Origin of the sequence: Actinoplanes sp. NPDC051346, assembly GCF_040682215.1 — a bacterium.
Lineage (GTDB): Bacteria > Actinomycetota > Actinomycetes > Mycobacteriales > Micromonosporaceae > Actinoplanes.
Genome location: NZ_JBFBAJ010000002.1, coordinates 672,469 through 787,811 on the forward strand (window position 1 = coordinate 672,469; position 115,343 = coordinate 787,811).

General features: G+C 69.3%; 92 protein-coding genes, 1 tRNA gene and 4 pseudogenes (2 of these 97 only partly in view). 45 read left to right on the forward strand and 52 right to left on the reverse strand.

Translation table 11 applies throughout. The features are described from left to right. On the forward strand, positions 1–705 hold the 3' portion of the coding sequence (locus AB0M36_RS07305) for an alkaline phosphatase PhoX (RefSeq protein WP_364153755.1). 735 nt of this gene lie to the left of the window's left edge; 705 of the gene's 1,440 nt are visible here — the last part of the coding sequence; the start codon falls outside the window, past its left edge; the stop codon is at positions 703–705. Positions 706–941: 236 nt separating this feature from the next. Here the strand turns inward: AB0M36_RS07305 and AB0M36_RS07310 are convergent, their stop codons facing one another. Next, the gene (locus tag AB0M36_RS07310; RefSeq protein ID WP_364153758.1) at positions 942–1,322 is read right to left on the reverse strand and encodes a hypothetical protein; all 381 of its coding nucleotides are present in this window, start codon (positions 1,320–1,322) and stop codon (positions 942–944) included. Positions 1,323–1,585: 263 nt separating this feature from the next. Here AB0M36_RS07310 and AB0M36_RS07315 point away from each other — a divergent pair, with 263 nt between their 5' ends. The 4 genes and pseudogenes from AB0M36_RS07315 (at position 1,586) to AB0M36_RS07330 (ending at position 3,235) form a co-directional block, all read left to right on the forward strand. Further along, the gene (locus AB0M36_RS07315) at positions 1,586–2,179 is read left to right on the forward strand and encodes a hypothetical protein (RefSeq protein WP_364153760.1); all 594 of its coding nucleotides are present in this window, start codon (positions 1,586–1,588) and stop codon (positions 2,177–2,179) included. Positions 2,180–2,225: 46 nt separating this feature from the next. Next, positions 2,226–2,407, forward strand: a pseudogene (locus tag AB0M36_RS07320) (IS5/IS1182 family transposase); the annotation flags it as partial. A gap of 70 nt (positions 2,408–2,477) precedes the next feature. Beyond that, the gene (locus AB0M36_RS07325) at positions 2,478–2,930 is read left to right on the forward strand and encodes a hypothetical protein (RefSeq protein ID WP_364153763.1); all 453 of its coding nucleotides are present in this window, start codon (positions 2,478–2,480) and stop codon (positions 2,928–2,930) included. Positions 2,931–2,941: 11 nt separating this feature from the next. Continuing rightward, a complete protein-coding gene (locus AB0M36_RS07330) occupies positions 2,942–3,235 on the forward strand; it encodes a transcriptional regulator (RefSeq protein WP_364153766.1) in 294 nt (97 codons plus the stop codon). 140 nt (positions 3,236–3,375) lie between these two features. On the opposite strand, the gene AB0M36_RS07335 is transcribed toward AB0M36_RS07330, so the two are convergent. Then, positions 3,376–3,708: a multidrug efflux SMR transporter gene (locus AB0M36_RS07335; protein ID WP_364153769.1), complete on the reverse strand. Its 333-nt coding sequence runs from the start codon at positions 3,706–3,708 to the stop codon at positions 3,376–3,378. Between the two features lie 163 nt (positions 3,709–3,871). Between AB0M36_RS07335 and AB0M36_RS07340 the strand changes: the two genes are divergently transcribed. From AB0M36_RS07340 to AB0M36_RS07350, 3 genes are all read left to right on the forward strand, one after another. Continuing rightward, positions 3,872–4,159, forward strand: a complete 288-nt coding sequence (locus AB0M36_RS07340) for a hypothetical protein (protein ID WP_364153772.1) — start codon at positions 3,872–3,874, stop codon at positions 4,157–4,159. 371 nt (positions 4,160–4,530) lie between these two features. After that, positions 4,531–6,516 carry a WD40 repeat domain-containing protein gene (locus AB0M36_RS07345; RefSeq protein WP_364153775.1) on the forward strand — a complete coding sequence of 662 codons (1,986 nt, stop codon included), beginning with the start codon at positions 4,531–4,533 and terminating at the stop codon, positions 6,514–6,516. A 241-nt stretch (positions 6,517–6,757) separates the two neighbouring features. Next, positions 6,758–7,384 carry an SDR family oxidoreductase gene (locus AB0M36_RS07350; protein ID WP_364153778.1) on the forward strand — a complete coding sequence of 209 codons (627 nt, stop codon included), beginning with the start codon at positions 6,758–6,760 and terminating at the stop codon, positions 7,382–7,384. A 41-nt stretch (positions 7,385–7,425) separates the two neighbouring features. Here AB0M36_RS07350 and AB0M36_RS07355 read toward each other — a convergent pair whose 3' ends face one another. Genes AB0M36_RS07355 through AB0M36_RS07365 form a run of 3 tightly spaced genes read right to left on the reverse strand, consistent with a single transcriptional unit; the run spans position 7,426 to position 8,877 of the window. Beyond that, positions 7,426–8,286 carry a hypothetical protein gene (locus AB0M36_RS07355; protein ID WP_364153781.1) on the reverse strand — a complete coding sequence of 287 codons (861 nt, stop codon included), beginning with the start codon at positions 8,284–8,286 and terminating at the stop codon, positions 7,426–7,428. A gap of 1 nt (position 8,287) precedes the next feature. Then, entirely contained in the window at positions 8,288–8,581 is a 294-nt protein-coding gene (locus AB0M36_RS07360) for a hypothetical protein (protein ID WP_364153783.1), read from the reverse strand. Then, the gene (locus AB0M36_RS07365; RefSeq protein WP_364153786.1) at positions 8,578–8,877 is read right to left on the reverse strand and encodes a winged helix-turn-helix domain-containing protein; all 300 of its coding nucleotides are present in this window, start codon (positions 8,875–8,877) and stop codon (positions 8,578–8,580) included. The genes AB0M36_RS07360 and AB0M36_RS07365 overlap by 4 nt, the downstream gene beginning before the upstream one ends. A 134-nt stretch (positions 8,878–9,011) precedes the next feature. Between AB0M36_RS07365 and AB0M36_RS07370 the strand changes: the two are divergent. Continuing rightward, a pseudogene (locus tag AB0M36_RS07370) lies at positions 9,012–9,128 on the forward strand (SAM-dependent methyltransferase); the annotation flags it as partial. A gap of 134 nt (positions 9,129–9,262) precedes the next feature. On the opposite strand, the gene AB0M36_RS07375 reads toward AB0M36_RS07370, so the two are convergent. Beyond that, positions 9,263–9,943, reverse strand: coding sequence for an ElyC/SanA/YdcF family protein (locus AB0M36_RS07375; protein ID WP_364153789.1), 681 nt, complete (start codon positions 9,941–9,943; stop codon positions 9,263–9,265). Positions 9,944–10,475: 532 nt separating this feature from the next. Here AB0M36_RS07375 and AB0M36_RS07380 point away from each other — a divergent pair. Then, positions 10,476–11,273, forward strand: coding sequence for an aminotransferase class IV (locus AB0M36_RS07380; RefSeq protein ID WP_364153792.1), 798 nt, complete (start codon positions 10,476–10,478; stop codon positions 11,271–11,273). Between the two features lie 347 nt (positions 11,274–11,620). Here the strand turns inward: AB0M36_RS07380 and AB0M36_RS07385 are convergent, their stop codons facing one another. Beyond that, entirely contained in the window at positions 11,621–12,124 is a 504-nt protein-coding gene (locus AB0M36_RS07385) for an NUDIX domain-containing protein (RefSeq protein WP_364153795.1), read from the reverse strand. A gap of 174 nt (positions 12,125–12,298) precedes the next feature. Between AB0M36_RS07385 and AB0M36_RS07390 the strand changes: the two genes are divergently transcribed. Next, complete coding sequence (locus AB0M36_RS07390) at positions 12,299–12,973, forward strand: uridylate kinase (RefSeq protein ID WP_364153798.1); 675 nt, start codon at positions 12,299–12,301, stop codon at positions 12,971–12,973. Between the two features lie 225 nt (positions 12,974–13,198). Here AB0M36_RS07390 and AB0M36_RS07395 read toward each other — a convergent pair whose 3' ends face one another. From AB0M36_RS07395 to AB0M36_RS07405, 3 genes are all read right to left on the reverse strand, one after another. Then, the gene (locus AB0M36_RS07395) at positions 13,199–14,827 is read right to left on the reverse strand and encodes a lysyl oxidase family protein (protein ID WP_364153800.1); all 1,629 of its coding nucleotides are present in this window, start codon (positions 14,825–14,827) and stop codon (positions 13,199–13,201) included. A gap of 639 nt (positions 14,828–15,466) precedes the next feature. Continuing rightward, complete coding sequence (locus AB0M36_RS07400; protein WP_364154287.1) at positions 15,467–15,844, reverse strand: STAS domain-containing protein; 378 nt, start codon at positions 15,842–15,844, stop codon at positions 15,467–15,469. A 45-nt stretch (positions 15,845–15,889) separates the two neighbouring features. Next, entirely contained in the window at positions 15,890–16,426 is a 537-nt protein-coding gene (locus tag AB0M36_RS07405; protein WP_364153803.1) for an ATP-binding protein, read from the reverse strand. A gap of 65 nt (positions 16,427–16,491) precedes the next feature. On the opposite strand from AB0M36_RS07405, the gene AB0M36_RS07410 reads away from it, so the two are divergent. Further along, a complete protein-coding gene (locus AB0M36_RS07410) occupies positions 16,492–16,701 on the forward strand; it encodes a hypothetical protein (protein WP_364153806.1) in 210 nt (69 codons plus the stop codon). A 143-nt stretch (positions 16,702–16,844) separates the two neighbouring features. On the opposite strand, the gene AB0M36_RS07415 is transcribed toward AB0M36_RS07410, so the two are convergent. From AB0M36_RS07415 to AB0M36_RS07430, 4 genes are all read right to left on the reverse strand, one after another. Next, complete coding sequence (locus tag AB0M36_RS07415; RefSeq protein ID WP_364153808.1) at positions 16,845–19,514, reverse strand: response regulator; 2,670 nt, start codon at positions 19,512–19,514, stop codon at positions 16,845–16,847. A gap of 150 nt (positions 19,515–19,664) precedes the next feature. Next, on the reverse strand, positions 19,665–20,933 hold the full coding sequence (locus AB0M36_RS07420) for an HDOD domain-containing protein (RefSeq protein WP_364153811.1): 1,269 nt from the start codon (positions 20,931–20,933) through the stop codon (positions 19,665–19,667). A gap of 467 nt (positions 20,934–21,400) precedes the next feature. After that, a complete protein-coding gene (locus AB0M36_RS07425) occupies positions 21,401–22,381 on the reverse strand; it encodes a hypothetical protein (protein WP_364153813.1) in 981 nt (326 codons plus the stop codon). After that, positions 22,378–22,731: a PadR family transcriptional regulator gene (locus AB0M36_RS07430; protein ID WP_364153816.1), complete on the reverse strand. Its 354-nt coding sequence runs from the start codon at positions 22,729–22,731 to the stop codon at positions 22,378–22,380. Before AB0M36_RS07430 ends, AB0M36_RS07425 begins: the two co-directional genes overlap by 4 nt. Before the next feature lie 352 nt (positions 22,732–23,083). Here AB0M36_RS07430 and AB0M36_RS07435 point away from each other — a divergent pair, with 352 nt between their 5' ends. The 4 genes from AB0M36_RS07435 (at position 23,084) to AB0M36_RS07450 (ending at position 42,395) form a co-directional block, all read left to right on the forward strand. Next, entirely contained in the window at positions 23,084–23,653 is a 570-nt protein-coding gene (locus tag AB0M36_RS07435) for a hemerythrin domain-containing protein (RefSeq protein ID WP_364153819.1), read from the forward strand. A gap of 208 nt (positions 23,654–23,861) precedes the next feature. Beyond that, positions 23,862–31,790 carry a SpvB/TcaC N-terminal domain-containing protein gene (locus AB0M36_RS07440; RefSeq protein WP_364153822.1) on the forward strand — a complete coding sequence of 2,643 codons (7,929 nt, stop codon included), beginning with the start codon at positions 23,862–23,864 and terminating at the stop codon, positions 31,788–31,790. Between the two features lie 19 nt (positions 31,791–31,809). Continuing rightward, positions 31,810–39,153, forward strand: coding sequence for a neuraminidase-like domain-containing protein (locus AB0M36_RS07445; protein WP_364153825.1), 7,344 nt, complete (start codon positions 31,810–31,812; stop codon positions 39,151–39,153). Next, on the forward strand, positions 39,153–42,395 hold the full coding sequence (locus AB0M36_RS07450; protein WP_364153827.1) for a hypothetical protein: 3,243 nt from the start codon (positions 39,153–39,155) through the stop codon (positions 42,393–42,395). Before AB0M36_RS07445 ends, AB0M36_RS07450 begins: the two co-directional genes overlap by 1 nt. A gap of 72 nt (positions 42,396–42,467) precedes the next feature. Here the strand turns inward: AB0M36_RS07450 and AB0M36_RS07455 are convergent, their stop codons facing one another. Beyond that, positions 42,468–42,794 carry a hypothetical protein gene (locus AB0M36_RS07455; protein ID WP_364153830.1) on the reverse strand — a complete coding sequence of 109 codons (327 nt, stop codon included), beginning with the start codon at positions 42,792–42,794 and terminating at the stop codon, positions 42,468–42,470. Positions 42,795–42,854: 60 nt separating this feature from the next. On the opposite strand from AB0M36_RS07455, the gene AB0M36_RS07460 reads away from it, so the two are divergent. The 6 genes and pseudogenes from AB0M36_RS07460 to AB0M36_RS07485 all read left to right on the forward strand — a co-directional run bounded on the left by AB0M36_RS07460 (position 42,855) and on the right by AB0M36_RS07485 (position 47,488). After that, positions 42,855–43,322 carry a MarR family transcriptional regulator gene (locus AB0M36_RS07460; protein WP_364153832.1) on the forward strand — a complete coding sequence of 156 codons (468 nt, stop codon included), beginning with the start codon at positions 42,855–42,857 and terminating at the stop codon, positions 43,320–43,322. A gap of 88 nt (positions 43,323–43,410) precedes the next feature. Continuing rightward, positions 43,411–44,052: a maleylpyruvate isomerase family mycothiol-dependent enzyme gene (locus AB0M36_RS07465; protein WP_364153835.1), complete on the forward strand. Its 642-nt coding sequence runs from the start codon at positions 43,411–43,413 to the stop codon at positions 44,050–44,052. Continuing rightward, a pseudogene (locus tag AB0M36_RS07470) lies at positions 44,049–44,258 on the forward strand (hypothetical protein); the annotation flags it as partial. The gene AB0M36_RS07465 and the pseudogene AB0M36_RS07470, both read left to right, overlap by 4 nt. A gap of 164 nt (positions 44,259–44,422) precedes the next feature. Next, entirely contained in the window at positions 44,423–44,815 is a 393-nt protein-coding gene (locus AB0M36_RS07475) for a response regulator transcription factor (protein WP_364153838.1), read from the forward strand. A gap of 124 nt (positions 44,816–44,939) precedes the next feature. Next, positions 44,940–46,412: a M48 family metalloprotease gene (locus AB0M36_RS07480; protein WP_364153841.1), complete on the forward strand. Its 1,473-nt coding sequence runs from the start codon at positions 44,940–44,942 to the stop codon at positions 46,410–46,412. Between the two features lie 8 nt (positions 46,413–46,420). Next, on the forward strand, positions 46,421–47,488 hold the full coding sequence (locus AB0M36_RS07485; protein WP_364153843.1) for a hypothetical protein: 1,068 nt from the start codon (positions 46,421–46,423) through the stop codon (positions 47,486–47,488). Between the two features lie 35 nt (positions 47,489–47,523). On the opposite strand, the gene AB0M36_RS07490 is transcribed toward AB0M36_RS07485, so the two are convergent. Continuing rightward, positions 47,524–47,721, reverse strand: coding sequence for a hypothetical protein (locus AB0M36_RS07490; RefSeq protein WP_364153846.1), 198 nt, complete (start codon positions 47,719–47,721; stop codon positions 47,524–47,526). Between the two features lie 150 nt (positions 47,722–47,871). Between AB0M36_RS07490 and AB0M36_RS07495 the strand changes: the two genes are divergently transcribed. Then, on the forward strand, positions 47,872–49,149 hold the full coding sequence (locus AB0M36_RS07495) for a hypothetical protein (protein ID WP_364153848.1): 1,278 nt from the start codon (positions 47,872–47,874) through the stop codon (positions 49,147–49,149). A gap of 244 nt (positions 49,150–49,393) precedes the next feature. Here the strand turns inward: AB0M36_RS07495 and AB0M36_RS07500 are convergent, their stop codons facing one another. Next, a complete protein-coding gene (locus AB0M36_RS07500) occupies positions 49,394–49,960 on the reverse strand; it encodes a TetR/AcrR family transcriptional regulator (RefSeq protein WP_364153850.1) in 567 nt (188 codons plus the stop codon). 52 nt (positions 49,961–50,012) lie between these two features. Between AB0M36_RS07500 and AB0M36_RS07505 the strand changes: the two genes are divergently transcribed. Then, positions 50,013–51,767 (forward strand): ABC transporter ATP-binding protein, encoded by a 1,755-nt coding sequence (locus AB0M36_RS07505; RefSeq protein WP_364153853.1) that lies wholly within the window; start codon positions 50,013–50,015, stop codon positions 51,765–51,767. A gap of 141 nt (positions 51,768–51,908) precedes the next feature. Next, the gene (locus AB0M36_RS07510) at positions 51,909–52,712 is read left to right on the forward strand and encodes a DinB family protein (protein WP_364153856.1); all 804 of its coding nucleotides are present in this window, start codon (positions 51,909–51,911) and stop codon (positions 52,710–52,712) included. A gap of 176 nt (positions 52,713–52,888) precedes the next feature. On the opposite strand, the gene AB0M36_RS07515 is transcribed toward AB0M36_RS07510, so the two are convergent. Together AB0M36_RS07515 and AB0M36_RS07520 are read right to left on the reverse strand one after the other, a co-directional pair. After that, positions 52,889–53,608: a hypothetical protein gene (locus AB0M36_RS07515; protein ID WP_364153859.1), complete on the reverse strand. Its 720-nt coding sequence runs from the start codon at positions 53,606–53,608 to the stop codon at positions 52,889–52,891. Positions 53,609–53,963: 355 nt separating this feature from the next. Further along, entirely contained in the window at positions 53,964–54,278 is a 315-nt protein-coding gene (locus tag AB0M36_RS07520; RefSeq protein ID WP_364153862.1) for a hypothetical protein, read from the reverse strand. 583 nt (positions 54,279–54,861) lie between these two features. Between AB0M36_RS07520 and AB0M36_RS07525 the strand changes: the two genes are divergently transcribed. From AB0M36_RS07525 to AB0M36_RS07535, 3 genes are all read left to right on the forward strand, one after another. Continuing rightward, positions 54,862–55,887, forward strand: a complete 1,026-nt coding sequence (locus AB0M36_RS07525) for a hypothetical protein (RefSeq protein ID WP_364153864.1) — start codon at positions 54,862–54,864, stop codon at positions 55,885–55,887. A gap of 228 nt (positions 55,888–56,115) precedes the next feature. Next, positions 56,116–56,475 carry an STAS domain-containing protein gene (locus tag AB0M36_RS07530; RefSeq protein WP_364153866.1) on the forward strand — a complete coding sequence of 120 codons (360 nt, stop codon included), beginning with the start codon at positions 56,116–56,118 and terminating at the stop codon, positions 56,473–56,475. A gap of 453 nt (positions 56,476–56,928) precedes the next feature. Continuing rightward, entirely contained in the window at positions 56,929–57,273 is a 345-nt protein-coding gene (locus AB0M36_RS07535) for an STAS domain-containing protein (protein WP_364153869.1), read from the forward strand. A gap of 320 nt (positions 57,274–57,593) precedes the next feature. On the opposite strand, the gene AB0M36_RS07540 is transcribed toward AB0M36_RS07535, so the two are convergent. From AB0M36_RS07540 to AB0M36_RS07550, 3 genes are all read right to left on the reverse strand, one after another. Further along, positions 57,594–59,849: an ATP-binding protein gene (locus tag AB0M36_RS07540; RefSeq protein ID WP_364153872.1), complete on the reverse strand. Its 2,256-nt coding sequence runs from the start codon at positions 59,847–59,849 to the stop codon at positions 57,594–57,596. Between the two features lie 209 nt (positions 59,850–60,058). Continuing rightward, positions 60,059–60,436 (reverse strand): response regulator, encoded by a 378-nt coding sequence (locus AB0M36_RS07545; RefSeq protein ID WP_364153875.1) that lies wholly within the window; start codon positions 60,434–60,436, stop codon positions 60,059–60,061. Between the two features lie 123 nt (positions 60,437–60,559). Further along, a complete protein-coding gene (locus AB0M36_RS07550; protein ID WP_364153877.1) occupies positions 60,560–60,964 on the reverse strand; it encodes a response regulator in 405 nt (134 codons plus the stop codon). A 536-nt stretch (positions 60,965–61,500) separates the two neighbouring features. Here AB0M36_RS07550 and AB0M36_RS07555 point away from each other — a divergent pair. Then, on the forward strand, positions 61,501–63,144 hold the full coding sequence (locus AB0M36_RS07555) for an ATP-binding protein (protein ID WP_364153880.1): 1,644 nt from the start codon (positions 61,501–61,503) through the stop codon (positions 63,142–63,144). Between the two features lie 97 nt (positions 63,145–63,241). Here AB0M36_RS07555 and AB0M36_RS07560 read toward each other — a convergent pair whose 3' ends face one another. Then, entirely contained in the window at positions 63,242–65,008 is a 1,767-nt protein-coding gene (locus AB0M36_RS07560; protein WP_364153882.1) for a calcium-binding protein, read from the reverse strand. A gap of 282 nt (positions 65,009–65,290) precedes the next feature. Between AB0M36_RS07560 and AB0M36_RS07565 the strand changes: the two genes are divergently transcribed. The 10 genes and pseudogenes from AB0M36_RS07565 to AB0M36_RS07610 all read left to right on the forward strand — a co-directional run bounded on the left by AB0M36_RS07565 (position 65,291) and on the right by AB0M36_RS07610 (position 75,372). After that, a complete protein-coding gene (locus AB0M36_RS07565; protein WP_364153885.1) occupies positions 65,291–65,842 on the forward strand; it encodes a PHB depolymerase family esterase in 552 nt (183 codons plus the stop codon). Between the two features lie 98 nt (positions 65,843–65,940). Then, positions 65,941–66,699, forward strand: coding sequence for an ABC transporter ATP-binding protein (locus AB0M36_RS07570; protein WP_364153888.1), 759 nt, complete (start codon positions 65,941–65,943; stop codon positions 66,697–66,699). Next, positions 66,686–67,381, forward strand: a complete 696-nt coding sequence (locus AB0M36_RS07575; protein ID WP_364153890.1) for an ABC transporter ATP-binding protein — start codon at positions 66,686–66,688, stop codon at positions 67,379–67,381. The genes AB0M36_RS07570 and AB0M36_RS07575 overlap by 14 nt, the downstream gene beginning before the upstream one ends. A gap of 10 nt (positions 67,382–67,391) precedes the next feature. Continuing rightward, the gene (locus AB0M36_RS07580; protein WP_364153892.1) at positions 67,392–68,645 is read left to right on the forward strand and encodes an ABC transporter substrate-binding protein; all 1,254 of its coding nucleotides are present in this window, start codon (positions 67,392–67,394) and stop codon (positions 68,643–68,645) included. Beyond that, positions 68,645–69,517: a branched-chain amino acid ABC transporter permease gene (locus AB0M36_RS07585; protein WP_364153894.1), complete on the forward strand. Its 873-nt coding sequence runs from the start codon at positions 68,645–68,647 to the stop codon at positions 69,515–69,517. The genes AB0M36_RS07580 and AB0M36_RS07585 overlap by 1 nt, the downstream gene beginning before the upstream one ends. Then, positions 69,514–70,431 (forward strand): annotated as a pseudogene (locus AB0M36_RS07590) (branched-chain amino acid ABC transporter permease); the annotation flags it as partial. The gene AB0M36_RS07585 and the pseudogene AB0M36_RS07590, both read left to right, overlap by 4 nt. A gap of 68 nt (positions 70,432–70,499) precedes the next feature. Continuing rightward, a complete protein-coding gene (locus AB0M36_RS07595) occupies positions 70,500–71,255 on the forward strand; it encodes a 3-hydroxybutyrate dehydrogenase (RefSeq protein WP_364153897.1) in 756 nt (251 codons plus the stop codon). Continuing rightward, positions 71,240–73,120 carry a helix-turn-helix domain-containing protein gene (locus tag AB0M36_RS07600; protein WP_364153900.1) on the forward strand — a complete coding sequence of 627 codons (1,881 nt, stop codon included), beginning with the start codon at positions 71,240–71,242 and terminating at the stop codon, positions 73,118–73,120. The genes AB0M36_RS07595 and AB0M36_RS07600 overlap by 16 nt, the downstream gene beginning before the upstream one ends. A gap of 17 nt (positions 73,121–73,137) precedes the next feature. Next, positions 73,138–74,451: a tannase/feruloyl esterase family alpha/beta hydrolase gene (locus tag AB0M36_RS07605; RefSeq protein ID WP_364153903.1), complete on the forward strand. Its 1,314-nt coding sequence runs from the start codon at positions 73,138–73,140 to the stop codon at positions 74,449–74,451. A 339-nt stretch (positions 74,452–74,790) separates the two neighbouring features. Beyond that, positions 74,791–75,372 (forward strand): DUF6461 domain-containing protein, encoded by a 582-nt coding sequence (locus AB0M36_RS07610; protein WP_364153906.1) that lies wholly within the window; start codon positions 74,791–74,793, stop codon positions 75,370–75,372. Between the two features lie 313 nt (positions 75,373–75,685). Here AB0M36_RS07610 and AB0M36_RS07615 read toward each other — a convergent pair whose 3' ends face one another. From AB0M36_RS07615 to AB0M36_RS07660, 10 genes are all read right to left on the reverse strand, one after another. Beyond that, on the reverse strand, positions 75,686–75,928 hold the full coding sequence (locus tag AB0M36_RS07615) for a hypothetical protein (protein WP_364153908.1): 243 nt from the start codon (positions 75,926–75,928) through the stop codon (positions 75,686–75,688). A gap of 383 nt (positions 75,929–76,311) precedes the next feature. After that, positions 76,312–77,748 carry an IS1380 family transposase gene (locus AB0M36_RS07620; protein WP_364154290.1) on the reverse strand — a complete coding sequence of 479 codons (1,437 nt, stop codon included), beginning with the start codon at positions 77,746–77,748 and terminating at the stop codon, positions 76,312–76,314. A 76-nt stretch (positions 77,749–77,824) separates the two neighbouring features. Continuing rightward, positions 77,825–79,291 (reverse strand): hypothetical protein, encoded by a 1,467-nt coding sequence (locus AB0M36_RS07625; protein ID WP_364153911.1) that lies wholly within the window; start codon positions 79,289–79,291, stop codon positions 77,825–77,827. A gap of 83 nt (positions 79,292–79,374) precedes the next feature. Further along, a complete protein-coding gene (locus AB0M36_RS07630; protein ID WP_364153914.1) occupies positions 79,375–80,205 on the reverse strand; it encodes a DUF3626 domain-containing protein in 831 nt (276 codons plus the stop codon). A gap of 276 nt (positions 80,206–80,481) precedes the next feature. Then, a complete protein-coding gene (locus tag AB0M36_RS07635) occupies positions 80,482–81,348 on the reverse strand; it encodes an oxygenase MpaB family protein (RefSeq protein ID WP_364153916.1) in 867 nt (288 codons plus the stop codon). A 5-nt stretch (positions 81,349–81,353) separates the two neighbouring features. Beyond that, positions 81,354–82,559, reverse strand: a complete 1,206-nt coding sequence (locus AB0M36_RS07640) for an MAB_1171c family putative transporter (RefSeq protein ID WP_364153919.1) — start codon at positions 82,557–82,559, stop codon at positions 81,354–81,356. Positions 82,560–82,571: 12 nt separating this feature from the next. After that, complete coding sequence (locus AB0M36_RS07645) at positions 82,572–83,075, reverse strand: hypothetical protein (protein WP_364153921.1); 504 nt, start codon at positions 83,073–83,075, stop codon at positions 82,572–82,574. A gap of 48 nt (positions 83,076–83,123) precedes the next feature. Continuing rightward, complete coding sequence (locus tag AB0M36_RS07650) at positions 83,124–83,570, reverse strand: helix-turn-helix transcriptional regulator (RefSeq protein ID WP_364153923.1); 447 nt, start codon at positions 83,568–83,570, stop codon at positions 83,124–83,126. A gap of 720 nt (positions 83,571–84,290) precedes the next feature. Beyond that, the gene (locus tag AB0M36_RS07655) at positions 84,291–86,435 is read right to left on the reverse strand and encodes a hypothetical protein (RefSeq protein ID WP_364153926.1); all 2,145 of its coding nucleotides are present in this window, start codon (positions 86,433–86,435) and stop codon (positions 84,291–84,293) included. Between the two features lie 36 nt (positions 86,436–86,471). Next, positions 86,472–86,600, reverse strand: a tRNA-OTHER gene (locus AB0M36_RS07660). A gap of 167 nt (positions 86,601–86,767) precedes the next feature. Between AB0M36_RS07660 and AB0M36_RS07665 the strand changes: the two genes are divergently transcribed. From AB0M36_RS07665 to AB0M36_RS07680, 4 genes are all read left to right on the forward strand, one after another. Next, positions 86,768–88,183 (forward strand): MATE family efflux transporter, encoded by a 1,416-nt coding sequence (locus AB0M36_RS07665; protein ID WP_364153928.1) that lies wholly within the window; start codon positions 86,768–86,770, stop codon positions 88,181–88,183. Positions 88,184–88,362: 179 nt separating this feature from the next. After that, entirely contained in the window at positions 88,363–88,518 is a 156-nt protein-coding gene (locus AB0M36_RS07670; RefSeq protein WP_364153931.1) for a hypothetical protein, read from the forward strand. A 20-nt stretch (positions 88,519–88,538) separates the two neighbouring features. After that, complete coding sequence (locus tag AB0M36_RS07675; protein ID WP_364153933.1) at positions 88,539–90,452, forward strand: ABC transporter ATP-binding protein; 1,914 nt, start codon at positions 88,539–88,541, stop codon at positions 90,450–90,452. Next, positions 90,449–92,233 carry an ABC transporter ATP-binding protein gene (locus AB0M36_RS07680; RefSeq protein ID WP_364153934.1) on the forward strand — a complete coding sequence of 595 codons (1,785 nt, stop codon included), beginning with the start codon at positions 90,449–90,451 and terminating at the stop codon, positions 92,231–92,233. Before AB0M36_RS07675 ends, AB0M36_RS07680 begins: the two co-directional genes overlap by 4 nt. A 40-nt stretch (positions 92,234–92,273) precedes the next feature. Here the strand turns inward: AB0M36_RS07680 and AB0M36_RS07685 are convergent, their stop codons facing one another. From AB0M36_RS07685 to AB0M36_RS07710, 6 genes are read right to left on the reverse strand one after another with little or no spacing between them, the layout of a single operon-like run. Next, a complete protein-coding gene (locus tag AB0M36_RS07685; RefSeq protein ID WP_364153936.1) occupies positions 92,274–93,362 on the reverse strand; it encodes a hypothetical protein in 1,089 nt (362 codons plus the stop codon). After that, positions 93,359–94,336 (reverse strand): phosphotransferase, encoded by a 978-nt coding sequence (locus AB0M36_RS07690; RefSeq protein WP_364153939.1) that lies wholly within the window; start codon positions 94,334–94,336, stop codon positions 93,359–93,361. Before AB0M36_RS07690 ends, AB0M36_RS07685 begins: the two co-directional genes overlap by 4 nt. Next, a complete protein-coding gene (locus AB0M36_RS07695) occupies positions 94,333–95,331 on the reverse strand; it encodes a Gfo/Idh/MocA family oxidoreductase (protein ID WP_364153941.1) in 999 nt (332 codons plus the stop codon). Before AB0M36_RS07695 ends, AB0M36_RS07690 begins: the two co-directional genes overlap by 4 nt. Further along, positions 95,321–96,610, reverse strand: a complete 1,290-nt coding sequence (locus AB0M36_RS07700) for a hypothetical protein (RefSeq protein WP_364153944.1) — start codon at positions 96,608–96,610, stop codon at positions 95,321–95,323. Before AB0M36_RS07700 ends, AB0M36_RS07695 begins: the two co-directional genes overlap by 11 nt. Positions 96,611–96,613: 3 nt before the next feature. After that, on the reverse strand, positions 96,614–96,874 hold the full coding sequence (locus tag AB0M36_RS07705; RefSeq protein WP_364153946.1) for an acyl carrier protein: 261 nt from the start codon (positions 96,872–96,874) through the stop codon (positions 96,614–96,616). A gap of 1 nt (position 96,875) precedes the next feature. Then, positions 96,876–98,027 (reverse strand): radical SAM protein, encoded by a 1,152-nt coding sequence (locus AB0M36_RS07710; protein ID WP_364153948.1) that lies wholly within the window; start codon positions 98,025–98,027, stop codon positions 96,876–96,878. A gap of 184 nt (positions 98,028–98,211) precedes the next feature. Here AB0M36_RS07710 and phoA point away from each other — a divergent pair, with 184 nt between their 5' ends. Together phoA and AB0M36_RS07720 are read left to right on the forward strand one after the other, a co-directional pair. Further along, entirely contained in the window at positions 98,212–99,582 is a 1,371-nt protein-coding gene (gene phoA, locus AB0M36_RS07715) for an alkaline phosphatase (protein WP_364153951.1), read from the forward strand. Positions 99,583–99,625: 43 nt separating this feature from the next. Next, complete coding sequence (locus AB0M36_RS07720) at positions 99,626–101,374, forward strand: condensation domain-containing protein (RefSeq protein ID WP_364153954.1); 1,749 nt, start codon at positions 99,626–99,628, stop codon at positions 101,372–101,374. Positions 101,375–101,415: 41 nt separating this feature from the next. On the opposite strand, the gene AB0M36_RS07725 is transcribed toward AB0M36_RS07720, so the two are convergent. The 13 genes in view from AB0M36_RS07725 to AB0M36_RS07785 are tightly spaced (at most 42 nt apart) and all read right to left on the reverse strand, a layout consistent with a single transcriptional unit that may run on beyond the window. Continuing rightward, complete coding sequence (locus tag AB0M36_RS07725; RefSeq protein WP_364153956.1) at positions 101,416–102,657, reverse strand: MFS transporter; 1,242 nt, start codon at positions 102,655–102,657, stop codon at positions 101,416–101,418. Beyond that, positions 102,654–103,250, reverse strand: coding sequence for a winged helix-turn-helix domain-containing protein (locus tag AB0M36_RS07730; RefSeq protein WP_364153959.1), 597 nt, complete (start codon positions 103,248–103,250; stop codon positions 102,654–102,656). The genes AB0M36_RS07725 and AB0M36_RS07730 overlap by 4 nt, the downstream gene beginning before the upstream one ends. Before the next feature lie 32 nt (positions 103,251–103,282). Further along, the gene (locus tag AB0M36_RS07735) at positions 103,283–104,887 is read right to left on the reverse strand and encodes a condensation domain-containing protein (RefSeq protein WP_364153961.1); all 1,605 of its coding nucleotides are present in this window, start codon (positions 104,885–104,887) and stop codon (positions 103,283–103,285) included. Further along, positions 104,884–106,224, reverse strand: coding sequence for a condensation domain-containing protein (locus AB0M36_RS07740; protein WP_364153963.1), 1,341 nt, complete (start codon positions 106,222–106,224; stop codon positions 104,884–104,886). Before AB0M36_RS07740 ends, AB0M36_RS07735 begins: the two co-directional genes overlap by 4 nt. Further along, on the reverse strand, positions 106,224–106,967 hold the full coding sequence (fabG, locus tag AB0M36_RS07745; RefSeq protein WP_364153966.1) for a 3-oxoacyl-ACP reductase FabG: 744 nt from the start codon (positions 106,965–106,967) through the stop codon (positions 106,224–106,226). Before fabG ends, AB0M36_RS07740 begins: the two co-directional genes overlap by 1 nt. Further along, positions 106,964–107,374: a hypothetical protein gene (locus tag AB0M36_RS07750; protein ID WP_364153968.1), complete on the reverse strand. Its 411-nt coding sequence runs from the start codon at positions 107,372–107,374 to the stop codon at positions 106,964–106,966. The genes fabG and AB0M36_RS07750 overlap by 4 nt, the downstream gene beginning before the upstream one ends. Then, positions 107,365–107,727: a hypothetical protein gene (locus AB0M36_RS07755; RefSeq protein ID WP_364153971.1), complete on the reverse strand. Its 363-nt coding sequence runs from the start codon at positions 107,725–107,727 to the stop codon at positions 107,365–107,367. The genes AB0M36_RS07750 and AB0M36_RS07755 overlap by 10 nt, the downstream gene beginning before the upstream one ends. After that, a complete protein-coding gene (locus tag AB0M36_RS07760; RefSeq protein WP_364153973.1) occupies positions 107,703–108,731 on the reverse strand; it encodes a beta-ketoacyl synthase N-terminal-like domain-containing protein in 1,029 nt (342 codons plus the stop codon). Before AB0M36_RS07760 ends, AB0M36_RS07755 begins: the two co-directional genes overlap by 25 nt. Beyond that, positions 108,728–109,921 carry a beta-ketoacyl-[acyl-carrier-protein] synthase family protein gene (locus AB0M36_RS07765; protein WP_364153976.1) on the reverse strand — a complete coding sequence of 398 codons (1,194 nt, stop codon included), beginning with the start codon at positions 109,919–109,921 and terminating at the stop codon, positions 108,728–108,730. The genes AB0M36_RS07760 and AB0M36_RS07765 overlap by 4 nt, the downstream gene beginning before the upstream one ends. 42 nt (positions 109,922–109,963) lie before the next feature. Further along, positions 109,964–110,233 (reverse strand): acyl carrier protein, encoded by a 270-nt coding sequence (locus AB0M36_RS07770; protein WP_364153978.1) that lies wholly within the window; start codon positions 110,231–110,233, stop codon positions 109,964–109,966. Between the two features lie 16 nt (positions 110,234–110,249). Beyond that, positions 110,250–111,521: a type III PLP-dependent enzyme gene (locus AB0M36_RS07775; RefSeq protein ID WP_364153981.1), complete on the reverse strand. Its 1,272-nt coding sequence runs from the start codon at positions 111,519–111,521 to the stop codon at positions 110,250–110,252. After that, on the reverse strand, positions 111,518–113,005 hold the full coding sequence (locus tag AB0M36_RS07780) for a class I adenylate-forming enzyme family protein (RefSeq protein ID WP_364153984.1): 1,488 nt from the start codon (positions 113,003–113,005) through the stop codon (positions 111,518–111,520). The genes AB0M36_RS07775 and AB0M36_RS07780 overlap by 4 nt, the downstream gene beginning before the upstream one ends. Next, positions 113,002–115,343, reverse strand: the 3' portion of a protein-coding gene (locus AB0M36_RS07785; RefSeq protein ID WP_364153987.1) for a condensation domain-containing protein. It continues 2,275 nt past the right edge of the window; 2,342 of the gene's 4,617 nt are visible here — the last part of the coding sequence; the start codon falls outside the window, past its right edge; the stop codon is at positions 113,002–113,004. The genes AB0M36_RS07780 and AB0M36_RS07785 overlap by 4 nt, the downstream gene beginning before the upstream one ends.

Sequence of the window (115,343 nt, forward strand, 5' to 3'; positions counted from 1 at the left end):
CTCTTCTACCGGTGGACCGCGCCCCGCGGCGGCCGGATCGGCCCCGGCGTACTCACGCGCCTCGCACCGGACGCCGGCGTCCTCGCCGCGATGCAGATCATCATGGACGACGGCTCGGTGCTGCCCGACGTCGCCTACCTGACCTCCGCGCAGCTGGGCCGTCCCTTCCCCGTGCGGTGGATCGAAGTGCCCGAGCGGGACGCGAAGACCACGCCCGTGCGCGGGCAGTTCACCGACGGCCAGGTCACCCGCGGACGCAAGTTCGAGGGCGTGTGGGGCACCGACGAGGGCGTGTACGTCGTCAACTCCTTCGCCTGGAAGCAGGGCGAGCTCCCGGCGGACGCCGTCCCGCATGACGGCATGGTCTGGTTCTACAACTACCGCGCCAAGACCATCCAGCTGGTCACCTACTTCCCGCACCAGAGCACACCGGCGAAGTACACCGACCTGGCCTTTGATGGCCCCGACAACGTGACCGTCACCCCGTGGGGAAGCCTCGTGCTCGCCGAGGACGGTGCCGGCGCCTCCCACGTACTCAGCGCGTTCCCGGGAGGCCCGGCGTACGCGATCGCCCGCAACCAGCTCAACGACTCGGAGTTCTGCGGACCGACCTTTACCGACGACGGCAGGGTGCTCTTCGTCAACATGCAGGATCCCGGCCTCACCCTGGCCATCACCGGCCCGTGGCAGAAGTACCTGGGCTGATCCCGCCGAGCAGGCGACGGTGAGGGGCCGGTTCCCGAGACGAACCGGCCACTGAAGCGCGCGCGGCTCCGTTCCTGGGATTTCAACCCCCTCCAACAGACCTCGTTGTCCGCGCGAATACCCGATGTTCAGCGCCCGATGACCTCAGGGACGTCGACCGGCTTCTCGCCGCCACGATGCCCGATTCCGGCAGCGGCTCGGGGTTCGGCCGCGTCGGCAGAGCCGCCGGTCCACCGTCACAGGAGGGACCGCACGAGCATCGTCACCGGTACCGTCACCGCGACTGCCGCGGCCAGCACCAGCGCGGACCGGCGCCGCAGCGCCGACCGCAGTGCCTCCCGGCGCTTGGCCTTCTCCGCGCGCACCAACCGCGACGACAGATAGAGGTACGTCCCCACGAGCGTGAACAGCATCGGGACCGCGAGCAGGGTACTGACCCACGACGACGTGTCGTGCCAGCCGTGGTCGCCGCCGCAGCTCACCACCCGCCGCCCACTGGCGCAGCGCGGCAGGGCGATGTCGTATCGCACGTCGGCCACGGCCCAGGTGATGACGGCGGTGGCGGCGACGGCGACACCGGCGAAGACGAGCAGGGACGGCAGGGTGCGGCGCGACATGGCCCCATCCTGCGGCATCCAGTCGCGCTATGAGATCACCATGTCGGATGCGATGGTCAGCCCGGTCAGTTCCCCGATCGGCTGGGCGAGCTCGCCGTGCCAGTCCGCGTTTGTCGGTCCTGCCGGAGACGGTGGCGGGGGCGTCGTGCAATACAGCGCTCACGTCGAAGGGCCGACGGCAACGCATTCGATCATGGTGAGTCAACATTGATAGCCCTTGATATGGTGGGGGTCGCCCTGCAAACGTGACGCGGAGGTCCGCATTGAATCTGAACCTTGCCGTGAACGTTGCCGCAATTGTCATCTCCCTTACCGCCGTCGCGTTGTCCGCTTTCTTCGGCCTGCGTCAGTTGCGCTCGATGCAACGGGCGAACAGCACCGTCGTGGCGATCGAGTTACTAACCCGAGAATGTCGCAGTAACGACTTCCTGGAAAGCGAAGAGTTCGTTCTCTACCAACTGTCAGCCGATTCACCCGACGAGGGGGTCAACGGCTTGCCGCCCGAGCACCGCCGTCATGTCACACGCGTTGGTCTGTACTTCAGCAGCCTCGGAGCGCTCTCGGTTTTCGGCGGGATCGAGACCAGGATGATCGTCGCACTCGTGCCGACCCGCGCTCGCCGCGCATGGTCGGTGCTGGAGCCGTACATCGCCGCAGAGAGACGGCTGAGATCGCCCACTTATCTTTCGTTCTTCGAGCACCTTGTGTGTTTGATTGCCGACGCCGACCCGGCAAAGCATCATGCGAGCCTCGGTCTGCGCAGCATGGACTCGCGGCCGGCCCGATTTGGACGTGACACCGTGGACAGGACGGTCGCCGTCGGCGATTCGAAAGGCGTTGCCGGGAAGTCGCAGTAATCTGTCAGGCACGAGGTTGGCTGGGATCGGTGCCTGAACCGGCAATGCGGACCTGATGACCTTCGCCGGCAAGGGCTACCTGGGAGCTCGCGGCAGTGTGCGCACGCCGTTCAAGCGTCGCTACTGCGCCCGAAGCTGTTGCGCCGACAGGCGGCGGTCAACCGAGCGCTCACCACGATCCGCGCTCGTGGTGAGCGAGCCATCGCCACGCTCAAGACCTGGAAGTTGGGCGCGATCTTGACGGACGCCTACCCAGGAACTACTTTCTAAATGGAAAGTACTTCCTGGGGAGGACGCCATGACCGACTACATCTCCTCGCACGACGCGCAGCGCGCCCTGGACGACGTCCGCAACCGCCGCGCTCAGGCCACCGCCCTGGGCCAGCGGGTGCCGCTTGCCGCCGTCGCGGTGAGCGCCGCCGTCACGCTGGCTGGCGGGCTGGCGTTGGACCTGCCGAACACCCGCGCCACCATGCCGCTGTACGCGGTCGTCGCGGTCGGGGGCTTCGTCGCGAGCCTGCTCATCCACCGGTCCCGGCCGGTCGGGTTGCGGTTGTCGGCATACCCGCTCCGATGGTGGCTGCGGCAGCTCGCCGTGCTCGCCGGCGGGCTGGCCGTGGCGATCGGCGTGTACCTGCTGGACGCGCCGCTGCGCCTGACCGCCGCGATCGCCGCGGTGCAGCTCTACTCGCTCGTAGTGACCGTGCTGGGCAACCGCTCGGCGCGCCTCGGCGCCGCGCGGGCCGCGTGATGAGCGCGCCGGTGCCTGACCCGGTGCTCGGCACGACCGTCCGGCTGTCCATCGTCGCCCTGCTGGCTCCCGCTGACGAGGTGGAGTTCGCCACGGTGCGCGACGCCGTGCAGCTCACCGATTCGAACCTGTCCAAGCAGGCCAGCGCCCTGGAAGCCGCCGGCTACGTGCGGATCCGCAAGGGGTACGTGGGCAAGCGGCCACGAACCTGGCTGTCACTGACCCCGACGGGGCGCTCCGCGCTGACCGCGCACGTGGCGGCCCTCGACGCGATCGTCGCCGCGGCCGGCGTGCGCAGCCAGTAGTGAGGCCCGGCGTGAAGGAGCCGGCTGATCCGCTCGTCCAGGGGCTCGGCAATGACGTGTTCGGATTGTCGAACCGGTCGTCGGGACCTGATCCACCCGCCGGCCCTACCCACCTGGATGAGCCCGGATCGGGCCTGACGCTAGTGCGCCCCGCCGCCACCAAGGTTCACGAGGACCACCCCGAGGATGATCACCGCGATGCCCGCGTACGCGATGGGAGTGATCTTGTCGCTGAAGGCGTAGAGGCCGACGATCGTGATCAGCGCGGTGCCCACGCCCGACCAGATCGCATACGCGGGGCCCATGCTCAGCCCTGTCTTGAGCGCCAACGACAGACACAGGAACGACACCCCGTAGCTGACGGCGACGACCACGCTCGGCCACAGCCGGGAGAAACCTTCCGACGCCCGTAGCGCACTGGTGCCGATGACCTCGAAGACGATCGCCGTTGCCAGCAGGAGTAACCCGTACACAGGTGGACCGCCCATCGTCTCAGCGGGAAACGCGCTCGGCTGCACCACCCGCAATGCTCGTCGCCTGACAGCGACCCGTCCGAGCATGGATGATCCACGCAAGCGGCCTGCGAGACAGCTGTCGTGGCGCGAACAAGCGCTGTCCGCGATAGCCTTGCCGTATATGGCTACCTATCGCAGCGCCTCAGTGCTCCTCTCTTCGGACGGCACCAGGACCCCCGGCACCGCCGCGCTCTTCGCCGAGCCCGCCCGCAAGGGTGGAACCCCGCCGTGGGCAGGCGACTTCCGACCCGCCAACAGCGCCGGCAATGGCCCCAAGAACGCCGTCGGCAAGACCTTCACGTTGGAGCTGCCCGACGGCAGCACCGGCAAGGTCGTGGTCCAGAACATCAAAAGCGGGAAGGGAGGCGTCGTCCTGGCGTTGATGGGCGAGGACGCACCTCCCTTCTGATCGGGAATCTGATCGCCGCCGACGCCGGAGACGGCGCTGGTCTGCGAGCCTGCCGAAGTCAGTGCGTTCGGATAGCTACCGGGCGCATTGCCTCGCCAGCGAATACTCATCGGTCAGCGGTAGCAGCCGTCTCCAGTGCCGTCGCCTGGGTGGACGCTGCCTACTCTCGCCAAGAGGCGATCGTCAGAGCCCGCGCATGTTCACCACTCGGCGTCGGATCGTCACTGTGAGGCTTGCGATAGTGGCGGTCCCCGCCCTTGTCGGCCTGGCTCAGGTCGGCGTCGTCGCCGCGCCGACCGACGATGGGTTCCCGAAACCCGCACGGCCCTCAGGCGCGCCGGACCAGGAGGCAGCGTGAGGTGCTCGGTGGCGTGATGGGCGACGCCCGCACCGCCATGGATGTCGATCACAGTGTCGCTCGTCCGGGAATGGAGTGGAGAGTGCGTATTGAGGTTGCTCATCGGTCACCGGTCCGCTGCGTCGTTGGTGCTACGACAGGCGACGGTCGAGGACTGATCGTTACCGCAGGCGGCGACGAGATGTTTCGCTTGTGGGATGCGTCCTCTGGCACGGCGGCCGACGCGATCGCATGCTCGAGTTCCTCGGTCCTGCCTTCCTTGGTCTCGTTTCTCGGGGTGCTTGATGTCGCCGGTTCCCGGCTTCTGGTCTCCGCTGATGGCACGGCGATCCGTCGGATTGACCTGGCGACCGGGCGGGAAGTGGGGCCGCGGCTGCGGCCGCGCCAGGCGGCATGGTTGCCGAAGGGTGGGCTTGGTCCGGTGGCGATACTCGCCGACGATGACAGCGCGATGCTGGTGGCGGGTGGGCCGAGCGGTTCCGTGCACCGCTGGGATGCGATGACCGGGGAGCTGTTGGGGCAGGACTGGCGGGCGCACGACGGCAAGGTGTTGGCGCTGGCGGTCCTGCGAGGTAGCGGGCGTTCGATGATCGTGTCGAGCGGTACCGATGGATTTGTGCGCCGTTGGGATGCGCCGACCGGTGAGCCGATCGGCGAAGCTTGGGTCGGCGTCAATGAGCCGATCTCGGTACTCGCCTGCGTTTCCGTGGACGGTCGGGACGTGGTGATCGGCCAGGAGTATCTGGGACCGATCCATCGCTGGGACGCGGTGACCGGCGAGCCGATCGGGGCGCCTTTGCCACTGGAGGGCTGGGGCCTCGAGATGGGTGGCCTGGCCGTGACCCCGGATGGTCGCATGCTGCTTGCGGTGGATCGCGGTGGGACGCCGTGGCGGTGGGACCTGACCACGCGGGACCCGGTGGCGGAACCGCTGTCGGAACCGACGACGTTGGTGACCGCGGCTGCGGTGGTGCCGTCCGAGCAAGGCTGGCTGTTCGTCACCGGCGGCCAGCGAGGCGAGCTGCGACGCTGGGACACGGCCGGCCGCAGGATCGGCGCTGATCTACCCGGGCATTCGGCCCGAGTGCAACAGGTACTCGCGTTGCCAGCTGGCCCAGATTCGGGCGGTCGGACGGTGCTGCTTTCCACCGGCCAGGACGGGCTGCGTGCGTGGGACGCGGCGACCGGCGCGACGGCAGGTCCGCAAGGGGCTGGTCCGCTGCCGTCCGCGGGGGGTCTTGCCGCGGTATGGCAGCACGACGGCCGACTGCTGGCGGCATCGGCCACCGACGATGGCTTCCTGCGCTGCGACGTGACCGCGGGAGTCGTCAAGGAGCCGCCCGCCGACGAGCCGGAACCGCCGCTGACGAACGTGGCTCCCGGGGTGTTCCCGGACGGTCGACGCTTCTTCGCCGGCGCGGGGTTGGACGGCGGAATCTACCTCGTGGACGCGGCCACAGGGGAAGCCTTGGGCGAGCCGCTGCGCGGGCTGAAGTCTCAGATGCTCGCCGGAGTGGCGGTCGTGACGCTGCCGGACTCCACCGTCATGGTTGCCGCGGGCGGCGAAGATTGCCGGGTCGTACGGTGGAACGCCGTAACCGGCGAACGGATCGGCAAGCCGCTTCCCGCCGGTGAGTACATCCCTGTCCGGTTGATCTTTCATCCGTTGTCGGACGGCCGGGTGATCTTGAGTGCCCACGACGGAGCAGGCGTCTACCGTTGGGACGCGGTGACCGGCGAGCAGTTGGGTCCGCCGCTTCGGACCGGTGGAGAACCAGGCGCTGGTCTCCGGCTGGACACTGTGTCCCCGGACCGGATACTCGCCGTCGGCCAAGACGATCTGGTCCGATGCTGGGACGTCGTCACGGGTGAACATCTCGGTGATGTGCCGGACACAATCTGCGCCACCACGGCGATCCTGCCGGACGGTCGGACCCTCTTCGTGACCGGAGGGGTGGACGGCAGCATCACCTTTACCCCTATACCGGCACGCCACTGACAGCCGACTGCGCCTGGCACGCGCCGGTGGATTGACCAGTCATCGGGAACGGAGACATGTGCGTATCGAGTTAGCTCATCGATCGCTTGTCCGGGCCATCGCTGGTGCCACGACGGCCGACGGCCGAGGGCTGATCGTGACTGCGGGCGGCGACGACCTGTTCCGAGTGTGGGACGCCTCCTCGGGGACGCCGGCCGGCCACGCGATCCCATACTCGAGGTGCGTCGTCTCGTTCCTCGGGGTGCTTGACGCTCCAGGCATCCGCCTGCTGGTCGCCGCTGATGGCACGGCGATTCGTCGGATCACCTTGGAGACCGGCGATGAGGTCGGAGCACGGCTGCGACCGCATCAGGCGGCGTGGATTCCGTCCGGCGGTCTCGGCCCGGTGGCGATACTCGCCGACGACAACAGCGCGGTGCTGGTGGCGGGCGGGCCGTTCGGTTCCGTGCACCGTTGGGATGCGGTGAGCGGGGAGCAACTGGGGCAGGACTGGCAGGGCTGGCTGTTCCTCACCGGCGATGACCGAGGTCGACTGCGGCGTTGGGATCCGGCTGGTCGGATGGTCGGTGAGGACATGTCCGGCCACACTTCCGGGGTGAGCCAGGTGTTCGCGGTGCCGCCCGGCCCGGAATCGGGCGGCCGGACGGTGCTGCTGTCCGAAGGTAGCGACGGGCTGCGCGTCTGGGACGCGGCAACCGGCGCTGAAGTAGGCCCCCCAGGAGCTCATCCGGGCGCCGTTCCTGGCGTCAAAGGCGGCGCTCACGGGACGCCGGCGGAGATCGCGGACGCGGTGGCCTACCTGGCCGGCGACGGCGGCCGCTACGTCACCGGCGCCACGATCAACGTCGACGGCGGTTTCACCGTCTAGGTAACGCAGGGACACCTCCGCCGTGGGGTCGGTGCGGTTCGTCAGGTGAGGGCGGGCTCGATGAGGACGGCGTGGCTGGAGCCGCAGATGACGAAGACCCGTTCGCCGTCGGCGCGGAGCTTGTCCACGAGCCGGACGAGGTAGCGGTTGCGGAGGTCGTTGGAGTGGTTGCCGATCTGGTGGAGGTAGCCGGGCAGGTCTTCCCAGTCGTTGAGGTCGCGCCAGTTGGGTTTGTCGGGGAAGTCGCGCTGCCAGATGCGGTCGATGTCGGCGACGCTGCTGACCGCGCCGCGTACCGCCGGGTCGGCTGCCCGGGGCAGGTACTCGGCGAGGAACTCCTCCGGGGACTCGGGTCGGCCGGTGCGCATTTGACTGAAGTACGGGCGCAGCACCAGGAACAGCGCGACGCGGTCCTTGGCGTGGGTCGCCGCCAGTTCCCGGGTCAGGTCGCCGACCGGGAACTCCCAGGTGTAGCGGGTCACGTCGTCGCGCCGCGCGAGGGCGTAGACGTGCCCGGTCTCGCCGTAATGTTCGACCGGGTCCATGAAGCCGGGGGCGAGGAAGCCGAGCCTGCCCTCCAGCAGGACGACGGTTGGCCGCAGCTCGCGCCACCTGCGGTCAATCTCGTCGAGCTGCGGGTCGTCGGGTTCCTTGGTGTGCTCGGCGCCGAAGACGACCACGTCGCCGCGGCGGTAGACGTACGGTCGGGGATGCTCTTCGCGGTAGTCGTCACGCGGGATGACCCGCGCCTCAGCCGCCGAGACAGGCAAGGAGCCCGGTACGTATCCGGGGGAGCGCCAGAAGTAGGTGAAGGTCAGCAGGGCCAGCACGGCGGCGACGGTCAACGCCGAAGCCGTGCCCCACAGCAGGATGCGTCGCGTCCGCCGCCACGTCGGCCGCATCTCAACCGACCTGGCGCAACATGTGGTGGATGGCGGCGGTCTCCGCCTTGACCTCGGCGAGCTCCTGGCGCAGCGCGGCCAACTCGACCGTCTGGGCCTGCCGCCCGGCGACAGCCTCGGCGGCCAGGTCGCGGAAGGCGTCGTCGCGGGTGGACCGGGCGCGCGCCTCCCACGCCTGGCGGAACTGGCGGGTGGCGTACACCACGAGCAGGCTGACCACGACGAGCGTGATCGCGAACCCGATCATTCCCTGCCAGACCACCAGGTCGGCGCTCCTGGTCGTGTCGTCCATCATTCGTCCTCCGTCATCGTTGCCACCGCGTCGCGGATCAGGTCGGGGGTCACGGTCAGCGCGAACGGCGCGACGTCGAAGAAGCGCATCGCCTTGCCGTCCGGCGAGAGTTCGAGTCGGCCGACGATCAGGCCGGCCTCCTCCAGTCGTCGCAGGTGCAGGTGGACCATCGGTCGGCTCAGTTGCAGGTCGCGGGCGAGCTGGCTGACATAGGTGCTCCCGCCGGCCAGAGCCGCGATCAGCCGCAGCCGGTGCGGATTCGCCAGGGCGGTGAGCACGGGCAGCAGACCGGGTTCCACAAGCACCCCTTCGTAGATCACCCTGACACGTGTCACAGAATCCTGACACGTACCGCAACGCGATGCAAGATTCTCGATGGATTGGTTTGAACCTCGAGCGGTGTTGAGATTCGCCTCCTCATCACCGGACGCGCGAGTTCTCCGAGCGACTGGCGAGAGCCGGCTTCACGGAGGTTGAGCGCCTCCCTCGGCCCCGTGAAGGCACTCATCGGCCGCACGCTGCCGTGGCGGCTATCGCCACCGAAGGGTGAGCTGAGTCGGCGAGCCTCCGTGCACTCACATCGGTGAATCCGATCGCTCGGTGACGAGCCTCCGCCACGGTGAAGTGCCGCGAGAGAACACCAGCCATACAGGTGTGGGACCGGACCTGCTTCCCGGATGCCGCTCAGCCGCCCGTCAGCGCCTGGGTCAACGCGGGGCTGGGCGGCGAGCTGACTGCCGCCGGTCGATCCCGTACCGCGTCCCAAGCCGCCTTGGTGCAGGCGAAATAGTCGCGGACGGCCTTCCCGGCGATCAAGGTGGCGGTGCAGCCGGTGCAGCGGGCGGCCACCCCGTCGGCGTCGAGGCCGAGGTGCCGGCAAATCGCCACCGCCCGAGACAGGTGGTCGGACTGAGTGACGACCAATGTCCTGGTGAGCCCGTAGACGTCCCGCGCCCGCGCGCAGGTGTCGTACGTGTCCAGGCCGAACGGGTCGGCCACCACACGCCGCGCGTCGATGCCGAGCCGCCCGGTCAGGTGCGAGGTCATCGCCGATGTCTCGTCGCCGGAATCGCCCTCGCCGTCGCCGGACACGAGGATCATCTGGGCCCGGCCGCCGCGCACGAGTTCGGCCGCGGTTTCCAGGCGACCGGTGAGCCGATCTCCCGGATTCTGTCGATCCGCCGCCACCGCCGTGCCCAGCACGATCACCACATCCGCAGTCGGTGCGTTCGCCTCGTCGTACTCATGACCGCTCGCGGCATTCTCGGTCCACATCCACGGCAGGCCGGCCGCCAGCAGCCCGACGACGCCCGCGACGCCCAAGCGGATCAGCAGACGCCGCCAGGACCACCCGAATCGTCCCACGAGAGCCACCCTCGCTCCGTTCCTTCACCCCGCCGACCGGGAGATCCGCGCCATCGTAGCGGTGCCGATCCAGCGGCAGAGCTGCGGAAAAGGGCGGCTCTGTTAGCCCCGCTGACAATTCGACGCATGGGCGGGAGGTCGAAATGAGCCACGCCATTCGCATCATGGGACCCGGTCGGGACATCTGCGCCGCACCGGGGTGGCGCACCTGGCCGAACGGTGCCTCGGGGGCGTCGCGGTCGAGCGCGCCGCCTGACCCGGCGCGTGCCGGAGTCGGAACAGCACGACGGCCCTCCAATAGGAGGGCCGCTGTGTGCTCAGCCAGGCCAGGGGATCTCAGCCACACCAACCCGGACGGCTACTGAAGCCAGATTCGCAGTCCCACCTCAACTCCAGCGCAAGGCCGCCTCACATTTCCGCTTTTTCGCACTCGCCGCGTCGGTTCGGGCGCGCTGCGGGGATCGCCGTGAAACGGGCGGCGCTCCGCACACCTGGGCCGCGCTGGTCCCGCGTCGACTGACACCATGACGCGGTGACACACGCAGAAATCAACGGCGGGCCGGCGACCCTCGAAGACGTGCATCGGGCAGCCATGTGGAACTACGGCCACTTCACCTCCATGCAGGTGCGCAGCGGAGCCGTGCCCGGCCTGTCCCTCCACCTCCATCGCCTGAACGAGGCCTCGGCCGTTCTGTTTCCCGACGCCATCCCGCCGTCCGGCGACCAGGTCAGGACGTTCATCGACCAAGCACTGGGCGACAAGAACGACGCTTCCGTCCAGGTCACCGTCCTTCCGAACCCCACCCGACGGCCCAATGCCGACATCCTGGTGTCCGTCGCCGAACCGGTCGATGACGCTCCACGTCCACCACTGCGAGTCCGGACTGTGCAGTACGAGCGAGAGCTTCCGCATCTCAAACACTTGGCCACGCTGGGCCTCACGTTCCAGCGCCTCCAAGCACGCCACGCAGGATTCGACGACGTCCTGTTCGCCGGCCGAGACGGCTCCCTTCTCGAGGGCTCGGGATGGAACATTGCCTTCTGGGACGGTGCGCAGGTCGTCTGGCCCGAGGGCCCGCTCCTGGCGGGCATCACCATGCAGCTGCTTCGACTCGGCCTTCGGCGACTCGGTGTTCCCGACGCGGTCCAGACGATGACTCGCGAATCGCTGAACGAGATGACCGCAGCCGCCGCGACCAATTCGCACTGCCCGGCACAGCCGATCGCTGCGATAGACGAGACGGCCTTTCCCCGCGACCAAGCATTCACCGCCCTGCTGCGTCGGGCCTGGCAAGAAGCCGACTGGGAACCGATCCGCACAACTCGGTAGCGAAAACCATCCAAGCCTCGCAGCCTGTTGTGGTCCATGCCCTTGGCCCCTGGTGCTCGAAATGCCGCCGGACATCGCGGCACAAGCACTTGGCTACACCCCGAATGCGCCGAAGACCACGCCACCCTGGAGACCCGTCATGCACACTGGTCACCAGAACAGCCCTTGGCTATCGACGTTCTTCCCTAGACAAGAAGATCATCGACCAGGGGATGTTTCCATGATGGACCGGGGTACCACCCGACCCGTCAGAGGTTAAAGATCAAGTTATAGGGATGAGATTCGCTGATCGGGTGCAGTGCCGATATCCGCCGATGATCACGCGGATTTGAGCGGGTCACTGATCTTCATAAGCCAAGTGTGACCGGGTCGGCGGGTATACCGGACGCGAGCAGGTCGGTCAGCGGTGTGGCAAGGTCACGGGGCGAGAACAGGTCAGGTCCGGTGTAATTCGTGATTTCAGAGAGCTGCCACCATCGAAAGGCGGCGATGTTCTCGGCGGCGAGCTGGTCGTCGGTGAACTCGCCTTGAGGCTCGAAGTGGGTGGCGCGGATGAGGAAGTAGTCGTTGACGATGCCGTCGAAGCCGGGCGCGTGATTTGCGGCAACGACTACTTGATGCCAGACGTGCGGCGGATCGATGGCGGTGACCAGGCCGGTTTCCTCTCGCAGCTCACGGCGCAGCGCGGACAGCCGGTCCTCACCTGGTTCTATGCCGCCACCTGGAGCAGCCCAGACGACCTGTGCCCCGTTCGGAACCGCCGGGTGAGGGAAGACGAATCGGCATAGCAGGACGCGATCATCCTCGTCGAGGATGATCGCGCGGGCGGAGGTGCGAACCGTCTGCGGCATGACCGGTCACGCTATACCAGGCGAGCAGCGCCATGGCAGGCTGTTTGCGCTGCGACCGCAGCCATTTCCGCATGCGGCAATCTCGCTTGGTCGGGGAGTGGCGGGCGGGAAGGGCTGTGCGCATGAAGTCGGGCTCTACACGGCGGACTTCGGAAGACGAGGACGGGGCAGGACATGAACCGAGGCACCCGCGACGAGTTGCTCGGCCGCCTGGCTGAGGCCGTCGGGTCCGTCACGGTCGCGCACCCGACGCGGGTGGCCATCGACGGGCCGCCCGCCGCAGGCAAGACCACCCTCGCCGACGAGTTGGCCGTCGTCTTGCGTGCGCAGGGCCGCGACGTCATCCGCGCGACGATCGACGATTTCCTCTTTCCCCGGGCACAGCGCTATCCGCGCGGCGAGTACTCGGCCGAAGGTTGCTACTTCGACACCCACGACTACGACGCGCTGAGCCGGGTTCTGCTCGACCCGCTCGGCCCGGGCGGAGATCGGCGCTTCCAACACGCGGTTTATGACCGTACAGCGGATACTGCGCTGTCCCCGCCGGTCACGACTGCTCCCGCCGACGCCGTGCTGGTCTTCGACGGCGTCTTCCTCATGCGCCCGGAACTGGTGGAGCGTTGGGACCTGCGCATTTTCGTGTCGACCGCGCTCGAGACGATTGTGGATCGTGCCGTGATCCGAGAGCGCCGGGTGTCATCTCGGGTTGAAGTCGAACGGCGCTGGCGCGAGCGTTACATCCCCTCTCAACAGCTCTACTTCGCGTCGGTCCGCCCGACTGATCACGTCGATATCATCGTGCACAACGACGAGCTTCAGCAGCCGGTCTGGGAGACCCGAACACACTGACCGCAATGCACACTCCGACGACAACAGGTCGGTGCTCATTCTGAGTCATGCCCCGCAAGGGTTCCAGCCCATGTGGTGGGGCGATCTGCCGAAACCTTGGCAGCGAGCAGGGCACCGGGCCGGCCGGCCGGCGCCAGCCCGATCGAGGTCAGCATCGTCCGTAACGGCTCGCTGCGGCGTGCCCGGCGACGCGTCAACCCCGCGACCACTCGCGAGCAGAGCCAGTCAGCCTTTGATGCTCCACATCGGTACCACAGTGAGTTTCCGGTTCTTGGCGGTGCCGCGGAGGAAAACCTTGCGCAGCGACGAGTTGTTCGTGGTGTCGAGTTCGGTGAGGGTGTGCTGCGGGTTGGCCAGGACCTCGATGTAGTAGGTGCCGTTCGGCAGTTTGGTCACATCGAACGATTGACCCGGCCGGTCCTGGCTGTAGGTGTCTCCGCCGCCGATGTCGAGCACCTGACGGACCGCGACCGACGATTTCTGCCCGCATGCGGTGCCGAGGCTGGTGTTCTCCGGTCGCCACAGGGCGCTCGGCAAGGTGAGGTCTACAGCGTCCGTGTTGACGAGGCAGAACGCTTCCTTGCCGCTGCGTACGGCGACCTTCTTGTCGGCCGTGAGCAGGCGGTACTGGGCGAAGTCGGTGAAGTGCCAGTGATGGTGGCCCTGGCGGGGGTCCCACTGCATGGTCCCGGCCGGCGCCGAGCCCACCTCGTTGCCCTTGGCGTCAAAGAAGTACTGGTAGGCGTCCATCAGTTCGCTTCCGGTGCGGCGGAAGCCGTCTACCCGCAGCGGGGAGGTTCCACCGTTCCAGACGGTAGCCGCGAAGTTGATGTACCAGCGACCGTTGGATTTGGTGTTCTCTCCGGCCTTCTGCTGGGCGAGGGAGATTCCCCAGGCGGGCAGGGCGCGCAGGTCTGGGCGGGGACCGTCGGGCGCGGCGGCCACGGTGGCAGGGCGGTGTGCCGCTGCGCGCAGTCCCGGCGAGGTGGCCGCGAGGCTCGTGGTGGCCTGCGCGGTGTGGTGTGCGTGGGTGGCGGCGGTGGCCTGCAGGTTCGTCTGTGTCTGAGTGGCCAGGCGGGAGGGCTGTGCAGCGTCGGGGTTGACGTTCACGACGGTGACGTTGAGATTGGTGGTGCTCTGCTCGGCCGGGATGTGCAGGAATTCGCGCAGGGCCGGGTTGATGGTGACGGCGGCCGTGTACCGGCCGGGGGCCAGGTCGAACTTCTCCCGGTCGGACCGCTTCCGGGGCAGGCTGTCGGTCAGTGCGTCCCATCCCGCCTGGATGCCCCACACCGTACCGAGCAGGAACGGGTTTCCGCCTTCGCTGGACTGGTACTGACACGTCACCGGGTACGGCGTGGTGGCCGGGGCATCGCGTCGGGTGCGGGCGCTGTCCCATTGGTTGGGGCAGAAGTCGGTGGTGTAGTCGCGGACGGTTTTGCCGGCCGCGTTCTTGATGGTGACCGTGGTGAAGTGTCGGATGCCCATGAAGTCGCGGACCATCCCGGCGGGCAACTCGACCATGCTGCGGACCCCGTCGCGGACGACGACCTGGCGAGCGACGATCGGGTCCCGGTACGACGTCCGGTTGGCGTGGATCTCCAGCGGGTCGGCGCCGGCCACGACCCGAACCCCGAGGTCGAAGTCCAGGTACCGGTAGTCCCCGTAGACTACGCGTTGGACGGTGACATCCTTCGAGGCGGCGACGACGCTGAGCGGTGCCAGGGAAGGCTCGGCGGTGACGGTGTCAGCTGCCGCAGCAGGAAACCCGGCGCAGGCGAGGGCGACAACGGTCACTGCGCTGCCCAGACGCAGCACGCGGGCGCGACGCCGAGCGGTGGTCCTGCTGATCATGCGGGTCCTTTCGACAGACGAGGGTGATCCACTCGTCAGCGCGCCTCAGCCCTTGGCTGTGCTCGACCGGCGTACCGGTCGGGAACGATCAATTCAGTGGTCACGATGCCGCCACAATCGGCGGCCGACGCGGCAACCTGAACCCGGCATGCAGAAATTCACGAACCCGTCGCCCAGGGCGCCACTGCCGCGGACGAGCGCCAACTGCCCTGCTTCGTCAAGATGATCAAGCGACATCCGTACGCGCCGCGGCCGTTTCGGTCGGCACTAGGCGGGTGTACGACGGCTACTGGAACCGGATTCGCGAGCAGTGGGGGACCCCGGTGCGCATCAGGTTGGGGGAGATGCCGTCGACCGCCCGCCGATACGGGCAGCGCGTCGCCGCGATGGAGTTCGCCTCCGCGCCGGCCTCGGCGACCAGATCAGCCGGCGACAGACCTGGCCCGGCCAGCAGCAGGAGGGCTCGTCTGCCCGGTGGCGTCCTTTCGCCAGCGCGAGGGCCAGCTCAGCCAGAAGCTGGAAGCTATGGGTACGGGTGGTCTCGTCGGGCGACGCGGCCAGCAGCGCCTGACGGAACCTCCTCCTGCGCAGGGTCCACGCGCCAGGTGACGTGCGGTTCGTGACGGCGTAGCGGCACGTTCACCTTGCTGGCACGGGTGGATTGGAGAGTGCGGAAAGCACCCCCGAGACGGCAAGCACGGTGTTGACGTGCCCGCGGGCTCGGGTGACCACAAAGGCGTGCCCGTGGCTTTTCGCTACCCGAAATGCGTCGATGAATGCGTTGATCACGGTGGAGTCGATAAAGTCAACGTCGGCGATGTCCGCTTGCACGGTGATGGCGCCCGGCCGGTTCACCTCGTCGATGAGAACCTGGCTCAGGCGGTCACTGACGCTCATGTCGAGTTCCCCCGACAGGGCGATGGTGCTGGTATCGCCGTTACGGCTGATCTTGTGCTGCCAGGTTGCGTCGATGGCCGTTACCCCTTCCCGCGTGATGTCGCGCCGAGGCCCGTCGATTCATGCTCGCAGCTTGACCTGCGGCTGTACACCGGGTGGACGGTGTCAGCCTGGTGCCGGACCCCGATCGGGTTCCGTCTTGGTGGTCTGCGCCGGGATCACCGGCGCCGTGAAGTGGCCTGCCGCCGGCAGGCAGACGGTCACGGTGGCGGTGACCCCGTCCGGGCCGTCGCTGATCAACAGGGTGTCGGTGAGGTGGCGGGCCAGCAGGATCCCGCGGCCGCCCGGAGCGTCCGCCGGCGGCACGCCGCCGACCGCGGGCACCCCGTCCGCGAACCCGGAGCCGTAGTCGGTGACGTCGCAGACGAGGTTCTCCCCGTCGCGGCGCAGCCGCAGACAACCGCGGCCGCCGCCGTGGCGCACCGCATTGGTGACCAGCTCATGGACGGCGATCACCAGGCCGTCGCGGGCGTTGTTGGTGAGTCCTGCCGTTGTGGCGTGCCGCTGAACGGCGTGACGCAGGTCGGTCACGGTCTCGGCGGTGAAATCTTGCGCCAGGAGCTCGGCCGGCGCGGACACCGCTAGTGGTAGCGGCGGAGTCATGCTGAACGCCGGAGTCTGAGGTGACTCAGGGGCGGTCATGGGCGTAAGGATAGACCCGCGCCCTGCGGGCCTTGCTCCCGGTGAAATGCTGTTGTCCAGAGGCAATGATCGGGTACGGGCTCGCGGTCACCGGAGATCTCGTGCCGCTGCGGGAGGCCTCGTTCGGGGGAACCCTGACAGGAGAACAGGTCGCCCAGGCCCTGCGTAACGACCCGGAGACCGCGCGCGTCGCGCTGATCATGGTCAGTGGCAACAGTCCTGCCCATGTCGCCGGCCTCGTCGATCGGGTCGTCACGAAACCAACGCGGCGCTGACGCCGCAGACTCGTCGTTGTCGACGAGTCGGTAGCCGAATGTGCAAACCGCCGGTGTGCTACTCCAGTTCGGGAACGAAGCCCGTATCTACCGCTGATAGGACGGGGCCCGATGCCAGCTGAGTGCTCGGTCAGGACGTACGCTCACGTGCTCCCTATGTCGGCGGCGAGGGTCAGGCCGGTCAGTTCGCCGATGGTGCGGGCGAGTTCGGCGAGGCCGTCGGCGTTGGCGGATTTTCCGGCGATCGCGATGACTTTGCCGCTGAGGCGGGCTTTGTCGGCGTCGGTCAGGGTGTGGGCGCTGAGCACGACCACGGGTACACCTCGGGTGGTGGGGTCGTCGTGCAGGGCGGCGATGACGTCGAAGCCGTCGAGGTCGGGCATGATCAGGTCGCAGATGATCAGGTCGAACGGGCGCGTACGGGCCATGTTCAGACCGTCGATGCCGCCGGCGGCGGTGATCACCTGAATGCCCTCGGCCCGCAGGGTGGCGGTGATGAGTTGCCGGCTTTGGGGGTCGTCGTCGATGGCCAGGACGTGCAGTTGCCGGCCGGTGGTTGCCGGGATGAGCCCGTGACGGGCCAGCCAGGTCAGCAGGCTCGTGCGGTCGACAGGTTTGACGAAATAGTCGACCGCGCCGAGGGCCAGACCGATGCCGTCGTCGTCGTGAGCGCTGACGATGAGTACGGGGATGTGGCGGAGCCGTTCGTCGTGTTTGAGCTCGGCCAGGACCTGCCAGCCGTCGATGCCGGGCAGGTGGATGTCGAGCAGGATCGCCTCGGGGTCGCAGGCGCAGGCGGTGGCCAGGCCCTGCTCGCCGGTGGCCGCGACGGCGACGTGGTAACCGGCGCGCTGCAGCTGCGCGGCCAACAGCTGCGCCGCCACGGGGTCGTCTTCGATGATCAGCACGCCGCCGCGGGAATCACCGGGCGGTTCACCCGCCTCGGTCGGGGTGTCGGCGGCCGGCAGGTAGACGGTGAACTTCGCGCCGTGGCCGGGCTGCGACTGCAGCTCGATGCGCCCCCCATGGGCGTGGACCAGGCGGCGAGTCAGCGCCAGCCCGAGACCGGTACCGCCGGCGCGGCTGTGGGCCTCGCCGACCTGCTGAAACTCTTCGAACACGCGCTGCTGGTCGGCCTCGGAGATGCCGGGGCCGGTGTCGGCGACGCTGATCGCGATGTCGTGCCCGATCCGCCGTACGGTGAGAAACACCTGGCCGTGCTCGGGGGTGAACTTGATCGCGTTCGAAAGCAGGTTCGTGACGATTTGCCGTAGCCGCGTCTGGTCGGCGTCGACTCGGAGCGGCGGCACCGCCACGGTGACGTCCAGCTGTTTGCGCTGCGACAGCGCGGCGAGGGTGGTGACGACTTCATCGATCGCCGCGCGCAGATCCACTGGTTGGCGGTGCAGCTCGATGTTGCCGGATTCGACCTTGGCGAGGTCGAGAACCTCGTTGATCAGGTTGAGGAGGTGCTGGCCACTGGAGTGGATGTGGCCGATCCACTCTGTCGGCACGCTCGTCTGAGCGCCGGTGGTCGGTTCTGTGCGCATCAGGTCGCTGAAGCCGATGATGGCGTTCAGTGGGGTCCGCAGTTCGTGGCTCATGTTGGCCATGAAGTCGCTCTTCGCCTTGCTCGCCACCGTCAGCGCGGCCACGGTGGCGGTTAGCTCGCCGGTGAGCCGGTCGCGGTCCGCGAGCAGGTCCGCGCGTTGCCCGAGCGCTGCCGCTTGGGCGGCGAGGTCGCCGAGCAGTTGCACGTCGTCGTCGGTGAACAGGCTGCGGTAGGCGCTCAGTAGCAGTAGCACCGCGCGGCCGGTCGGCAGTCGCAGCTGCGCCACCGTGACGAAGTCCAATTCAGCGGCGTGTGCGTAGGCCCGAGCCACCGCCGGCAGGTCGCTCCGGTGCTCGTTGACGTTCGCACTGCCGGTGAACTCCAGCAGGCCGGCATCGCCGGCTGCCGCGTCGCCCTCGGCGGGCAGTCCAGGTACGCCGGCGCGGGCCACCTCGTTGACGGTGCCTTCGGCGGTGCTCGTGAGCACGACCACGCCCCTCGAAGACGTCGCCCGGCGCACCGCCTGGGCATAGCACTGCCACGTCTGCGATGCCGGGACGTCCGCGGGTGCCTGCAACAGTTGGCGCACCACGTCGTAGGCGGCCCGATTCGACCAGGCCCGGCGCGCCCACGCCGGCGGTGCGAACGCCATCAGGTAGCCGAGCGCCGACACCAGTGCGAGCAGCCGGGTCACCTGCCGGACTCGTTGCGCCGTTTCCGGGTCACCGGTTCTCGCTCCGGCGAGCAGGATCGCTACGGCGAACAGTGCCGTGGCCGCCGCCGCGAAACACAGCCGGGTCCGCGCCGCTCCGGCGCGCGCGAGCGCGAGCCGGGTCAGGAACCACGCCGCGGCGATCTCGGTGACCACGAACACCGCCACCACCGCCAGCAGGGACCACCGGCCCAGGACCTCACCGCCGAGGGCCAGCAGCGCACCACTGATCAGCCATCCGGTCAGCGCCGGCCAATACACAGCTCCGGGCACCGGACCGACCCGGCGCACCACCTGCAAGGTCAGAAAGGGCTGGCCCAGCAGCAACACCGAGGCCGCCACCGTGACCAGCCGTGGTGGCTCGCCGGCCACCTGGCGCAGCACCGCCAACAGGAACAGCACCGCCAGCGCGGAGAACATCAGCACCACGTCGCGTTGCAGCGGGTCACGCCGGCGCAGATAGCCGGCCAGCACCCGTACGAACACGGCGGTGAACAAAGCCTCCACCACCAGTGTCAACCAAAGCCCGTCCGCGCTCTCTCCGGCCATCCACAAAACGTATAGCTCGGGACGGGCCGGTCACCGCGGAACGCGGCACCCGGTGCCCGCCTCGACCACTTTCCGTTTCCCAGAATGTTTAGTTGCCTTTTGTCAAAGGCGGTCGAGCGGTGGCGCCGGGATCCCAGGCCGTGCCATGCGCTACGGCGTTGCTGCACCATCTGGTGTTGTCGCTGTGCTCAGAGCGCCATCCAGAGTCCGCCGGGACCACCCGACGGCGGACAGATATGTGCCGACCATGGTGTCGATGCCGACCATCTTGAGGGCGGCGGTCGGCTCACCCTGCTCGTAGGCACGCACCACGGAAAGAACCTGTCCCAGGTCGCCGATCCCGTCGGTCAGTGCTTCAGCGACCGCACCGGACAAGGGCAACTGTGAGATGAGATCGTGCGTCGGCTCGGCCAGCAGGTCGGCAATTCCGGACAGCAGGCCGACGGTGAATGCGGCGCCGGCGTCGATTCCTACGTCGTCCGCGAGGAGTTGACACAGGCGTGCCCTGATCAAGGTATCCATCAGTTGTTCCTCGGTGGCTTCGGTGAGATCGCTGAACAGCATCAGCGTCACCCATTGCCGCACGGTTGCCATCCCGAGCAGGACGGCCGCGTCACGCACGGAGGACACCCGGGCGCTCAGCCCGGACGCGGCCGCGTTCGTCGCCTGCAACAGCCGGTAGGTGATCGCAGGATCACGGCTGATCAGGTTCACGATCTCGTCGATATCCGGCTCGGTGGCGCTCAGAGCGGCGATCAACTGGAGGCGGCCGAGTCGTGACGGCGACAGCGAGGCCTTCGACAGGATGTGCGGGCGTCCGAGTACGTGGCCCTGAAAGAATTCGAAACCCAGCTGCATCGCGCGTTGCAACTGGTCCTCTGTCTCGAGGCGCTCGGCGATCAACTGCAGGTGGGGGAACTTGCGGCAGTGCTGGACCGTCTCGGCGATCTCGTCCGCCTCGGCGTGCAACATGTCGATCTTGACGTACGTGACCAGATCGAGCAGTTGCTCACTGTCAGTGCCCCGCACGAAGTCGTCCAACGCGAGGGTGAAACCCTTGTCGACCAGAGATCGGACCCCGGCGACGACCGTGTCGTCCACGCTGACGGTTTCGATGATCTCGAGTACGGCCTGGTTGGCGTCGAACGGCACGGGCAGGTCGCCGACGAGAAACTCCCGGGTGACATTGACGAAGCACGCCTTCGAACCGGCCAGCTCGGCCAGACCGAACTCGGTGAAGGCGGCGACGATCACCCGACTCGTCGCCTGCGCGGACCTTTGTGAGGCGTGTGCGGCGTCCGAGGTGTCGCGGAACAGCAACTCGTAAGCGATCACGTCGCCGGAGCGGTCATAGATCGGTTGGCGGCCCACATGAACGAACCGGATCTCGTCTCCGTTGGCGGTGGCCGCGCTTGTCATACCGATGACGGTATGCCCAAGACCTCCACTCCGGGTCGAGCTACCGCAATCTCCACCGTTCTGTAGGACGCTGATGCGGGACACCCCACCACGGGCCGTCACTTGCTCGCCCGCGCGTCCGGCACCAGGCGGAGCAGAGGCCCCGAGACCGCGCCGCGGCCTGGCTTGCATAGCCCGGTCAACGTCGCGTCCCCGGGCTCCGCACGGGCCCGTCGCGGTCGTGCGCGCCGCCTGACCCGGCGCGTGCCGGAGTCGGAACAGCACGACGGCCCTCCAATAGGAGGGCCGCTGTGTGCTCAGCCAGGCCAGGGGATCTCAGCCACACCAACCCGGACGGCTACTGAAGCCAGATTCGCAGTCCCACCTCAACCCCAGCGCAAGGCCGCCTCACATTTCCGCTTTTTCGCACTCGCCGCGTCCGTTCGGACTCGCTGCGGGGATCGCCATGAAGTCGGTGACGTTGGGGGTCAGCTCCGCGGCATCACGTCCGCCCGCACCGGCGGTGCGATGCGGGTCGGACGACACACCGTGAGGATGACGGCCGCCACGCAGGCGGCCAGCGCAAGCGGGAACCAGAAGATCGCCATTTCCTGGTGGGGATTCAGCCATATCCAAACCGGCTTGTCCGAGTCGCTGAACCCCCGAGTGACAATCGCCAGATATTCGCTGGTCACCGAGAACGCGAGTGGCGTGATCGTGATCAGGCTCAGGAAGAGCAGATGACCCAGACCGTGGCTCGCGGCCGGGTGATGCGCGGTGCGGCGGCTGGCCCAGCCGGTGAACAGCCAGCCGACGACTAGCCCGGCCAGGAATGTGACTGTGACGGCGGCCAGACGCGAGGGTTCGGCGCGGCGGATTCTTACCTCGACGGCCTCACCCTCGAGGTACAGCCCGGCACTGAGGTTCATGAGCAGGCCGTCCTTCATGGCGGTCAGTCCCTGGCTGTCCGCATCGGCGACCCGCCAGCCAGCCGCCCGAAGCCGTGCCGCGCTTTCGGTGACTATGCCCGCGCTTCCGGTGGTGGTCCCGGTCCTGTACTGGACATAGCCGGGCGCGCCCTCGCCGTTGCCGTCGATGTGCGGCCCCTCGTGCCGGTCCACCATGGTGACCGGCAGTCCCGGCGTGACGACCCCGGCGATCGCCGTCAACTCCGCGTTGTTCGGCAGTGGCCGGTCCGTCTCGCCGGCGATCAGCAGGACGAGCGACGCGCTGACGAAGGCCGTAAGCAACGCGATGGCGATCGCCGCCACGACGACCCCGATGCTGCCGGGCCGTCCCAGCCGGGCCCGTGGCGCCCGCCGGAGCACGTCCAGGATTTCCTGGCCCGCCGGGCGTTCCCGCCCGGCACCCTCGGCGGACATGATCATCGTGTCGAGCAGCTCGTCGCGGCGCGGCCCCGGCGGGTACGCGCGAACAAGCCACCGGTATCCGCCGTACGCCGCACTCATGCGAACATCGCCGTCGCCGGGCCGGGCTGGGCACCCCGGGCGTTGAGCAGCCGACTGGCGGCCTGAACATTGCGGCGCAGGCGTTGCGTCTCCGCGGTCAGGGCGGCACCGCCCCGGTCGGTGAGCCGGTAGTACCGCCGGGGCCGCCCGTCGACGATCTCCTCACGGTCGACCTCGACCATCCCCTCGGCGGCGAGCCGGTCCAGCGCGGCGTACAGCGTGGCGGGCAACAGCCGCGTCTCGCCACCGGACAGCGCCGACACCCGCTGCATCACCGCATAGCCGTGCCTCGCCTCCTCCACCAGGGCGGTCAGGATCCAGAACGTGGGCTCTCGCATCGGCCGCGTCATGCGAGGCAATATACAAATCATTAGACTATGTTTCAAGATCTCAGGGCACGTCGGCTCGGCCAGGGAGCATCCTGCCGAACGGCCCGGTTCACCGTGGTTGCCGAGCCCGCGGGTTTCGTCATTCACGTCCCATCGCGGCGCCGCCATCGATGTACAGCCCGACGTTTGTTACGCGGCCTCGGTGATGTTGAGATCGTTGTCATCGACCGGTTCTTTGTGGACGAACCTGTGGTCATGTCCGCGAGGTAGATCATCGTGCAGGGCGCGCAGGCGTTCCGGGCGAGGGTGTGTAGGCAGTGTCGGACGGGGTAGACCGCATCTGTTCCGTACGGCAGCGATCCTTGGAGGATTCATGACCAGCACCCCCAGCGGCGAGCGGGACGTCATCGATGTCCTCACCGCCGACCACCGCGATGTCACCGCCCTGATCGGCGAGATCTGGACGGTCAAGGACCCGATGATCCGTCGAGACCTGACCGACACCGTCATCAGCGAGTTGGTACGCCACGCCGTCGCCGAGGAGATGTACGTCTACCCGGCCATGCGCAGACACCTGCCCGAGGGCGACAAGGCTGTCGAGCACGACGTCGAGGAGCACAAGGAGCTCGAGGAGGCGATGAAGAAGCTGGAAGACCTCGACGTCTCCAGTACGGAGTTCGACGAGGCACTGCGCCGCCTCGAGACGATCCTGGCTGACCACGTGCAGGACGAGGAGTCAGATCAGTTCCCCGAGCTGCGGCGTCTTATCCCGCCGGAGGAGCTCACCGACCTGGCCGAGAAGGTGGAGACCGCGAAGAAGCTGGCCCCCACCCGGCCGCACCCCGGCGCTCCGAACAGCGAGCTTTTCCACAAGCTGGTGGGACCCGGCGTTGGCCTGGTCGACCGGCTCCGCGACAAGCTCACAGGACGTGCCACTCGCTGAGACCGGTCGCGGCCGGCCATGCGCGACGCGGGTGGCCGGCCCGCCCCAAGACACCTTGTGGCCGGGAGGCTCGACGGGTAGCCCTTCCAGCGTGTTTCCGCACGTGGGTGCCCGCGGTCGTCACTATACTGCGGGCAGTCACCCGGCCCCGGTCGCATGACGACCGGATGCCGTCGCTCTTTTCTGTGCGCGAAAGAGGGGGCAACTGATGGATCCCTCGGCTGGTGAACAGCGCGCACTATTCACGCCTCCGGCGGTCACGTTACCCACGGGTGGCGGCGCCGTCCGGGGCATCGGGGAGAAATTCAGCGCCAATGCCGCCACCGGAACAGGCTCGTTCAGTGTGCCGCTGGCGTTGAGCCCCGGCCGATCCGCATTCCAGCCGGAGCTCTCGCTGAGCTACGACTCCGGCACGGGCAACGGGCCCTTCGGGCTGGGCTGGAGCCTCGACTGTCCGTCGATCAGCCGCAAGACCGACAAAGGCCTGCCGCGGTACGACGATGCGGGCGAGTCGGACGTCTTCCTCCTTTCCGGATCGGAAGATCTGGTGCCCGCCTACAAGCGCGACTCGGCAGGTGAATTGCTCCGTGACGATCAACGCCGTCCGGTCCTCGATGAGTCACCTCGGGACGGATATCTCGTCCGGCGCTACCGTCCCCGTACGGAAGGTCAGTTCGCCCGCGTCGAACGGTGGACGAAGCTCGATGATCACACGGAGGTCTTCTGGCGGACGATCACCGCCACCAATGTCACCACGATATTCGGCAAGGACGACAGCGCGCGCGTCGACAGTGGCCCGGCAGAGGGATCGCGCATCTTCACCTGGTTGATCAGTGAGAGCTATGACGATCTGGGAAACGCGGTCCAGTACGAGTACAAACAGGAGGATCTCCGCGTCGAAGCGCGGCGATCCGTCCCCTGCACGACGCAGCGGTACCTCAAATACGTCCGATACGGCAATCAGGTCTCACGGTTGGATCCCGCACGGCCGGACGACTGGCGTGAGCACTGGCTGTTCGAGGTGGTCTTCGACTACGGCGAGGGCCACTGGGTGGACGTGCCACCCGACGACGAGCTACCCGCGAACGAGCAGCACCACCTCGTGCGGGCGACGTCCCGGGCGGGAGGCGTCTGGGCGATGCGCCCGGATCCGCACTCCACGTTCCGGCCGGGTTTCGAGGTGCGTACCCACCGGCGCTGCCATCGGGTGCTCGTGTTCCATCGGCTGCCCGAGCTCGGCCCGGAGCCCTGTCTGGTACACGCCACCGAGTTCGACTACCGCGATCTGGCGCCGGAGGGCGTGACGGTCGAGCAGGAACTCCATCACGAAGGCAGTACCCGGTTCGCCTCGTTCCTCATGTCGGTGACCCAGCACGGACTCGAGCGGACCGGCGACGTGGTGACCGTGGAGGCGGGCGCCCGTTATCTGACCTACGTCGACGCCTACCGGCCCTCGCTGACCTTCCGCTACAGCAAGCCGACCATCGACCCGGCCATCCGTACGATCGCCGCCGACGACGCGCAGAACCTGCCGAGCGGAATCGGTGGGGGATACCGATGGACCGATCTGGACGGTGACGGAATCTCGGGCCTGCTCAGCGAGACGGGCGGCGCCTGGTGGTACAAGCGCAACGTCGGCGGGGGAGAGTTCGCCGCCCTCGAACTGGTCGGCCGGCGGCCCGCGGCGGCCCTCGCCGACGGTGCGAGACTGCTCGACCTCGCGGGCGACGGGCTGCTGGACCTGGTCGACCTGGCCGGTCCCGCGCCCGGCTTCTACGAGCGGACCGACGATGCGGGGTGGGCTCCCCACCGCCGCTTCCGCGAGCTGCCGAACGTGTCCTGGACCGACCGCAACCTCCACTTCACCGATGTCGACGGGGACGGTCGTGCCGACCTCCTCATCACCCGTCCGGACGCCTTCGTCTGGCACCCGTCCCTCGGGAAGGACGGCTTCGGCGCGGCGCGGCGGACCCTGCCTCCGCGCGACCTCGGCAGCCAGGAGCTGCCGCTGGTGGGCGACAACGCGGACCTCGTCACGCTCGCCGACATGTCCGGCGACGGGCAGGCCGACCTCGTCCAGATCGCCAACGGAGAGGTCTGCTACTGGCCTCATCTCGGGTACGGCCGATTCGGTGGCAAGGTGGTGATGGAGCATCCGCCGCTCTTCGACGTCGCCGGGCAGTTCGACTCCCAGCGTGTGCTCCTCGCCGACCTTGACGGCACCGGGTTGAGCGACATCATCTACCTCGCCGCCGATGGCGTTCGGGTCTATTTCAACCAGGCCGGCAACCGGTGGTCCGACCCGCTGCCGATCAGCCGGTTCCCGCTCACCGACAACCTGACCTTCGTGTCGGTCCTGGACCTTCTCGGCACGGGCACCGCCTGTCTGGTCTGGTCGTCCGGACTCCCGGGGGACGCCCGGGCTCCGCTGCGGTTCATCGACGTGATGAGCGGCGCCAAGCCTCATCTGCTGGTCGAGGTCCACAACAATCTCGGGGCCGAGACCAGGATCCGGTACGCGCCGTCGACTCGTTTCTTCCTCGCCGACCGCGCTCGGGGCGACCCGTGGGTGACCCGCCTCCCCTTCCCGGTGCATGTCGTGGAGCGCATCGAGACCGTCGACCGGATCAGTCGGAACCGCTTCGTGACCTCGTACAGCTACCACCACGGCTACTTCGACGGCGAGGAGCGGGAGTTCCGCGGGTTCGGACGGGTCGACCAGCGCGACACCGAGGAGTACGGGCTCGTCGGCGAGCCTTCGGCCACCAACCTGCACGAGGCGTCGTACGTGCCGCCGGTGCTGACGCGGACCTGGTTCCACACCGGTGCGTACCTCGGTCGCGAGAAGGTGTCGATGTACTTCGCCGGGCCGCCGGACGGGACGGCGCCGGGCGAGTACTACCGCGAACCCGGCTGGTCCCCGGCGGACGCGGCCGCTCACCTCCTCGACGACACCACGCTGCCCGGCGGACTCAGCCACGAGGAGGAGCGCGAGGCCTGCCGGGCACTGCGCGGGTCCATGCTGCGCCAGGAGATCTACGCGCTGGACGGCTCCGGGGACGACCGGTACCCCTACGGCCACCCATACCTGATCACTGAGCAGAACTTCACGGTCCGCGGGGAGCAGCCCCGGCAGACCAACCGGCACGGCGTCTTCCTCGCCCATCCGCGGGAGGCGATCACCTCTCACTACGAGCGCGACAGCGATGATCCGAGGATCGCGCACTCGCTGACCCTGGCCGTCAACGACCACGGACAGGTCACGCGCTCCGCGAGCATCGTGTACCCGCGACGGAAAGCGGACCCGGAGCTGTCCGACGAGCTTCGGGGAGAGCAGCGCACGCTCAGAATGACCTGCACCGAACACGAGGTCACCAACGCCATCGACGATCCGGTCAAGCATCTCGATGATCACCGGGCGCCGGCGCCGTTTCAGACCCGGACGTACGAGGTCACCGGGCTGACGGTCCCGGCCGGCCAGGTCCGCCTGACGATCGGCCAGGTGAGGCTGGCCACCGAGGCGGCGACGCTCGACTATCACGAGACGCCCACGGCGGGACTCGTCCAGAGACGGCTGCTCTCCCAGGAGCGGACCCTCTATCGCAAGAACGATCTGAGCGCCGCCTGCGGCCCGGGCGTGCAGGAGACCCAGGCGCTGCCGTTCGAGGGCTACCGGCGCGCTCTGACATCCGGACTGCTGGCCCGCGTCTTTCGGCGGCCGACCGCCACCGGCGTGCGGAGTCTGTTGCCGGATCCGGCATCGGTGCTGGCGGTGGGCGCGGCCTCGAGCAGCGCGAAAGACCTCGGCGGGTACGTCGATCTCGACGGCGACGGTGCCTGGTGGGTGCCGTCCGGCCGGCTGTCCTACGCCCCGGCCTCCGCCGCCACGCCGGCGCTCGAACGGAACTACGCCCGCCGGCACTTCTTCCTGCCACGCCGCTACCGGACGGCGTTCCACACAGCCGCGGCTCCGGTCGAGACACAGGTCGCCTACGACGAGCACGATCTTCGTCCGGTGGAGATGGTCGACGCCGCCGGCAACCGGGTGCGGGGCGACCTGGATTACCGCGTGTTGTCGCCGATGCGGCTCACGGATCCGAACGACAACGTGACGGCAGTCGCCTTCGACGCCCTCGGCCTCGTCGTCGCGACGGCGTTGATGGGGAAGCAGGACCCGCGTCACGTCGAAGGCGACAAGCTGAACGGCTTCTCCGCCACTCTGACGAGCAGCCAGATCCGGGACCATTTCCACGATCCGCGCGCGACGCCGCGGGCGTTGATCGGACAGGCCACGACCAGACTGATCTACGACCTTTTCGCGTACGAGCGGACGAAGGGATCCGCCCAGCCCAGCCCGGCCGGCGTCTGCACCATCGCCCGGGAGACCCATCGGGCCGATCTGGCGGACGGGCAGGTCAGCAGGCTGCGACAGACGTTCACCTATTCGGACGGCTTCGGGCGCGTGATCCAGCGGAAGGTCGAGGCCGAGCCGGGCCGGCGGCCCCTGCGCGATGAGGCCGGTGTCCTCGTCGTCGAGGGTGGCCGCCCGAAGGTGACCCCCGACGTGGGTCCCCGGTGGGTCGGCAGCGGCTGGACCGAGTTCAACAACAAGGGCAGTGCGGTCAGACACTACGAGCCGTTCTTCTCCGACACCCACCGACCCGATTTCGATGCCCGGATCGGCGTCACGGATGTCGTCTTCTACGACCCGCTCCAGCGGGCGGTGGCGGTACTGCACCCCGATCACACCTACGAGAAGACGGTTCTCCACCCCTGGTGGCAGCGCGACTACGACGTCAATGACACGGTCGCCGCCCACGGCGACCAGACCGGTGACCCGAGGACGGACCCGCACATCGGACCGCTGGTCAAGGCGTACTTCGACGACCAGGGGCCGGGCTGGCTGCCGTGGCGGGAGCAGCGCCGGGGCGGTGCCCTGGGTGCCGACGAGGAGGCGGCCGCCGTGCGGGCGGCGGCGCACGCGGACACCCCGACCACCACGTACCTGGATGCGCTCGGCCGCGTGTTCCTGACGCGGGCGCACAACGGGTTCACCCCGGCGGAAGCGCCCGTCCACCTGGATACGCGAGCGCTGCACGACATCCAGGGCAACAAGGTGCGCGTGGTCGACGCGCTCGGACGGATCACGCGCACCGCCGAGTACGACATGCTCGGCAACCCGATCCAGGTGACGAGCATGGAGGCCGGCCGGCGCTGGATCCTGAACGACTGCGCCGGCAACGTCCTGCGCTCGTGGGACAGCCGCGGGCACGACTTCGGTACCGAGTTCGACGCCCTGCGACGTCCGGAGAGATTCTTCGTGCGCGGCACCGATCCCGCCGCGTCCGACCCGGACACTCTGGCCGGCCCGGTGCTCTACCAGAGGCTGGAGTACGGAGAACACGAGCCGAACGCCGCCGCCGGCAACCTCCGGGGACGGCTGGTGCGGCAGTTCGACGGGTCCGGCTGGGTCGCGAGCGGCTACGACTTCAAGGGCAACGTCACCCGGCAGACGCGCGAGGTCGCAGCCGGCTACCACAGCCTCGTCGACTGGCAGGAACCTCAACCCGCCGGCGAGCGCTTCCTCACCAGCACCACGTACGACGCGCTGAACCGCCCCTGTCAGCTGGTGGAGCCGCACGGGCCCGGGGAGGGGGCCGCGCGTACGGTCGTCCAGCCCGTCTACAGCGAAGCGGGGCTGCTCAAGCGGCTGGACGCATGGACCGGCCAGGTCGCCGACCCTCCCGGACCGCTGGACCCGGCCATCGTCCCGCCCTCGCCCGCCGGGGTCGTCGACATCTCCTACGACGCTCACGGCCGCAGGACGCGTATCGCCTACCGCAATGGTGCGGTCACCCGCTATCGCTACGATCCCGACACGTTCCGGCTGGTCGCGCTCTACACGACACGCGGTCCGGGCTTCACCGAGGACTGTGGAGGTGACCCTCCGCCGCCGCGCACGGCCGCACCTGAGGAGCCACCCGTCGGCCTCTCCTGCGGAGTGCAGAACCTGCACTACACATACGACCCGGCCGGCAACCTCACGCGCGTCCGGGACGCCGCGCAGCAGCGGACCTTCTTCCGCAATCAGCTCGTCGACGCGTCCTGCGACTACACCGTGGACCCGCTCTACCGTTTGATCCAGGCGACCGGCCGCGAGCATCTCGGGCAGGCCGGTCAGGCCATCCCGCACTCCCACGACGACGGGAGGCGTATCGGCCTCCCCCAGCCGGGTGAAGGTGACGCGGTCGGGCGCTACTGCGAAACGTACGCGTACGACCCCGCCGGCAATCTCGCGGCCATGACGCATCGGGCTACGTGTCCGGGAGCCGTCTCGTGGTCTCGCACGTTCGAGTATGCCGAGGCGAGCCAGATCGAGGACGGCGATGGCCACGCGGTGCGCCCGAGCAACCGGCTCACCAGCTCGGCTGTCGCGGGCGCGACCGAGGTCTTCAGCTCACAGGGCGACGGCTACGACGCACACGGCAACCCGAGGCGAATGCCTCAGCTTCAGGCGATGGCCTGGGACTTCCGCGATCGGCTGCGGACGACGCAGCGCCAGGCAGTCAACCCGGACGACGCCGAGGGCGTTGCCCGGCAGGGGGAGCGCACCTACTACGTGTACGACTCGGCGGGTGAACGGGTCCGGAAGGTGACGGAGACCGCCGCCGGCCGGCTCAAGGAGGAACGGATCTACCTCGGCGGGTTCGAGCTCTACCGTAAGCACTCCGGTCAGCACGCCGGACTCGAACGCGAGACCTTCCACCTCGTCACCGGCGCGGGGCGGGTCGCTCTGGTCGAGACCCGCAACGACGTCGACGACGGCACGCCGGTCAGCCTGGTCCGCTATCAGCTGGGGAACCACCTCGGCTCGTCCAGCCTGGAACTGGACGAGCAGGCGAAGATCATTTCGTACGAGGAGTACACGCCGTACGGGAGCACGTCCTACCAGGCGGTGCGGCGCGACGTGCAAGTCTCTCTCAAGCGGTACCGGCACACCGCGAAGGAACGCGACGAGGAGAGCGGTCTGTCATACCACGGCGCGCGCTACTACGCGCCCTGGCTGGCCCGGTGGGTGAACTGTGACCCGTCGGGACCGGCCGACGGTCCCAACCTCTACCTGTACGTCAGCGGGCGGCCACTGATGTTCCACGACCCGACCGGTCGGGAGGAGGAGCAGTTGTGGTTGATCGATCAGAAGCAGTTCACGATCGCGCCGGTGGCACGAGCCGGGAATCGGGGCATCACCCCGCTGCAGAACAAGGCGCTCAGAGGGCTGGACTACGCCTTCGGCCGCGGACAAGGGGGGCTCCACTGGTTGCACCCGGACGACATGCCCTTCGTCATCCAGCCGGCCGGAACCCGGGTCCGCCTCACTCCGGGACCCGGCAAACAGAACATGGACGAGTCGTTCAAGGCCGGCGAGGTCAGATCCGAGGCGGTGAAGCGGGGGGAGTTCGCGCGCGTCCGCATCGACGGGCAGTCGCGGGATCTCACCGTCGCGCCGGGTACATCGTTCAAAGCCCCGCCGCCGGAGGCGTTCGAGGCCGACATGGCCGCGTACGCGAAGCAGTTCGAGGCCCGCGCCGCGGGCCAGGCTGCACCGGCGGGTGAGCTGGAAGGGCCGCCGGCACCCGCGGCGGCGCCCTCCGGAGGGACCTCGGCCGAGCAGTTGAAACTGCCGTTCGACGAGCACCCCCCGGCGGCTGCCGCACCGAAACCGGCCCCGGCGCCCGCCAAGCCCGCCCCGGCTCCCGCCGCCGCACCCGCGGCGCCGGCCAAGCCGGCGGCCGGCATCGGCACCCAGGCCAAGAACGTCGCGCTCTCCGGAGCGGAGAAGGCGCTGTTCGTCGTGGCCGTCGGCAGCGAGGGCAAGGATCACGAATCGACGGCGACCGCGGTCCTGACGACGGTCATCGCGGGAAAGGTGATCCGGGCGCTCCCTCCCCAGGTCAAGGCCGCTGTGATCACCGTTGGAGTGGTGGCGGCCTACGGCATGGTCCGCCAGAAGATCATTACCGGGACCGACCGCGCGTTGAACGCCGGGGCTGCCGCCGCCGATCCCCAGCTGGACAGGACCGGGACCCCGTACACCCCACCCAGAGTGCGGACCCTCGGTCAGTTCCTGGGGTTCTAGAGGAGAACTGGGATCACTCATGAACCGAGTAAGCGCGCCCCTGCGGCCCGACGACACGGGCACGGCCGTCGCCGACCTGCAGCGTTGCCTGATCGTCCTGCTCGCGCACGGCGTCGTTCAGGTCGAGCGGGCCCGGCAGACTGAGCTCCTGGAGGGTCTCCGCGCAGAACTGCGGGAGCAGAGCTATCGCGGTGCCACCGCGGACACCATCAGGCTCTTCCAGGAACAACGGGGGGTGAACGCCGACGGCCTGGTCGATGACGTCACGGCGGCCCTGCTCAATGCCGCACTGGGGGAGATCGACCCGCCGGCCGACGACCTCGGCTCCCGCACACCGCAGACGGTGGTCGGTCAGGTGCTCGACCACGCGCAGACCCCGTTCGCCGCTCTGGTGGTCGTCTTCCAGGAGAGCGATGCGGGGAGCGTTCAGCTCGGCAAGGACGACACCGATCCCGAGGGCCGGTACGCCGTCCGCTACGTGACGCCCACCCCATCCGCGGGCCAGACGCTGCGCGTGACCGCGTTCGACGGCGAGGGCCAGCGGCGAGCGGAGTCGGCGCTCCAGGTCAGCAGGCCGGTGGAGGTCGTCAATCTCGTCGTGCAGCCGCATGGTTCCGCGTACGAGGTGTCGGGCACGGTCGGCAGCACGACCCGCGCGGGGGTGGGCGGGCTCCGCGTGGCCATCGTGGACAAGAACATCGGCGGTGACGTCCCGCTCGCCGAGACGTCGACCGATCCCAACGGCGCGTACCGGATCCGCTTTTCCTACCAGGGCGAGAAGCCGAGGCCGGATCTCCAGGCCCGGGTCTACAGCAATGCCAGCGTGCTCGGCTCCTCCGCCGTGCGATACCGGGCGGCGAACCCGGTGGTGCTGGACCTGCTGCTGCCGGCCACCGCGACGACGGCACTGGCCAGCGAGTACGAGACGTTGACCCGGCATCTCGCGCCGCACTACGGCGGCAGCCTGGCCGACCTCGACGAGAACGACGAGCGCAGCGACATCACGTACCTGGCCAACCGGAGCGGCTGGGACGCGCGGGCGGTGGCGCTGGCGGTGATGGCCGATCGGCTCAGCGGGCAGACGGTCGAGGCGGAGGGCGAGCCGGCCATCGATCCCGCCCTGTTCTACGCGCTTCTCCGCGCGGGGGCACCCGCCGGCGACCAGCTGTTCCGCGCCGAACCCGACCGGGTCGCGAGGCTGTGGACCAGAGCGATCGCGCAGGGCCTCGTGCCGGCCGACCTCGAAGCCGGTCTCCCCGGGGCGATCGCGGCGTTTCGCAGGCTGCAGGCCAGGTACGCGCTCGACACTCCCACGACCGCGGGCCGCTCGACCCTGGGTGAGCTGCTGGCGGTCTCCCTCCCCGACGCGGATGCCACCCAGCGGGAGCTGTTCGCCGGGCTCAAGACCGAACACGGCGCCGATCTCGAAGGTTTCTGGACGGCCGTCGAGCGGGCGTTCGGCGACCAGCCCGCCGAACGGCTGCGCGCCGATGGGCGGTTGGCCTACCTGACCTTGAACAACGCCGGGCTGATCCGCAGGCTCCACGCCGCCGAGGACGGGCCACCCGATGCCGAGCAGTTGGTCTCCCGCGGCTTCTATCGGGCTGCCGCGTGGCAGGACGTGCTTGACGACGAACTGGTGCCGCCCGATGTGCCCGGCGGCGGCATCGACGCCCGGCGGGTCACCTATGCCGAGATGCTGGCGGGCCAGCTGCGCCTGAGCTATCCGACCGCCACCCTGGCGATGATGGTGAAGGCCGGCGAGACGCCGACGGTGCACGCCGAGGCGGAGAAGGTGCACGACTTCCTGTTCGCGCACCGTGCGGACTTCCAGATCGGCGCTTCGACCATCGAGCAGTTCGTCACCCGCGGTCAGGTGCCGATCGAGCCCGAGGTGCAGCGCGACATCACCCGCATTCAGCGGGTCCGCCAGATCACCCCCTCCGACGCGGCGATGAACGCCTTGCTCAACAAGGGCGTCGACTCCGCATACGCCGTCGTGCGGTATGACCGCGACGAGTTCGTCGCGGCGTTCGCGGCCGACGTGGGGGGCACGGCGTCCGCCGCGCTGATCCACGCCAGAGCCCAACAGGTGCACAACGCCGTGCTGAACATCGCGATGTCCTACCTCCTGGCGAGCAACAGCCCGGGAATCGGTGTGCACAGCCCGGCCCAGATCGTCGATCCCGCGCCGGCTCCGCCGGACAACGTCGGCGATGTCATCGCGTACGCCTCGCTGGAGAAGCTGCTCGGCGAGATGGACTACTGCGAATGCGACCACTGCCGCTCGATTCTGAGCCCGGCCGCCTACCTGGTCGACCTTCTGATGTTCCTCGACCGCGACGAGGTCCGCTGGGAGCAGTTCCGTGTCCGATGGAAGGTGGACCACGCGTCGGTGCCGTACCCGTTCGGGTACGCGACGATGCAGGACTACATCGATGCGGGCAGCCCCGCCGAGGTGGTCGAGACGCCTCTCGAGGTCCTGCTCTCCCGCCGGCCCGATCTCGCCCACCTGCCGTTGACCTGCGAGAACACCAACACGCCTCTGCCATACATCGACGTGGTCAACGAGACGCTCGAATATTTCGTGGCCAACAAGCTGCGACTCACGGGCTACGCGGGCCACAGTACGGAGGAGCAGGCGGACCCGGCGGAGCTCCTCGCCGATCCGCAGTTCGTGCAGGATGCCGCCTACGACATTCTGGCGGACACCACCGTTCCGGGGCCGCCCGCACCGCCACTGCCGTTCCATCAACCGCTGGAGCGCCTGCGCCGCGTGTGCGGCGGCTTCAGTGCCGACCGATCTTCGTTGCCCCTCGTGATGGAGGCGCTGCGCAAGGACGAGTCGCTGGAACGCGCCAGTGACGCCGACTACGGCTGGCGCGACATCTGGATGGAGGAACTGCGCATCTCGCGCCCCGAACACGGTTTGCTGGTGGACGGCACACGTACCCTCCAGAGCCTCTACGGATTCGCGTCGGCGACCCCGGACGCGGAGGTGCTGGACCGGTTGTCGAACGCCCGGGACTACACCCGCCGTGTCGAGATCGGCTACGACGACCTGGTCGAGATCCTGCGCACGCGCTTCGTCAACCCTCATGGCGGACTCATTCCGAAGCTGGAGCGCCTGGGCATCCCGCTGCGGACGATCAAGGACCTCAAGGACGGCCTGCTCACCGACGCGCAGTTCGCCGAGCTCCTCGCGCCGCACCTCGACCCCGCCGCGTACGGAGGGGATATCAAGGCCTGGCTGACGAACCAGGGAAACTACGACAAGGTGATGAGCCTGCTGGTGCTGGCCGATCCGAGCGGTGCGAACGACGTGGGCAGCTTCGCCCGCCTGGAGTTCCGCTACGCCGACCCGGCCAGGGCGGCCGAACACGTCCGGCCCTTCGAGTTCGTCCGCCTCCTGCGGTTCATCCGGCTGTGGAAGAAGCTGGGATGGAGCATCGCCGAGACCGACAAGGCCATCGGCGCGCTGTATCCCGTCGACCAGGCACCGCTCGACGGCGACGACGCGGTCGACCTCCCACGGCTCGACGCGGGCTTCCGCGTGCTTCTGCCCCGCCTCGGCGTGCTGCGACGGGTCATCACCCGCCTGAACCTCACGGTCATCGACGATCTCCTGCCGCTGCTCGCCTGTTTCGCACCCATGGACACCTACGGCGCGACGTCGCTCTACCGGCGGATGTTCCTGAACCCCTCGCTCCTCAAGCAGGACGCGACCTTCGCCGACGACGGGTACGGCAACCTGCTGAGCGACAACAGCCCGGTCTCGGCCCACGAGCCGGCGCTCCGGGCCGCCTTCGCCCTCACCGGTGCGGAGTTCAGGCTCATTTACGACGCTGTGGGCTTCCAGGCCGACACCGCTCTCACGGTGGAGTCCGCGAGCGAGATGTTCCGCCACGGATGGCTGGCGCGCACGCTCAAGCTCGGCGTCGCCGAGCTGCTGGCGCTGGTGCGGTGCGGTCAGATCGATCCGTTCGCCGCCATCGACCCCGTCGCACCCTCGATGCCGGCGTTCCTCGACCTGCTGGACGCGCTGCGCGCCGCCCAGGTCAAGCCCTCCCAGGCGCTGTATCTGATCTGGAACAGCGACATCTCCGGCACGCTCGCGTCGTCCGCGGCCCAGGTCGACGAGTTCGCGCGTGGTCTGCGCACCGGATTCCTGGCGGTCGACGGCGAGTTCTCGATCGTGGACGACCCGGAGGGACAGATCGCGCGTGCCCGGATGGGCCTCGTATACGACGGCGCGGCGACCGACCTCTTCTTCGGCATGCTGAACGACTCCCTCGTCAGCGACGTCTCCTACAGCCATCCGGTGCCCGAACTGGAGAACGCGATCGTCGGCGTCGCGGCGGGAAAGCTGAGCTACGACGCGTTCCGCAAGCGGCTCGCCTACGCCGGCGTGCTGACCCCCACGGCCCGCGACGCGCTCAAGTCCGTACCGGCCGCCCCGGCGCCGTTCCAGGACGCGATCGATCGGCTCTACCGGGTGAACCAGCAGGCCGTCCAGCCGTTCTTCCAGCGTTACCCCGAACTGAGCCCGCTGTACGACGCTTACGTCGCGTCGCCGGAACCGGTGGGGGAGCGGCGGTCCGCCCTGCTCGAGAACTTCCTGCCCACGCTCGTACGGCGGCGCAAGCGCCAGCTGGCGGTGCAGGCGATCGCCGCGGCCGCCGAAGCCGACGCGGCGTTCGTGGAACCGGTCCTCGGCGACGCCTCCGTCCTGCACGGTGCCGTCGACCACACCCGGGCAGCGCTGGAGGACCTCACCGCGCTCGACCGCGCCGGCTTGTCGGTGCGGTTCTTCTTCCGTGAGTGGGCGACCGGCCCGGTGGATCTGGCGCAGGACGCGGGCATGGCGCTCGACTACGGCGAGCGGCGCGCTCAGCAGCTGCCGGCCCACGCCGATCGTCAGCTGTCCGGCGTCTGGGACGGCTACCTGGAAGCGCCCACCAGCGGTCTCTACCATCTCCGGGTCGAAGCCGAGCCCGGTGCGGTGGTGACCCTCGCCCTGGCGGGCGTGGCCGTCACGCTGGTCGACACCGGCGGCTGGTGGAGCACCGACCTTCCCGTCGACCTGCGAGCCGGGGCGTTGTACGCCGTGACTTTGACCGCCGAGAAGCTACGGACCACCCTGAGCCTGAGCTGGCAGACCATCGGCCGCGGATGGGACGTCGTCCCGCAGCGATATCTCTACTCGGCGACGGTCCGCGACCGGATGTCGGTGACGTATGCCCGGTTCCTGAAAGTCGCCTCCCTCTCGCAGTCGCTGCACCTGAGCGCCGGCGAAGTGGCCGAGCTGTGCTCACGTCCGGAACACTTCATCGATGGTGACGGCTGGCTCAACCGGCTACCCGTGACCCACGAACCGGACGCGCCGACCGCGAAGTCGTTGCGGATCGCCTTCGGCGCGCTGCTGGCGTACGCCCGCGTCAAGGCGGAATTCACCCCGGGTGACGAGCGGCTGCTGGTATGCCTGAAGGATCCGCACGCCGCGACCCGCGAACCGGGCGGCCTGCTCTACGCCATCACCCGGTGGAGCCCGGCCTCGCTCAAGGAGCTGCTGACGCGGTTCGCGCTGGAGGTCGGCGACCTCCGACGGGTGGGGCCGCTCACCCGGATCTTCACCGCCTTCAGCCACCTCACCACCTTGCAGATCACCGCCGAGGCCTTGAGCGCCGCGGCAACGAACGAGCCGGCCGCCTCCGCCGTCCGTGATCTGCAGGCCGCACTCCGCGCCCGCTACACCGACAGTGACTGGCTCGCCGTCCTCAAGCCGATCAACGATGAGCTCCGCGCCCTGCAGCGGAACGCGCTGGTGGCCTACATCCTGCACCAGATGCGAGCGAACCCCGCCTCGGCCCATATCGACACGGCCGACAAGCTGTTCGAGTACTTCCTGATGGACGTCTCCATGGAGCCGTGCATGCAGACTTCCCGCATCAGACACGCGCTCTCCTCGGTGCAGCTGTTCACCGAGCGCTGCCTGATGAACCTCGAACCTCGAGTGGCATCGGCGGCGATCAACGCCAAGCAGTGGGAATGGATGAGGCTCTACCGGGTCTGGGAGGCGAACCGGAAGATCTTCCTCTGGCCGGAGAACTGGCTGGAGCCCGAACTGCGCGACGATCGGTCGCCCTTCTTCGACGACCTGATGAGTGAGCTGCTGCAGGGTGACATCACCGAGGACCGCGCCGCGACCGCTCTGGGCAACTACCTGTCCCGGCTCGCCGTCGTGGCCAAGCTGGAGCCGGCCGCGATGTACCAGGTCGAGGGCGATCCCGCCCACTCCCGCGACGACGTCGTCCACGTCGTCGCCCGTACGCCCGGAGCCGACCGGAAGTACTACCACCGAGCCCGCGAGGGGGGCTCCTGGACGCCGTGGCGGAAGATCCCGCTCGACATCGAGGACAACCCGGTCGGTCCGGTGGTGTGGCGGGGACGGCTGTTCCTGTTCTGGCTCCGGCTGCTGACGAAGCCGGCCACGGGTAACGCGGAACCGTTCACGCCAGGACAGGATCGCAACCTCGCGGAGATGAAGAGCGCGGACATCAAGAAGAGCGCACCCGTGATGACCGTCCAGGCACTGCTGTGCTGGAGCGAGCAGATCAACAACGAGTGGCAGCCCACCCGGACCTCCGACGTCGCCCGGCCCACGATGCTGAGAGAGTCGAACCCTCTCGGACCGTTGGGACTGGACCGGTCGGCGCTGTCGCTCTCCTTCGCCGACGAGGGCGCCGGACTGCGTATCAAGATCGGCGGCGCGACCGGTTCCTACCTTCTCTTCCACCCGCACAGTCAGGCGGTGCGGCAGGAAGAGGCGGCCGTGCGGGCGCCGGTCGACGCGCCCGACCGCTTTGTGGTGCCGTCCTGGGGTCCCCTCGATTTCGCGCCGGGGACGCTGTCGCTCGACTACGATCCCGGCACCGGTAACGGCGACAACAATCTCAACCGGGATGTCCTCGAGTATCCGTACGGTGGACGGACGGTGCGCCCGCTGCACCCGTTGCGGCATCCGTGGGACGCACCCTTCCTGTTCGAGGACCACCCGCACGTGTTCTACGTGACCACGGAGCAGTCCACGGTGATGACGTCCGAATGGACGGCCTACGACGATTCCTACCTCACCCCGAAACTCAAGGTTCCGCCGATCCTGTGGGAGAAGCCGAAGCTGCGTCCGGACCTTGCGGCCCAGGTCCTGAAGGATCGACAGCCGGGGATCGACGACCTGCGTCCGATGGAGCTCTTCCTCACCGAGGACGCCTATATCCACCGTGCCATCGGCGAAACGTCGGCGCTGCGGTTCGGCGACGTCCGCATCGGGCCGGCCGGCAAACTGGCGTCGGGAGATCAGTGATGGGCATGCACGGCAACCTCGAGTTTCACGCGCGAAAGGACAGGGCGCTCGTCGAGTACGGCTATTGGACGAAGAAGCCGGCAGCGCACTTCACGTACACGTTCGAGAACTTCTTCCACCCGTTCGTCAGCGAACTGATCGAGCAGCTCAACCGCACGTCACTGCCCGGATTGTTCGACCCTGTCTTCCAGGAGAGCCTGGCCATCAAGTTCTTCGACAAGTTCTATGCCGGCCGCGCCGGAGAATTCGTCACCGTCAAGTCCTTCCCCAAGGAGCTCGACCTGCAGGCCGGTGGCCCGTACGCGAACTACAACTGGGAGCTGTTGTTCCACGTGCCGCTGACGATCGCCGTTCACCTCAGCAAGAACCAGCGGTTCGCCGAGGCCCGGCACTGGTTCCACTACATCTTCGACCCGACGTCGAACGACGCCGCCACCCCTGTTCCGCAACGGTTCTGGAAGTTTCTCGCCTTCCGGCGCCCCGGCAGGCCTCAGCAGATCGACGAGCAGCTGGCGAATCTGAGCACCCCCGCACCGGAGACCGTGAAGCTCCTGGAGGGGCTGGAGGCGATCCGCAACGATCCCTTCCAGCCGCACAAGGTCGCGCGTACGCGCCAGCTCGCGTACCAGTACTACGTCGTCATGAAGTATCTCGACAACCTGATCGCATGGGGCGATCACTGTTTCCAGCAGGACACGGTCGAGAGCATCACGGAAGCCACCCAGCTCTATGTCCTGGCCGCCAACCTGCTCGGTCACCGGCCCCAGCGCATCCCGCGGTTCGGCGCGGTGCGACCGAAGACGTTCGCCGAGTTGAAGAAGCGGGGTCTCGATCCGCTCGGCAACGCCCTCGTCGAGCTCGAGGGAAAGTTCCCGCTGAACCTGGGAACCCCGCGCGTCGAACAGGGTGACCCCGAGGCCTCCGGGCCGCTCTTCGGCATCGGGCGGACGCTCTACTTCTGCATTCCCCGCAACGAGAAGATGCTGTCCTACTGGGACACGGTCGGCGATCGGCTGTTCAAGATCCGCCACTGCATGAACCTCGAAGGTGTCGTCCGTCAGCTCGCGCTGTACGACCCACCGATCGACCCCGGGATGCTGGTCAAGGCGGCCGCCGCCGGGATCGACGTCAGTGCGGTGGTGAGCGGTCTGCACCAGCCGCTCAGCCCTGTTCGCCCCCTGATGCTCATCCAGCAGGCGCTCGAACTCTGCACGGAACTGCGCGGCCTCGGTGCGGCCCTGCTGTCGACGATCGAGAAGGGCGACACCGAGCAATTGGCGGCGTTGCGGCAGGGTCACGAGATCCGCATCCAGCAGCGGCAGCAGGACGTACGCTTCCTGCAATGGGCGTCCGCACAGGAGGCGACGAAGTCGTTGCTCGTCAGCCGGGGCGCGGCACTCGAGCGGCTGAATTACTACCAGCGTCTGCTCGATCTTCCTCCCGATCCGGGCGCCCCGGAGACGCTGCCGGTCAGCTTCGACGGACTGAAGCTCGACGAGTCGAACTTCGCGGCCGCCTACAACGCCCTGGTCGGCCAGTACGACAAGCAGGTCGCGCGGCAAGGCTTCCCGGCGCTCCACCGGGCGACCGGCGGACGCGCCCGGTTGTTGCTCAACAACAACGAGGACGAGGAGTTCGAGCATCTGAAACGGGCTCGGGACACCGGCCTGCTGAGCTCGGCGGCGCACGCGCTGGCCGCCAGCTTCGTCACGATTCCGGACGCCAAGGCGAACCTGCACTTCTGGGGACTGGGCGGCACCATGGACGTCAAAGTCGGCACCGCCCTCTCCTCGGTCGCAAGATTCGCCGGAAACGTCCTGGGAATCATTTCGTCCTGGGAACGGGACCAGGCCGGGATGACCTCCCGGACCGCCGGTTACGAGCGGCGGGCGGACGAATGGGTCTACCAGCACAACCTGGCGGCGCACGAGCTGATGCAGATCGGCCGCCAGATCCTCACGTCGCTGATCGCGGAACAGATCGCCTTCCACGAGTACACCACCCTCAAGAGCACCATCGAGAACGCGCAGGAGGTCGACCGCTTCCTGCGTTCGAAGTTCTCCAATCAGGAGCTGTACGGCTGGCTGCAGGGTGAGCTCTCGCGGATCTACTACGAGTACTACCGCTTTGCCAGCGACACGGCCCGCAAGGCCGAACGTGCGATGAAGCAGGAACTCCTGCGACCCGAGGTCGACGACGTCGAATACGTCAAGTTCAATTATTGGGACGCCGGTCGCAAGGGGCTGCTGTCCGCGGAGACGCTCTATCTCGATCTCAAGCGCATGGAACTCGCGTATCACGAGAACAACAAGCGCGAGTACGAGCTCACCAGGCACGTGTCACTGCGCCAGCTCGACCCGGCCGCACTGCTGACCCTGCGGGCGAGTGGCAGGTGCGAACTGAACATCCCGGAGTGGCTCTTCGACCTCGACACGCCGGGCCACTACATGCGTCGGATCAGGTCCGTCGCGGTGACGATTCCCTGTGTGGTCGGGCCGTACGCGAGCGTCGGCTGCACCCTGACATCGACCAAGAGTTCGCTGCGTACCTCACCGCTGATCTCCGACGGCTATGCCCGCACGGGTTCCGAGGACGGCCGCTTCCGCGACTACTTCAGTGCCAACCAGTCCATCGTGACCAGCAGCGGCCAGAACGACAGCGGCTTGTTCGAGCCCAGCGTGCGTGACGAGCGCCTGCTGCCGTTCGAGGGCGCCGGAGCGGTCAGCAGCTGGAAGCTCGAGCTACCGGCGACGTTCCGTCAGTTCGACTATCGTTCGATCAGCGACGTCGTGCTCCACGTTCGCTACACCGCCCGGGAAGGCGGACGGGCGTTGCGGGACGCCGCGCTGGCCGCGGTCGAGGACATCCTCGCCCTGCCCGACGGCAGCGGCCTGGGGGTCCTCCTCAGCCTCAGGCACGACTTCCCCAACGAGTGGTCCGCGTTCCTCCACGGTGCCGCCGACTTCTCGGCCGTCGTACGCCGGATGCACTTTCCCTATCTCGCCCAGGGCCGGAAGATCACGATCCACGGCCTGGAGTTGTTCGGCCAGACCGGCACCGATCGGCTCCAACATCACTCGACCGGCGGCCCGGAGGTTCTCCAGGCGGCTACCACAGCCCTCGACGAGGACGGCGAGTTCGTCTTCACCGCTGCCGCCGACGCTGCCGGCCCGACCCAGGCACTGACCCGTTCTCCCGCGGCGGACGTCTGGCTGATAGTCCAGTACACCCTGGCGCCTTGACCGACCGGTCATCGCGGTGTTCGATCCGGCCGCGAGTCAGAAAGGCCGAATCGTCGATGGGCCGAACCGCGCTCAGATGACCACCTTCCCGCCCTCGAGGACGAGTCCCCGTACGGCGAACTCCTCGATGGCTTGCCGCGGAGGGGGACCGGGCTGCCCGGCGGACATGTCCGCCACGGTGGGTAGTACAACCTCGTCGTTGTAGCGCTCGAAGTGAGCCCGTGACTGCCATACCTCGAGGACCTGGAACCCTGTGGCGGTCTGGCGGCCGACGTGGACGAGTAGCCCGTCCACGGTTCCGCCGCTGCGGCGGACGATCTCCGCGTGCAGCGCGTCGTACATGTCAATCGGCACGGGGACGTCGACGACGTGGGCGTATGTCACGGTGACCTCCGGCATCTGGATTGGTACGATATTCTGACTATCTCATCAGGCCGTCGTGGAAGGGTCAAGGCTGGCGTGGTCGTACGCACGAAAGTGTCCTCGTCGGGCGCGGAGTCCGAGCTGAACCTCGGGTTGCTGATGTTCATCCCGTACCGGGCCATGGAGAAGGAGGTGCTGGATGCGCTCGCCGCGGCCGGGTTCGATGACGTCACGCTGGCCCAGGCGCGGGTGTTCCAGCGCATCAACGCGAACGGGTCGCGGCTGACCGAGCTGGCCGAGGCGGCGCAGTTGACCAAGCAAACCGTGGGTTTTCTGGTCGACCAGCTGGAGCGGGCAGGCTACGTCGAGCGGACACCGGACCCGCGCGACCGGCGTGCGCGGCTGGTGCGCGTCGCAGATCGCGGCGCCGCGGCGGTTCGGGCGAGCGCGGGTGTCGTCGCCGAGATCGAGGCTCGGTGGGCGGAGCATCTCGGTCCCGCCCGGACCGCCCAGCTGCGGGAAGCGCTCACCGCGCTCCGCGAGATCACCGATCCGTACGCCTGAGCGAGCATGGACTAAGTCAGATTATCTGACTAGTATAGTACGAGTATCGAACCACTTTCCGGAGGTCGGCGAGGGAAGGCAGGCGGCGATGGACGCCGAACAGAGGTGGCACGTTATCCACCAGCAGCGCCTGGCGATCGGCGACCTGCTCGACGGGCTGACCCCGGCACAGTGGGAATCACCATCCCTGTGCGACGCATGGCGGATCCGCGATGTAGCGGCGCACCTGACGACCGTGTCGATCCCACCGTCACCCGGCTCTCTGTTCGTGGACCTGATCCGTGCACGCGGCAGCTTCCACCAGTTGAACACCCTGGCCACCGGGCGCCGCGCCGCGCGGCCGACCGCGCAGATCGTCGCCGACCTGCGCGCACACGCCGCATCCCGCAAGGTGCCCGTGGTCTCCAACGACCGTAACGTTCTGTTCGACCTGCTGGTCCACGGGCAGGACATCGCCATCCCGCTCGGGATTCAGCTGCCGATGCCGCTCGAAGCCGCGGCCGACGGGGCCAGCCGGATCTGGTCCATGGGCTGGCCGTTCTGGGCAAAACGCCACCTGCGCGGCACGCGACTGACGGCCACCGACACGGAGTGGTCCGTCGGGTCCGGAGCGGACATCAGGGGCCCCATCCGCGCCCTGCTCCTGTTGCTAACCGGTCGCACCTCCGCCGCGGCGCCACTGTTATCCGGCGAGGGAGTCAGGCGCGCCACTGGCCACAGCACAACCTGATCGGCCTGGCGGTGCGGCTGCTCACCGCCCCGTTCGCCCGCCGCTCCACCGGCGCCGGACCGATGCTCGCGCGGGCGGAGATCCTCAACGCGCCCCGGCGCGCCGCGTCCACCGCCGCACCGATCATCGCCGCCGTCGGGTTCGCGGTACTGATCAGCGGCATGGTCGAAACGATGCGCACCGCCTACCCCGCGGGCGAGACCAAGAGCGGCCGACGACATCGAGGTGGCCGACCAGGCGCACGACGGTGCTGCGGCGGTCGAGGCGGTGGCGCGCAGCCGACCCGACCTGGTGCTGATGGACCTGCGGATGCCGGGCGTGGACGAGTTGAGCGCCATCGAGCGGATCAACGCCAGCCCCGCCGATCGTCGTGCTGACCACCTTCGACGCCGACCAGTACGTGCTGCGGGCCCTGCGTCTGGGCGCGGCCGGGTTCCTGGTCAAGTCGACCCCGCCGGAGAGCCTGATCGGGCTGGTGCGGGTAGCCGCCGAGGGGCACACCGTGCTGTCGCCGGCTGCCGCCCGCCGCCTGGTCACCGCGTCCACCGACAGCCGGTCCGCGCGGGAACGGGCCCGCCAGCAGCTGGGCGCGCTGACCGAGCGGGAGATCGAGGTGCTGAGCGGCGTCGGTGAGGGCCTGTCCAACGCGCAGATCGCCGCCCGGCTCCACCTGTCCGAGGCGACGATCACCCGGCGGATGCTGACCTCATGCCGCCAGTTGGCGCCGCTGGGCGGCCTCGGCCTGGTCTGTCCTGGAATGTGACGCCCTTCAATGCGGATGGCGGTCGGCAATCCCGCGACGAACGGACTTGTGTCACTCCGGCACCATGCGGCAGACTCCCCGGGCCGCTGCTCGGCACGACTCTGGGGGGAGAGTGAGCAGGTCAATGCTTGTGTCGGTACGCGCCGCCACGGCGGTCGCGCTGCTCGCCGGCTTCTACCTCCTTGCCCTCGTCCTGCTGACCGGCCTGGTCGCCATCGAGGTGCTGGCCTTCCGCCACTCCATGTTCACCGCCGCGAAACTGGCGATCCTTGTCGTTCCGGCCCTGTACGCCCTCGGCAAGGCACTGCTCACCATCGAGCGGCACCAGGCCATCGAGGAGACCGTGGGTGTCCGGGTCACGCCGCAGGACCAGCCCGAGCTGTGGCGGCTCGTCCGGGAGCTCGCCCGGCGTGCCGGCACGCCGGCCCCCGACGAGATCACCGTCGTCGCGGAGGTCAACGCTGTGGTGAGCGAGCAGACCCGGTTCCTCGGCCTCAGGGTGGTCACCCGGAAGATGTTCGTCGGCGCGCCGCTGCTCGCCTGCCTGACCGAGGCTCAACTGGCCGCCGTACTAGCCCACGAGCTGGGTCACTACGGCCACCGGGACATCCGGTTGTCCGGCCTGGTGCTGGCGGGCCGGAACGCCGTGCGGCGTGTCGTGTCCGGCCTCAGCGACGACAACTGGTTCCAGCGTCTGCTCGCCCGGCTGTTCGTCCAGTACGCGAAGGTGTACTTCCGGGTGTCCGCCGCCATCTGCCGTCGTCAGGAGTTCGCGGCGGACGGTACGGCGGCCGACGTCGCCGGGTCGGCGGCGGCTGCCGGCGTGCTCCGGGAACTCCCGGCCATCGATGCCGCGTGGACGCTCTTTCTCGACCAGCACCTCGCTGCGGCGTGGACGGCCGGGTATCTGCCGGACACGTTCTTCGACAGGTTCGCGCAGCTGAACGACGAGCCGGAGCTGCAGGTACTCCTGGACGAGATCCGGGCGAGTCCACCCGACGGGGACCACCAACCGTACGATTCGCATCCGCCGACCCCGGACCGCATCGCGGCGATCGAACGGCTCGCCCGGCCCGGTCCGTCCGGTGGTGACCGGCCGGCCACCGACCTGCTGCGCGGCGACCTGCTGAACCAGTGCCTGCGGCGGACACTGGCTGACGAGGCGGACACGAAGACCTCCGCCGGCTGGGTCATCATCAACCACGTCGGCGCCCGCCGCGCGGTCGCCTTGAGCACCCGGTCGTTGCTGCACAAGGCCGGTGGCACCCTGGGCGGCGTCCTAGACGCGCTCGACGCGGGCCGGGTCGTCGAGCTCGGCCCCGACGGCACCGGCCCGGGCGACGAGGCGGCCGGACCTCGCGCACGCCGCGAGTTCGCCACGCCGTACGTCCGGCACGACCTGGCCGCGCTGTTGGCGCTGGCGTTGGCCGACTCGGGCCGCGGCAGTTGGACCCTGTCCTGGGCGGGCGACGCCGAACTGCTCACGGCGCTCCCCCTCGACGACGAGGTCATCCACGCCGCAGTCGCGGGTGACACCACAGGCCTTCGCACCACGCTCGCCGCCGCCGGCGTCGGGCTCGACTACCACCCCGTTTAGGACCGATCTTGTCGCTGTTCAACAAGCCCAGGGAATACCTCAATATCCTCAAGCTGATGCGCGAGGCGAGCCGCCGCGGCATCGAGATCGACGACATGCCGATCGAGGTGGTGGCGGCGGCGCTGCGGCCCAAGAAGGCCGACCCCGCGCGGCACGGGCTCGCGCCGGACGACGAGTTGACCACGGAAGCCACCACCCGGGGCACCCCGGACAACGACCTGGAACGGGCCACGGCCGCGGCGAGCACCGGCCAGTGGGAGCCCGCAGCCCTACTGATCGCCTCGACCTGGCTGGATTGGGAGCGCCGTACCAGCGTCGTCGGCCACTTCGCGGAGCTTGCCGCCGACGATGACGCCTGGCTCGCGGCGTGGCGCAAGGCCCGCCCCCACGACGGTGACCTCGCCGTCGTGCACGCCGAGTCGCTGCTGCTGCTCGCTTGGCAGATCCGCGGCTCCGCGTACGCCACCAGCACGAGCCAGGACCAGTTCGAGGGCTTCCACCGCGTGCTCACCGAGGCCGAGCAGGCCGCCTGGCAGGCGACCCGGGTGCTGCCGGACGATCCGACCCCGTGGAACACCCTGATGATGGTGGCGTGCGGAATGTCGTACGACCACGACGCCTTCGGACGGTTGTGGACCGAGCTGGTCCGGCGGGCACCCCACCACCTCGGCGCCCACGCCCGGGCGCTGCAGTACTGGTGCCAAAAGTGGCACGGCTCGCACGAGCTGATGATTGACTTCGCCACCCGGGCGGCGGCGTCCTCACCGGACCTGATCCACCTGCCGCTGCACGCGGCGATGGAGCTGGAAAACGCCGACGCCCCCGACTGGTCCTCGCCGATGGTGCAACGCTCGATCGACGCCCTGTTGCCCAGGCCGGACCTCAAGCACCGCGACCGCAGCTGGCTGGCGTACGCCCTCACCAAGAGCAAGCGCTACGACGAGGCCGTCGAGCAGTTCCGCCACCTCGGCACCGATGCCAGTGGCAGCCCGTGGGACAGCTGGGGCGACACCGCCAAAATGATCTTCGCCGAGATCCGCGCCGAAGCCTGCCTGCACGCCCGCCCCCGCCGCTGAGCCGACGGCCCCGCCAAGGACGCTGGCACAAAACTCTATGCAGGCTGCCCGTCGAGGTCGGCGAGCCGTCCGGTCGCCAGCTGACTGAGGTCGCCGTCGTTATCCAGGGCGGTGGTCAGCAGCACCGCCAACGAGGTGCCGAGGAGCGCCAGCTCGGCAGCACGGTCCTCGTCGATGAACAGGTCGCGGGGACCGGCGAGCCAGCGCGCCACCATTAGCTGCTGACGGTGCACAACCGGTGACGATCGTCGCCAACCTCAAGATTGATGCGCCGTTATCCACCCGAAGCTGACATAGCGGACCAAATCTGCTTCACGGAAGTAGCGGTGGACCGCGTTGCTGATTATCGTGCGGCGGTCAATGCCACCCGACACGGGGGACACATGAATTCTCGCTTCAACCTCTTGGTTCGCGCCGCGGCTGCGTCGACGCTGGCCGCCGGTGTGTTCGCCGCGTTCGGCGCCCCGGCCCGTGCGGCTGACAACGTCGCGGATCTGCAGCTGACGATCACCGGCACGAAGGTCGCTGCAACGAGTTCGGGCAAGGTCGTCAAGGCGACCATCAAGAACCACGGGCCGGGCACCGCTGTCGGTACGGTCATCTACTTCGCCAACGACGACCTGGACGGCAGAAAAGTCCAGCTCGAGGTGCCGGACGCAGAGTCCTGCGAGAACGAGGGCAAGAGCTTCGTGTGCATCATCGGCGACATCGCCTCCGGCGAGTCGCTCGATCTGCCGATCAAGCTGACCCGCAAGGGCGGCACCGGCGCAGCCGGCAAGCTGTTCGCCGCGGTGGCGCACGAGGGCATTGACAACAAGGAAGGCAACAACGTCACCGCTCGTGGCGTCGATGTCGAGGTCGGTGTCAGTGGGCCGGACCTGTACGCCGTCGCCGCGGACGTGGCATCGGACAACAACGGCGCCAAGAAGCTGGTGGCGCCCGGTAGCGTCGCCGAACTGACGTTCGAGGTCGGCAATCAGGGCGACGTGGCCGTCGAGGGTTTCCACTTCGACATCCAGCTGCCGGAGCACGTCAGCTTCGCCGACGAACTCGACGGCTGCACCTACGACGCTGCGAAGACCGTGGCCACGTGCAGGTATGACGAGCTTCCGCTGGTGCCGGTAGACCAGGACAAGGCCGACGACGACAAGATCTTCTCGGCCATCGCCGGCGCAACCGAGATCAAGGTCGCCGCTGACGCGCCATCGCCGAAGGACCTCACCGGCACGGTGACGGTGAAGGCGATCATCGGTGACGCCGGCGCCGCGGACGGACCCGTCGCACCCCAGGCCGTGACGCAGCTGCCCGAGGGCATCGTCGGCGAGAAGGCCGAAGAGGCTCCGATCGAGCAGGCTCGCACCGTCAAGGCCGGCAACGCGCTGCCAGAGGTCGACAAGAGCGACAACAGTGACCAGTTCGTGGTCTTCGTCGGTAAGACCAGCGGGGGCGGCGGCAGCAGTGACAACGCCGGGGGCAGCAATGCCGGCGCCAAGGACACCGACGCCAGCGGCACCGGCGGGCTCCCCGTTACCGGCACGCAGACCGCTCTTCTGGGCGGCGCGGGCGTCGCCGTGGTCGCCGTGGGTGGGCTCTTGCTACTCAGCGCACGCCGTCGCCGGTTCGTCCTGGTGACACCTGGAGACGAGACGTCGGTTCGCTGACGACCACCGTCGAGTGAACACAACGCCGTGGGCGGGTGCCCACGGCGTTGTCGCGTGCCCAGTACGCGCCTCGAACCCGTCGGTGTCCTAGTCCACACCAGCGGCCGTGCCATCGTCCCAGCGGCCCTGCGCTCTGGCCACACTGCTCACCAACGCCGTCTTCCCGCAATAGTCCGACCAGCGGCCGGGCCGTTAGCGCGACTCCGAGCGGCCCGACACAGGTGCCGAGCCGCAGCGGCGGTCCTCACCGGACAGAGACCGCGCCCTCGATGCTGCGCAGGATCAGGCGCAGGGCCTCGTGGCGGGAGACGCCTTGCTCGCCGATGTAGCTCCAGCCGGCGTAAAGCTGGCTCCAGATCAGGCTCTGGATCCACGAGGCCGGCAGCTCCGGGTCGACGGTGCCGTCATGGTGACCGCGCTCGACCATCTCGACGAATTCGGCGTCGCATCCAGCGGTCTGCTGCCAATCGGCGTCAGTGAGCAGGAGCTGTTCGTTGAAGATCAGCGACAGCACGTCACCGAGGTCGAAGTACTCCTGGCAGAGTCGGCGGATCGCGGCGGCTCCGGTGCCGTCCGCGACGCAGGCCCGTTCGGTGGCCTGACGCAGACGGTCGACCGCTTCCGCGCGCAAGGCGGCGCTCAGGTCGGCACGCTCGGCGAAATACCGGTGCAGCGTCGTCCGGCCGACGTTCGCCGCGGCGGCCACGTCGCCGAGTGGAGCCGCGGGGTTGCGGGCGAGGACCTCGATAGCGGCATCCACGATCGCCTGCCGGGTGCGCGTGCGGCTGCCCGACTCCTGGATGTCCGTCACATGGGCAGAATATCAGTTGCCTTTTTCGGAACATCAGTGTTCCATTCTGGAAATGGCAGAACCCACGAGAATTCGTACCCTGCTCGCGCTGCTCCGCCCGCACCGCCGCACCATGGCGCTCGGTCTGGGACTCGGCCTCGTCGCCAACGGGGCCGGCCTCGCCACCCCCATGGTCACCAAATGGGTCCTCGACTCTCTCGGCGACGGCATCGAGCTCGTCCGGCCGGTCGCCGTGCTGCTCGCCCTCGTCGTCGTCGGCGCGGCGATCACCCTCTGGCAGTGGCTGCTGCTCGGCCGGCTCGCGGAGCGGGTCGTCCTCGACGCCCGGACCTCGGTCATCCGTCGGTACTTCCGGGCCCGCGTCGGCGACCTGCAGCGTCGCTCCACCGGCGAACTCGTCACCCGCGCCACGTCCGACACGGGCCTGCTGCACGAGGCGTCCGGCAGCATGATCGGCCTGATCAACGCGGCGGTCGGCCTCGTCGGTACCCTCATCCTGATGGGGGTGCTGGACCTGGTCCTGCTCGCCTGGACCCTCACCGCCGTCGTGGTCGTCAGCGCCATGATGGCGGCCCTGATGCCCAGAATCGGGACGGCGCAGACCGCGGCCCAGGAATCGGTGGGCCAACTCGGCGGGGCGCTGGAAGGCGCACTACGCGCGATCCGCACCGTCAAGGCGAGCCGTGCGGAGGCGCGGCAGAGCGGGTACGTCATCGACCGGGCGCGCGACGCCGCCTCCCACAGCATCCGGGCCGCGCAGATCAGCGCGACGGTGTGGATCATCGCGTGGACCGGCATCCAGCTCGCCGTGATCCTCATCCTCGGCGTCGGTGCCTGGCGGGCCCACCTCGGCCTACTGGAGGTGTCCACCCTCGTGGCGTTCCTGCTCTATGTGTTCCAGCTGATGGGCCCGATCACGGAACTCACCCAGAATGTCACCGCCCTCCAGGCCGGGATCGCCGCTGCCGGCCGGCTCAACGAACTCGGCGCGATCGAGCTGGAACCGACGAGCCGCCAGAGGTCGGTACCGCCCGTCACCGGCGCCCCGGCCGACGGTCCGATCCTCACCCTGCGCGCGGTCAGCGCCCGATACGGTCCCGAGGCCGCGCCCGTCCTGCGGGGCATCGACCTGGAGATCGCCCGACGCGGCCACACTGCCATCGTCGGGCCATCGGGTGCGGGCAAGACCACGCTCTTCTCCCTGCTGCTGCGCTTCCTCGAGCCTGAGCACGGCGAGGTGCTGCTCGACGGCCGGCCATACGCGACCTACACCCACGACGAGGTGCGAACCCGGCTCGCGTACGTCGAACAGGAGACCCCGGTCGTGCCCGGCACGATCGGCGACAACGTGCGCTTCACCCACCCCGACGCCACGGACGACGAGGTACGCACGGCGCTGGAGGCGGTACGCCTCGCCGACAAGGTGGACGAGTTGCCCGACGGACTGGACACTTCGCTCGCGTCGACGGACGTGTCGGGCGGCCAGCGGCAGCGGATCGCACTCGCCCGCGCGCTGTTGCGCACTCCCGACGTGCTGCTTCTCGACGAGGCGACCGCGCAGGTCGACGGGCTGACCGAGGCGGCGCTGCACGACTGCATCAAACAGCGGGCCGCCGACGGGGCCGTTGTGACGATCGCACACCGGCTCTCCACGGTGCTCGACGCGGACCGCATCATCGTCCTGGAGGAAGGCCGGGTGCGGGCGCAGGGGACGCACCATGAGCTGATCTCGTCGGACGAGCTGTATCGCCGGCTGGTAGAAGCGCTGCGCATCGCCGCCGACCAGCCCAGCCTCAGCCCCGCCTGAACCGCCCACGGCCCTGGCAGGGCACGCCCCGAGCGGGTGCGTCCCGGTCACCTACACCCGCTGTGAGGGCGATCTGCTGATCGGCTCGTCGTTCGCTTGGGGAACCGGCCAACTCAGCTGGCAAACGCAAGGCCCGAAATCTTGTTGCCGAACGTGGCGCGGGCGGGACGGCTGGGGGAAACTGCTTCGATGGCTGCAGAGTACGCCCAGAGTGACCAGTTCCGTGGTGCCCACATCCATCTGTGTGACCTTGCCGCCCTCGAGATCCGTGATTGCGAGGTCAGCGGTCTGAGGATCGTCGACTGCTATGGGAGCGACGTCTACCTCGGTGGCGACTTCGAGCGTGTCGTCGTCAACGACGTCGACGTGACCGCCTACGTCGAAGGCGAACTCGACCGGCGGCACCCCACTCGGGTGCTGGCGCGTGACGCCGCGTCCTCCGACGACTACCGGACTGCTTGGGATGCCATCGAGACGCTGTGGGCCGCGACGCTCGAGCGCGCCAGGCTGTTGCCCGAGGGCAAGCTGCACGAGCAGGTCAACGGCGAGTGGTCGTTCGTCGAGACTCAACGGCACCTGCTGTTCGCGAGCGACGCCTGGCTCGGCAATGCTGTGCTCGAGGAGGAAGCGCCGTACCACCAGTGGGGCTTCCCTGCCGGCGGGATGCCGCCCGACGCGGCGGCGAAGCTCGGGCTCGTCCTCGAGGCCACCCCGACGCTCGACGAGGTGCTCGCGCCGCGGCTCGCCCGCATGGCCACGATGCGGAGTGTCGTCGACGGGCTCACCGCGGCCGAGCTCGATCGGGTATGTGATCGTAAGCCGGCGGACCCGTATCCCGACCAGGAATACGTCGTACGCCGCTGTCTCAAGGTGGTGCTGAAGGAAGAGGCCGAGCATCACCGTTATGCGGTGCGCGATCTCGCAGTGCTCGAGGCCGGTGCCTGACAGGCCAGATTCCTCAGAGCGAGCACGTACACCGCGGCGAGGCCCGGCCCGAGAGACTCCGCCGGCAGGAGCACCCTGGCGATGATCGACAACCTCGGCAGACGCCTCGCCGCCGAAACCCACCCCAACCTGGCGATACGGCTAACCCATATAACGTACTCAGGCCATGGGCCAGATTAGGCTCCGGGTACGGGATTCCACTGCCGCCGATGACTGCCCGCCCACAGCGTCGGCGCGTAGCGGTGCACAGCGGCTCCGGCGACCTCGGCCATCCCGCCGTCCGGGAGAACGAGCCGATACCGGAACGGTGGCGGATCCACGAGCACGGGCCGCTCGGTTTCCGATACGCGAGCCAGCGCGTCCAAGCGGTCGTCCAGCACCGGGTCGGTCGTGTAGACCTCCAGCGCGTGCCCGACCACCGGTCTGACCGGCTGGGAAATGCCCGGAGCGGCCGACTGCTTCCAGGTGATCGCGACGGCGCCGAGTTCGGTCCATGCGCAGATCAGGCGGGGGTCCGGCGCGCCAGGGCCGTACCACCAGACGCCGCGGGCGTCGATCAAGAGCCCCTGCGACCGCCGCATCTTCACCAAAGCGGCCACCATCAGCATCACCGGCAGCGAAAACAGCCCGCTGCACAGCCACGCCATGACGGTCTCCGCGGTGCCGGCACCGTCGATCATCACCTTGGGGAAGAGTGCGGCGGCGCAGGCGATCACGGCCAGGAGCGTCGACAGGCCGACCCCAATCGCCGCGGAAGACAGCGAGACGCGAAAGTCGAGGCGGATCGCGTCCTCGGCGGGGCGAAGCAACATGCCAGCACGATAGAGGTGGCTGGCCCTCCGCCGCTGACCCACACCCGAACCGGATTCAGCACCAATACCGGCGAGACCGGGCAAGGAATCCGTTATCCGTCACCTAGTCGCGGGCCGGGCGTCTCGGTGGGGCCTCGACGTGTCGCTGTCGCGGCCCCACGTACCGGGGTCAGGCGGACGGTAGAGGGCCGAGCGGGCGGTGTAGCTGCCACGTCCGTGGGTCTGGCTGCGCAGCCGGATGGCGTAGCCGAACAGGATCATCAATGCCGAACAGGACCATCAACGGCACGATGGCGTGACCGTCTAGCCGGTCGTGGCCGTGATGCGGCCATGCCGTGCGGCCAGGTCACCGAGTACGGCACCGAGGCTGTCCGCGGTTGCCGTCCGTCCAGCATGCACCTCGGCGCGGGAAGAACTCTCTGACGCACGTAGCCGGTCCTCAGCGTGGGTACGCCTGAACGAGGCTGTAAACGGTGGAGCCGAAGACGAGGACGCCCATCACGGTCAGCACCACGGCCATGCCGGTGAAGTCGCGGACCTTTTTCGGATCCTCAGCGCGCTGCCGGCGGAGCAGGTAGTACAGCGCCGGGACGAAAGCGCATCCCGGCGTCAAGCTGAACATCCACATTTCCCAGGTGATCGGTACGTCGCGCGTTGCGGCTACGGCGCCGCCGGCGAGCATGGCCAGCCAGATCCCGTTGAGGGCGAGCACCGCCGCGGTCAGCAGCCGGATCGCGTATGGGGACAGCGTCATCGCAGATCACCTCCGTCGTGGGTTGCGGGTCGCATTGTGCCGCAGCCAGGGAAGAAGCCGCCTACCAGCGACTCGCCGGGCTGTCGCCCCATCTGGACGAACGTCGCCAACCGGCCGATCCGGCGTGGTCAGGGGGTGCGTTTCCGCCACTTTCCAGGATCGGCCAATCGAAGGCAATCTCCTGGGCGTGTCCGTGGAGAGCGGAGCCTAACTCTGGGGGAACGCGCCGGTGATATCGCGGGCCGTGCGGCTGCGGACCCGCCATCGGCTGCCTGGGTAGCTGACGGATGGGGTGACCTGCGGAGCCGCACGAGCGCGGCGAATCAGGCACCCCAGGCACGGGCCTGGTCTCGAGCACCCGGCCGGGCGTGGCATGCCGGCTGCCGGCCAAATCGCGGGACTGCCCCGGCAAAGATGGCCTTCCAGGCCACAGCGGCCCATGATGGACGGGCGGAGGATGCGTGGTACTCATCGACGGGTAGGAGCGAGGATGAGGCTTCCCGCGGGTGGCCGCCGTACGGGCCCAGCGCCAAGGCCTGTACCTGCCAGCCGACCTCGCCGCGCCGGCGCCGGGCGGTGAACGGTGAGTAGGCACCGCCCGCCGGCGGATGCCGTGCTGGCCGAGATAGCCGCGATCGCGGTAACTCCGGGCCCCCTTGCCGCCCGCGCGCAGGCCCTGCTCGAGCCGCTGGGTCGCCTGCTGCATTTCGACGCCGCCTGGATCAGCCTGCTCGACCCGGAACGCCGCGTGCAAGCACCGCTGGTCAGCCGCGGCCATCCCGACCGGGTACGGCACTACATGAACAGTACGGGACACGTCGACGACATCGAACGCCTCGGGCTGCACCAGGACCGCGTACCGATGCGGGTCAAGGACATGCCCGTGGCACCATCCGAACTCCCCGCGTGGGCCGACTATCTGTACCCGGCCGGATTCGGTGAGGGCATCGCCGTTCCCCTGACCACCCCCGACGGCCGTTACCTCGGCATGTTCGCCACGACCACCGAGACGAGCACCCCGTCCAGCGACGCCGTCCGCGACCAACTCGCCGCCCTCGCCCCGCTGATCGCGCACGCCGTCGACCCCATGAACACCCTGACCGCGCTGGCCGACCTGGTCACCGCCGCGACCGCCGGGGTGGTCCTCACCCACGCCGGCAACACCCAACCGCTGACCGGCCTGACAGAGCACCAGCTGTTGGCCCCCGGCTCGGCCGTCCTCCACAAGGCCACCGCCTGCATGACCTCCGGAGACCAGCACGCGGCGTTCCTCGCCACCGACCACGCCCGCGACGGGCTACGCCGCTATCTGAAAGCCACCGTGCTGGCCTGCCCCACCCTGCCTCCCGGGCATTGGCGCGCGGTGATCCTGCTTTCCCCGGCCGGTGACCTGCACGGGCTGACCCACCGCGAGCTACGCATCCTCGGCCAGCTCATCGCCGGCTGGACCCACCCGCGCATCACCGACCACCTGCGGCTACCCCGGCACGCCCTGCTCGCCGCCGTCGAGAACGTCCGTACCAAACTCGGCGCACCCACCCGCGACGCCGCCGTCATCCGTGCCGCCGACCAAGGCCTCTACCTACCACCCGCTCCCACCCGCCGGTAACCCCGCACCAACCGCTCGGCCGGCAGCCCGACCGGTGCGCCGTTGACGTTGACCCGCTGGCATCAGTAAGACGGCAGTCCTCAGTGGAACTGTTTCTAGAGGGCGCCGTTCGGGCAGGGAGACTTTCGTGGATGAGAGAGCCTTGTACCTCTTCGCTGTCATGCTGCGAGGACCCCCGCCGATGCCGGGCGAGGCGACGGCGCAATGTCATGCGAGAGCGTGCTTGTGATGGCGACTCAACCATGGGTTTGCCTCTCCCGATTCCTGCCACTGGCTTTCGCGGTAGCGATGGTCGTCGGCGACAAGCTGACCATCGTGGTAGCCGGGGAGTTGGACATGGCAAACCACTTCATCGCTTTCGACGCGCTGCATGACGCGCTCGCCGACAGCATGCCTCGCAACGTTGTCATCGACCTCGCCGCCTTGACCTTCTGCGATGTTGCAGGCGCTCGCGCTATCGGCTGTGCTCACCGCCTGGCCGTCGCGCGCGGAGCGACCTGCCGTGTCCGTAATGCCCGACCCCACATCGAACGGCTCCTGCTCATCATCCAGCCCGGCGTCATGCCGACGGCGAGACGTCAACGCTGATCGCGCCATCGAGCCACGTGAAGACCCACTCAGACCTCGCTGAGCCGATCACGCTCGCTCGACCGCCCGGCCGGCACGCGTGCAGACGAGCCGCGCTGTCCCACCGCGGACTTCGACCCGGCTTCTGTGACCACAAGCGGCCAAGCCGGGAGCGCGCTAGGCGAGCTAATGTGGAGGGCGAATTGTGGCGGTGCTCAAGAGGTCGGGCTCGCCGACGATGTTCGGTGTCTTCGACCGGCGCGTCGCGCGTGATCGAGCTGGTAGGACAACGTGTCTGCCCCGACCGCGCGGCACGCAAGCGCTGCCTACCCGTGGGACGTCTCAACGTGAACGTTGCCGCAATCATCTCGGACGGGTGATCGCCGGTTACGCGATGTAGACCGTTTCGTGACCTTGTGCCAAGGTCGACGGGTGCCCAACCTTCTACACGCCGCGTTGCAACCCGACCACTCTGTGGTCGTCACCGTGGCTGGCGTGGTGGCCTATCAGAGCCCTGACCAGATCCCTGGTGCCGTGCGTGCCGCCGTCGCCCGATGGGCGCCACGGCAGGTGCTGCTCGATGTCGGCGATGTCAGCGTGCTGGACGGCGCGGGCATCTCCGCGTTGCTCGCCAGCTACCAGGAAGGCACAGAGGCGGGCATCTCCGTTGAATTGATCAACGCCGGCGCCTTCCTTTCCATGCAGCTGCGCGAAGCCGGACTGGCGGGCGCGCTGTGTTCGCCCGACCTGGCCGGCGAGGAGATCCTCACGGAGTCGGTCCCGACCGTGCCACGACCGCGAAGCACTGGCGCGGCATAGCAACATTCGGCGGTGCCGGGCGCGCGGTTCACGCGGGTACGACGCGGCTAGGCGAAACCTCCGTCGTGGTCCGCAGGGGCAGCGGAATCCTGGCGGCGGGACGGCAGTTCAGGGCAGCATCGCAGCGACGACAGCGGTCAGTTGTCGCGGGCCGACGGGCTTGAGGCGGAGTCGGTCGGCAGCCGTGGTCACCTCGTGCGGGTTGCCGCCGCGTCAGTGCCGTAGAGCAACTGGGGTACCGACCTCTGAGGCCCTGGCAGCACAGGCGGGGGATGAAGTGCGGCTTCGGCGACGTGGTGCAGCGAGGAAAGGCGTGCTGCTCACCGTGGCTGGGTATCGGAAGTGGTGCATAGGTGTGGTTCGAGTCGGCGTGGTGATGCCTCGGTAGCGTGGGCGTGTACCGGCAGGGTGAAGATGATTCTGATGCCGCCTCCGGGGTTGTCTTCGGCGTGGATGCGCCCGCCGTGGCGTTCGATGACTTTCTTGCAGATCGCCAGGCCGAGGCCGGTGCCGGTGTAGCTGCTGTGGGCGGCACTGCGGTGGAACCGTTCGAACACCTGGTCGTGCTCGGCAGCCGGGATGCCGATGCCCCGGTCGGCGATCTCGATACGGGTCCAGCCGGGTGCGTCGTCGCGGGCGGCGATGTCGATGCGGGCGGGTTGGCCGGGCAGGGTGTACTTGAGGGCGTTGCCGATCAGGTTGTCGAGCAGCTGACGTACCAGGACGGGGTCGGCGTGCACCGTGGGCAGCGACCCGGTGTAGATGTCGGGGAACGCGATCGCGGGGTTGCCGCGCAGATGCGCGGTGCGTCCGGTGATCACGTCCGCGGTCAGGGTTTGTAGGTCGACGGTGGCCGGTTGCAGGACGCCGTCGCGGGCGGTGGCGTAGGCGAGCAGGTCGTCGATGAGCCGGCTCATCCGTGCGACACCGGAGTGGACCTTGTGCAGGGTGGGGCGCAGAGCGGTGCTTGGGGCTCCGGTGGCGAGAGCCTCGTCCAGGAACTCGGCGTAGCCGGCTACCACCGACAGCGGCGCTTTGAGGTCATGGGCGACAACACCGGCGAAGGCGCGCAGATCGGCCTCTCGTTCGCGCAGTTCGGTGACGGTGGCCGCGAGTTGCGCCTCGGCGAGCTTGCGGGCGGAGATGTCGTGGAACACAGCCACCGCCGCGCCCTGGCCCGCTCCGCTCAGGGGGCGGGCGGACACGGTGATCGTGACACCGTCGGGCTGGGCGGGGTTGCGGATGACCATCTCGACCTGGTCGACGGACTCGCCGGCCAGCGCCCGCACCAGCGGCAGCCGCGGGGTTGGGAACGGGGTGATCGTGTCAGGTTCGAAGATGCCGTAGTGGTCCTGCCAGTTGTCGACTCCGCCCTTGTCGACGCCGAGCCCGAGGATCGCCTTGGCCGCCGGGTTGTGCAGCAGGAACTCACCTTGGTGATCGACGACGCCGACGCCGTCACTGATGCCGTCCAGGACCGCGCCCAACAGTTCTGCTTGGCGGCGCGCGTCAGCTTCCGCCGTGGCCAGTTCCGCCGTGGCGTGCTTGACCTCGGCGCGGGCGCGGGCCCGTCCGGTGGCCAGCACCCACACCAGCCCGGCCAGTAGCAAGCCCAGGATCACACCGCTGACCGTGATGACGGTCGGCAGGCCGGTGGTCACCCCGGGCAGGCTCGCGCCCGCGGCGTCGACCCGCAGGTGCCAGTACCGGTCGGCCACCGGCACCGACACGGTGCGGGTCAGGTCCCGTCGGCCGGTGACGGGCGCGTCGAGGGCGGCGACCGGCGCCTCGCGTCCGCCGACGTCTTCGGCCCGCAGGCTGACGTCGATCAGCCCCTGGGCTTCCTGGTGCAAAGTCTTGGCGATGAAGTCGTGGCCGCGCAGGCCCATCAGCAGCCATCCGCGGAACTCGCGTTGCCCGGCGGCGTCGGCCGGCGCATACACCGGCGCGGTGAGCGAGAACGACATCTGACGCTGGTCAGCGGGAACGTTCTGGTCGATGATCAGTTGGTAGGCGGCCGAGATGGTCACCGCTCCGGAGCGGCGGGCCTCGGTCAACGCCCGGGCCGGCGCTACCGCCTGGCTGGCGTCGATGCCCAGGCGCGGCGTCGATGCTCCGTCGAGGGGCACGCTGAGCACGGCCAGCAGGTGCTCCACCCCCGTCCCGACCGGTTTGACCCGCAGGTCCGGGACGCCCCGCGAACGCCACCGGGCCTGCACCGACGGCACTTGATCGTCGGTGGCGGGCACGAGGAAGGCGATCGAGGTGGCCCCGGCGAGGTTCATGTCCTTCAGTGGCGCGACCGCCTGCCGGAAGGCGGCCGCCGTCAACGGCTCGAACGCCCCCGCCGACGCCGCTACCGTGCGCAGCGTGTCCACGTAGCGGCCCGCCTCGGCAGCGACGGCATCGGCTGCCTGTGCCGCACGCCGTTCGACCTGCGCCTCCGCTGAACGGCGTTGGCCCACCGCGAGCGCCGACGCCACGGCCAACGTGGCAGCCACGATGACGACCGCGATGATGGCGGCGAGCCCTGTAGATGACACCCGTGTGCGCACGTGCCAGAACAGACCTGCCATACCACCACGGTCGGCAGGCCCGCGCAACGACTGACCTCGACAGCAGGGGCGCAATCCAGTTGCAACTCACACGACGGCTCGCGAGCTGTCGCCGCGCCAGTGCACCTGCTCAGGGTCGAAGTCGCGGCGGTGGCAGGTTAGGACGACCTTCCGCCCTATCGAGGGATAGCGATCACGCGCTGCCGGGTGGGCATCACGGTCTCCGTCGGCTAGCCGCACAGCTCAGCGTTTTGTTGCAGGAGCCCGCGAACGTGTACGAGGAGCTCAGCGTTGGGGAGGGGTTTCGCGAGGTAGTCGTCAGCGCCGACGGCGGCCGCGGCCGCGGCGTTGGGGTACAGCGCCGCGGACATGAGAAGGACCGGTATGTGACTGGTTCGAGGGTCGGCGTGCAACTCCAGGCACATCCGCGGGCCCTCGTCATCGCGCAGGTTGATGACCACCAGATCCGGCAGGTGGTTGACCGCGCACTGCAGGCCACTGGCCCGATCGGCGGCGGTGATCACGTGATAGCCCGCGCGCCGCAAGAGGAGACCGTAGGCTGCGCGGATCTCGGCGGCCACTTCGGTGAGCAGGATCGTATCTGCCATCTGAGCCCCTTAGGCGAATGAGCCCTTCTGGGCGGTCTTCGCACCCGCCGGAGGAGAAATCCCGGGTTGGTGACCCGCGATTCTTTAAGTCGGATCACGTTGTTCCACGGGTGGAGCGTCGGGTCAACGGCCCGCGGGCGCGCACGCGCTGATGTTGCTGTGGTCATGCCGTCCCAGCGAGAGCAGCCGCTCCGCAGCGGCCAGGACGTTGCCGTTGGGCATGGGCTCGAGCAGCACCGCGCAGGAGCCGATGTCGCGCACGCGGGGATCGTCGCGGTAGAGCGTTCCGCTCAAGATTGCCATGGGTACGTCGCGAAGCTGGGGATGTTCGCGCAGTGCGCGACAGAGTTGGGCGCCGTCGAGGTGGGGCATGTCCATGTCCGCCACGATCAGGTCAGGTGCCTGTGACTCGGCGACGTGCAACGCCTCGAGGCCGTCCGAGGTCGCAATGACGCGGTGTCCGGCACGACAGAAGAGCAAGGTGAGTACTTCTCGAATGTCAGGGTCGTCATCCGCGATCAGGATCATAGCCATGTTCATGCTCCTCGGAGCCACGACAATAGTCAGACCAATACTGGCAACCATGGCAACCATTCAGGACCAGCGGATGGGAATCGAGCCAACATCGGCCAACCGGAAGCGTTGGTACCCGCCCGCACCAGGCTAGCCGCGACCGCGTGCCCGTACCGAAGAACGAACGACCTTGGCGGCAGGCCGGCCGGCGACAAAGGCCTGCGTCAGATTCACGGCGTCGACTCTCGTCCGCTCAACGAAGGATGATCCGTCCTGTCCGGACGGGTCGCCGACAGCCTCGCAGCATGCGCGATGCTCGCCGTGATCAGCCCCGAACCGAACCCTGCCCGCGGGTGCCCGATAGACGCTGGACCAAGGGGCGAGCAACCTCGGAACGTCGAGGCCGGGCGGTTACCGGACAGCCGGGTCGTTGTGTCCGTAGGAGGTTCAGCGGGCGGGCACCATGGCTAGGCTGCGAGCACATACAGTGCGCCTCAGGCCCCCGAGGTGTCGCCGTCCGAGATCATCACGAGGCGGGATCGGGGGACGTGGTGACCCAGGCGATTTCGCAAGCGCAGTCCGCCGGGCAGACGGTGAGTTGCAGCGAGGGCGTGTTGCACGAGCCGCAGGCCGTGCTGGCGGTCGCGGCGGAAGCCTACGTGTCGATCAACACCGCCGGTCGGGTGGTGGGCTGGAACCCGGCTGCGGAAAAGACCTTCGGGCACACCCACGAGCAGACCTGCGGACAGCCCGTCGACCAGCTGATCATCCCGGACCGGTTCCGGGCCGCATACCGCGCCGGCCTGGCGCGCCTGGCCGCCGGTGAGCTCGGCGGGATCCTCGGGCACCGCCGGCGGATGCTCGCCCAGCACGCCGACGGGCACGAGTTCCCGATCGAGATGACCCTGACCGCCACCGAGGAACCCACCGGGCGGATCTTCCACGCCTTCGCCCACGACATCACCACCGCGCACCGGGCCAGCCGCTTCACCGACGTCGAGGCCGCCGTCTCCCGCGGCCTGGTCGAAGCCGCCTCCAGCACCGCCGCCGCTGCCCGGGTCGTCGAAGCCCTCGGCGTGAAAATGGGCTGGCCGGTCGCCGAACTGTGGCTCGCCGACGAAACACGGCAGGTGCTGTCCTGCACGGCCCGGCACGCCGCGGCCGGCCGGCGGCTGGGCCGATTCGCGATCAACGAAGTCGAGCCCGGCACCTGGCTGCCCGGACGCGTCTACGCCCAAGCCCGGCCCCAATGGATCCCGGACCTGGCCGCCGACACCCGCAGCGTCCGCAGCCGCGCCGCCGCTCGCATCGGCCTGCACGTCGCCGTCGGCGTGCCCCTGTGCACCGGCGGGCACACCCTCGGCGCCCTCTGCGTCTACGGCGACCGCGCCGAAGATCCCGAGGACGTACTCATCGCCTTGCTGGCCGGGGTCGCCGCCCAGGTCGGGCAGTACCTGGAACGACGCCGCGCCGAGGAACTCACCGTCGAGCTCGCCCGCACCAAGGACGAGTTCCTCGCGTTGGTCACCCACGAACTGCGCAACCCGCTGTCGGTCATCACCAGCACCACGTCGCTGTTCGAGGAGGAACTCGACAGCGTCTCGCCGAGCGACCAGCGCGAGTACCTGGCCACGATCTCCCGCAGCGCACAGCGCCTATCGGTGATGGCCGAGGACCTGCTCGACCTCGCCCGTCTGGAGTCCGGAAACCTCGCCATCCAACCCATCGGCACCGACCTGTGCGCGATCGTCGGCGACGCCACTCACGCCTTGGAACACGACGCCGCGGACAAGGGCCTCACAATCACCGTGGACGCACCCGCGCGCTTGGACCTGTACGCGGACCCGGATCGGCTGCGTCAGGTGGCCGACAACCTGCTGACCAACGCGATCAAATACACCCCGGCCGGGGGCCGCATCACCGTGACCCTCACCGAGAACGACGACCAGATCTCCTGGACAGTCTCCGACACCGGAATCGGCATACCGCACGAGGAGCGCTCCCGGCTGTTCCGCCGCTTCTACCGCGCCTCCACCGCCCTCGACCGACGCATCCCCGGCACCGGCCTCGGCCTGGTCATCATCCGCACCATCATCGAACGCCACCACGGCACCATCACCGTCGCCGACACCAACGCACCCGGCACCACCTTCGTCATCCATCTACCCACCAAACCCCCCACCTGCCCCACATAAGTGAGACGGCCGGCAGTGAGCATCCGTCCGCCGGCACCCGATCTGAGCCAGGTACGGCGGGAATCGGCGCTCAATGGCCCCGAGCCTAGGGCCGCGGCTATCCCGCGGTCACCGTGAGGGCGGGGAGGTTGGGCAGGCGCAGGTGGGTGGCGTGTCGGACCTGGTCCTCGACCTGCATCTGATCCACCACCCATTCGCCGGTCGGCGCGTGGGCGGGCATCCTGCCGGCGAACTCCCACACGCCGTCGTTGACGGTGCCGGAGACGAGCTCGGCGTTCTGCATGTCGAACATCGCGCCGTCGGGGGCCTTCAGGAACAGTGCGGTGAAGCCGACGCCGCTGCGGTCGTCGGTGATCCGTACCCGGAACCGGATCGTGCGGGCGATGCTGTTGTCGATGGTGGCCGAGCCGATCCACTGCCCGGACGCCAGGTCCACGACCGGTGCCTTCTCGTCCGCCACCCCGGTCACCGTCAGGGCGGGAAGGTTCGGCAGGCGCAGGCGGGTGACGTGCTTGGCGCCGTCCTCGACGTGCAGCTGGTCGACGACCCATTCGCCGGTCGGCGCGTACGCGGGCATCCTGCCGGCGAACTCCCACACGCCGTCGTTGACGGTGCCGGAGACGAGCTCGGCGTTCTGCATGTCGAACATCGCGCCGTCGGGGGCCTTCAGGAAGACCGCGGTGAAGCCGACGCCGCTGCGGTCGTCGGTGATCCGTACCCGCAGCCGGACAGTGCGCTCGGCGCTGTTGTCGATCGTCGCGGCGTCCGTCCACTGTCCGGACGCCAGGTCCACGACCGGTGCGGCTTCGTCGGCCTCGCCGGTCACCGTCAGGGCGGGAACGTCGGGGAGGCGAAGCCGGGTGACGTGCTTGACGCGATCCTCGACGTGCAGCTGGTCGACGATCCACTCGCCGGTCGGCGCGTACGCGGGCATCGTGCCGATGAACTCCCACACGCCGTCGTTGACGGTGCCGGAGACCAGCTCGGGATTCTGCATGTCGACCTGGGCGCCGTCGGGTGCCTTGAGGAACACCGCGGCGAAGTCGACGCCGCTGCGGTCGTCGGTGAGTCGCATCCGCAGCCGGATCGTGCGGGCGGCGCTGTTGTCGACCGTCGACGAGCCGACCCAGGCGGCCGACCCGAGGTCGACGACCGGGCGGGCGACGTCGGTGCAGGCGCTGCGCGGGGAGGTGTCGGACGAGTCCCGTACGCAGGAGTTCACGCCGGTGCCGCCGTCCAAGTGATCGCGCCCGGGTCCACCGTCGAGCCGGTCGTCGCCCGGACCGCCATCGACGCGGTCGTTGCCCTTGTCGCCGTCCTCGGTGTCGTTGCCGGCGCCGCCGTCGAGCCGGTCGTTGCCGGTACCACCATCGAGCACGTCCCGGCCGGTGCCGCCGTCGAGGACGTCGTCGCCGTGGTCGCCGCGCTCGCGGTCGTTGCCGTCGCCGCCGGTCAGCCGGTCGTCGCCGGGCCCGCCGACGACGGTGTCGTTGCCCTTGTCGCCGTCCTCGGTGTCGTTGCCGGCGCCGCCGTCGAGCCGGTCGTTGCCGGTACCACCATCGAGCACGTCCCGGCCGGCGCCGCCGTCGAGGATGTCGTTGCCGGCGCCGCCGTCGAGGATGTCGTTGCCGCCGCCGCTGGTGATCACGTCGTTGCCGCCGCGCCCGCAGATCACGTCGTTGCCGTGGGTGCCCTTGATCCGGTCGTTGCCGGCGGTGCCCACCACGGTGCACGCGTGACCGCTGGACGCCACAGCGCGCTGCGCCGCGACGGCGGGAGCGACGCCGGACAGGCCCACAGCGGCGGCCACGGCCGCGACCACGGCGGCGCGCACCTTGACGGTCGGCAGGTGCTTCGAAGTCATGTCTGATCCATCCCGCGATCACGTAACGGCGCTGGCCGATCACAATCGGTGTGCCAGCCGAGGCCTTTATCGGGCGCTGCCGGGTCGACTCAATGGTTTCCCGCCGACTCGGCGCGACGGCGCCGCATCCGCGGCCGCCAGGGCCGCGGCGAGCTGGGTCGACCAGCCGGAGTCCGGGTCCGGCGGGGCATCCCGCTCCTCGAACATGTGTTCCAAAGCGCCGAGGATGAGGGCTTCGCGCGTACGGAAACGGTGCTGCACCGCCCCGGCTGATACTGCCTCGTGACAGGGGAGAAGGCGGCGGGAGCGGTCTCCGCCCGCCACCGCCTGGTGATGCTGGCCGCGTACCCGGATGTCTTCGCCGCCGGTTCCGTCGCGGCCGGGCTGCCGTACCGGTGTGCCGCCTCGCTGAGCCAGGCGAGCCTGTGCCAGTACGCGCCCCCTGAGCGCACGCCGCGGCAATGGGGTGACCTCGTGCGTGCCGCCTATCCGGAGTACACCGGGCCGCGGCCGCGGGTAGCGATCTGGCACGGTCAGTCCGATTTCACGGTGGCGCCGGCCAACGGGCGGGAACTGCGGGACCAGTTCACCGACGTGCTGGGTGTCCCCCCGCGGCCGGCCGCCGTGTCGTCCCTGCCCGCCGGCACGAAGCTGGAGGTCTACGGCGCCGACCAGGTCCGCCTCTACCAGGTCACCGGCATGGGGCACGGCCTTCCGGTCGATCCCGGCGCGGACGCCGATCAGTGCGGCTCCGCGGCCCTGTACTTCCTCGACACCATCTGCTCGGCGTACCACGACGCTGTGTTTTTCGGTGTGGACCGCAGCCATACATAGCGGACTGTCCTATGGGTTCGACACACATGGCGTGAGAGCAAGGCGGCCCCATAGTGTTGCGCGTCACAGGGTGATGCACGACACCGCTGGGAGGGCAGATGCAGCAGCCGATCCTTCAGGCCCGCGGCCTCGGCAAGCAGTTCCGGGGATTCCGGGCCGTCGACCGGGTCGACCTCGACATCGCGCAGGGCAGCGTGCACGCGCTGGTCGGCCCCAACGGCGCGGGCAAGACCACGCTGTTCCACCTCCTGACCGGCTTCCTGCGCCCCTCGCAGGGACGCATCACCCTCGACGGCCGGGACATCACCGGGCTGCCGAGCGACCGGGTGGCCCGGCTCGGGATGGCCCGGTCCTTCCAGATCACCACCCTCTTCCCGCAGGTGACCGCCCGGGAGCACGTGGAGTTGGGCCTCCAGGCGCGGACCGGCCTCGGCTGGCGGTTCTGGCGCACCGAACGGCGGCTCGAGCGGTTCCGCGACCGCGCCATGGACCTGCTCGACGCCGTCGGGCTGGCCGACGAGGCGGAGGTGCCCGCCGCCGCCCTGGCGTACGGCCGCAAACGCGCCCTGGAACTCGCCGTCGCGCTGGCCCTCGACCCGCGCGTGCTCCTGCTCGACGAGCCCACCGCCGGAATGGGCGGCGAGGACGTCGAGCGCACCGTCGACCTGATCGCCCGGGTGCGCGAAGGACGCACGGTCGTGCTCGTCGAGCACAACATGACGGTCGTGGCCAGCCTCGCCGACCGGGTCACCGTCCTGCAGCACGGCAGCGTGCTGGTCGAGGGCGGGTACGCCGAGGTCCGCGCCGACCCCCGAGTGATCACCGCGTACCTGGGAGAGTCCCGTGCTGACCATTGAGAGCCTCAGCGCCTGGTACGGCGAGGCACAGGTGCTGCGCGACGTCAGCCTCGAGGTCGCCGAGGGCGAGATCGTCACCCTGGTGGGCCGCAACGGCGCCGGCAAGACCACCCTGCTGCGGTGCCTCATGGGGCTGCACGCCCAGTGCGCGGGCCGCATCACGTTCCTCGGCGACAGCGCGTTCGCCGGCCGGCCGGCCCACCGGCGCGCCCGGGCCGGACTCGGCTACGTCCCCGACGACCGCGGCATCTTCGCCACGTTGAGCGTTGAGGAGAACCTCCTGCTCCCCCCGGTCGTCGGCCGGGATCCATGGCCGCTGGAACGGGTCTACGCCACGTTCCCCGTGCTGCGCGAGCGGCGCCGGTTCGCCGGCACCCACCTGTCCGGCGGCGAGCAGCAGATGCTCGCCCTCGCCCGGGTCCTGCGCAGCGGCGCCCGGCTGCTGCTCTGCGACGAGCCGACCGAGGGGCTGTCCCCGCTGCTGGTGCGCCAGATCGGCGACATCCTGCTGGAGATCAAGGCGGCCGGTGTGACCGTGCTGCTCATCGAACAGAACCTGCACTTCGCCACCACCGTGGCCGACCGCCATCACCTGCTGGCCGAGGGCCGGGTGGTCGAGACGCTCGACAACGGCGCCGTCCGGCAGCGGGAACACGAGCTGCTCGCGTACCTCGGCATATAGGAGATCCCCCATGCGAAAGACCACCAGAGCGCTGGGTGCCGCGCTGACCGCCGGCACCCTGCTCGTCGCCGGATGCGGCCGCGGCGGCCCCGGCGCCGGCAGCGACGAGAAGGTGAGCGGCGACAAGATCGTGCTCGCCGTCCTCAACGACCAGTCCGGCGTCTACGCCGATCTCTCCGGCAAGAACAGCGTCGAGGCGGTGCGGATGGCAGTCGCCGACTTCAAGGCCAAATACGGCGACAAGGCCGTCAGTTCGGCCATCGAGGTGGTCACCGCGGACCATCAGAACAAGCCCGACATCGCCAATTCCAAGGCCCAGGAACTGTACGACCGCCAGCAGGCGGATGTGATCCTGGACGTCCCCACGTCCTCGGCCGCCCTGGCGGTGGCCGGCGTGGCCAAGGCGAAGAAGAAGCTCTATTTCAACATCGGCGCGGCCACCACCGAGCTGACCGGCAAGCAGTGCAACAAGTACACCTTCCACTACGCGTACGACACGTACATGCTGGCCAACGGCACCGGGTCGGCGGTGACCCAGCAGGGCGGCAAGAACTGGTACATCGTCTACCCGGACTACGCGTTCGGGCAGGACATGGAGAAGTCGTTCAGCACCGCGATCGGCGCCTCGGGCGGCACGGTGATCGCCAAGGACCCCACGCCGTTCCCGAACGACAACTTCTCCACGTTCCTGCTGAAGGCGCCCGGCCTCAGCCCGAAGCCCGACGTGCTCGGCACCATGCAGGCCGGCGGCGACCTGGTCAACCTGGTCAAGCAATACAACGAGTTCCGGCTACGGGACAAGGGCATCAAACTCTCCGTCGGCCTGATGTTCATCACCGACATCCACTCGCTCGGCCCGGACTCCTTCGCCGGCACCACCTTCACCGACGCCTGGTACTGGAACTTCGACGACCGCAACCGGCAGTGGGCCGACCGGTTCACCGCGCAGACGCGGACCCGGCCGTCGTTCGCCCACGCGGCCAACTACTCGGCCGCGACGCAGTACCTCGAGGCGGTCCAGCGGGCCGGCACCGACAAGTCCGACGACGTGGTGTCCAAGCTGGATGGTTACCAGTACGACGACGTGTTCGCCCGCAACGCCACCATCCGCGCCAAGGACCACCGGGTGATCCACGACGTGTACCTGGCCGAGGTCAAGCCCAAGAGCCAGGTCACCACCGAGTGGGACTACGAGAAGATCCTGAAGACCATCCCGGCGGACCAGGCGTTCCGACCGGAGACCGCCGGCGGCTGCGCGCTCTGATGACGAGCTTCCTGCAGCAGTGCTTCAACGGGCTGGTCGGCGGCGCCTTCTACGCGCTGCTGGCGCTGGGCCTCGCCGTCATCTTCGGCATGCTGGGAGTGGTCAACTTTGCCCACGGCGCCTTCTTCATGCTGGGCGCCTTCGGCGCGTACGTGCTGCTGACCGGGGTGGGCGTGCCGTTCTGGGCGGCGCTGGTCGCCGTACCCGCGATGTTGTTCGTGGCCGGGGCCGTGCTGGAGCGCACGCTGATTCGCCACCTGGCGCCGCTCGACCCGCTCTACAACTTCCTGCTCACCTTCGGGCTCACGCTGGTGCTCCAGGACGCCGTCAAGCGCGAGTACGGCGTGCAGTCGCAGCCGTACCCGCGCCCGGCGGAGCTGTCCGGATCGGTGAACCTAGGCCTGTTCGACTACCCGGCCTACCAGGTGTTCGTGCTCGCCGCCGCGGTCGTGCTGTGCGCGGCGGTGTGGCTGGTGCTCACCCGTACCCGGGTCGGCATGGTGGTCCGGGCCGCGACCGAGCGACCGGAGCTGAGCCGGGCCCTGGGCGTGAACGTGGGCCGCTGGGTGACCCCGGTCTTCGCCTTCGGGGTCGCGCTCGCCGGACTGGCCGGGGTGCTGGCGGCGCCGATGCGAGCGGTCAACCCGCTGATGGGCGCCGACCTGATCATCGCGGTGTTCGCCGTGGTGGTGATCGGCGGCCTCGGCTCGGTGTTCGGGTCGGTGCTGGCCGGCTTCGCGATCGGCCTGGTCCAGGCGCTCGGCAACCTGTACGTGCCGGCGCTGTCGCAGACCCTCATCTTCATCATCATGGCCGGCGTGCTGCTGTGGCGCCCCGCCGGGCTCTTCGGCCGCGAGGAGGCCCCCGCGTGATCCGCCACCTGCTGCGGCACACCCCGGCGACCGGCCGCCGCCTGCTGCTCGCCGCCGGCCTGCTGGTCGCACTGGCGCTGCCGTGGCTGATCTACCCGCCGGTGGCGATGGACATCATGACCTGGGCGCTGTTCGCGGCGGCGGTCGACCTGCTACTCGGCTACACCGGCCTGCTGTCGTTCGGCCACGCCGCCTTCTGGGGCAGCGCCGCATACGCCTCCGGGCTGATCGCGATCCACAGCGGACTACCGTTCCCGGTGGCGGTGCTGGGCGGCGGCGTCGTCGCGGCCGCGCTGGCGCTGCCGATCGGCTACCTGAGCGTCCGCAACACCGGCATCTACTTCGCGATGGTGACGCTGGCGTTCGCGCAGATGGTCTACTTCGTGGCCAACCAGTGGCGCGGCCTCACCGGCGGCGAGAACGGCTTGCAGGGCATCCCGCGCGAGCTGTTCGGCCTCGACCTCAGCGACCCGTTCGTCTTCTACTACGCCGGGCTGCCGATCATCCTGTTCGGACTGTTCTGCCTGTGGCGCATCGTCCACTCGCCGTTCGGGCACGTGCTCGTCGCGATCCGCGACAACCCGGCCCGCGCCCGGGCCATCGGGTATCCCGTCGAGCGGTACAAGCTGCTCGCGTTCGTGCTGTCGGCGGGGCTGTCGGGCCTGGCCGGCGCCCTGTTCGCGATCAGCCACGGCTTCGCGTCGCTGCAGGAGGTCTACTGGACCACCTCCGGCAAGGCCGTGATGATGGTCGTCCTCGGAGGCATCGGCACGCTGTGGGGCGGCGCGCTCGGCGCCGCCCTGGTCGTACAGCTCGAGGACTATCTCTCCACCTCCGGCTTCGACGGCATCGGCATCGTCACGGGCACTGTCTTCGTCCTCGTCGTGCTCCTGTTCCGCCAAGGACTGTGGGGCGCCGCCCGCCGCCTGAAGCCCCCGATCCGGACCGCCCCGCGCCCGATCAACAACATCGTGGAGGGTTCATGGAAACGGAGAAAGAGCTCGTCGGCCGGACAGCGCTCGTGACCGGCGGGGGCGGCGGGATCGGGCGGGCCTGCGCCGAACGGCTCGCGCGGGCCGGGGCCAGCGTCGTCGTGCTCGACCGCGACGGCGACGCGGCCGCCCGGGTGGCCGAGGCCATCGGCGGCAGCGCCCGTACTGTCGACATGTCCGATCTGGACGCCGTCGACCAGCTGGACCCGGCCGTGGACATCGTCGTCAACAACGCCGGCTTCCAGCACGTCGCGCCGCTGCACGAGTTCCCGCCCGAGACGTTCTCCCTCATGCTGCGGCTCATGCTGGAGGCGCCCTTCCGGCTGGTGCGCCGCTGCCTGCCGCACATGTACGCCCAGGGCTGGGGCCGCGTGGTCAACGTGTCGTCGGTGCACGGGCTGCGCGCGTCGCCGTACAAGGCGGCGTACGTGGCGGCCAAGCACGGGCTGGAGGGGCTGTCGAAGGTCATCGCGCTGGAGGGTGCCGAGCGTGGGGTCACGTCCAACTGCGTGAACCCGGCGTACGTGCGTACCGCGCTGGTCGAGGCGCAGATCTCCGCGCAGGCGGCCAGTCACGGCCTGCCCGAGCAGGAGGTTATCGAGCAGGTGATGCTCGCCCCGGCGGCCATTAAGCGCCTCCTCGAGCCGGCCGAGGTGGGCGAGCTGGTCGCGTACCTCTGTTCACCGCACGCGTCCTTCGTCACCGGCGCGTCTCTCGTGATGGACGGCGGATGGACGGCACACTGACCGCGGCGGCGTTCCTCGAGCTGCTGCTGCGCGAGGCCGCGCCGATCGAGTTCGAGCGTCCGCTGCTGGCCGCACGGGCCGACGGCGCGCCGCCGGAGACGCTGGCCGAGCTGGAGCGGCTGAAGACGGCAGCCCTGCGGGTACGGGCGCTGCTGGAGCGCCGGCGCCGCCGGGAGGCCGAGCTCAGCGCGCTCGTGGACACCGTCGGGGACCTGGCCACCCTGCGCGATCTCGACGCCGTGCTGGCCGCGATCGTCCGCCGTGCCCGCGAGCTGCTCGACGCCGACCTGGCGTACATGACGCTCAATGACGAGGAGCGCGGCGACACGTACATGCGGGTGACGCACGGCTCGGTGTCCGCCCGCTTCCAGCAGCTGCGGCTGGCGCCCGGCGCGGGCCTCGGCGGCCTGGTCGCACAGACCGCGGCACCCTACGTCACCGCCGACTACGCGGCCGACGCCCGGTTCCAGCACACCGGCGAGATCGACGACGCGGTCGCCGAGGAGGGGCTGGTCGCCATCCTCGGCGTCCCGATGCGGCTGGGCACCCGGGGACTCGGCGTGCTCTTCGCCGCGAACCGCAGCGCCCGGCCGTTCACCAGGGAGGAGGTGACGCTGCTGGGATCGCTGGCTGCGCACGCCTCAGTGGCGCTGGACAACACCCGCCTGCTCGGCGAGACCCGGGCCGCCCTGGAGGAACTGGGCGCGGTCAACACCGTCGTCCGCCGGCACAGCGAGTCCCTGGAGCGGGCGGCCGAGGCCCACGACCGGATGGCGGACGTGATCCTGCGCGGCGGCGACCTGGACGACCTCGCCGCCGTCGTCGCCGAGGTGCTCGGCGGCGAGCTGGCGATACTCGACGCCGACGGGCACTGCCTGACCGCGGTGGGCGTCATCGCCGACCTGGATTCGCTCACCGGCGCCACCGCCGGGAGCAGCCTGGGTCGGGCCACCCGCTCCGGCGACCACTGGGTGCTCGCCGCGGGCGCCGGCAGCGAGGCGCTGTGCACGCTGGTGCTGCACGCGCCCAAGGAGCTGAGCGAGACCGACACCCGCATCCTCGAACGCGCGGGTGTCGTCACCGCCCTGCTGCTGCTGTTCCGGCGCAGCCTCGCGCAGGCCGAGAGCCGGGTCCGCGGCGAGCTGCTGGAGGATCTGCTCAGCCGCCGGGTCGACGACCCGGTCCGGGTCCGGCAGCGGGCCCGCCGGCTCGGCGTCGACCTCGACGTCGCGCACGTGCTGGTGGTGCTGGCCTGCCCGCCTCGCCAGCGGGACCGGGCCGCCCAGTGGAGCGCCGCCCACGCGGCGGCCTGCGGCGGGCTGGCCGCCCAGCGCGACGGCAACGTGACCTTGCTCGTCGTCGGCGAGCATCCCGGCGACGCCGCCCGCCGGATGGTGCGCGAGCTCGGGGCGTACCTGGGTTCCCCGGTGACGGGCGGTGGCGCCGGCCCGCTCACCGGACCGCAGGACGTGCCGTCGGCGTACGCGGAGGCGCAGCGCTGCGCCTCGGCCCTCACCGCGCTGGGCCGCACCGGCGACGCCGCCAGCGCGGCCGAGCTGGGCTTCGTCGGCCTGCTGGTCGGCACGGACCGGGACGTCGGCGCGTTCGTCAACGACACCCTCGGCCCGCTGCTGGAGTACGACCGCAGGCGCGGCACGGCCCTCGTCCGCACCCTCGAGTCCTACTTCGAGTCCGGTGCCAGCGCCGTCCGGGCCGCGGAGGCGCTGCACGTCCACGTCAACACCATCACCCAGCGCATCGCCCGGATCGGCCAGGTCCTCGGCGCCGACTGGCACCGCCCCGACCGCGGCCTCGAACTCCAGCTCGCCCTGCGCCTGCACCGCCTGCAGAACGGGCAACCCTAGTCACCGGAGGAACCGTCGTGCTCCCCGTCACCATGGCCCTGGCCGCCGCCCTCGTCGCCGGCCCGATCCCCGCCCCCACCGCGCCGGCTTGTACCCCCGGCCCGCTCGTCCCAGGTGCCGCGTACCAGACGGTGGCGTGCCTGGCCGACCTGACCACCGCCGGAACAGTGGCGAGCGGTCACACTGACCCGGCCGACTGGGCCGGCCTCACCTCCGCCGCGACCCGCAACCCCACCGGCGTGCCGGGAGTGCAGATCGACGGCTACTTCCCGGACACCTCGACGACGAACGCCACGCACGGCTGGAACCACGACTCCCAGTTCGTGCTGCGGCTGCCCGACCGCTGGAACGGCGGCCTGGTGGTGGCCGGCTCCCCGGGCGTCCGCGAGCAGTACGCCAACGACGTCGCCATCTCCGACTGGGTGCTCGCCCAGGGATACGCGTTCGCCGCCACCGACAAGGGCAACGTCGGCACCGGCTTCTACCGTGACGGCAAGCGCCCCGGCGACGCCATCGTCGAGTGGAACCACCGCGTCACCCAGCTGACCCGCGCGGCCCGGGCGGCGGCCGCACGGAACTACGGGCGGCCGCCCCGGCGCACCTATGCGGCTGGACTGTCCAACGGCGGCTACCTCGTGCGCTGGCAGCTGGAGAACCACCCTGAGCTGTACGACGGCGGCGTCGACTGGGAGGGCACGCTGTGGCATCCCGATCGTCCGAGCCTGTTGACATTCCTGCCGCCGACGCTGCGTGCGTACCCGGACCATGCGGCGATCCTGGCCGCCGGTTTCGCACCCGGCTCCGAATTCCTCTGGGAGTACCACCACCAGGTCTACTGGGATCTCACCCAGCGCATCTATCGCGAGGAACTGGACCCGGGCTACGACGGCGCCACCGAGGCCGGCACGCCGTTCTGCGCCCCCGGCACGCCAGCCTGCGACGCCGACTACGACTACGAGCTGCGGCCGCCGTCGGTGCGCGCGGCGATCGCGCGCATCGCCCTGACCGGGCGGATCCAGCGACCGATGATCACCCTGCACGGCACGCTCGACACGCTGCTGCCGATCACCCAGGACTCCGACGTGTACGCGGAGATGGTGCGTTCACGCCACCGGGACCGCATCTTCCGCTACTACCGCGTCGAGGACGGCAATCACGTCGACGGGCTCTACGACACGTACCCGGACCGGCTGCGTCCGATCCTGCCGTGCTTCCGCGGCGCCTTCACCTCGCTGACCGGCTGGGTCGAGGACGGTACGCCGCCACCCGCCTCGAGCACGCTGCCCCGCCCCGCCGTCGGTGACCTAGCGAACAGCTGTTCTCTCGGGTGACCGCATCGGGCGCGTACGGTGGGGTACAGGCGCGGGTCGCCTTCTCGGCGGGAAGCGGACCCGCGCGACAGGGCAGAGCTGTACAGCCGGATCGGCCTACGGCTGACCTACCAACCGGGCCCAGAAACAATGATTGCCGAGGTAGTCACCCCGGCGAACGATCGTGTCTTAGTTGCCGTCGCTGCTGCACCTGATCTACGCCCGGTGGATCGGCGACGCCCCGGACCTCGTAGCCTGCGCTCTGCTTCGCCCGAGTGGGGTGCGGCCGGCTGCGGCCGTGTCGGAGTCTGTTTGGTCGACCTAGACGCGGAAACCCCGCGATTTTGAGACCCTAGGTCGGTGACAGGTCTCGCAGAAAAGTACGCATGGTTCGCTGACTATGAAAGTAATACCTATTGTTTAACGATCGTCAGGAATTGCTCGCAGAGTGAGGTTCTTCGTCGCCTCGGCGCCGATGGCGTACGCGAAATGTCAGACATGGTCGCAGTATGGCAGGAGACGCAAGAGGTCGAAGACCCGACCAGCGTCGTTGCTGTGGCTGCGGTGGGCAATCATGTTCTCCTATTTGAACCCCATGGGTGGCGCGGGGCAACTCGCGAAGTCGCAGAAGGAATCTCAAAGGGAACTGTGTTGGTCTCGCACGTGAGCACCATCAACGGGGATACAAGATTCATCTGGGCCGAGGATGGAGTCGTGCAAGCCGAATTTGAGCTGCAATCACACTGGGATATTGCCGGGGCGCGCGCAGGTCAGATGGGAAGCATGTTGGTTGAGGCTGGCTTTCTTGACCGGGAGAGCGGCCTGACTGACGATTCTGATGTTTATCTTCCTGCGGCTATGGCGCTGGCGGAGATGATCACAGAGGTGAGGATATCTCTCGAAATTCTAGACAATTCTCAATATTTGTGTGCAACCTTTTAAAGGATAGCTGGCGAGGGCCGAAAGGACCGACGGATCTGCAATGCAGATCCGTCGTTCCTCGCCTACGCGGGTTCGGGCTGCCCGGCCACGGCCCCGGTGAGCAATCGGTACGCCTACGCAGCCGGCAATCCCGGTGACAACATCGATCCCACCGGGATAGAGGACGATGCGCTGTTCGACTTCATGGACTGAGGACCTGCGCTTCTGGTGGCTCTGATCCTCCTGTTGGCATTCCTGCCACCGCTGTTTAAGTTCGCTCCCCGCGGCTTCCGCTGCTGGCCGCGTGCACGTGATCGGTGATTTGCCGAAGAGCTCATTCATTCTCGACGGTAGTAAGCCGGAATCCTTGACGAAGCCATTCCTCGTCACGGTCGTTCAGCCACTGCTCGCCGCCGTAGTCGCAGAACGCGATCGAGTCGCTGGTCACTTCACCGCCGGAAGCATGGATGACTCGTATTTCGTCTTTGCTGTTGTCGTCGGCGCCGAGGTACGCCATCACAGTGATGCTGTCGGTGCTGTTGTCCGCTTCCCGCCGGTAAACGATGGTTTTGTTCATGCCGCCATCCTGTCACAACGCACCCACCTCATTGGACTGTCGATATGATGGTCCTGCAAGCGCTGAGCCCGCGGTGGCGATGTTGGCGTGACTGATGTGCCCACCAGCGCCGCCGACTCCGCCGTCGTGTCGGAGCCTCATCCTGCGGTGTGGTGGGCTTCGGCGAGGAATCGTTCACGGTTGTCGTCGTGGGCGATCGTTGCGTTGTAGACGGCGTCGATCGCGGCGACTAGCCTCCGCCTTTCATTAAGCGGCGCGGCTCGGTGTGGATGGTGATCATGGTTGTCCGGGATTACCGATGGCGGCGGCGGGCAGCGGTGGTCGCCCGGCCGTAGGCCGGGTTGCTCCGTGGGTCCTGGTCGTCGGTGCGGCGGATTTCGTTGTCAGGTAACGGGTTCAGGTAGTTCACCGAGTCGCTGGAACGCCCGGAGGAGCTGTTCGGTCCAGGGCCAGCCTTCGGCGATGCGCAGGGTGGTGGTCCGGGCGGTGCGGCTGATCTTCGCGGCGACGTGCAGCAGCCGGTAGCGTAGTTTCTTCGGCTCGGCCAGGGCGAGGGCTCCGTCCAGCAGCAGGTGCCGGGTCCAGGCGAGCAGGTCGACGCCGGTCAGGGCAAGCTCGAGCCAGGCCTGGTTGATCGCGAACTGCCGGGACGGGAATCGGCCGAACCCGGTGCTCTTGCCGCAGCGGATGCGGTCCTCGACCCGGGCGTGCGTGCGGTGGCGGACCTCCAGGAACTGGATCGACAGGCCGGCGCCGTGTGGTGTGTCGGTGGCGAAAACCTGGTGCCGCATCCCGTTGATCTGGTCGAACAGCGACAGCTGAGCGCCGGGGTGCGGGACCTCGCGTCGGCAGATCAGCCTCGTGCCGGCTGGGAACCCGGCCAGCACGGCGGGGTCGAGCAAGCCAGTCAGCTCCGCGACCTGTGCCTCGTCGCGCAGGCTGCCATCGCCGTCCAGAGCGGGGATCCAGACCCGGGCGGCGGTGATCGCCGTGCGCACCTGCTCGCCGATCGCGACACCGACGGAGAACTCGGTATCCAGGCCATGCTCGCGCAGGCCGCGGATATGGGCCAGGAACGCGTGGCTGCTGCCCGCCGAATCGCAGCGAACAAGGATCGCAGTGCCGTAACGATGCTGCTCCGGGATCTGTTCGAGTGCCTGGTCGAGGACGGTGACGTGATCGGCGGCGGTATTCGATCCGGCGTTACCGGGCCGCAGCATCCCGGCCAAAGCCTCCCCGGTCGCGTCGAGGAAACACAGCAGCGGATGGAAACCGAACGTGTGCTTCCACGTCGGCGCCGCCGCTTCCTTCTCCGAATGCGACAGCACGATCGTCGCGTCGATGTCCAGGACGAACCCCGCAAGCAGCTGGCCCAGAATTGTCGTGGCCGGCAACGACCGGCGGGTCTCGACCAGCTGGGCCCAGGCCAGTTCCCTGGCGGCGGCGCGAGCGGCCCGCAGCCGCTGCAAGGCCGACTCGTCGATGCTGTTGAGGACCCGCCAAGCAGTGGCGTCGGAGGCTACCGCCCCGAACAGGCCCGGCTGCTGCCGCAATACCGCCAGATCCCCGATCGCCTCGCCGCCGTCAGCCAGCAACACGGCCAGATCGACCGCGACCCGGCCCGGCTCATGCGCCGACCGGCGCACCCGATCTAACCCCAACGCTTGAACGAAACCCCTGGTCAATCCGGTCTTGTCGGCCAGATCAGCGAGCAGGCGGGTGCCGGCATGACCGACCACACCCCGAGCCCCACCAGTGACGACAACCTTCGGACGCGTGCCGGTACTCTCCACCCTGGAAGTGCCTTCCGAGACGGACAGATGGAACCCTAGACAAGTCCCATCGTTCCAGACCAGAAGGCACTTTCGCGTTCCCTGCCACCGCTGCCGGCCGCCCTTACTGAAGGGCCGAGGCTAGCGGATTGCCATTGGCCAGGGCGGTCAGAGCGGCGAACGCGACAGACTGCTGAAGTATGTTGATCCCGCCGGGTGGCACGCCGATCGTGTTCGGGTCGGTGTCCAGCGCGACGGTGGTATGCGGCACCTCGGGATCGGACATGAGTCGCTGGAAGGCCGCGCTGTGGTCGGTGAAGGGTGGGGGCAGCGGGCGGTCGGCGTCGGCGGCGGTGATTGCCTCGGCGATCCATCCAATCTGCTCCAGCCCCGCGACCCGAAGCGCGCGGCGGGCAGCCCAGCGGGCCACCTCGCGCTGGCGGGCGGCGGGCAGCGCGTCGATGCGGTCGAGCAGTGGGCGGTCGATCCGGGCCAGCTGTTGTGCCCGGCAGTAGGTCCTGCGGAGGTGCTCTGGCGGTGGTGGCCCGCCCCAGGTCTCGGCGTCGCGTTCGGCCTGCAAGCGGCGGTACTTCTCGGCCAGTTTGGTCGCCTCGGCTGCCTGTGCGCGCAGCGTGTCCATCCATGGGAACGAGCCGGGGGCGTCGAGCAGATGATCCCAGAGCATGCCGAGGGCCGCGGCGTGCCGGCCGCGCACACCCTCGTGCCACAGTGTGAAGCCGTCGGGGCCGGACGTCAGCCGGACTGTGCTCGGCTGCTCGTCGGGGAGCATGGTCAGCGGTTTCGGGAAGATCGGCTCGTTGGCGCGCTCCCACGACCACGTCACGGTCTGACCATCGAGGCGTTCCAGCCGGACCTGCAGGTCGCCGGCGGGCAGCACGCCGGTCGGCAGCTCGACCGGTGCGGGCAGGTGCCGGACCACGGTCACCCGGGACAGACCGGTGTCGTCGTCGAACGGATCGATCGGCAGCGGCGGCAGGATGTCCGGGCGCTCGGAGGGCCGCGGCACCAGCGACAGCATTGCCCACTCGGCGGCTTTGGTGGGCTGCTGCTGCCAGGCGCGGGCGTTCGGGTCGGCGAGCACGGTGCGCCAGGACGTCTCAGCGGACACCGCCCAGGCGTGGATCTCATGCTGTTCGGGAGGGTCGCCGTCGGTGCGTACGCTCTCGTGGATCCGATTGCGTGCGTGGAGGCGTACCCGGATCAAGCCGCGCGGGACGGCGAGGTCGGTGAGGGCGTCTGTGCTGCCGCCCAGCAAGCCGGTGATGAACAGCCGGCCGCTGGGACACCACAGAGTCGCCTCACTGACCGCGTCCCAACCGTCGTCGACCCGTGTCGCAGGGGCGGGCAGGACCCGGACGCGTGCCTGGATCCAGCCGGTGTGCTCGCCGCAGAAGCCGGTAAGCAGGCTCGGCCCGCCGACGTGCAGCAGATCATCGCCGAGCCAGTAGATGTCCAGGCGGGACGCACCAGGCACGGTGTACACGTTGTACTGGTTGTAGTCGACGAACAGTCGCTCCCAGCCGGACACGGCTGCCAAGGTCCTGTCGCCTGCCTCATGCCGGTCGTCCACGCCCGGATTATATGGCCCAAATCCCGAACATCTACATACGCGCGTCGATGCGGCGAACGTTTCGGGAAGAGCGAGCGGGAGCCTCAAGAGGAGGGGTCTGCTGGTCGTCCCGGGCGGCGTGAGCGTGTGGTCGTCAAGGGGTTGGGGTGCCCGAAGTGGGCGGTGCAATGCCATACGCGCTTGAGGGTTTGCCCGTCGAAGAGCCCTTTACGGACCGCCGAACCAACGATGAAGGGATCCAGGACGCCCTGACGGGCGATGCGGGCGGCGGCCGCGACGATGTCCGGGCCGCGGTATCTGGGGTGGGCGGCGATGTCCTCGATGTGGGCGCGGAAGCCGTGGTGCCATTGCACGGGCACGCCGAGCTGGTGTGCGTCGGCCTCGACCTCGGTGCCTCGGAAGCACGGATCCAGCACGAGCGCCTCGACGTCGCGGGCGAAGCAGACCCCGCCGTGTACGTGCGCCTCGACGTAGTCGTCCAAGGGCTCCTTGTCGTCGGCGTCGGCGAGTTCGGCCAAGGCGCAGCGGTCGCTGGTGCCCAGCGCGGCGGGCTCGAAGACGCTGTCGGGATAGCAGAAGGTGGTGCGGGCCAGGGTGGCCGCGTTCAGGCGCAGGTGTGCTGAGCCGAACCGCGGTGATCCGCCGGCTGGCCGGTGGCGGTGGTTCAAGGAGCCGTAGACCGGGCGCGCCGCCGGTGAGGCGTCGTCGTAGACACCGCCGAAGAGGCGGCTTTCCCAGCGCCAGCGGTCTCCGCCGGGGTGGCAGCTCAGCCCGCCGTTGCTGGTAGCGGTCTCGAACTGTGAGCAGTAGCGACCATCGGTGGCCATCGCGCGCAGGATCGGTACGTCGCCGAAGAGGCGGTCGGGATGGAAGTGCACTGTTACCCGCCAGGACGGGTCGACCGGCTCACCCATGGCCAGGTTGCGTACATGCGCCACTGCGGCTGCGGCCCGCGAGGTATCCGGCGATGGATGCACCCGGAGATTCTCACAGAGCCTTGCAAGTGCCCGCTCATCGGCGCTTTCGTGCGGTGGGTGGTGGCTCGTCATCGGCGGGCGATGGTCAGTCCTGGACGTCGTCGAGCCAGGTCACGCCGGTGTCCGGGAACCACCACACCTCGCCGGTCTGCTGGTGGATCAGCCGGGGACCGCTGGACCCAAGATCATCCTTGGCGCCGAGGCTGACCGGCGTCAGCCGGTCCGCTGCGGCCCGCTGGGTCCCAGCGCGGCCAGATCGTAGCCGTCGGGGTAGGTCTTGGCCGTGATTCCCTCGTCCAGCCAGCCGCGGCTGCGGGGCCGCGCACCGTGTCGCAGCCATGCGGCCCGACCACCCAGTGCGGCGGTCAGGAGCGCCCTGGCCCATCGGGGTGGCGCGGCGACTCCGGTGGAGTGGCGCAGCGGCGGGTCCAGCAGTGTCCGAATGATGCCGCCGGACAGGGGTGTCAAGGCACGGGACGAAGCACCAAGCAGACCCTCGGTCGCCGCCATCAGTTGCGCCGCGGCCGGGGTGTATGCGAACCGCTGCGCCTCATAGGTGTCGTAGAAGGTCTCGTAGGCGTCCCACGTCGTTGGGATGTCGGTGATGTTCATGCGCCGGCCCAGCGTCGTGTAGAAGGTCAGCATGGCAGCGCGTTCGTGACAGCACAGCGGCCGCCAGCCGTGCTGGTCGATCCATCGTGCGGGCGCGAAGAGGAAGGTGCCCAGCACGTACCGGTAGTCGTCGTTGCTGATGGTGAACAGCCGGTGGATCTGGTTGAGCCGACGGGTGGCGGTGCGTCCGTACGGATGGTCGAGCCCGTACTTGATCAGGGTGTACATGAGGATGCCGGTGTCGTCGGCGCGGCGGTCGGTGCGGTGGATGGTTTCGCCGGTTTTCGCCAGGACCTCGGCGATGGAGGGCACGGCGAAGGTGCGCCAGAACGCCAGCAGCAGCCCCATCCGGGTGTCGAAGGGGAACTCGTACAGCGCGGTGGCCTGGTAGATGACGTGGTAGTCAGCGACGGGGTCACGGCGGCGGATGTCGGCGAGGCGGTCGTAGCGTCCGCGACGGTGCAGCATGAACGTCATCCTTGGTCGGTGGCCGGCACGCGGGTCTCGGGCCGGGCGGCGGGAATCCGGTCGAGGGCAGTGGCGAGCTGAATCAGCCAGTCGACGTCGTCGCTGCGATCGGGTGCGGGTGTGACTCCGGTGCCGGGCGGCACCGGCCGGGCCAGTTCGGCGGCCCGGACCCGGTCGGCAGCGGCGCGCAGCCGGAGCGCCTCGCGTACGACCTCGACGGGCAGCTGCTGTGTGGCGGCCAGCTGTTCCGCGCCGTCCACCGTTTCCGGCAGGTGGGGCGCCAGGGCCAGCCGGCCGTCCCTGATTTCGACCAGGCGCCGGTACAGGCGGAAGTCGAGGTCGCGGAGCGCCGCCCAGCCGGCGGTCGGCTGCTCGAGCGCGATGCCCGGGACCGCGCGGTACATCACGTTCCACAGCGGACGCAGCTGGCGGTACTGGCGCTGCTTGCGGATCCAGGCGGTGCCGGCGGTCAGCTTCGGCCCCCAGGAGGGCATGGTCAGCCCGGCGGCCAGCGGCGGGGACGCCAGGCAGGCGAACAGCACACCGAGCTTGCTCACCTGCGGCAGGTACACCCCGGACCACGCGGACACCACGAAGATGGACTTGCAGACGGCGTAGCCGAGGCCGGCCCAGGAGCCCACCGCGACCGTGCGCAGCCCGCGCCGCAGCCAGGGGTGCCCGCCGGTGCGGGTGACGTGGCGGGCGAACTGGTGGCTGCGGACTGCGGTGGCGGTCAGGCCGGTGGCGTGCAGGCTCACGTAGACGAGCAGGAACGCGCCGCCGGCGGCGGTGGGCCCGTAGGTCTCGTCGAAGTCGGTCGGGTGCTCGGCGTGGGTGTCGATACTGACGAACAGGGCCACCATGGCGGCTAGGGCGGCGCCGTACAACGCCAGAAGGGCGGCGCCAGCCCGGCGGGCCTGCCGCGCCGGCTTGTACCAGAGCAACAGCATGATGGAGACCACGATGCCGTAGCCCATGATGCAGCCGTAGACGATCAGGGTGGCCAGATCGGGGATGCCGGAGACCCGACCGAGGTGCGGGTAGATGATCGGCGCGGCGACCGTGAAACCGGTGGCGGGCAGCGCGATGGAGGCGGTCAGAACCCACAGCGCCGCGTTGCGGGGGTCGCGCCGCAGGGCAAGCATCTTGTAGCCGACTGCGATCCACGCCGCGGTGGCGCAGAACAGGAAAACGGTGGAGGTCGCGTCCATGCTGTGCCCGCTCTATCCGTGTTCCAGCGAGCGGCCGAGCTGCTCGACGACCGGGTCGCTCCCGCTGTCGGGGGCGGGCGAGGCCCACGGGTGGGCACGTTGGCCAAGCAGGGAAGCGAGGATCTCGGCTTCCTGCTCCTCGACGGTGCTGTAAGTGGTGCGGCCCAGCATCGCGCGGATGACGGCGGGATCGAGGTGCTGGAACAGCTGCCCGCCGGCGTCGGGCTCGAGGGCCTGCAGCCGGTGCCCAAGCAGCAGGTGCGCCAGCTCGTGCAGCACGATGTGGTCGCGTTGTGCTCCGGTGGCCGACGATGTCACTACGAGGTAGTCCGCGGTGGCCGCGGCCACGCACAGCCCGGACGGCGCCCCGACTGGTAGGGCGAACGGCAGCAGGACGATCGGGCGTCCGCGCCGGGTGCCGAGGTCGGCGAGCAGGAGCTCGATGTCGAATGGGTCGGGCACCTCGATGCGACGAGCCAGGTGCTCGCAGCGCCGCCGTACCTGCTTCAGTGACACGCGTTCCTCACCTTCATGGTCGATGGAGATCCATCGTTGGATCTGCGTTCAAGCTTGTTCGCTGGGTGTGTCGCGACGCTGTTCCAGGTCGGCGATCACGCGCAGGAGCTCGGTGATGGCGCCGATCTGTTCTCGCGCTTGGGGGACGACGGACTGGCGCAGGGCCACCGTACGGGCACGGACCTGCTGCAGGGCGGCCGCCAGCAGCAGCTCCTTGTCCACCTCGGTGGCCATGGCCTCGGAGGTGAAGTATTCGACCGGGACGCCGAAGAACCTGGCCAAGCCCTTCATGTGGCGCAGGGTCGGGTCGGTGCTGCGGCCCGAGCGTAGGTGCCCGACGTAGGCATGGGAGATGGGGTCGCCCGCGGCGGTGACCGCGTCCGCGACCTCCCGCAGGGAGTACGGCGTCCCGTCGGATTTGCGCACCTTGTCGAACAGGGCGTTCAGCCGGTCGGCGAGCGACGATTCGGGCTGCTGTGGAGAACTCTCGTCCATAGGAGCTCCTGGCGGAGGCGCGTGAAAGGGTCGCGGGCGTTTACAGCGCTGCTCGCTGATGTCTATGCGGGTTGACACTATCACCAACAGTGTGCGTATGATCGACGCGCTTCGAGATCGCGGGCATCGTCCGAAATGGTCTCACGTCCGGCTAGCGCCGAGTCCCTCTGGGATGGGCGCTGCCGGTCTGTCCACGGGGCCCGGGTCTCGATCCAGCGGGCGGTGCGGGTCAGTGGCTCGGGATGCGGGGGCTAGTCAGGACCCTGCGGCCCGCCAGCCGCGCGAACGGGGGTGCCCGGCCCGCCCGATCGCGCCCGGCACGACGTGACATCCCCCCGTGACGTCGTGCCGGGCGTCCACCCGCCCTGCCGCCGACCGCGAACCGTTCTTGGCCGAGGGCTCACCGCGCCGGAACAGGCCGGATTCCATGGGCGCCAACAGCGAGCGCCCTGAATCGCTGACCGCGGCCAGTCGTGGGTGCCCGTGTCACTGCGGGAGGCGCCTCCCGCCGCCGTGCGCACTGGCGCGAATGAACCGGGTCTGCGGGTAGCAGGTGTGGGTCGAAGGACGCGCGAAGGCACTCGCGTTGCGCGTGGATTGCCGCGATGGCTGACCATGACGGCCGAGGAGAGCGCGGGCGCTGATAACCGTCACCGCTTGCGCGGCGTACGCGAATCGAACGCATAGCAGGAAGCGCCCGCATGGCCTCGGCCGTCAAGCCTATTCGGGGATCAGCTCGCCGAGCCGGTCCAGCGTGAAGACCTCCGAGCCGTCCGGCAGGCCGCCGGGCGCCTCGAGGCCCACGAACGTGACCGGCCAGTCGGGCAGCCGGCCGTCCCACATCGTCACCTCGGCGCGGGTGCGCCACAGGCGGATCAGGTAGGCCATGGTCAGATAGTGCCGCTCCATCAGCGCGCGTACCCGGTCCAAGGTGGTGAACTGGTTCGTTTCCACCTGGTTGAACGTCGGTGTGCCCCGCAGGTACAGGTGCAGCCATACGGCCTGCCAGCCGCGCTCGCCCTTGGCGAACACCACCGGCAGCGCCACGCGGCCCGGGCCACGCATCGTCGAGCGAGCCCGCACGGTCCGTGCGTCGAACGGGGCTCCGCGCTGACTCTTCTCACGGATCTGGTAGCCGAACATCGACTCGGCGACGTCGTCGAACGACTCGCCCGCGTAGATGTTGACCTGCGGAACCACGTAGCGCCCGCGCAGCGAGAGCGGCACGTCGATGAACTCCGTAGCGCCCTCCTTCGCTTCGGTGACATCGCCGGAGTGCACGACCCCATCGTGGTGGTAGTTCGTGAACGACACCTGACCGGTTGTGCGGAACTCATCGTCGAGCAGCAACACAGACAGGTCGTAGTCGGTACGCTTCGCCGTCTGCCGCCAGTACATGAAGAACCGCAGCAGCTCGCCCTCGACGGACGCCCGCGAGCCTCGCGGCAGCACCGCGAACCCGCCCTCGGACGCCGTCCCGCTCAGCGGCAGCGCCACGTCGAGCACTGCCGGGTCCACCAGCAGCGGGTGCTCGAAAGGCGGCAGCCGCCCGCCGATCTCCTCGTCCAGTAGCGCCGACAGCTCGCCGACCAGTTCGGGCGGCAGCGGTGCCCGGGTGTCCGGGCCGATCCACGAGTTGCGCGAGCGGCTTGCGTACATGCGGGCCGACGCGGGCGTCAGCCGGTTGCCGACGTGCTCGCGCAGCGACAGCAGCACCCGTCCCGAGGCCGTGGGAAGCGCGCCGGTCACCGCGTCCACCACGGCGGCGCGTTCGGCTGCCGGTGCCTGCCTCAGCAGCCGGTCCGCCGAGCGCAGCAGCAGGCCGGGCGAGGCCGACAGCACCGTGGCCGCCTTCTGCGTGGCGCCGTCTCGGAACGCCACCTCGGCGCGACCCGCGATGCTCAGCACCCGTCGCTCGCGGCGGGCCACCTCGAACACCGCGCGCGCGTGCGGCCAGTTCGGGAACTCGTGCGGGTGCAGCCGCTCGCCGAGCCGCTTCCACGGCTCCGCGTAGCGGGCGACGTCGCCGAGCTTCCCCGCGTTCGCGCCCACGACCTCGTCGAGGGCGGCCAGCAGCACGCGGCGCTCCGGGCGCCGGAACGACCGGAACTTCGTCGGCGTCCGCAGCGTGGCGTCGCCGCCGGAGACCCCACAGGCCAGGCGTAGCACGTCGGTCGTGGTGTCCACGGCCAGCAGCGGCCGGCCGAGGCTCAGCCGGACGCCGTTGAGCACGGCACGGTTCTCCCGAACCGGGATCACGTCCGGCTGCGCGCCGTCGGCGCACGCGGCGGCGAGCTCGCCGAGGATCGCCAGGTCCGCCTCGCCGAGCGGAGTCACGCTCCCGGCCAGGGCCAGATAGAGCCGCTCGGTCTCGGCCTCGGCGCTGTCACCGAGGCAAAGTAGCGTCACCCGGTCGCCGGCCTTGGCGACCAGTTCGTCGTGCGCGGCCAGCAGCTCGGCGTACGTGTGCTGGTAGGTGCCGTAGCCGGGCAGTTCGAGAAGGTTCAGACCGCCGTCTGGCAGCCGTACTCCGGCCGTGTCGCCGCCGGCGAGCACCGCCTCCCGCAGGCGGTCCAGCCAAAACTCCATGGTGTCCGGCACGTCGTGCGGGAACCCGATGAAGTACGCGTTGTGCCGGACGTGGTCACCGACGAGTTCCCGTACGCCCGCCACCACCGTCGCCGCGAGGTCCATCGCCGGCCCGATCGCCAGCCCGCCGACGTGAGCGAGCAGCGCGCTCTCCGCCGAAAACCCGACGCTGAGCAGCGCCGCGTCCAGCTGTCGAGCCACCGTCGAACCATCGCCCGCCGTCCCGGTGCTCGCCGGCACGCGCAGCGTCCGGGTGACAATCAGCTTTTCGAACACGCGCTCCTCCGTCTCTGCCGGCTCGATTTCTTGTCGTGGGCCGCCGGGGACTCGAACCCCGAACCCTCTGATTACAAAATGAAGAAGGAAGCATTTCCATGACCGCGCAGGCGGGAAGCGGAATTGCTATTCAGTCAGATGCTCTGCCCCTTGAGCTAACGGCCCGATACGGATCGTTGCACGCTCCGCCGAACGGATCCATCGAATTTGTGTCTGCTGCGCCGTGCTCGACCATGACGATGAGGGTTGGTGGCGCCGGCGCGATGAGCCGTCCGACGGGGACTCGTAGGCGCGCTACACGCGACATGATCGGCTGGGGTCTGCTATGCCGAATGACATGGCCCGATTCGCACGACGCTCGCAATGATGGTCCGGTTCGGGAGATCGCGCTGAACGCCACACCACCGACAGGCGACCCGATCGACCACGCCGCCGCCCTTGGCACCCGGCCCGTCGGGCGGCTTCTGTGGCATGCCTGCACCCAGACCACCCTGTCGGTCGGCGTCTACGGGATTTACGCGCTTACCAACGCCTGGTTCGTCGCCCGCGGCGTCGGCCCCGACGCGATGGCGGCCGTCAACCTCGTCGCTCCCGTCCTGCTCCTGCTCGGCGCTGTCTCGACCAGCGTTGGCGTCGGCGGCGCGTCGCTGGTGTCCCGTCACCTCGGTGCGGGAGATCCTGCGAGCGCTGCCCGATCGGCCGGCAACGCCTTCGCGGTATTCTGGGCCACCGCGGTCCTGATCACGGTGTCGGGAACGCTCGCCATCGGGCCGCTGCTGACCGTGCTGGGCGCCGACGGGAGCACCCGTTCAGACGCCCGCGACTATGCGGTCATCATCTTCGCGGGCGCGCTCGTCTCCACCGGATTCTCCAGCCTAGTCCGTGCCGAGGGACGCATGCGGTTCTCCACGATGCTCTGGGTCGTCCCGGTCCTCGTCCAGATCACCCTCGACCCGCTGCTGATCTTCGGCTTCGACTTGGGCGTGCGCGGTGCGGCCCTCGGTACCGTCGGCGGTCAGGCCGTCTCCGCCACCATGAGCGTCTGGTTCTTCTTCCGCCAGCGCCGCAGACCGTACTACATCAGCAAGGCCGAGCTGCGTTACCACGGCCCTACGGTCCGCGCCCTGTGCAAAGTCGGCGCCCCGTCGTGTCTGGCCGGCTTGGGCGCCACACTGCTCGCGGCGCTCGTCAACAACAGCCTCGCGCACGTCGGCGGAGTGGTCGCCCTTGCCGCATACGCCGTCTGCGCCCGCATCCAGACGTTCGTCATGATGCCTCAGCTCGGCATCAGCCAGGGCCTGCAACCCATCGTCGGCTACAACGCCGGACGCCGCCGGCACGACCGAGTACGACGCGCTGAGGCGCTCTCCTTGCGCGCCACTCTGCTCTACGGCATCTCCGTCGCCGGTGCCGCCGTTCTGCTCGCCGAGGATCTCGTCGGGATCTTCATCGAGGACGGATCTGCCGCCACCACCGCCCGGCACGCACTGCGCATCATGGCGCTCGGAATCGCCGTCGCCGGTGTAGCGCCTCTGGTCTCGGCCTTCTTCCAAGCGCTCGGACACGTGACCCCGTCGTATGTCATCTCGGTCGGCACGCTGGTCGCCGTCAAAGCCCCTTTGGTCATCGCCCTCAGCCACGTCGGACCCAACGGCGTCTGGGCCGGCCTCGCCATCGGTGAGCTCGCCTCCGCGCTGATCGCCCTCGTCGTCCTGCGACTCCTGCGACCTCGAGCCGCGATGACATGACGACCGGCACGGTCGGAGATCTTCGCCGAGACTGCGCCGTGGATCGCGTTCGAGCGCCGTGGTGCGCAAGGGCGCGCCTCCTACCGGCCACACCAGACAGCGGCGCACAACGGTCGGCAGCACCGGCGCGCGGTGGCACGGGGCAGCGGCATTCCGACGCTGCTGCCAAGATACAGAGCATGACTCGCCTGCCCGTTGCCGGCGGAGCCGGGTTCGTCGGCGTCAACTTCGTCCACTACACCGGTCGGCACTTCCCGTGGCACGAGATCACGGCCGTCGACGCGCTCACGCACGCGAGCCAGCACGGCTCCCTGGATTCGATCGCCGACGCCTGATGAGATCGGCTGAGCGCTCTGTGTGGGCGGAACTGTCGGACGGCATGCGGGAGGGCGTGGCGCAGCGGTGGCACGTGCTCCGTCTCATGCCGCGCGGCGGCCCGGTGTTGGTCAGCCTAGCGCTGTGTGTGCAGCTCGTCGCCGGCGTTCTACCGGTGCTGTTCATCTTAGTGACGGCACAACTGGTGGCGTCCGTCCCGGCGGCTGTCGTCGACGGCGTCGACTCGGCCTCCTGGGACGTGCTGCGGGAGCACCTCGTCGTCACGGCGGTCGTCTTCTTCGGCATCCAGCTGCTGCTGCCGGTTCAGGCTCATCTTGGGGAACGTGTCGCGTACCGGGTAGACAATCACGTCCATGACCGGCTGATGGCCGCGTCGTTCACCGGGGGCGGGGTGGCGGTCCTCGAGGACCCGGAGGCACTCGACGAGATCGTCGACGCGGTCAACCTGCTGCGCATCGCGGAGTTCACGCCGGGCGCGGCCGTCGCGGGCTCCGTCGCCCTGGTGTCCCGGTACGTGCAGGTGATCCTGGCCGCGGTCGCCGGAGCGGTCGCTTCCGCCTGGTGGGCAGGGGTCCTCCTGCTCGGCGCCGCCCTCGTGCTGCGGTTCGGGTACCGGCTCGGCCTGACCGCGTTCGGGCGCATCTACCGCTCGCAGGCGCGGGCGCGGCGCCGTCGCTGGTACTTCCGCGATCTGCTGACGCGGCCCCCGGCGGCGAAGGAGATCCGCCTGTTTGGATTGCTCGCCTGGGCGCAGGATAGCTACACCGCCGCGACGATGTCGAACGCACGGCCCGTGTGGCAGGCGCGCCGGCAGATCTTCTACGGACCGTACGTCGTGTACACGCTCGTGGCGTGCGTCGCGTTGACCGCGACGCTGGCGCTGGTCGCGGGCGCGTCCGCGGCGGGCTCGGTCACGATCGGCGCGTTCATGGTCGTCACGCAGGCGGCGCTGTCGGCGATCCGGATTGGAGGCTTCATCGCCGAGGCGGATACCCAGACCGACCTGGGCACGCTGAGCTACCACCGGGTACGACGGTTCGAGGAGATCACGACGGCAGCCGACGCGGCGACGCGGTTCGTCGGCGCCGCCGGCGACCCGGCCGGCCGACCTGGCAGGGAGATCCAGTTCTGCGACGTCTCGTTCCGGTACACCCCGGATGGCCCGGACGTTCTGGACGGCCTTGACCTCACGATTCGGGCGGGGGAGTCGTTGGCCATCGTAGGGCTCAACGGTGCCGGTAAGACGACGCTGGTGAAGCTCCTCGCGCGGCTCTATGAACCGACCGGCGGCGCGATCCTGGTGGACGGCGTGGACATCCGGTCGTTCGCCGTCGGCGCGTGGCAGCGCCAGCTGGCCGCGATCTTCCAGGACTTCGTCCACTTCGAGCTGTCGGTACGCGACAACGTCGGGTTCGGCGCGGTGGATCTCGCCGGCGACGGGGCCTCGTTCGACGCGGCGATCTGGCGGTCGTTGGACCGGGCGGGCGTCGGTGACACCGTCCGGCAGCTACCCCGGCAGCTCGACACGGTGCTGTCCCGGCAGTACGAGGGTGGCGTCGACCTGTCAGGTGGTCAGTGGCAACGCATCGCGATCAGCCGCGCGCTGCTCGCGGTCGACGCCGGGGCCCGCGTCCTCGTGCTGGACGAACCGACCGCAAACCTGGACGTCCGGGCGGAGGCGGGTTTCTTCGAGCAGTTCCTTGCCCTGACCAAAGGAGTGGCGAGCATCGTGATCTCGCACCGCTTCTCGGCCGTACGCCGGGCGCACCGTATCGCCGTACTCGAGAGCGGGCGGGTCGTCGAGTGCGGCTCACACGACGAGCTGATGGCGATGGGCGGCCGGTACGCGGACCTCTTCACCCATCAGGCGGACCGGTTCAGCGACGATGACGAGCCGACAACGTGCGAGCAGGCAGAGGGGGTACGACGATGAGCGGGCTCCTGTCGGGCATGTGGGATGTCCTCGCCTCGAGCTGGCGGGCGAGCCGTCGCCGGCTTCTCGTGTCCGCGGTGCTGATGGCCGTCGGCAGCATCAGTGGTCCGCTCGTGGCGCTGTTTCTGGCAGCAAGCACCAACGCGATCCAGCGGCACGACCTCCGCCTCGCCGTGCTGGCGGCCGGGGCGGTCGCTCTGACCGCGCTCTGCGCGCTCACGATGGACCACTTCGCCCACATCTTCTTCTTCGAGCTGAAGGACATGCACACACTGCGGGTAGAGCAGGAGATCGGGGACCTGGCGCAGGGCACGCTCGGTCTGCAGCAGCACGAGCGGCGGGACTTCGCGGACCGGCTGGAGCTCGTGCGCAAGGAGGGCGGCTCGATCGGGCAGGCCGTGCAGACAGTGCTCAGTACGGGCACACTGCTGGTGCAGATCACGCTGACGGCCGTCCTGCTCGCCCGGGTCGAGCCTTGGTTGCTGCTCCTGCCCGCGTTCGCCGCACCACCGCTCGTTGCCGGGCGTTGGGCGGACCGGCTCCGGGAGCGCGCCGAGCTCGCCGCGTCCGAGCAGGCCCGGCTCGGCTGGCACCTCACCGAGCTGGCCGTCAGTCCGACGGCGGCCAAGGAGGTGCGGCTGTTCGGGCTTCAGGCGACGCTGCGGCAACGCCAAGCCTCTGCCCGCCGCGGCGTCGAACGCCGGCTGCACCGCGCCGAGACCTGGGCGCTGCTGCTACGCCTCGGCGGGCAGCTCGCGTTCGCCGTGGGGTACGTCGGCGCGGTGGTGCTGGTCGTCCGGACCGCGATCACCGGCCAGCAGTCCGTGGGCGACGTCGTCCTCGTGATCACGCTGGCGGTGCAGACGAACGCGCAGGCGGCCAGTGCGGTCGCGATCGCGAAGGACCTGCAACGCAACGGGCGCACGATGAGTTGGTTGCGATGGCTGCGCACGGAGGCGGAAAGCGGTGGTGCCGTGTCGGGGGAGCTGTCCCCGCCGCCTACGATGCGCCGGGGGATCGACCTGCTGGAGGTGGCGTTCCGGTACCCGAACGCACATCGCGACGTGCTGCGCGACGTGACCGTGCACATCCCGGCCGGATCGGCCGTCGCCGTGGTGGGCGACAACGGTGCCGGCAAGTCGACGCTCGTCAAGCTGCTGTGCCGGTTTTACGAGCCGACGTCCGGCCAGATCATGGTGGACGGCGTACCGCTGTCCGCGATCGATCCACAACTATGGCGCGCTCGCCTCGCCGCCGGCTTCCAGGACTTCGTGAGATTCGACGCGCCCGCTCGCCGCAGTGTGGGACTCGGCGATCTGCCTCGCGCCGACGACGACACGGCGGTGCGTGCCGCGGTGCGCCGCGCCGACGCCGACGCCATTGTCGACGGGCTCCCTGACGGGCTGGACACGCACCTCGGGCAGGCGTACGAGGAAGGTATCGAACTGTCGGGCGGTCAATGGCAGAGGATCGCGCTGAGCCGGGCGATGATGCGCGAGGGGCCCCTGTTGCTGCTGCTCGACGAACCGTCGTCGGCGTTGGACCCATTGGCCGAGCATGCGATCCTCGAACGCTATGCCGCCTCCGCGCGTGCACTGGGTGGCCGGTATGGCGGCATCACCGTGCTCATCTCGCATCGGCTGTCCGCTGTGCGCATGGCGGATCTCATCCTCGTCGTGAGCGATGGTCGCATCGCGGAGTCGGGAAGCCACCAAGAGTTGATGACGCTGGGCGGAACGTATGCGGAACTGTTTTCGTTGCAGAGCTCGGCCTATCGGTGAGCAACGTCGCTTGTCAAACCGTCGCCGGTGAGTGCCTCGGTCAGCTGCTGCGGGAGTGGGCGTCAGCCGCCTGACCCGCGAGTCCGGCCACGTGCTCGCTGTAGTCGTCCACGGCGTCTCGGGCAGCCCGCAACGCCAGGTGCATCCGATGTAGCGGCTCCAGCGCGTAGCCGGACTGGCGCCACGCGTCAAGCGTCAGACCGAACCCGAGGTGCTGCCACAGCTCCGCGTTGCGTTGCTCGTGCCCGCCGAACGGATCGAGGAAGATCGCCGGCGTGGCGGACCAGAGGGAGTCGAGCAGCGTACCCCCGCCGGGCTTGCTCACCGTCGCCACCGCGTGCCGGGTCACCTCGAAGGAAGCGTGACGACCGGTGCCGCGCCGATAACTCACCGATCCGTCGGGCGCGAGCCGCCCGAACGGCGGGTACCCGTCGTCCAGCCACGGATGCCAAGCCGGGTCGATCATCCAGTGCCGGATTCCCGGGTCGTCCGCGCTCACGTCTCGCGACTCGTACGCGACGACGTCGAGCTCGAACCCGGCATCGCGCAGCGTCGCCACCTGATCGCGGTATGTTCCGATGCCCCAGCCCCCACCGTGCAGGAGCAAGCGGGAACGCGCCGACCAGGCGACCACCGGCTCGTGTGTGACCGGGATCGTGCACGGCAACCTCCCGGTCTGCGCATCGGCGAGCCACACGTGCCGTACGGGGATGCCCTCCACCCGGTGCGACGTCGACGGCGACAGCACACTGTCAACGTGGCACACGTCGACGGCCAGTGGCTGCGACGACGTCCGCGAGTAGCGGGCCAGCACGTCCAGCCAGAACCCCGAGAACACCACGAACCGTCTGACGTCCTGTGCCCGCCACCGCGCGAACAGCGCCTCGACGCTCGCCTGCGACGCCGCATCCGCCGGGTTCGAGGCGAGCTTCTGGCCGGTCAGCGCGGTGCGGAACGCACGGTGGAACGCCCACTTCATGCGGTCCGTGGTGGCCAGCTTTTCCGGGGGCAACAGCCGTTCTAGCACGTCCACCCGGGCACGCATGCCGCGCTCACGCAGTCGGTCGGCCAGCAGCAGCCCGGGCACGTGGACACCGAGCGCCACCCCGGACGTGAGGATCGCGATCACCGCTGGTCCAGCTCCGTCAACGCGGTCACGAGGTGCTCGGCGATCACCTTCGTGAACGGGTCCCGCTCCGGGTCCGGTACGCCGCGCGGGACCATCTCCACGAGCATGATCAGGTAAAGGTATGCCCGGTACAGAGCAAGGCGCGTCCGGGTGCTGTCGTCAAAGGTGAGCCGACCGCCGGCGTGGGCGTACCCGGCGAGGAACTCCGTGTCGCTGGCGATGTCCGCGAACAGCGCCAGCGACACCATCTCGGCGACCGGATCTCCCCAGAACGAGCGCTCACCGTCAATGATCCCGCCGATCCGGTAGCCGTCCTCGGTGTGATCGACCAGGACATTGCCGGGCCACAGGTCGAAGTGGACGAGCACGGGATCGGTCACGTCATCGAGCACCGCGGTGCATCCTGCGAACAGTTCCCGGATCTGCTCGACAGACCGCGGGAGGGCCGGCTGGAAGGTCTCCGCGTCCGCGAGGAGCCCGGCCGTCATCGCCTCGAACGCGGTCCGCCACGTCGGCGACAGGCCGCGCTGCGGGTATCCGAAGCCGTCGCCGGTCACCGCGTGCAGTGCCCCCACGTGAGCCCCGAGCTCGGACCGCAGCCGCCCGTTGTCGGCGGTGCTCAACTCCCCGCTGAGGGTGTGCCAGTCGGTGCCTGGGCGGTGCGTCATCAGCAGCAGGTCGCGGTCGACGACCGTCCGGGAGTAGTCCGCGTGGACGACCGCCGGCACCGGCAGTCGACCCGCGCAGGCCCGGTAGAAACCCTCCTCCGTCGCCATGATGCCGGCCTCGTAGCTCAGGCGCGGTGCCGACGGTTCGGGAGCGATCTTGAGGACCAAGTCGTCGCCCTCGCGGCGCCGGATCCGGTATGCCGCGTTGTACGTGCCGCCGGTCAGCGGCTCCGCGCCGACGCCGTCGGGCGCGTCGAGCCCCGCGTCGGCGAGGATCCTCGACAGGGCTTCCGGGGTCAGACTCATGCCCGCTCCTTCACGCGGACGCGCCGGGCGTCCTGGTAGATGGCTGCCATCGAAGTGATCCGCGCACCGAACTGGTTTGCGGCGGCGGACGCGTCCACCGGACCGCCGGCCAGCAACTTCCGCACGTTCGCGAGTTGCCGGTCGTAGTACGCGACCGGCGGGAACGACCGGACCTGCCGGGTCCCGTCGGCGAACCGGATCGCCAGGTTCAACGGCAACGCGCCCGCGGTCGGGCGCAGGAAGTGACGCAACCGGACCGCCGCGTCGTCGAAGACGAACTCGTGTTCCGCGACATGAGGCTCGCCGACCTGCGCCTGCAGTACCGCGGTGACTCCGTTGCCGACGGCTAGCGTCGCGCGAAACTCGCGGTCCACGCCGTTCGGGCCGTCGAACGCGGAGGCTCCCGTGCCCCTCGCCGGCTCGAGTCCGACGACCGCCTGTACGGCCTGCAGCCAGTAGCTGGCCGTGTCCAGGAAGATGCCGCCGCCGAGGTCGACGCGGTCGCGGTAACCGCCGGGTCGTGGCGGGGCGAAGCGCATCCGGGTACGGATGTGGCGCAGCGATCCGAATGGCCCGTCGGCGGCCATCGCCCGTACCGTGTCCTGCCACGGATGTCCCGCTGTCGGCACCGCTTCCACGACCGCGACGCCGGCCGCGTGGCCGGCGTCACGCAGGTCTTCCGCCTCGGCGGGCGTGAGGCAGATCGGCTTCTCCACGACGACGTGCTTGCCGGCGCGTGCGGCCGCTAGCGCCCACCGGTGGTGGGCGGAGTTGTGCAGCGACACATACACGACGTCGACGTCTGGATCCTCGACGAGCGCGGAGTAGCCGGCGTGCACCCGCGGGATGTCGTGCTCCCGCGCGTAGACGGCGGCCCGGTCCGGATCGCTCGCCGCCACAGCCACCACGCGGAAGTCCGGGGTGCGCCGGCTCGGCGCGATGACGGCCCGTGCCGCGATCCCGGTGGCGCCGACGAGCCCGATGTCATACGGCACGCTGGACCCCCGGAGTGGTAAACCCGCGTGTAGCGAGTGCTGCGGTGACCCGCACGGACAGATCGGCGGGGTCCGCGTCGCGACGGTCGAGCAGGGCCATGTGGACCCGTCCGCTCGGCGCGGAAAGCGTGCTGCCGGCCAGCACGAGGACCCCGGGGGTGTCACCGCCGTCGTACTCGAGCCCATGACGGTGCAGTGCATCCACCACATCGTCGATACCGAGTCCTGGTGCCACCCGCAGCGTCCGGTCGACGAGCCGGCACGTCAGGCCGAACTCGCCGAACCGTCGGTCCAACGTCAGACAGAGCAGGCCCATCGACCGCCGGGCGTTGACTTCGAACACCGGGATCAACGTGTCGTCGACGAGTAACGCCGAGTCGATCCCGACCGGTCCCCGATATCCGGCGGTGACGAGCCGCTCGCCGACGGCGGCGACAGTCTCGAAGTACCCGCGTTTCGTCAGCTCGCGGACGAACCCGGCGCTGGCTGGCGCCGAGCCGGCGTACCGGAAGCCGACGTTCCGCATGACCTGTACGCCGAGCACGTCCACGGTGCCGTCCGAGCCGACCGTCAACTGGGTGGAGAAGTTCGTACGGCATTCGTACCGGTCCTGCACCAGCAGCTCGATCCTGCGCCCGTCGGCACACTGCCGGTCGAGAGCAGCACCGATCCGCTGCAGCCGGCGAGCGTTGTCGATCTCGAGCATGCCCTTGCCCGACACCCCGAACGGGTCCTTCACGACGGCCGCGCCGTCCCGCGCCGACACTTCCGCGATCAGCTCGGACGTGGAGCGTACGACCGTGGCGGTCCCGGCGACGCCCAGGTCGGTCGCCACCGCGTTCGACCACACCTTCGAGTTGACCTCGGCGGCCGTCCCGGCGGCGGGCAACTGCTGGGCGTGGCCGACGTAGCCCGCCAGCGCCGAGGTGTCCGGTAACACCGCGTACGGCGCGAGAGACCGACACGATCGCAGGTCGGAGCAGAGCGCCGGGTCACGGCGGACGAGTGCCTCCGCGGTGTCGCCCTCCGCGTCGACGTCGGGGCCCAGGTAGTGGTGGGTGAAGTCAATCCCGGCCGCTGCGAGGCTGGCGGTCAGGCCGGCCGCCATCGGCGCACGGGTGATCAGCAGGTCGCCCGGGGCGCAGAACGCCGCCAGCAGCTCGTCCATCGACGCGACGGACCGACCGTCGGACATGCCGACGGCCGGGAGTTCCGCGAGGTCAGCGGGCCGCCACCAGCGCTCTGCGTCGAACGTGCCCAGGTGTACGGTGCTGAACAAGTTCTACTCCGGTGCCGCGCCGCGCAGTTCGCGCACGTACTTGGCGAAGTGCCGCACCGAACGGAGGTCGTCGAGCTGCAGCGACTCGTAGTCGAGTTCCAGGTCGAACTCGTCCTCGATGCCGAGAAGTAACGAGATCATCTGCAGCGAGTCGATACCGTAGTCGTCGACGAGGTCCGCGTCGAGATCCAGCTCCTTCGACGTCACACCATTGGCCAGCACGCGGGCGAGAACCTGGCTGATCTTGGTCTCGACGACGTCCACGTCAGACTCCGTTCAGGTAGAGAAGAATGCACTTGGAGCAGACCGGCATCATGCCGGACTCGGCGAGCGTTTGGCGGACCCGACGGAACTTCTCGCTCTGCCATAGCTCCTCGACGGGCGAGTCGTACAGGTTGCCGACGACGAACTCCGGGAAGAACTTGCACGAGCTGACCGCGCCGTCCGCGTGGACCTCCATCCGATTGGAGACGGCGAGGCACCTGCTGCGGCGCTGCGCCGGGCGCGACGTACCGAGGATGAAATCCTCGACCTCGTCGGCCTCCAATTGCGGCTGGTAGCGCACCCGGACGTTCCACCTGCGCTCGGCCAGGCGGCGCATCGACTCCTTGAGGACCGGCAGTAACTCGGGCGGAAGCTGGTACGTGTACGAATGCCAGGTCGGGCGCTTGGTGCCGGTGCTCGGCTCCAGCCAGGCGAAGGACTGTTCGTAGAGCTCGTCCATGGCGTGGGCTACCTCGGGACTGATGTACCAGGGGAACTGGAAATACACCGTGTTGACGCCGAGTTCCTCGGCCCACTCCATGAACTCGAACATCTTGTAGACGGTGGCGTGCGTGACCATGCAGGACAGCGAGATCTCGCCGTCGAACCGACCCGCACGCTTGAGGTCGAGCATCATCGTGATCGCGTCGTGGGTGCGGCGGAAGGTGCCCTTGCCGCGCAACGCCTCATGGTCCTCACCGAGGCCGTCCAGGCTGACGAGAAGGTTGAGGTTCTCGCCGATACGCAACAGGTCGTCGAGCTTGCGCTTGAACAGCAACCCGTTCGTGCACATGTTGACGGTCCGCGGATACCTCTCGATCAGCTTGGCGACCTCGCCGAACCGGGTGTGCATCAGCGGCTCGCCGCCCCACAGGAACAGCTTCGACTTGATCGGCGCCGTCGTGCGAAGCACGTCCTCCACCACGCCCAGGTCGAGCTCGGTCCGCTGACGGTCGACCGAGAAGTCCCGGAAGAACCCTTGATCGTTCCACTGATAGCAGTGGGTGCAGCGCAGGTTGCAGCGATAGGTGAGTTGAAGGCTGACCTCCTGCGGCAGGGGAGCTGCGTACCCCGGGTCGCTGAGCTGACTCCGGCGCGCGCCGGAGCGGATCCGCACCGAGTGCTTGATGTCGGCGAACTCCTTGGCGTTCAACCGACGAGTCGTTTGTGGATGCACGCTTTTCCCCTGTTCTGCGTGATCAGAGGCGGCGATCTGCGCGATGGCGCAGTCCGTCCTATATGTACTTCGGGGCCTCCTCGGCGGGCGCCCGCACGTATGCTAGCCGCCCGGCGCCCTCAGCCGTGTACCCATGTGGACAGTGAGAGACGGGGAATTGATGAAGAGCGGATTCAGCTTCGCCCGGCGTGGCATCGCCTTGCTCGGGGTCGTTGTGCTCGTCGCGACGTCGGCCGCTTCGGCTTCGGCCCATGACGGCGACCGGACGTCGGCCGTGCGGGCTTCTCTGACCGGTGGTAAGGCACGTAATGTCATCCTGCTCGTCGGCGACGGGATGGGCGACAGTGAGATCACCATCGCGCGGAACTACCACGTCGGCGCTGCCGGACGGCTGTCGATGGACTCGCTGCCGCTGACCGGCGCCTACACGACGTACTCGGTGCAGCGCGACAAGCCCCACCTTCCCGACTACGTCGCCGACTCGGCGGCAACCGGCACCGCTTGGGCCACCGGGCGCAAGACGTACGATGGAGCCGTCTCCGTCCTGCCCGACGGCACGCCCGCGCCGACCATTCTGGAGCTCGCCAAGCGCGCAGGCTACCGCACGGGCAACGTCACCACGGCGGAGTTGCAGGGGGCCACCCCGGCGGTGCTGATGTCCCACGTGACGTTCCGGCACTGCAAGGGTCCGGAGTCGATGAGCGCGTGCCCGACGAACGCCCGCGAGAACGGTGGCGCCGGTTCGATCGTCGAGCAGTCGATCGCCACGCGGCCGGACGTCATGCTGGGCGGCGGCCAGCGGTACTTCGACCAGATCCTGCAGGCCGGCCCGTACGCCGGACAGCCTGTCATGCGGGAGGCGACCGCCGCCGGCTACCACGTCGTCACGGACGCCGCCGGTCTCGCCTCCATCGGCTCCACGAACCGGAACGTCCCGCTGCTCGGCGTGTTCGCCACCAACGACTTCCACTGGGACATGGTCGGTCCGACCCCCACACCGACCGGCACCGCGCCGTCACGCTGCACGGCGAACCCCGACCGCGACCCGCGTCAGCCTCGGCTCGCGGACATGGCGACGACCGCGATGAACCTCCTGGAACGGCAGTCGCGAGACCACAACAAGGGCTTCTTCCTGCAGGTCGAGGGCGCACTGATCGACAACGGTGGCCACGGCGCGTACCCCTGCGGCCAGATCGGCGCCACGATCACGTTCGACGAGGCCGTGGCGGCCGCGCTGCGGTTCCAGAAGCGCAATCCCGACACGTTGGTGGTGGTCACCGCGGACCACGGACACACCAGCCAGATCGTCGAGGCTGGCAGCACGACCCCCGGAGGCACCGTCACGCTGCGAACGAAGGACGACGTCGACATGACCATCAGCTACGCCACCGCTGCGCTGACCGAGGCCCAGCAGCATACCGGCACCCAGGTACGGATCGGCGCGTCCGGTCCGCAGGCGGCCAACGTACTCGGCGTGACGGACCAGACCGACCTGTTCCGCACCCTGAGCCGAGCCCTCGGCATCCGCTGAGACCACGAGCGGCCGGGCCGCAGACACCAGCACAGGGAGAAGCATGGGGACGCCACCATCCACCCGCGACGTCGCCTTGCCGTTCCACGGCAGCCGCGGTGGGACCGGCCCGCTCACCTGGGGCCAGCAACACATGTACCAGATCCTCAACGACCTGTACCCCGAGAGCAGCGGCATGAATGTCGTCGTCGACGTCCCGCTGCGCGAGGGACTGCGGCAGTCCGACGTCGCGGATGCCCTGCGCACTCTTGTCGAGCGGCACGAGGCGCTGCGCACCATCTACCGGTCCACCTCCGACGGCGTACGGCAGGAGGTCATCCGGTCCGGGACGATCGTGCTCTCGGTGCTGGACGCGCCGGCCGTCACCGACGAACTGCGACGAGATGTCCGGGAACGGCTGGCCACCGGCCCGTTCGAGCTCGACCGGGAGCCCGCGCTGCGCTCGTGCCTGCTGACCAGCGGCGGCGAACCGCGCCACCTGACGGTCGTCTTCTGCCACCTCGCCTGCGACGCGATCGCCGTTGACGTCGTGCGGTCCGAGCTCGCTGCGGTATCGGCCGCTTCCCACGGCAGACCGCCGCCCGAACGGGTCCACCAACCACTGGAGCAGGCAGCGTTCGAGGAGTCACCGGCAGGCGTACGCACCGCCGAGCGCTCCTTGCGGTACGCCCAGTCGATCCTGCGCGCCATGCCGCAGACGATGCTTCCCCGGGAGCCGGTGTCGTACGAGGAGCCCCGCTTTCGGTACCTGCACGTACGCTCCGAAGCGCTGGCTCTCGCCGCGAACGCCCTTGCCGCACGACATCGCCTCAGCTCCCGGGCGGCGGTAATCTACGCCGGGCTGACCACCGTGGCGGGGTACGCGAACGGGTTGACCCGCTCGTTCCTCCAGCTCATCGCGGCGGGCCGGCTGCGCGAGGAGACGCACCACGCTGTCGGTTCGTACTCGCAGGAGGCATTCGCGCTCGTCGACCTGGCGGACGCCGACATGGACGAGGTCATCCGCCGGTCCGCACGCACGATCCTGTGCGCGGATCGCTTCGGCACCTTCCCGGTGCCCGAGCGCGCCGAGCTGGTACGGGCCGTCGAACGCGAGCGCGGCGTCCGCGTGAGCCATCCCGGCGGTTCGCTGAATTACGTCAACCGGGCCAGGGGCGGCGTGACCACCGACCGACCGACTGCCGCGGCGCTCGCGGCGGCGGCTTTGCGGACGACATGGCAGTGGATCGACGGCGACAACAGCGCCGGCTGTGCCTACCTGCTGCACGCCCTCGACAACGGGTTTGCGTTCGACCTCAGGTTCCTCGTCGACACCACGGTCATCCCGGTTGAGGAGGCAGCTGCGTGGCTGCGGTCGGTCGAGCGTCTGCTCTGCCGCGCGGCGGTGACCGAACTGCCGCTCGCCGAGCTGTCACCCTGGGTCGACGTCGTACCGCCGTCGCGGGGTTCCCGATGGCGGCTGGTGGACTCATCGTGGATCGACCTGCACGCGGTCGCCGATGTCGTGCGGTCTGCCGGCGCCGTGCAGCGGGTCGACGTGTTCGTGGACGGCACCGAGCTGGTGGCGTACCTGGCCGCCGACGCGCCTGTCGACCTCGTCCGGCTTCGCGACTCGTGCCAGGCGGCGCTCGCCGGTCGCCGTACGGCAATGGTTCCGCACCGGTTCGTCGTGTGCGCGGACGCCCCGGCGGTGTCCGACCCGAGTGCCTGGCGCACCCGCCGGACGGTCGCCTCGGGCTCGGGCCATTCCGGCGTACCCACGGGTAGTGCCGTGTCGCGTGCGGGTAGGTGACGGCCGCGGCGAAACTGCGTTGCAAAGGCGGCGCCTCACGGTCACGCTGTCACGGCCTCGGCCGGCGTGTTCTCCGGTTTCTGGTCCAGTTCGCGCCAGCGCGGCACCAGGAACGGGACGAGGGTCATCGCGAGGTAGAGACCGGCGGCGACCAGCAAGGTGATCCGCAGGCCCGCGGTGTCGACCGCGATGCCGCCGGCGAGACTGCCCAGCGGGATGCCGGCCCAGGCCAGCGCGCCGATGGCACCGAACACCCGGCCCTGCATGTGTGGGGGAATGCGCTCGTATCCGACGGCGAACAGGATCGGGTTGACCGCGGCGATGGCCAGGCCGGCACCGAAGGCGACCAGCAGCACCAGCCACGTCGAGTCAGACAGGTTCATCGCGAAAAACCGCGGAGACCCGGCGAGCAGGAAACAGACGGCGAACGTCATGTGTCGTGGCAGCCGATTCGCCAGGGCGGTGTAGACGATGTTGCCGAGCACCGCGCCGAGCCCGAACGCGCCGCCGAGCAGGCCGAGCCAGATCGGTTCGGCGCCTGCGTCCCGGACCCAGACCGGCACGAAGATCGCGTTGTACGCCTGGTCGAGAAGGTTGGTGACGAAGAGCATCACCAGGATGGCGGCGACCAGGCCGTCCTTGCGGAAGTAGCTCAGCCCGGCCTTGAGTGCGGCGCCGTACGGCTCGTGCGGCCGTTCCCCCTCGACGGTGGCCTCGCTCGGCCGGATGCCGGCGACCAGCACGACGACGCCCAGCGCGAACGATGCGGCGTCGACGATGAGCACCGGGGCGGCACCCATCGCCGCGATCAGGACTCCGGCCAGCGGCAGGCCGAGAAGGGTGGCGCTGCGATTGACGCCGTCGTACAGGGCGGTGCCACGAGACATCGTCATTCCGGACGCCTCGATCACCCGCGGGAGCAAGGCCCGTTTGGCGGTCTCCCCGCAGCCACCCAGTGCGCCGCTGACCGTCACCACGGCCAGCAGCCAGCCGAACGAGAGGGCACCCTGGGCGTACAGCAGCGGAACAATCGCGATCGTCACCGCGCTGGCCGAGTCGGCGGCGATCGCGGTACGCCGTGCGCCGAGCCGGTCGACCAGGGGCCCGCCGAGCAGGCTGGCGAAGACGAAGGGCAGCGCCTGGGCGAACGTGACGACACCGACCCGGGTCGGCGAGTCGGTGGTGATCAGTACTAGCCACGGTACGGCGACGACGGACACGCGGCTGCCGGTCATCGACACCGCCTCGGCGATGAGCAGGCTGATGATGGGCCGTCGGATCACGGTGCCTCCATGCTTCGCGGGGGGAGGTCGGGCAATTGGGGGAACAGTTGCCACTGCAGGCACACCCGGTCGGTGCCCCCGGCGGCGGGCTCTTCCGGATCGTCCACGGGGAACTCTGCGATCACCGCCTCGATCCGGGCCCTTAGGTCGGCGGCCTGCGCGGCTGTCAGGCGTAGACCGGTGGAGCTGATCGTGGTGACGTCCTGCCAGGCCTCGGGCACGCTGGTCAACGCACCCAGAAACTCGTCGACCCGCTGGAAGTCCGCAGTCGCTACCGCCCGCAGGTAGGCCTCGGCGTTGCCGGGTGCCGCGCGGGCATTGGCGGCATTGAGCTCGGTTCCGCGATGCGCCGGCCGCCACCACCGTTCGCGGCCGTCGCCCCGAGTGGTGTCCTCGACGACGAAGCCATGGGACGCCAGCTGACGCAGGTGGTAGCTGGTGGAGCCGCTGGACTCGCCGAGCCGGGCGGCCAGCAGCGTCGCGGTGGACGGGCCGCGTTCGCGTAGCTCGTTGAGCATCCGTACCCGTAACGGATGGGCCAGCCCGCGCAGCGCGTGCGGGGTGAGTGAGATCAGGTTGTCGGCGTCCGCCATACCGCAAAGATACCTCTGCAAAGAGATCTTTGCTATCGCCGGAGCAGGGCGAATTGATGAGGGACGATCGCTTCCGGCATGAGCGGCAACCGGGCCAGGCCGGCACGACGCACCGCTTCCAGATCCGGCACGCCACCCCGCGGTGTCACGTCGGCGATGAGTCGCTGCCCGTCCAGCCGGACCCGCACATCCGACCAGTCGCCGCAGTCACGAACCAGCCCCTCGACTGCGGGCAGATTCACCCAGGAGCCGTCGACCCGTACCCAGCCGGACCCGCTCGGTCGCCACCGCACGGACGCCGGGAGGCTGCCGGCGGAGCGGGTGCCGGCGGCGTCGAGCAACCCCTGCTCCACGTCGGCCAACAGCCGTTCCGCGTCGGGGCGGGACAGCCGGACCGTGTCGACCATGACGTTCAGGGTGGGGTGTGCGGCGTCTCCGTGGACATAGACGAAGACCGTCGAGTCACCGCGATCGGTGCGGTCGTGCCAATCGGCCACACCGGCGGTCGGCGGCCGGGCAGGATCGAAGCCACCGTCCGCCGCCGCATACGTGGCACGGGTGTCGTTGAACCACAGGGACAGGTCCAGGTGGACACCGCGGGACTGCGCCACCTCCGCGGTGACCGCAGCGGCAGTCCGCGGATGGGAGGCGCTGTAGCGGAAAGCGGTCAGCGCCGCGCCGGCCGCGCCGGTGATGATCGCACCCCAGTCCCGGCCGGAGACCGGGACGACGGCCGGCACCAGCTGTGAGTACGGGGCGAGCGCGGTCCGCGTTCCGGGCCTCGACCGGTTCGCCGCAACCAACCCGATCGGGCACCCGTCGACGCCGGCATTCGCGGCCAGGGCTGCGGCGAACGCGCCGTAGAGCACCACCGACGTGTTGGTCCGGAAGCGCCGCGCCAGATACGGCAGGGCCGCCGAGAGTACCGGCGAGTCGAACTTCGCGTACCAGAAGCGCACACCCTCGTGCGCCGACCGTCCCGGCTTCGGGAACAGGGTACGAGGCATCGCGGTCAACTGGGTCCGCCAATACTCCGCGGCACGCTCGTCCAGCCGCAGCCCGGCCGGAGAGGTCTCGAACCCGGCCTGGTCCAGTGGTTGCACCCCCGGATCGACCGGACCGCCCGGCATGGCCAGCGCGGTGCGCAGCGCCCGGACACCCCACGCGTCCGAAACCGCATGGGAGCAGGCGAAGGTCAGCCCGGCGGCGTAGCCGTCGCGCAGCAGCAGCGAGAAGCGCACCGGCCAGCGCCGTGCGAGGTCGAAGGGAGTGGCCCGCAACCTCGCGATCTCGGCCTCGGCCGCGGCCATCACGTCCTGCCCGTCGGTCGTCACCAGCTCGACCTCGAGCGAACCGGCACCGTCGAGGATCTGCTCCCACCCGCCGTCGCGTTCGACGTACCGAGTCCGAAGCGCCTCGAAGGTGATCAGCAGTTTCCGGATCCATGCCGTCGCCGCGGCGACCGATGTGCCCGGTGGCAGCGGCACACACTCGCTGAGGTTCGCCGAGTGCGCCCGTTCGCGCAGCATCGCCAGGATACGCAGGATGTTGGCCTGACCCCAGGTGGCGGGAGCCTGGCCCCAACGGCAGCCGCTGACGGTGACGGCGACGGCGGCCACGTCGATAGGCGCCTTCACCGCACATCCGCCGGGTCGTGCGCGGCCGGCTTGCTCAGTGGGCCGGCCGGATCCCGTAACGCCATGTCGAGAAAGGTCAGGAGCCCGTCGCGGTGGTTGAGGAGGTCGCCCTGGCCATACCATCCGGCATTGCCATCGAGACCCACCCGTAGCCGGTCGTCGCGGTCGTACACGATGATCGACAGATCGTCTGTCGGTCCGACCGCGAGGTTGTGCACGGTGCTGCGCAGGGCGCCGAAGTCCAGGGGAGTGTCATAGGTCAGCACATTGATCAGCGGGCCGAGGATGCCGGGATCGGCCGCCGACAGCCCGAGGTCGCGGCGCATGTCCTCGTAGCGGTAGCGCTGATGCTTGAGCGCCTCGCTCATCGCGGCCCACACCGGCGGTACCATCTGCGCCAGCGGCCGGCCCGGTTCGATGCGGATGCGCACCGGCAGAACGTTGGCCGTCATGCCCGGCGTGTGCCGCGCCAGCCGGGTCCGGCGCCCGCTGACCAGCATGCCGAGCACGATGTCACGCTGGCCGGTCGTACGGTGCAGATAGGCGGCGGTGGCCGCGACCATCCACACCGGCCACGGTGTGCGAGTCGCCGCCGCGGTGCCCCGCAGCCGTGCGGCGGTCGAGGTCGCCACCTGGGTAGTGCTGCGCACCACCTCCGGCCGGGGTGCCTGCTCCACCGCGCCGAGCCGCACCGGCGGGGGACAACCGTCGAGCTGCCGCCGCCAGTACTCGCGGTCGGCGGTCCAGTCCGCCGACGCCCGGTACGCGCCGTCCTCGGCCAGCAGGTCGCCGAGGGTGCCGAAGGTGCGTGGCGGGACCGGCCGGCCCGACGTCGTTGCCGAGTACACCTCGGCCACCCGTCGGCAGGTGAGCCGGTTGCCGTACGCGTCACAGGTCAGATGGTGGCCCCGCAGGTACCACCGGAACCGGTCCGTGCCGACCTTGAACAGCGTGCTGTGCGTCAGCGGCCCGCTGCCCAGATCGATCGGCGCCGCAAGGTCGGCCCGCATCGCGGCCGCGGCGGCGAGCTCCGGTTCAGCAGTGGGGGTGAGGTCGCGTACGTGCAGGGGGAAGACGTCCGGATCGTCGGAGACCAGCTGGTCGACACCGGCGACGCCGCCGACCGACACCACCCGGTACGCGTCGGTCTCGGCCACCATCAGCCGGAACGCGGCGAGCAGCGCCTTGATGTCCAGGGGTCCGCGGATCTCGAGACATTCGGCCACCGTGTGGCGACGGCCGGTCGGATCGAGGTGGTGGCCGTACCACATGCCGGCCTGCGCCGGTGACAACGGCACGGCGACCGACGCTGCACCGAGGCGCGGGTGCGGGTTCATCAGATCACCAACCCGCCGTCGACGCCGAATACCTGCGCGGTGATGTACGAGGCGCGGTCCGACAGCAGGAACTCCACCAGATCGGCCACCTCCTCCGCCCGTCCGGTCCGGCCCATCGGGATCCGCTCCGTCGCGCTCCGCAGGGCCGCCGGGGGCAGCGCCGCCGTCATGTCGGTGTCGATGAAGCCGGGTGCGACGGCATTGACCCGCACGCCGCGCCCGGCCACCTCCTTGGCCAGCGCCCGGGTGAATCCGCAGATGCCGGCCTTGGCGGCAGAGTAGTTGGGCTGCCCCGCATGGCCGTACACGCCGGAGATCGAGGACAACGTGACGATCGCGCCGCGCCGGCGTTTGACCATGCCGAAGGCCGCCGCCCGGCACACGTGGAACGTCCCGCCGAGGTTGGTGTGCAGCACCTCGCGCCAGGCCGCATCGGTGAGCAGGACGGTGGGGGCGTCCCGGGTAATCCCGGCCGAGGTGACGACGGCGTCGATGGGGCCGAGCAGCTCCTCGGTGGCGCGCACGTACGCCGACACCGCGGCGGGATCGCCCACGTCGACTTGCTGGGCGTGGGCCCGTCCGCCTCGTTCCTTGACCAGTTCTGTCACCTCGGCGGCGGCCGCGCCGTCCGAGCGGTAACAGAAGCTCACGTCGTGACCGGCCTCGGCCAGCCTGAGGACCACCGCACGGCCGATGCCGCGCGAGCCTCCGCTGACTAATGCGATGGGCCGTTGCCGCGTCATTCGTCTCCTCCAGCGAACGTCACCGTGACCTGTCCGACCCGCAGGATCGGTTCGTCGCCGACCACCCCGACGCCGGTGCAGATGGCCGTGGTTTCTACCGAGCGGACGATCTCGACGTGGTGCTCGACCGTCTCGCCCCGCTGCGCCGAGCGCCCCAACCGGACGTCGCGCATGCCCGCCACCAGGGTGAGTCTCCCGGCGGGCGCTGGCAGGGCCCACCCGACCAGCACCGCGGCGGACTGCAACCACGACTCCAGGACCAGATAGGTCGGCAGTCCGCCGGTACACCAGGGCCGGTTGTGGCGCACCTCGAACCGTCCGGTCAGCCGTAGGCCGGGCACCACGTCGGTGACCTCCTCGACGAGCAGCATCGGAGGCCGATGCGGCAGGATCGTGGTCAGGTCCATGCCGACGCCCCGTATCCCAGCCGCAGTCGGCACCGGTCGCCGTCGTCCGCGGTGATCTCGACGAGCAGTGAGTTGCGGTCCCGAGTGAAGTGCAGCCGCAGCCGGTCGCCCGGGAGCGCCGCACCGGTGAAACGGGCGCGCTCCACCACCAGCGGAGTCCCGGTCACCAGGCCGAGCACCTGCGCGGCCCGGTCCGCCAAATCCACCAGGCACACACCCGGCAGTACCGGCCGGTCCGGGAAGTGGCCGTCGAAGACAGGCAGCGCCCGGTCCAGGACGATGACCGCCTCGTTCTGGCCGGTCAGGGTGAAATGCCAGTCGAATGCCCTCAGAACACTCGCAACAGTGCGCATCCCACCCGCCCTTCGGAATCGGTCGAGGTCGCCGCGACCAGTGACTGCGCGCACCGCGGATCCGCGAGGATCTCGGCGATCTGGAACGCTCCAGACACCGACTCGGTGTCACCGACGGCGTCCGCCGAGGCCGACAGCAGCCGCACGTCGCCGAACGTGTGCCGGATCGCCGCGACCTCGGTGTCCGCACCGCCCGGCCCCAGCGCCACCGCCGAAACCTCCGCCGCCTGGGCACCGGCGGTCTCCAGAGCCCGGTGCAACGCCGCGGTCAGCGCGGTCCCGGTGTCGTCCGGATCCGCGGCGAACCCGAAGTTCAGGGCCACCACCTCGGCCAACGGCGGCCGTTTCGCCGTCGCCGCGGACTCCAGCAGGAAGGCCACACAGCCCTCGCCCAGCGCCGTCGCCGCTTCGGCCCCGGCCCGAGCCGCGGTGTACGCGGCCCGGACCTCGCTGTGTTCCTCGACGGCGCCGCAGAGCACTGCCCGGGCATGGCCGCCGTGCAGCAGCCTGCGTGCGTAGCTGAGCGCCAGCAACGACCCCAGGTGGCTGCCGCAGATCGTTGAGTTCGGTCCCCTCAGGCGGTGCCAGATGGCCGAGTGGCCGGAGTGCACGTTCATCAGCAGACTCGGCGCTTGCGCCGGATCGACGTCGTACGGCCGGCCCCGGGTCCAACTGTCGGTGTTGAACGACGACAGTGGCTGAACCATGTCGCTGGTGGCCAGCACCACCCCGATCCAGTCATCGGACCCGGCCGGCCGGCGCTCCTTGTCCAGGCCGACTCTCGCCAGCAGCTGTCCCGTGGTCGCCACGGCCAGACCTGTCCCGCGGCACATGGCCCGGGTGCCGCGCGGCCCGAGCACCTGCCGCACGTCGAATCCCGCCACGGTCCGCGGTCCCGGCTCACCCGCTGCCGGCTTGCGCAGGTTGCGGGCGTGCTCCTCGGCGTTCCAGCCAAGCGGGGAGATGGTCTCCCACGCCGAGATGACTACCGTGGGTGCGGTCATGGTCGGGCCCCCAGGATCAGCACGGCGTTGTTGCCACCGAAGGCCATCGCGTTGTTCTGCACGATGCGCAGATCCGCCGTGCGCGCCTCATTGGGCACACAATCGATCTCAACCTCCGGGTCGGGTTCCTCGAAGCCCACTGTGGGCGGTATGAAGCCCTCGGTGAGAGCCATCACGGAGGCGATCGCCGCGAGCGCGCTGGCCGCTCCCATGGTGTGTCCCAGCATCGACTTCACCGAGATGGTCGGCGGGGGTGCGTCGTCGAAGACCCGGCGGATGGCGGCGACCTCGGTGAGGTCATTGGCCCTGGTCCCGGTGCCGTGAGCCGAGATGAGGTCGATGTCGCCGGCCGCGACACCCGCGTTGGCGTGTGCCCGTGACATGCACGCAGCCACACTGTCGCGCTCCGGCGCCACCGGGTGGGAGGCGTCGCAGCTGAGGCCGTATCCCAGCACTTCCGCGTAGATGCGGGCGCCACGCGCCAGGGCCGAATCGTAACTCTCCAGAACCAGCATGCCGCTGCCCTCGCCGGTCAGGATCCCCTGCCGGTTACGGTCGAAGGGCTGGCAGCGCTCTGGGGCGATGGTGCCCAGCCGGTAGAAGCTGAGGAACGTGCTGCGCACCAGCGCATCGACGCCGCCGCAGATGGCCACGTCGACATCGCCGGCGGCCACCGCGTCGAATCCGTACCCGATCGCATAGTTGCCGGCGGCACAGGCCGTCGGCACCGTCATCACCTCGGCCCGGCTCAGCTCCAGGTCCCGGGCGATCTCCGAGGACAACCGGCTGGTCCGGCCCCGGTGGGCGGCCGCGGGGTCCACCGCATCCGTGCCGTTACGGACCTGTCGCTCGGTGATGCCGTCCAACTCGCGAGCCTCGCCGTTGGTCGTGCCGACCGAGACGAGGACCGCCTGCCCGCGCAGGGTCGCCGGGCTGAGCCCGCCGTCGCGGACCGCCATCCGGGCCGATGACACGGCCAGCTGGGTGGCCCGCCCCCGAGCCGCCGGGCCCGTGTCCGAGGCCGATGCTTCAGGATCGAAGTCGGCGACCTCGCAGGCGTTGGTGTACTCCAGGCCGCGGGTATCGAACGCCGTGATCGGCGAGACTCCGGACCTGCCGTGGTGCAGCGCGTCGGCGAACGCCGGTGCGCCGGTTCCGATACTGCTGATCACACCGAGACCGGTGATCATGACTCGTCGTCGTGCGGGCGGGCCCGGCATCACTCTCCCCGCCTACGCGTTCTTCTGCTGGGCGAGTGCTTCGGCCACGACCTCGTACGTCTGCTCTAGATTGGTCATCCGCGGCAGCTCGGACTGGTCGAGGGTGATGCCGAAGCGACGTTCAAGAGCGGCGAGCACCTCGATGCCCTTCATCGAGTCGCCGCCGTGGTCGTCCTGGAAGTGGCTGGTCGGCATGATGTCACCGACCTCCACCTCGAGGATGTCGGCGAGGACGTCGCGGATCTCGTCGCGTAGGGCGGGGTTGACGTGGGTGATGGACATGGTGACCTCCAGGAAGTCAGACGAGGGCGGTGTTTCGGGCGGGCCGGTCGGCGCCGTCCGGGTCGAGATTGACTTCGAGCAGCTTCAGCCGGCGCGCGCCGACTACCGAGCCGTCCCGCTCCACGACCACTTCGGCCGGCACCGGCTTGCTCAGGAAGCCCATGAGGCTCGCGGTGACGCCGTAGGCGCCGACGTTCGGGATCTCCAGGACGTCGCCGATCCGCGGTACCTCGATGTCCGCCGACCGGCTGAGTACGTCCAGCGGGGTGCACAGGGTGCCGACCAGGCTGATCCGGTTCCCGCCGTTGGGCGCCCTCCCCGTTGCCGGGCCGCCCGCCGGCTGCACGGACGGCGCCAGGATGCGGCCCAGCCCCGACATGCCGCCCAGGGCGTTGACTCCGGCGTCCAACACGACGTAGGTAATGCCGCCGCTGGTCTTCACGTCCAGCACCGTCGTCAGCAGGGTGCCGCAGGTGGCCGTCAGGTACCGGCCGGATTCGAAGGCCACCCGCGGTTGTCCGGAGCGCCACCCCGGCAACCGCTCGTCCAGCACCCCGCCGAGCCGCTCGCGCAGGCCGCTGTAGTCCGCGCGGGCGCCGGGGCGGGCGAACGGAGCGGCGAAACCACCACCGATGTCGACCAGACCAGCGGACAGGCGGGCGCGGTACAGCAGGTTCGCGGCCGTGTCGATGCTCAAAGTGAACTCCGCGAGCAGGTCCGCCTCGGTCTGTAGGTTGGTGGCGGGAAAGAGGTGAAGCCCGATGGGGGTCAGGGGGCCGCCGCCGCGGGCCTGCTCGATGATGTCCAGGGCGGTCCGCACCGGCATGCCGAACTGGGTGGCTGCCCCGGTCATCCGCAGACCGGTGCCGCGACCGGCTGCCGAGCCGGCGTTCAAGCGCAGGAGAATGTCGGCCGTCATCGCGTGCCGCCGGGCCGAATCCGCCAGGCGGGCATAGTCGACCTCGGACTCCAGCGAGAAGGTGCGCACGCCCCGGATGAGTGCGTCGTCCACCTCCGCAACGGTCTTGCCCGGGCCGGTCATGATGCAGTCGGCTGGCGACTGTCCGGCGGTCAGCGCCGCGGCGAGCTCGGCGGTGGAACTGACCTCACTGGACAACCCGGCCCGTACCAGCTCGCCCACGACCGCCGGATGCGGATTCGCCTTCAGCGAGTAGAAGAGGCGTGCCTCCTCGGGTACGGCGGCACGCAGAGCGGCGGCGGCGGCCCGCACCTCGGCGAGCTGGTACACGTACAGCGGCGTTCCGTAGCGCTCGGCGAGTTGTCTCATCGGTTCCCCACGTACTCGGCCTTGAGCCGGTTCTTGTCGACTTTTCCGCTGGGCAGGCGGGGCAGGTCCGCCACGATCAGGCAGTGGTCCGGGGTCCGCGCCGGCTCGAGGCGCTCGCTGATGCCTTTCAGGACGTGCTCGGGCGGGATCGCCGCCCGCACCCATAGGACACACCGGCGGTCCGGGCCGACCAGGGCCGCCGCGGCCTCCTCCACCTCGGCGATATCGAGCGCGGCGGCCTCGATCTCGTTCACGCTGGTACGGACCCCGCGCCGCTTGAACACATCGTCGCGACGCCCGACGATGCGCAGTTCCCCGTCGGGGTCCATCCAGCCGAAGTCGCCGGTGTAGAGGCGGGTCCGCCCCGTGTGAGGGTCGAGCCGGAAGCGCCCGGCGGACGCCTCCGGATCCCGCCAGTACCCGTCCATGACGTGCGGGCCGCTGACCACGATCTCACCGACCTGACCCGCCGGCAGCACCTCGTCGTCGTCGCCGACGATCGCCACGTCGGTGCCGGTCAGCGCCCTGCCGACGGTGCCCGGCTTGACGAGATCCGCGTCCGGCGCGGCGATGCTGATCCGTTTGCACTCCGTCATGCCGTACATGGGCACCAGGGCGGCCTGGGGGAAGACCCGGCGCAGCCCCTGGGCGGTGTCCGCGGTCAGTTCCGCGCCGGTGTTGGTGATGAGCCGGACCGGCAGCTCCACATCGCCGCGGGCGGCCAGCCGGATCAAGGTCTGTGCCACCGGCGGCACCAGGGGCAGCACGGTCGGCCGGGCGGTAATCATGGCGCGGAAGGCCGACAACTCGTCGCGCCCGTCGATCAGGGCCAGCTCGGCGCCCGCCTCGGCGCAAAGGAAGGTCTGGTAGAGCCCGTAGTCGAAGGAGAACGGCAGGCGGCAGCCCACCACGTCGCCGGGCCGGTACCCGAGCCGCTCGGCGATCGCCCGGACCGCGAAGACCGCCTGGCGGTGCCGCGAGACGACCCCTTTTGGCCCGGCGGTGGAGCCGGAGGTGTAGATGAGCAGGGCGATGTCGTCCGGCTCCACGTCGCTCGTGAGCCCGTCGGAGGTCAGCTCCGCGAGCATCCCGTCCAGTGTGGCGGTCCGGCGGTTCCCGCCGGCCGGGGGCAGCTCCGCGAACCGTTCGGTGGTTTCGGCCACCAGCAGCCGGGGTTCGGCGCTGGCGGCGATGGCGGCGACCTGGTACGGCCGTGCCCCGGCCCCGACCGGCACCACGGCCGCGCCGGCGGCGAACCCGCCGTACAGCAGCGCGACGAGATGACGCGAGTTGGGCAGCGCCACCATGACGCGGTCGCCGCGGCTCACACCCTGGCGCCGGAGCCAGGCCGCGATGTCCAGAGCGGTGTCCACCAGTTCCTGGTAGGACCACACGCCATGGGCGTCACGGACCGCCGGCGCATGCGGATCGAGAGCGGCCACCTGTACCAGCAGACCGAAGAGCGTCTCTTTTCCGGCGATCATTGCGGTTCACCGTCGTCCTGCCGGGTGAACAGCGCGCTGATCTCACGCCACAGGGTGGTGGGCGTCTCGAACAGCTGAAGCACCAGCAGACGGTCGGGGATGACAATGTCGTACTCGTGCTCCAGCGACACCAGAAGCTCCACGGTGGTCAGGGAGTCGAGACCGGCGCCGACCAGTTCCAGATCCTCGGTCAGCTCGTCGTCCTCGGCGAGGAACGGCAGCGCCGCCCGCAGGATCGTCTCGAACCGGGCATCCCACGGCCGGGACCGGCTCGTGGCCGCGGCCCGCTCGACCGGTTCCGGCAGCGCGTCCGGGTCCACCCGGCCGTCGGCCGTGAGCGGCCACCGGCTCACCGGGACGAGAACGTCAGGGACCAGCTGCCGTGGCAGCCGTTGTCCCAGGGCCCGGCGCGTCGCGGCCGGGTCGAACGGGGCCTCCGGTTCCAGCCCGACGTAACCCACCACCCGGCTGCCACCGCCCGGGTTCGGCCGGAAGACCACACCCACCTGCCGTACGCCGGGCTGATCGAGCAGAGCCTCCCGGACCTGTGTCAGATCGACCGGTGCGCCCTCCGGGGCGGTGTGCAGCTCGCGGGGACCGAGGACCTCGAGCGTGCCGTCGGCGCGGAACCGGGCGAGTTGGCCGGTGCGCAGCAGACCGGGGCTCTGCCCGTCCAGAGGATCGGGGACCAGGTTGCCCCCGGGTACGGCGGCGCCGGAGACGCACAACTCGCCTCGCGCACCCACCGGCGCGGGGTGCTGCCGTGCGTCCAGAACTCGTAGCCGCACGCCGGGCACGGGCCGGCCGTCGAGGGTGAGCCAGCCGGGCACCGCGCCCGCGACGGTCGCGGTGACCGTGCGCCCCGCCCGCGCCGGTCCGGGCGTCGGTGAGCCCAGCACAGGGTCCGTCACCACGATCACATTGGCGCCGGGCTCGTCCCAGGCCTCGGTAACGGCGGCCGGGCCCTGCATGTGACTCGCCGGCCCGGTAACCGTCCGGCCGCCGCTGGTCAGCGGCAGCAGCAGCTCGATCAGCCCGTCGATCGAGGACAGCGCGGCGGTGCGACGCCAGGACGACTCCGGGCTGGTCGCAGCGCCGATGCTGGTAAGGCCGGCGGCGGCGCTGCGCAACGCGGCCGCGAGGGCCGCGTGAGTGATCGGCCCCGTTGCGGGCAGGACGCAAGCGACGTCCGGTGATCCGGCGGGCAGCGTGTCGCGCTCGACCGTCTCGATCCGAGGCTCGGCGGCCGTGCCGGTGAGCAGCACGGCCGCACCGGACCGCTCCGCTGGGGATGCGGTCGGCAGCGGCATCGCGGCGGCACCGGCTCTCCAGACCCCGAGTAGCAGGGTCGGTTCCGCGTCGGGCGCCAGGGCGGTCAGATCGCCGGCGGCCACCCCGACCGCCTTCAGTCGGGCGGCCAGCTCCGTGGCGTGGGCGTCGAGTTCGGCGTAGGTCAGGGTGCGCTCGGCGTCCTGCGTCGCGACTGCGTCCGGGCGGGCCCGCACCTGCGCCGCGAACGCGTCCAGTACAGCGGTCGCCGGACCCGCGAGCTCCGTGCCGGTGCCGTGCTGCCGCAGCCAGGCGAGATGGTCGTCCGGCAGCATCACCGAGTACGCGTCGCCGTGTGCCCCGGCGGCCATGGCCTCCAAGACGGTCCGGTACATGGCACCGAGTCGTTCGCCAGCCGGGCGGCTCAGCACATGCGTGGTGGAGTTGAGGCGGATCAGTCCGGACAGCGTGAAGACATGGAGTGCGAACTCGTTGTCGGTCTCCGTGACCGTCGCCTCCCAGCCGATCGCGTCCTTGTCCACCTGGTGGAAGTCGAGGTAGTTGAACATCACCTCGATCAGGCGGGTGCCCTGGGCGAGTTCCTGCTGGATGACCTGCATCGGCAGCCGTCGGTGCGGCCACATCACGGTGAGCTCGTCGTACACCTTCCGGATCAGCTCGGCCCACGTGCCGGCACCGATGGGCAGGGCGAAGGGAAGGGTGTTGAGGTACATGCCCGGCACCCGCTCGGCGCCGACCATCTCCGGCCGGGCGTCGCAGACCAGGCCGGTGTGGAATGCCTGGCTCTCGCTGACCGCACTCATCACCGTCAGATGCGCCGCCAACAGGACGGCCTTCAGCGACGTCTGCGTCTGCGTGGCGAGGCGGCGCAGCGCGTCTTCCAGGTCGTGGAAGGCGACAGTGTGCTGATAACGCTCCTCGGGCTCGTCGCGGCTGCCGCGCCAGGCGGACGGAAGGGTAACCGGCACCCGACCGCCGATGACCTCCCGCCAGTAGTCGCGGTCCTCTTGCGACTGCAGAGCCCGCAGCTCGGCGGCGATGTGGTCGG

Bases quoted from the DNA above. Each gene is read 5' to 3' on its own strand.
- AB0M36_RS07310 (WP_364153758.1), bottom strand. From the start codon at position 1,322: ATGTCGCGCCGCACCCTGCCGTCCCTGCTCGTCTTCGCCGGTGTCGCC.
- AB0M36_RS07325 (WP_364153763.1), top strand. From the start codon at position 2,478: ATGACCGACTACATCTCCTCGCACGACGCGCAGCGCGCCCTGGACGAC.
- AB0M36_RS07340 (WP_364153772.1), top strand. From the start codon at position 3,872: ATGGCTACCTATCGCAGCGCCTCAGTGCTCCTCTCTTCGGACGGCACC.
- AB0M36_RS07355 (WP_364153781.1), bottom strand. From the start codon at position 8,286: ATGCGGCCGACGTGGCGGCGGACGCGACGCATCCTGCTGTGGGGCACG.
- AB0M36_RS07360 (WP_364153783.1), bottom strand. From the start codon at position 8,581: ATGATGGACGACACGACCAGGAGCGCCGACCTGGTGGTCTGGCAGGGA.
- AB0M36_RS07385 (WP_364153795.1), bottom strand. From the start codon at position 12,124: ATGCCGCAGACGGTTCGCACCTCCGCCCGCGCGATCATCCTCGACGAG.
- AB0M36_RS07390 (WP_364153798.1), top strand. From the start codon at position 12,299: ATGAACCGAGGCACCCGCGACGAGTTGCTCGGCCGCCTGGCTGAGGCC.
- AB0M36_RS07395 (WP_364153800.1), bottom strand. From the start codon at position 14,827: ATGATCAGCAGGACCACCGCTCGGCGTCGCGCCCGCGTGCTGCGTCTG.
- AB0M36_RS07405 (WP_364153803.1), bottom strand. From the start codon at position 16,426: ATGACCGCCCCTGAGTCACCTCAGACTCCGGCGTTCAGCATGACTCCG.
- AB0M36_RS07410 (WP_364153806.1), top strand. From the start codon at position 16,492: ATGATCGGGTACGGGCTCGCGGTCACCGGAGATCTCGTGCCGCTGCGG.
- AB0M36_RS07415 (WP_364153808.1), bottom strand. From the start codon at position 19,514: ATGGCCGGAGAGAGCGCGGACGGGCTTTGGTTGACACTGGTGGTGGAG.
- AB0M36_RS07420 (WP_364153811.1), bottom strand. From the start codon at position 20,933: ATGACAAGCGCGGCCACCGCCAACGGAGACGAGATCCGGTTCGTTCAT.
- AB0M36_RS07425 (WP_364153813.1), bottom strand. From the start codon at position 22,381: ATGAGTGCGGCGTACGGCGGATACCGGTGGCTTGTTCGCGCGTACCCG.
- AB0M36_RS07430 (WP_364153816.1), bottom strand. From the start codon at position 22,731: ATGACGCGGCCGATGCGAGAGCCCACGTTCTGGATCCTGACCGCCCTG.
- AB0M36_RS07435 (WP_364153819.1), top strand. From the start codon at position 23,084: ATGACCAGCACCCCCAGCGGCGAGCGGGACGTCATCGATGTCCTCACC.
- AB0M36_RS07440 (WP_364153822.1), top strand. From the start codon at position 23,862: ATGGATCCCTCGGCTGGTGAACAGCGCGCACTATTCACGCCTCCGGCG.
- AB0M36_RS07445 (WP_364153825.1), top strand. From the start codon at position 31,810: ATGAACCGAGTAAGCGCGCCCCTGCGGCCCGACGACACGGGCACGGCC.
- AB0M36_RS07450 (WP_364153827.1), top strand. From the start codon at position 39,153: ATGGGCATGCACGGCAACCTCGAGTTTCACGCGCGAAAGGACAGGGCG.
- AB0M36_RS07455 (WP_364153830.1), bottom strand. From the start codon at position 42,794: ATGCCGGAGGTCACCGTGACATACGCCCACGTCGTCGACGTCCCCGTG.
- AB0M36_RS07465 (WP_364153835.1), top strand. From the start codon at position 43,411: ATGGACGCCGAACAGAGGTGGCACGTTATCCACCAGCAGCGCCTGGCG.
- AB0M36_RS07480 (WP_364153841.1), top strand. From the start codon at position 44,940: ATGCTTGTGTCGGTACGCGCCGCCACGGCGGTCGCGCTGCTCGCCGGC.
- AB0M36_RS07495 (WP_364153848.1), top strand. From the start codon at position 47,872: ATGAATTCTCGCTTCAACCTCTTGGTTCGCGCCGCGGCTGCGTCGACG.
- AB0M36_RS07505 (WP_364153853.1), top strand. From the start codon at position 50,013: ATGGCAGAACCCACGAGAATTCGTACCCTGCTCGCGCTGCTCCGCCCG.
- AB0M36_RS07520 (WP_364153862.1), bottom strand. From the start codon at position 54,278: ATGACGCTGTCCCCATACGCGATCCGGCTGCTGACCGCGGCGGTGCTC.
- AB0M36_RS07530 (WP_364153866.1), top strand. From the start codon at position 56,116: ATGGCGACTCAACCATGGGTTTGCCTCTCCCGATTCCTGCCACTGGCT.
- AB0M36_RS07540 (WP_364153872.1), bottom strand. From the start codon at position 59,849: ATGGCAGGTCTGTTCTGGCACGTGCGCACACGGGTGTCATCTACAGGG.
- AB0M36_RS07545 (WP_364153875.1), bottom strand. From the start codon at position 60,436: ATGGCAGATACGATCCTGCTCACCGAAGTGGCCGCCGAGATCCGCGCA.
- AB0M36_RS07550 (WP_364153877.1), bottom strand. From the start codon at position 60,964: ATGATCCTGATCGCGGATGACGACCCTGACATTCGAGAAGTACTCACC.
- AB0M36_RS07560 (WP_364153882.1), bottom strand. From the start codon at position 65,008: ATGACTTCGAAGCACCTGCCGACCGTCAAGGTGCGCGCCGCCGTGGTC.
- AB0M36_RS07570 (WP_364153888.1), top strand. From the start codon at position 65,941: ATGCAGCAGCCGATCCTTCAGGCCCGCGGCCTCGGCAAGCAGTTCCGG.
- AB0M36_RS07580 (WP_364153892.1), top strand. From the start codon at position 67,392: ATGCGAAAGACCACCAGAGCGCTGGGTGCCGCGCTGACCGCCGGCACC.
- AB0M36_RS07585 (WP_364153894.1), top strand. From the start codon at position 68,645: ATGACGAGCTTCCTGCAGCAGTGCTTCAACGGGCTGGTCGGCGGCGCC.
- AB0M36_RS07595 (WP_364153897.1), top strand. From the start codon at position 70,500: ATGGAAACGGAGAAAGAGCTCGTCGGCCGGACAGCGCTCGTGACCGGC.
- AB0M36_RS07600 (WP_364153900.1), top strand. From the start codon at position 71,240: ATGGACGGCACACTGACCGCGGCGGCGTTCCTCGAGCTGCTGCTGCGC.
- AB0M36_RS07615 (WP_364153908.1), bottom strand. From the start codon at position 75,928: ATGAACAAAACCATCGTTTACCGGCGGGAAGCGGACAACAGCACCGAC.
- AB0M36_RS07630 (WP_364153914.1), bottom strand. From the start codon at position 80,205: ATGGGTGAGCCGGTCGACCCGTCCTGGCGGGTAACAGTGCACTTCCAT.
- AB0M36_RS07635 (WP_364153916.1), bottom strand. From the start codon at position 81,348: ATGCTGCACCGTCGCGGACGCTACGACCGCCTCGCCGACATCCGCCGC.
- AB0M36_RS07640 (WP_364153919.1), bottom strand. From the start codon at position 82,559: ATGGACGCGACCTCCACCGTTTTCCTGTTCTGCGCCACCGCGGCGTGG.
- AB0M36_RS07650 (WP_364153923.1), bottom strand. From the start codon at position 83,570: ATGGACGAGAGTTCTCCACAGCAGCCCGAATCGTCGCTCGCCGACCGG.
- AB0M36_RS07665 (WP_364153928.1), top strand. From the start codon at position 86,768: ATGACATGGCCCGATTCGCACGACGCTCGCAATGATGGTCCGGTTCGG.
- AB0M36_RS07670 (WP_364153931.1), top strand. From the start codon at position 88,363: ATGACTCGCCTGCCCGTTGCCGGCGGAGCCGGGTTCGTCGGCGTCAAC.
- AB0M36_RS07680 (WP_364153934.1), top strand. From the start codon at position 90,449: ATGAGCGGGCTCCTGTCGGGCATGTGGGATGTCCTCGCCTCGAGCTGG.
- AB0M36_RS07690 (WP_364153939.1), bottom strand. From the start codon at position 94,336: ATGAGTCTGACCCCGGAAGCCCTGTCGAGGATCCTCGCCGACGCGGGG.
- phoA (WP_364153951.1), top strand. From the start codon at position 98,212: ATGAAGAGCGGATTCAGCTTCGCCCGGCGTGGCATCGCCTTGCTCGGG.
- AB0M36_RS07720 (WP_364153954.1), top strand. From the start codon at position 99,626: ATGGGGACGCCACCATCCACCCGCGACGTCGCCTTGCCGTTCCACGGC.
- AB0M36_RS07730 (WP_364153959.1), bottom strand. From the start codon at position 103,250: ATGGCGGACGCCGACAACCTGATCTCACTCACCCCGCACGCGCTGCGC.
- AB0M36_RS07740 (WP_364153963.1), bottom strand. From the start codon at position 106,224: ATGAACCCGCACCCGCGCCTCGGTGCAGCGTCGGTCGCCGTGCCGTTG.
- fabG (WP_364153966.1), bottom strand. From the start codon at position 106,967: ATGACGCGGCAACGGCCCATCGCATTAGTCAGCGGAGGCTCGCGCGGC.
- AB0M36_RS07750 (WP_364153968.1), bottom strand. From the start codon at position 107,374: ATGGACCTGACCACGATCCTGCCGCATCGGCCTCCGATGCTGCTCGTC.
- AB0M36_RS07755 (WP_364153971.1), bottom strand. From the start codon at position 107,727: ATGCGCACTGTTGCGAGTGTTCTGAGGGCATTCGACTGGCATTTCACC.
- AB0M36_RS07760 (WP_364153973.1), bottom strand. From the start codon at position 108,731: ATGACCGCACCCACGGTAGTCATCTCGGCGTGGGAGACCATCTCCCCG.
- AB0M36_RS07765 (WP_364153976.1), bottom strand. From the start codon at position 109,921: ATGATCACCGGTCTCGGTGTGATCAGCAGTATCGGAACCGGCGCACCG.
- AB0M36_RS07770 (WP_364153978.1), bottom strand. From the start codon at position 110,233: ATGTCCATCACCCACGTCAACCCCGCCCTACGCGACGAGATCCGCGAC.
- AB0M36_RS07775 (WP_364153981.1), bottom strand. From the start codon at position 111,521: ATGAGACAACTCGCCGAGCGCTACGGAACGCCGCTGTACGTGTACCAG.
- AB0M36_RS07780 (WP_364153984.1), bottom strand. From the start codon at position 113,005: ATGATCGCCGGAAAAGAGACGCTCTTCGGTCTGCTGGTACAGGTGGCC.